This is a genomic window from Kamptonema formosum PCC 10802, from assembly GCF_000332335.1.
In the GTDB taxonomy this organism is placed as follows: domain Bacteria; phylum Cyanobacteriota; class Cyanobacteriia; order Cyanobacteriales; family Oscillatoriaceae; genus Oscillatoria.
Genome location: NZ_KB235948.1, coordinates 1,834,552 through 1,949,452 on the forward strand (window position 1 = coordinate 1,834,552; position 114,901 = coordinate 1,949,452).

A 114,901-nucleotide genomic window follows, 5' to 3' on the forward strand; every position below is an offset into this window, starting at 1 on the left:
CAAACTCAGCCCACCGGCACGTAATATTGAACTTCTTGAAACCCGCGAAGGCGGGTTTCGTCTGTGTAGCTGCGGTTTCTAACCGCCAAGCACCCCGGCGTTTTAGCGATAGATACCCGGCGTTTTACCGATAGATACCCGGCGTTTTACCGATAGATACCCGGCGTTTTACCGATAGATACCCGGCGTTTTACCGATAATCCCCGGCGATTATAAATCGCGGCTATACAAACGAAGTCCGCCTTCGCGGACTTCAGAAATCCCGATTTGAGGAAAAGACACCGGCAATTGGAAATTCCCTGCGACAAACTCAGCCCACCGGCACGTAATATTGAACTTCTTGAAACCCGCGCAGGCGGGTTTCGTCTGTGTAGCTGCGTTTTCTAACCGCCAAGCCCCTTCAGAAATCCCGCTTTCGGGAAAGAGACACCGGCAATTGGAAATTCCCTGTGACACCTCCATCCTTCCCAACGGTTTCCATTAATTCGACTTCCGGGCGGAAGCCAAGCTCTTGTAAGAAAGAGGTAACTTGGGACAAAAAACGGTTTCCATTAATTCGACTTCCGGGCGGAAGCCAAGGTTCAACCGTTCTCCTCTCGGACGGTAGCCAGCATTTCATGTTTCCATTAATTCGACTTCCGGGCGGAAGCCAAGCTGGAAATCCTCCCGCAGGTTTCCGCCATCTGGGATAAACGGTTTCCATTAATTCGACTTCCGGGCGGAAGCCAAGCCTCATAAACTAACCCCTCAAGACATGATTGGGTTTCCATTAATTCGACTTCCGGGCGGAAGCCAAGTTGAAGCACCAAGACACTCGGATGCAAAAATTCTAACTGGTTTCCATTAATTCGACTTCCGGGCGGAAGCCAAGACCAGAAAACAACCAGTATCGTGAATTATCTCAGGAGGAGTTTCCATTAATTCGACTTCCGGGCGGAAGCCAAGAGTAGGAAATTGTCATGGAAACCCATCAACCGACAGAAGTTTCCATTAATTCGACTTCCGGGCGGAAGCCAAGCTGTGGTAGATGGTCGCAAGATATGTGAGCTACAAGAAAAGTTTCCATTAATTCGACTTCCGGGCGGAAGCCAAGTTTTTGCAGGAGTCCCTTGGGGATGGCTCCGTCAAAGGTTTCCATTAATTCGACTTCCGGGCGGAAGCCAAGCGCTAGTGGGAAATTGTTCTACAACCAGAATGGTGCAGTGGGTTTCCATTAATTCGACTTCCGGGCGGAAGCCAAGATTCAAATAACGCCCAAGTGACCTTTAAAATTCCTGATGGTTTCCATTAATTCGACTTCCGGGCGGAAGCCAAGAGCAGGCTCTGGAAGCCTACCGCTGACAGCAGTCTACCACACTTTTTCGCGGGGGGTCAAATTTTGGGGGAAACACTGCGAATAGTTCTCAACAAGCATAGAGTCTCGAAGCTTCAAATCCAGACGGGGAGAGCGATTCGCGGGGGTCTGCCACAGAATAAGGAATTCAGCTCCCGCCCAACCCCCGCGAAAGAATTCTCGGCAGAGAAAAATCCCTGCCCCACCGGCACCAGAGATTGAGAGCGGGAGGAATGGCCAACCCTCAATCTCCTGAAGCAAAATTACTTGCTCCAGATCATCGGGCGATACACCGGCACCTCACTGATCAAACAAGCCGCATATTCCCGCACCTGCAACTCAAGACAGCGGCGGAAGCTGACCTTATATCCAGTATGCGGGTGAGTCAGCTGAGACTGCAACTTCTCCTCCCAGTGCTTGAGAAACTTCTTAAGCGCGTCAGGGTGCAAATAGACGCCGCCCCACTCGTCAGGCGGAGTGAAATCCGCCGGCTCAAAAATCTTAGAATTCACCAAATACGCCACCAGTGAGTCTACCAGCTGGGCGCGAAATTCTTCCACCAAGTCAGACACCAGAGCCGGATGGTTGTCCCGAGGGACGTGCAGATTGCCGAAGTGGGTGTGCAGCCCAATCGCCTGAACAAACGAATGGACATTCTGACTTAACAAGGTATATCCCAAACTCAGCAAACTGTTAATCGGGTCAGTGGGCGGGCGCTTGGTGCGCTTGGCAAAGGTAAATGGCCCAGTAAACAGGGACCCCAGGGCTTGAAAATAAACTGTCGCAGCCTTTCCCTCATACCCCCGCAGCGCATCAAGACTCTCAGCCACAGGCAAGCAGTCCATCAACCGGGCCAAGTCCTCAATCGCCTCTGAAACACCGGCACCCAAAGACAGCTTCGATTGGTTGCGGCGGTTCAGCCGCATCAGCAGAATCCGCGAATTGTGCAACTTGGCCCGCACAATCGCCTCCGCCTGCCGGCGGGTGAACTCAGGTGGAGCATGTCGGTTGTGCAAAGAAGCCCAAATGAATGCCATAATGATTTGAGCGGGGGGTAGGAGGAGAAAGTTTTTGGCCAGCTGAATCCCGGCAACGGGATTGAAACCCTTCCTGCAGCCCCCCACCCCACACCCAAACTGCATCGTTCGAGCTCTGAGCTCCATCGTTCGAGCTCTGAGGTCCATCATCCGAGCTCAGAGCTCCATCATCCGAGCTCCGAGCTCCATCGTTCGAGCTCCGAGCTCCATCATCCGAGCTCCGAGCTCCATCATTCGAGCTCCGAGCTCCATCATCCGAGCTCCGAGCTCCATCATCCGAGCTCCGAGGTCCATCGTTCGAGCTCCGAGCTCCATCGTTCGAGCTCCGAGGTCCATCGTTCGAGCTCCGAGCTCCATCGTTCCAACCCACCGGCACACCAGCCGGTCCAAACAGATGCCGGTGCCCATATACAGAAACCCGGTTTCTCCAAGAAACCGGGTTTCTTCACTCCCTCTATTGACAGTTTTGCATTTTTATGCTATAGCCGGCACTCTACCCTTTCTTCAATCCAAAATCCGGGCATCCAAAATCACTCACCGCCCCCACTCAAAAATCGCCGCCCCCCAACTCAGCCCCGCACCGAAGCCGGCGGCAGCAATCACATCTCCCACTTCAACTTTGCCCCCGCGCACCGCCTCATCCAGCGCCAGAGGGATCGAAGCCGCCGAAGTATTCCCGTACTTCGCCAAATTGCTAATCACCTTTTCCGACGGAATATTCAAACGCTGCGCCACCGCATCCAGAATCCGCTGGTTCGCCTGGTGTAGCAGCAGCCAGTCCACATCATCCACAGTCAACTCCGCCCGGTGGAGAGCTTTTTCAATCACCTCTGGAACCCGGCGGACAGCAAACTTGTACACCTCTTGGCCCATCATCTGAATTGGCTCATAGGTGCCCTTGCCAATCTTAACACCGGCAGCCAGTTCCTGAGGCCCCCCCCGGTAAGCCAGCTGCAAACAGGCATTTTGCGTCCCATCGCTGCGCAGCTCAAACCCCAGCAGCCGGTCGCGCTTCGACGCCTGCAGCACCACCGCACCGGCACCGTCGCCAAACAGCACGCAGGTGGTCCGATCGGACCAGTCCACCCAGCGCGACAGGATATCAGCGCCAATCAGCAGCACATTTTGGTAAATGCCGGTGCGCAGGAACTGGCTAGCCGTCACCAGCCCAAACACAAACCCCGAACAAGCCGCAGTCAAATCAAACGCAACCGCCCTCGACGCCCCCAACAGCCCCTGAATTTTGCTAGCCGAGCCAAACAGATCATCCGCCGTAGAAGTAGCCAGAACAATCATATCAATATCCCCAGGCTCCAGACCGGCCATTGCCAGAGCCTTTTGGCCCGCCTCCGCCGCCAGAGCGCTCAGAGAGTCCTCAGCACCGGCAAGACGGCGGCACTTAATGCCGGTGCGCGTGGCTATCCAGCCATCCGACGTTTCCACAATCTGGCTGAGCCCCTGGTTATCGAGGCAAGCCCCTGGTGTGGCTGAACCGCATCCCGTAATGGCAACGCCTGCAACTGTGTGCTTCAAACTGATTACTCCATTGGTGGCTAGTGGGCTAAATGGGGACTTTAGGTGGGGGTGCAAGGTCCTCAGGTCACGGTCAATTGCGAATTTTTAAATTTTAATTCAGCCTCGCACCGCCACGAGCGGAAACTTTTCCCACTCACCCGCCGGCACCCTCGCACGCCCCTCCAAGGGAGCGCGGCGGCGGTTCATAGCAGCAGTCATATTGGGCGCGGACATCAGTGGCCCAGGGAAAAAGGCGTAGGACAGGCGTCTCGCCTGTCCTACTGTCCGTTCCCTAAGTGAATGCTGCTATACAATTCCTCCCGCCGCCCCCAGCCGAACTGCCCCTACTCCGTAACAGCCGGTTGCTGCTCCTTTTTTTGATACTGGGACTGAATGCGCTCCAGCACCTGGTTGTCAATCGCTTCCTTCGCCAGGCGAACAGCGTTGCAAATCGTCGGTGCTTGAGACGCCCCGTGGCTGATAATGCAAACACCGCCCACGCCCAGCAGCAAGCCGCCGCCATGCTCAACATGGTCAATGCGCTGCTTAATCCGCTTCAGGTTCGGCTGCAGCATCGCCGTGCCAATCTTGCCGTGGACTCCCCGCAGCAACTCATCCTTGAGTACCTGCAGCACCACTTCGCCCACTGCCTCGGCAAACTTCAGCAGCACATTGCCCACAAAGCCATCACAGACAATCACGTCAAACTTAGCCGACAGCACATCGCGCCCCTCCGCGTTGCCCACAAAGGGAATGTGCGGATTGTCTTGCAGCATTTGGTGAGTGCGCACTGCCAAATCATTGCCCTTAGAGGGTTCCTCACCGATATTCAGCAAGCCCACCTTGGGTTCTGCCACACCCAGGACGTACTGGCTGTAAATCGTCCCCATCGCCGCAAACTGCTCCAAAAACTTGGGCCGGCAGTCCACATTAGCTCCCACATCCAGAATTAGCACCTGCTTGGAAGGCACGATAGTTGGCAGCACCGCACCAATAGCAGGCCGGTCAATTCCCGGCAGGCGGCCCAGTCGCAGCAGAGCGGCGGCCATTGCCGCCCCTGAGTGGCCCGCTGAAACCACCGCATCGGCTTTTCCTTGCTTCACCAAATCCATCGCGACGTTGATAGAGGCTTTGGGCTTGCGTTTAAGCGCGCTCAAAGGCTCCTCATGCATCTCGACCGTACCTTCAGCCGGCACAATTTCTGGCAGTGGGGAATGGTACTGCTGCACGGAGGCTTTTATTTGCTGCGGATCGCCCACCAGCAAAACCTCCACGCCCAATTCCTCCTGTGCCCTGAGCGCTCCAGCCACTATCTCGCCTGGAGCGTGGTCCCCGCCCATAGCATCAATTGCAATCCGTGCCCGTGTCGATCCCATTGATCAAAGTCATAGAAACCTAGAAAATTTTACCAGATGGCTATGCTGTGCGCGCACCCCTTGCGGACAGAATCTCTCCACGGCACCCGTCGGGACTTTCCTGAAAATAGCTCTGAGCTACCGCACCCCAAAGCACCCCTTCCGCCCTTGGAACAGGGGGAGGTGCCGCGCGTCAGAGAGCAGCGCTGTGCCGGTAGCAGCTGTCTTGACGGCTTGCTATTATCAGCAGGAATTTCAGGAGTCAGATTTCAATCCCTTTTCCGGGATTCAGCTGGCCAAATCTCTTCTCCTCCTGCCCCCTGCTGAAATTATTGTCGCATTGATATGGGCTTCTTTGCCAAACCGGCACGCTCCCGAATACTGAACCTTGAAAAGTCAAAGGTCAGCGGTATGGGGTCGCGAGTCGCGGTTTTGGGCTAACACTCAATTCATTCGCGCACCAGTCACGGCTCCCCAGTCGTGCCGGTGCCAGCACCCGCGCCTTTAATATTAAGTTTTGTGAGGAAATCTGATAAATGCTGGAGTTATTGAGTTCGGGTTTGCTCTCCCTGTGGCTGGAGGGGGCGGGGATGCGCCCAACCCCGCTGGATGCCTTCACCCTGCTGGCAGGACCTGGCATCCCCGGATTTGCCATCGATTCAGAGCCCGAAACTGCAGCGGAAGCCACTGTGCGGCAATACCTGCAGGAGTTAGCAGCCCTCGGACTGCAGAAAGACGCTCAGGGGATTTGGCTGCAGTCGGGGCCGGTGTTGCTGGCCAGCAACCAGGGCAATATTCCCCTGCCGGCAGCCTCTCTGACGAAGATAGCCACCTCTTGGGCGTCATTAAAGACCTGGGGGCCGGCCCACCAGTTCCAGACCGAGTTCAGCGCCACCGGCCCGATTCAGGATGGGGTCGTCCAGGGGGACTTGGTAATTGCCGGTGGCGGCGATCCGATGTTTGTCTGGCAGGAAGCTATCGCCGCCGGCAACGCCCTCAACCAGATGGGGATCGAGCGCGTCACCGGCAATTTAGTCATCGCCGGCAATTTCTCGATGAATTTCCAGTCCGACGCCCTTCGCAGCGGCGAATTGCTCAAACAGGCCCTTGACTCCCGCCTCTGGCCACCAGACGCCCAATCCCAGCACTCTACCATGCCGGCGGGAACCCCCAAACCGCAAATAGAGATTGCCGGTGCCGTCAAACTGGTCAAACCGGCTCCCGGCAGCATTCCCAACAAGCAGCTGCTATTGCGGCGCAAGTCCCTGCCGCTGAGAGACATTTTGAAAGAAATGAACGTTCACAGCAACAACGACATCGCCCAGATGCTGGCGGATGAACTGGGAGGGGGGCCGGTGGTGGCCAAGCTCGCCATCGCCGCTGCCGGTGTCCCGCCCCGAGAAATCCAGCTGCTCAACGGTTCCGGACTCGGACAGGAGAACCGCATTTCCCCGAGAGCCGCCAGCTCCCTATTTGTGGCCATTCAGCGCTACTTGCAACCTTACGGACTGACGGTTGCCGACCTGTTTCCAGTTTTTGGGCGCGATGGCGGCACTATGGACTACCGGCACATGCCCAAAGCCTCTGTCGTCAAAACCGGCACCCTCTCCGATGTCAGCGCCCTAGCCGGTGTCCTGCCCACCCGCGACCGTGGCCCAGTCTGGTTTGCCATCATCAACCGGGGCGAAAATATCGAAGGCTTGCGGGCGCAGCAAGACACCTTTCTGGAGCGCCTGCAAAAGCAGTGGGGAGCCCCGCCCGCGCCGATCCCAGCCATCGCCTCCGGGGCTCCTCCCAACAGCGACAGCACCCGCCTGGGTGCCGCCAATCGCAACGAAATCCTCTTCGGCGGCTAAAATACCCTCGTTCCGGGGCGGTTTGTAGTTGGGCTTTAGCCCAAAATCTTACTGCCCCCTCTTCTCCTCAGGCACTATCTCCGTCACCACCGGCTCGCCGCCGCCGGTCACCGTGACCGTTTGGGCATTCAAATTCCCCACCGCTTTCGGCCCGTTCAAAGTCAGGGGCGGATCGGCCTGATTATACACCACATTGCCTTCTGCGTCAATATCTTGGGTGGAAATATTCCAAGTCATCAGGTCCGCGCTCATCCGGGACTGGCGGCGCTCGCCGGCACCGCGCACACTGCCGGTGAGATAGCATATTTTTGGTTTGATGTCAACAATGCCCTGGTTGGCGGAAAAAGTCAGTTGCTCGCTCTCGTGGACCACCGTCACCGGCACCTCGGAGCGAACGGTTTCAGCATTTAAATCCCAAGTCATCGATTCGCTCGCCACCAGCACGGGAGGGTCGAGCAAATTCACCCGAGCATTCTGTTGGAGGGTAGCGGTTTTGGCTTTCAGGCTGACTTCGCCGCGACCGGCAGTTGCCCGGTTTTTCAAAGTTTTGCCCTCATAGCGGTCAATCTGAACCGGCACGTCCGCAGTTACAAGTTCCCTGTCCCTCTCCCAGACGACATGTTCGGTGCGCAGCTGCAGTGGCGGGTCAGTAGAAGTCGCCACCACAGTGCCGGTTAATTCCATGTGGCGCTGGCGGCTTTTCATGCGCCCTTCTTGAGCGGAGACGGTCACTTGCTTGTGGGTGCCAGTGAGATTTTTGCGAACAGTTAAAATATCCTCTTTCGGACGCCACTCCAGCTGATCCCCGCGCAGCACGGCTCCATCTTGGATGTCCGTCGCCACAATATCGTCAAATAGAAATAGCTTCTTGCCATCCTGGTGAACTTCCCCGCGCTTCGCTTTCAGGCGAAACACGAGTTTCCCATCTTGGAAGAGTTCCCCGTCAGGATTCTCAACGTGAGCCACTGCCTGATCTTTGGTGTAATTGGCCGCCATTGCCTTAACTTTCCAGAGCAGCTGACCTTTTTCGTCCGCCGCTACCAGGGTGATATCCTTCAAGGTTAAGCGGCCCGACTCAGGCGGCAGCTGAGCTGGAGACGGTTGAGCGGTCGGGCCCGGCTTATTGCTGCAAGCCGAGCTTCCCAACAGCAGCGCCCCGACAAGGAAAAAGTAAAAAGGCCACTCCCCACGGCCTCCCGCACCCCCAGAGTTTTTCTCAGTTCGGGAGGGAGTGGGGGGAGGGCAAAAGAAAGAATTTTTTGTATTTTTTTCTTTTGACTTTTTACTTTTAACTTTTAAAGCGCTGCTGCTATCGTTCAGACCGGTCATCTATCATGCCAATGCTGGACAGGGGGCGGTAGGTATAGTTGCTGTGACGGGGGGTTTTTTGGATATCTTCTTTGATACTTTCCAGGTCGATATAGCGGTCGGCAACGTTGATCAAGCTGTCGCTGGTCATCGAGCGCAAGCTCACCACTTCCACACGGACGCCGCGATAGCTGACAGCATCCACAGCGTAAGCCAGGTCGCCATCGCCGCTGACTAAAACAGCCGTGTCGTAAGAGCCGACCAGCGCCATCATGTCCACAGCAATTTCCACATCCAGGTTAGCTTTTTTGGAGCCATCTGGCAGCTGAACGAGTTCCTTAGAGATGACGCGGTAGCCGTTGCGGCGCATCCACAGCAAGAAGCCCTGCTGTTTTTCATTGCTGGGATCGACGCCGGTGTAGAAAAACGAGCGCAGCAAGCGCGAGCCGGCGGTCAACCGGCACAGCAATTTGGTGTAGTCGATTTCAATCCCCAGCTGCAAGGCAGCGTAGAACAAATTGGAGCCGTCAATAAAAATGGCCACTCGACCGCGATTTTCCAAAACTTGTTCTGGGGTGAATAGTTCGTTGTTTTCTGGATGAGCCAACATGGTTGTTATGCCTCGGGTTTTTTATGAAAAATTTGATACGGCCTTTCCTAACTTTTAGCATTTATTTACAACTGCCTGCAGGGTAGGAACCTGATGCCTGAAACACCGGCATTTTTGCTGCCGGTGTTCGGGGGTGGCGTTAGGGCGAAACCGGTGCGACGGCTTCCAAGCGCTGAAACACAGGCTTGGCTTCGCCTAGGGGCTGGGAAGCTGGCAGGATTCCCCAGCGGGCGTGGGTGGAAAAGGGAGCGGCTGCAGCAATGGCAGTGCGGTCGTTAAAGTCGATATCCCGCAGTGGGGTGTCGGGGGCTGGCGGCTGCGCCTCCAAGGGGGGAAGGGGGCTGACGCCTTCTGGTGGGGGACTGGTGTGAGTGCTGAGTGCCAGAGGGGGTGTCTCGATTTTTGCCGCTTGGGAGTTCCCGCCGACAAACTCTTGTTTGAGGGATTGCAAATTCCCAGACAGGGCTTGGCGACCGGCTGCAAAAAGTGCGTAGCGGTATATAAACCAGATCGTATATCCTATCCCAATCGCTTCCAACATCGGGGATATCACGGGAATGTCATTAATCCCCCGGGCTAATTCTACAAGCGCATTGCCTGAAAAAATCACCAGCAGCAGCAGCAGGACGGCGACCAGGAGCCCTCTGGTTTCTGCCAGAGCGTCTGCCAGATAGGCCGGCGCTTCAGCGAAAGGGCGGAGAACCTTCGACCACCGCCCCTGCCACTGTGCGGGGAGGATCTGCTGTGCCGGCGCTGGCGGGGGCGCTGCTTTTTGGGGGGCGGCGGAGGGTGCCGGCCCGCGCAGGGCCACCAACGCGGTGCTGGCAGCGCCTGCCGGCACCTTGAGCGGCGCTTCGAGGTAGGGCAGGGGCTGGAGCTTAAAGCCCAACTGCCGGTAAATCTCAGTGCTGATCTTGGGAATAATTGGCGACAGCAGATAGGCTGCCAGGCGAACGGACTCCAAAACGCTGTAGAGGACTTCCGAGACTTCTCGCTGCTGCCCTTGTTTGTACAGCGTCCAGGGGGCCCGGTCGTCAATATATTTATTGCAGGCTCTCACCAGGGCTAAAATTGCTTCGCACCCGGAGCTGAACGCCAAGGATTCGTATGCCCGAGCCACTTCCTCCCCTAAGGTCAGCCCCATTGCCTTGAGCGGGTTGTCGCTGGGAATGTCTGCACCGGCAATGGCCGGCACGAAGCCACTGCCATACTTGCGGGCCATTCCCAGGGTGCGGTTGAGCAGATTGCCCAGGTCATTAGCCAAGTCGGCGTTGAGGATATTGACAAACCGGGTTTCGTTAAAATCTCCGTCCTTGCCAAATTCGATTTCTTTGAGGAAATAATAGCGCACTGCGTCGGAGCCATACCGGCTGACCAGTGAGGCGGGATCTATGACATTGCCCAGAGTTTTGCTAATTTTATGGCCATCTTTGGTTAAAAAGCCGTGACCAAACACCCTCTCGGGCACCGGCACTCCTGCTGACATTAACATTGCCGGCCAGTAAACGGCGTGGAAGCGCAAAATATCTTTACCGATCAGGTGCAGGTTTATAGGCCACCACGTTTCTAGGGCATTGGACAGCGCCGGCTCCTCATCCGGTTCCAGCAGCGCCGTCACGTACCCCAGCAGGGCGTCAAACCAGACATACAGGGTGTGTTTCGGATCTGCTGGCACAGGGAAGCCCCAGTCGAGGTTGACCCTAGAGACGGAAAAGTCTTGCAGTCCCTGCGCCACAAAGTTGAGGACTTCATTGCGCCGGCTTTCCGGTGCGATAAAATCGGGACGCTCCCGGTAGAGCGCTTCCAGCTGGCTTTGATACTTAGAAAGGCGGAAGAAGTAGTTTTGCTCGTCGCGCCACTCGGCTTCCTTGTTGGGGTGCAGGGGGCAGCGGTGTCCCTCCAGCAGGTCGCGCTCCTCTTTGAACTCTTCGCAGGAGACGCAGTACCAGCCTTGCTGCCGGCCCGAGTAGATGTCCCCAGAGTCCCAGACGCGCTGGAAAAATTCGCTGACGATCGCTTGGTGGCGGGGGGAGGTGGTGCGGATGAACCGGTCGTACTGGATGTCGAGTGTGTGCCAAAGCCGGTCAAAGGCGGCTGCTATCGTGTCGCAGTGTTCTTGGGGCGTCAGGCCCAAGGACTCGGCGGCGCGCTGAATTTTCAGGCCGTGTTCGTCGGTGCCCGTAATCAGCAGCACCGACTTGCCCCGCTGGCGCTCAAACCGCGCCAGCACATCGGCGGCGATCGTGGTGTAGGCGCTGCCTATGTGCGGCACGTCGTTTACATAGTATACGGGAGTTGTCAGAGCAAATGTGTTTTTACTTTTATTGGTAGAGGTCATAAGTTCCTGCAATAAACAACCCCTGTTGCCGACTTTCGCTCATCCATGAGGGGCTTCAAGCTTCTATTTTACTGATGATGCGTGCCTATACGGGCTGCCCGATCGACCGCCGCTGCCACCCAGCCGCAGTACAGCGCCCCGACAAATTTTTTATTTTTTTACCACAGTTCAAGGCTTTCGCTCTCAATTTCAAGAATTCTTAAAATCTATTCAAGTCATTGCTCCTGGGAATAGATGGCCACGGTGATAGCCCCGGTTTGTTCAACAAACTAGGTTTGTTGATGGTGAATTGATGGCGCTGCATTCCACGGCTTTCTATATTTCGCCAAATCGGCTGGACTTTGGCCAGGGCGCTGTAAACTTAGGACTTCTCCTCCCGGGCGGATCGCAGGACTCGCGAGCGCCTGCAAGCGAGCGGGATCGGCGCAAGCGTTGCGTCTGTGCGGCAGTGCCGGAACCTTGGGGTTGGATCGATCGCCGGCCTTTTCGCCCGCCCCCGCGACGCAAAAGCCCCACTGAGACGGCGATCCCCAGCGGTGCGCCGCGCTCGGATCGAGAAACGCCACACGCTGCGGAGCGCGCCCCACCACTGGCGCTGCCAGCTTTCTATCCGCTGGCACATGTCAAGCCCAGTCAACTAATGTAAAGTTAGTGGGGATCGACAGCGTTGATCGCAAGCTTCAATTCTGGCTGACCCGCTATGTCTTTAAATGGCCCACTACAAATTTCGCGCGCGCTCTTGGCTGCTATGGGGACGCGCATGTTTGTCTGCCACGAGAACCGGATTCCCACCGGCTGTGCGGTGCTGGTGGTGAGCAATCACCGCAGCTTTATGGATGCGCCGCTGCTGATGGCAGCAGTCGGGCAACCAATTCGCTTTGCTTGCCATCATTATATGGGTCAGGTGCCGGTGCTGCGCGAGATTGTCACCCAGATGGGTGCCTTCCCCCTGGAAGCGCCGGCCCACCGGGGGCAGCATTTTTTCCAGCAGGCGGCGCAGCTGCTCGCCGCCAGACAGTGGGTGGGGGTTTTCCCCGAAGGGGGACAGCCAATGCTGCAGCCAACTCAGCCGGCTGAAGTGGGCGAGTTTCATCGCGGCTTCGCCCATCTGGCCCTGCGCGCGCCGGTGCGGGATCTGGCAGTGCTGCCGGTGGCCCTCGCCTCCAGTAAAGAGGTCATCCGCCCCCTAATGCCGGTGCGCCTGTTGAGTCTGTTTGATCCGGAAGAACCCCTGTTTGAGCGAGAGGGCTGGCACCCTGTGGTAATTTATAAACGTGTCACCCTCCTGATTGGCCGTCCCTACTGGATTGCCCCCTCCCACCAGCAAGCCTATCAAGGCAAACAGGCAAAAACCCTTGTCGGTGACTTGCTCGGTCACACTCATGCCGAAATTGCCGGTTTGCTGCGCTTTGGCTGTTGCTGAGCCCCACGCCGGCGACTGGCTCCCCCCATCCCCAAAACGCTGATAGATTTGAAGTCCCACTCCCACCATGCCAGCAGTGAATAGCGATTTTCGTTTTTTGACGCCCAAACAGCCATTGCCAGACTTGCCGCTGTTTGTGTTCCTGCCAGGGATGGATGGCACCGGCGAGTTGCTGCGCTGTCAGATCAACTCCGGTCTGGGCCGTACCTTCGATCTCCGCTGCCTGGCCATCCCTAAGGACGACCTCAGCGGCTGGGATGCCCTCGCGAACAGGGTCATTGAGCTGATCCGAGCGGAATTGAACGCAGGACGCCACAAGCGTCCTGTTTATTTGTGCGGGGAGTCTTTTGGGGGCTGTTTGGCCCTGCTGGTGTGCCTGCGCTCCCACAAGCTGATTGACCGGCTGATTTTGGTCAATGCGGCGTCTTCTTTTAATCAGCGACCCCTGCTCCCCTGGGGGTCGCAGTTTGTCAGCTGGTTTCCTGCTATCATTTATCCTGTCTCAGCTGTGGGGCTGCTGCCCTTTTTGGCCTCCTTGGGACGCATGAAGCGCCGCGAGCGCCAAGATTTGCTTCAGGCCATGCAGTCGCTGCCCCAGGCAACCACATGCAGGCGGCTGTCCCTCCTCAGGGAGTTTAAGGTAACGGACGCCCAGCTGCGCACTGTCAGCCAGCCGGTGCTGGTAATTGCCAGTGGCGCTGACCGGCTCCTCCCCTCTGTGGGAGAAGGGCAACGTCTGGCAAACTGCCTGCCAAATGCTAAGATAGTCGTGCTGCCCGAAAGCGGGCACGCCTGCTTGCTCGAAAGGGATGTGGATCTTTACCAGATTCTGGAAAGTGAAAATTTTATCCCACACCCCCTTGTCAAATCGCCGGCAGAATATGCTAGACTAAATATAAGTGTGGGTCACTAGCTCAACGGCAGAGCTTCGGACTCTTAATCCGCAGGTTCAGGGTTCGAATCCCTGGTGACCCATTCTCCAAACCCTCACCCCACTTGGATTCCAGCAATTATTAAGAAATGAGTCCAGTGGTGCAAACCGTCTCAAGATGGTTTCAAGGTCAGCCAAATTTAAACCAAAATTAAGCCAAGCCCACGCCCTCACAAAACTAAACTCTCAGCAAGCCGGCACGCCCAGAGCGGGGGCAGACTGCCCAGGATATGCGTGAGGATGCCGGTGCGGACAGGGCAGGGCATCATTGCAACCATTGCCGGCCACATTTCATGGCCATAGGCAGCGAACATGGCCGCAGTTTGCGCCATCACCTCTGCCGGTGCCTCAGATAAAAGGAGGCGCAGCCAGTCACTGACTAGGCTTTCAACCTCTGGATGAAGCCGGTTAACCAAATCTATTTCGACTTTTATAGATTTGGTTAACCGGCCTCTACTATCAAGCAGCAGGCGCAGAAGTCGGGCAAAGTTGGCCCATCCGCCCCAGTCAGAGGCAAGCTTGGACAGGTAAGCTTTAGTGCAGCCCACCGCTGCAGCAGCAGACTGAATAGCCATATCCTTGGCTGAGGCGATCCAGTTGAGGAGAGACTTGCGAGTCACGTCGCCAAGACCTGCAGCTTCCGGGCAGAATTCCGCCGCCTCCAACCACTCCACCGGCCACGCCAGAGGGTACTCAGAAAGGAAGTAAATGTAGAGCGCTTCACCGTGCCGGCGGGAAGCCCGCAATCGCTCGGCAGCCTGCCACACCTCATGGCACACGCGCTGATGGCAGAATTGCTGGAAGTCATCATCTGCGCTGCCGGTGACCGCGACAGCCATCCCGTCCGGGTAATTCGTTAACTGCACCGGCATCTCGATTTTGGCTTCCCCCGGTTCCGGCGAGCGCCCATAGATAGCCGTGAACTCGGCGGCTAGAGCCGCAAGATTGGGCTGAGGGGCACCCACCAAAATCAGCACATCAGCGTCTTCGAGGTCATTAACGCCACGACTGTGCACAAACCAGCTGTACCCGCCCTCTGACCCAAACTTCTTGAAGTCAAACGTTTCTCTTTTGGCATTGGGGTGCCGGCGCTCAATCTCTGCGATCGCCTTTTGCGCCCGTGCGTGCTGCCCGTCTGTGCGGGAGAGTCCCAACCGGCCAATCCCGCCAATTTGACACCATTTCACATCAGCGCGGGCAGATTCCTCCTGTCGGCAGACGGCTATGTCCGAAATGCTAACTCCAAGCTTGGCTGCCCATTCTGCCACACTGCCGGTGGCGTCAAGGATAACATTAACTTTGGCTGATTTGGCAATATCCGCACACCGGCGGTCGGGCAGTGTCACGGTTAGCGTTCGCCCCTGCCAGTGAGCGTATCCCTCGCCCGTGCCGGCGAGAATGCCAGAAAACGGGACAAGCCATTGCTTGTACACGCGCTCGCGGACGATTTCAGCCGTATCCTGATCTCGCTTAGCGAGGCGTTTCCGCTCGCCGGCGGGCAAATCAGCCAAGGAGACACCAAATTGCCGCTCAATGTCCAGGACGCCCAAATCTGGGGCAAACATCTCGGCGAGGCGCTCAGCTTCCTTTGCGCACTCAATAGCCGTGTACCCCAATTTTTCGCGCAGGCGGTGAAGGTCCCACCCCCACCGCCCGGTGCCTTCTCGAACCGTGGCGAGCCAGTGAAGCTTTTCCACCACCCCAGACGCTGCACTGCCGGCCATATCCTCCGACTGCAACAGAGCTAGCCACGCTCCCTCAATGTCTGGCAGCGTGACCGAAATTTGGCGAGAAATCGGGAATGATGCTGATTCATCCCAGAATAGTACGGCCTCGCCGTACCACTCTGCCGCGTCCCCAGGCACCGGCAGAGATGCCGGATGCGCCCGAAACCGCTTGCTCTCCAGTGTCTCGCGGCGAGCGTGCCGGTAGCCATAAACCGCACCGAAGCCACACGCCTCAAAATCCGGGCATTTTGTGCAGATGGTGTCCGCCGCGTCCGCGCCTGGAATTGCCTTGTCACGCAGGGCGGCCAGAGTGCGAGTGCGCCCGCAGTTCGCGGCCACCTCCACCGGATCTGAGTCATCCCGCCGGCGTCGCAGTTTGCCGGTGGCGTCCCAGTAAAGTCCATTGTGGCGGGCTTCCAAATCCTGCCACTCAGCGAGAGTATCTGTGGTGGGATTCCGGTGTTCGGAGGAAACGTAGACGATCCGACCGGCATTGAAATCTGCTGGCTGTACTGTACCAGCTGTGTGACTTTTCCCACTCCCGCACCCGCTGGTGTCAAGGATGTATTTGACTCCCCGCTCTGTTAGCTTCTGCCAAGTTTGCTCTCGCGCCCCTGGCGTGTACTCCCACACCGAGCGATTTTGTACAAAATCTCTGCCAGCTGCCACCTGCTGTTGATACCCCCACCGGCGCATCAGCTTATCAGCGCAGGCCAATGCTTTCGCCGCTACAGATTCCAGCACCCCCCAGGCTGCTTCTATCGCCTTGGCTTCCTCAACCTTTTCCTGTTCGGCGAGCCAGCGCTGATATTCCAAATATTTTGCCGCGTCCGGCTCCCCGTCACTGCCCGCACCGGCGGAATCGGCGGAACCCATTGCCAGGAAAGCCTCAGCGGTCAGGTAGCTAATTTCACCCGCACGTCCCGCCGCCAGAAGTTCGTCAAAGTCGGGGGCGTTTTTGTCGAGCAGCTGCCCCCAGTTGGCAACTTTAACGACAAAGCCTTGCGATTGCAAGAATTTTAGTGTGGCGGAGTCGCGCTGATAAACTTGGGGGTTTTTGACTCCCTCTGCGTCTGGATAGAGGATTATTTCCGGAGTGTTGAGCTCAACGCAGAGGTTGTGCAAAGCTGCCGGCAGTTGTTCGCGAGATTGCAGGAACTGCCCACCGGCAGCCCCCAGGATTATCTGTTCTGATAGCTGAGCAGCGATCCAGGGCTTGAGCGTTCCTTCTATTAGTCCCACTTTAGTGGCGGTGCCAGTGACAGGACGGGCAACTTGCAATGGCCATTCCCCGTTCCTAAGGTGGGGCTGAAAAGGCCACTGATATTTACCCCCGTCTGCTCTCAGCTGCCAGCCGATTAGCTGACCGCAGTAATTGCGTATGGGGCAAAGATACCCAGCCGCAGTGTTCGTGAGGCTATGACCACTGGCCGCTACTCCGGGAAGTTTGGGGTGGACTGATACCCTGAGTCGCTGCCACCGTTTGACCGACCGGAATTGACCGGCTTCAATTTGGGCGTCAGACAGTCCCCGCCGGCGCAAGTCTTCCCTGTGAGCCGGTTTGAGATCCAGCTGCGCTAGAATCTTTTGGATCTCAGCGTCCCGCTCCCCTTCTGTGAGCGCGGCGGCGCGGCGCTGTTTCTCCTCTCTGAGGCGCTGCTGTTTCTGGACTTTTCGCTCTCGCCCCCACTGCTCTCGCTGCTCAAAAGAGGCGGCAGAAATCCGCGCTGAGTCCGCCCACATCCCGAACCCAATCTTGTCAACTCCTACGAGTGTAAAGCCGGGCGGATTGGCTCCTGTATCGCGGCAGTGAATCAGTCCAGCCGCAGACTGCCGGCAGTCGGTTCTTGCGCCGGCGCAGATGGGGCAGTTCTTTTTGAGGTAGGTGAAGCTCATTGGCCCACCCCCACCGGCTCAAGAGCCAGGCCGCAAAAGCCACAGCACCACCGGCACGCAAGGGGAATTTCCCTCACTCGCCCGCGCCTCGCTCTTTTGACGCTGGCTGCCGGCCTGAAACGTCCCTGATACCCGCATTCAGGGCAGGGGGTTTTTGTGGTTCCCTCAACGGTGCCGGCGCGGGATTTTGGCGGCGAATGAGGGGCTGGCTTATTCGAGTGTGGGACACTTGACGTAGATGAAATTGATATGGAATTCACAGAGGTGGTCATTGAGGTTTGCTCCCTCCCGGTGGCCATCTGTCTTTTGTTGGTGTTTTTGTCTTCTCCTTGAAACCCTTCCGAGAAAAAGCTGGTAGCAGGGCAGCCTTGTGTGTTAGTTTTTGGGTAGTTTCTTTTTTTCTCGGTTTGGAAGGGTTTCTCAAGCGGAAGGACAGGTGTGGACTTAGGACTTAAGACACCAAGTGGACTTAAGACACCATAAGACACCAGACCAAAGACACCAACGCAGACAGGACGGCCAGCCGAGTTTTTATTTGGCTGTTTTTTTTGCTGACTCTTGATGCAGCGGCGTCTGGGACCCCATAAAGCACGCTTACTTCCAGTAAAACACAGTAGCCAGCCAAAAGGGTAGGTAAAAGAGAGTGCACAAGTCGCTCCAGCGCCCCGTGACACCGCTGACCCCACCCCACGCACTGTAATGAACCAGTCTGGCTCGGTATGCTGGTAGGGCAGCCGGCGGTATCGCTTCAGGAATTCCAGACTGCAGGCCACCCCCACCGGCTCAAGAGCCAGGCCGCAAAAGCCACAGCACCACCGGCACGCAAGGGGAATTTCCCTCACTCGCCCGCGCCTCGCTCTTTTGACGCTGGCTGCCGGCCTGAAACGTCCCTGATACCCGCATTCAGGGCAGGGGGTTTTTGTGGTTCCCTCAACGGTGCCGGCGCGGGATTTTGGCGGCGAATGAGGGGCTGGCTTATTCGAGTGTGGTACACTTGACGGAGATGAAATTGATATGGAATTCACAGAGGTGGCCATTGAGGTTTGCTCCCTCCCGGTGGCCATCTGTCTTTTGTTGGTGTTTTTGTCTTCTCTTTGAAACCCTTCCGAGAAAAAGCTGGTAGCAGGGCAGCCTTGTGTGTTAGTTTTTGGGTACTTTCTTTTTTTCTCGGTTTGGAACGGTTTCTCAAGCGGAAGGACAGGTGTGGACTTAGGACTTAAGACACCAAGTGGACTTAAGACACCATAAGACACCAGACCAAAGACACCAACGCAGACAGGACGGCCAGCCGAGTTTTTATTTGGCTGTTTTTTTTGCTGACTCTTGATGCAGCGGCGTCTGGGACCCCATAAAGCACGCTTACTTCCAGTAAAACACAGTAGCCAGCCAAAAGGGTAGGTAAAAGAGAGTGCACAAGTCGCTCGAGCGCCCCGTGACACCGCTGACCCCACCCCACGCACTGTAATGAACCAGTCTGGCTCGGTATGCTGGTAGGGCAGCCGGCGGTATCGCTTCAGGAATTCCAGACTGCTGCCCCCGCTGTCCAAAAGCATGCTGCTGACCGGATAGGTCAGCGGGAGGTGCAAATCGTCTTGAGACGGGCACACCTTGATGGACTGTTCGTGCAGCTTGCCGCCGGCTAAGCGAGCGCGTCGGGGGGCTGGCGCTGAGTGGGAAGCGCCCTGTTGGGCTAGGATGGGTTTTCTGGCGAGATCAAAGCCAAAGCGCGATTCAAGATGTCTTCTCGGTTGACCAGAGTTTCCAGCGTCGCCGCATTATAACGACCTTCTTCAACCTCTCGCGACGCTTTTTTAAGCGCTCTCGGGTAAGCTTCTTCTAGGACTTGGCGCAACTCTTCTGGGTTGAGGTAATAACCACCGGCTTTGCGACGCTTATTCTTTTTCTGAATTTCCCAAGCGGAATTTTCAATTGATTCTTCCCACGAGCGAGTTGTGCGATTTTCGACTTGCTGCTTAATCAGGTGCAGCAGGAGAATCACGGCATAGCTGCCCACATTACTAATTTTGTCGTCGCGGCTCATTTCTTCGAGTTCTTCAACGATAACCAGCGCCCCTGAGATATCACCTTTGAGCAGCAAGTCTTTGAGAGTGAATAATTCTTCCATAATCAATGACTCAATAGTGGGACTGGGCTAAGGTCTATTCTAGGTGAAGTTACAGCTATCGTCTCCCCACCGGCACGGCACGGCACGGCGGCAAGAGAGTGCGCGAATCTATCTAGATTATCCGTTTGTGCCAGAAACCAGGTTTCTTTAAGAAACCTGGTTTCTTGATACGCGACAGCGCCCAATGTTGAGCCGCGCTATGCGTGCGGGGTTTCTTCCAATCGCAGGCAGTGCACTCGTCCTGAGGCTTCACCGGCAACCACCGTCACCCCATCCGGCGCAACCGCACAGCACCACAGGGCATCTGCGCCGGTGAAACTGGCAATCACCTGCCGGCTTGACAAATCCCACACCTTGAGCGTGCTGTCTTCTGAAGCGGAAATCACCCGCTTTCCATCCGGTGCAATCGCCACTCCTCGCACCCTGCCGGTATGACCGGCAAGTGTGAAAAGTTTCTTGCGGTTTTCCAAATCCCAGACGTTGAGCGTTTGGTCCGACGAACCGGAAATCGCCCGCTTTCCATCTGGAGTGACTGCGACGGCGCGCACTGTGCCGGTGTGCCCAAACAGGGTGAAAAGGTGCTCTCCGGTTTCCAAATCCCAGACTTTGAGCGTTTTGTCAACTGAAGCCGAAATTGCCCGCTTGCTATCTGGGGTGACAGCCACCGCCTGTACCGAGTTTGTGTGACCTTTTAGGGTAAACAGTTCCTTTCCGGTTTGCAAATCCCAGACTTTGAGCGTTTCGTCGAGGGAGGCAGAAATCGCCCGCTTGCCATCTGGGGTGACGGCTACAGAGCGCACCCATCCGCAATGACCGGCAAGGGTATTTAGTTCCTTTCCAGTTTGCAAATCCCAGACTTTCAGCGTGCAGTCTCTCGCACCTGAAATCGCCCGCTTGGCATCTGAAGTTACCGCTACTGCTTGCACTTCGCCGGTGTGACCTTTCAGGCTGAAAAGTTGCTGGCCGGTTTCCAGACTGGATACTTTGAGCGTTTTGTCAAATGCGCCAGAAACTACCCGCTTGCCATCGGATGTCACCGCTACGCCCAGCACTTTATCAGTGTGACTCGCGAGCGTGATACATTTCTTTTCGGTTTCTAGATTCCACACTTTTATCGTTCTGTCAGAAGCCGCAGAAATTATCCGTTTGCCATCTGGGGTGAGCGCCACAGATCGCACTGTGCCGGTGTGGCCGGTGAGGGTGAAAAGTTTCTTGCCGGTTGCCAGATTCCAGACTTTGATACTGCGGTCGTCTGAAGCTGAAATGATTCGTTTGCCATCTGGCGTGACTGCCAGAGAGCGTACTGTGTCGCTGTGCGCTTTTAGGGTGAAAAGTCCCTTGAAGGCTTTCAGATCCCAGACTTTTATCGTGCCGTCAGCTGCACCGGAAATCGCCCAAAAGCCATCTGGGGTGAGGGCAACTGTTCGCACGGTGTCGGGATGGCCGGTGAGGGTGTTGAGTGGCTTTCCTGTTTCCAGATTCCAGACTTTCAGGGTGTGGTCAAATGAACCGGAAATCAGCCGCTTTCCATCTGGGGTGACGGCTAAAGCGCGTACTGGCCCAATATGGCCGGTGAGGGTTTTTAGTTCTGCGCCGGTTTCCAGATTCCAGATTTTTATTGTGCTGTCAGAGGAGCCAGAAATCACTCGCTTGCTGTCGGGGGTTACGGCGACGGCTCGCACCCAGTCGGTATGCCCTTTTAGGGTGTTTAGCTCTTCTCCTGTTTCCAGGTTCCAGACTTTGAGAGTGCCGTCATCTGAACCGGAAATCACTCGGGTGCCATCAGGGGTGACGGCGACGGCTCGCACCCAGTCGGTATGACCTTTTAGGGTGAAAAGTTCTTCTCCGTTTTCCAGATGCCAAATTTTGAGAGTTATGTCATCTGAAGCAGAAATCACCCGTGTCCCGTCTGGAGTGCGCGCCACAGCTGTGACTGCGCCGGCATGACCTGTGAGAGTGTTTAGTAAGGTTGCGCCGGCTGCTCTCAAACTGGCTGTTAAAGGGCGCAACAAGGGGGTTTCCTTCTGCTCTGAGTGTTCTCGCAGCATTGCCTGAACCTCCCAATCTATTGAGTTTATGGGGCGCGAGGGAAAAGTCTCCCCGCTGTGTCGGGGTGAGATTGCCCAAAAGGTTCAGGGGCTTTCTGGGGGCGCTAAAAAGCAAACTGTCGCCCAGCTAGCAAAGGTCCTGTCCTGACTGGCTGACAAAACTCCTGAAACACCGGCGCAATCAGCCCGATATATTTACTTTTAATCCTAGCACTCTATTTGAATTAGGGAAGGATTTTGCAAGGTTTCTTAATATTTACTTTTGCGGGTTGGTCAGTCAAGCGGAGCGATTTTCTTTCTTGTGCGGCGGGGTGTGGGGAGGCAGAGGTTGTTTGGACCGGCAGCAGGTCGGAGGGAACGCCGGTCCTGCGCCTTGCGGACCGGCAGCAGGTCGGAGGGAACGCCGGTCCTGCGCCTTGCGAACCGGCAGCAGGTCGGAGGGAACGCCGGTCCTGCGTCTTTCCTCGTTTCCGGCTAGAGGTCGGAGGGAACGCCGGTCCTGCGCCTTTTGAGGGAAGCCGGTGGTGCGGATTGCCGTACATTCCGATTCCTGAACGGTTATATCAGATATTCTTAACGGAAATAACCCCTGAAACCTAGACATAGCGAGCGTTTTAGTTCAAACTGAAGGAGTGGGGCATTGCGGGGGGCGCAATCAATAACGCTGATTTTTTGAGAGATTTGTCAGCAAGTGCTGAAACTTGACAGGGGCTGGCCGGCGGGCTCCTTTCGCGCCACCGGCTGCTGAAAGGCTCACTCCGCAAGGGGTTCAGCCGCTCTCACCCTCTACCTGGACGGGCTGTGCCAGAGGAGTGTGCCAATTCTGCCCGGAGGGGGATTTGCTGATATCTTCATATTTTGTTACAAAAGAACAAGAACTTCTGGGAACGAGAAACCGCATGTTTGGGAATCTCACCGGCTCAACAGCCCCCTCTGGCTCAGATTGGGGTGAGCGCATGCTCAACACTGTCGCCAGCCAATCCATTCGCCACCTGTTTTCGCAGTGTGACGGCGTGGAGGTGGTTATCCGCTGCAATCCGAGCAGCAAACTCTTGCAAGGCAGCATCGACAGCTTCAAAATGAACGGTCGGGGACTCGTCATTCGCCGGGATTTTCCGGTGGAAAAGATGTCGTTTGAAACCGATGCCGTCGCTCTGGACTTTAGCTCTATTCTCAGCGGCAAAATTCGTCTCAAGCAACCCACTCAAGCTGTTGCTGAAGTCATCCTGTGTGAGGATGGCATCAACCAGTCTTTTAAAGCGGAACTCGTTACTAAGCGCCTGCGAAATCTTGACCTGCCGGCACTCACGGAACTCACCGGCGGCGCACCGGTTTCCTTTCCGGAGGTGCAAGTGCAATTGCTCCCCCAAAACCGCCTGCGCATCTCGGCGAAAGCGGAATTGCCCAATAACAGTATAGTGCCAATCTGTCTGACGGTTACGCTCGCTATTGAGCGCCGGCGCAGGATTTTGTTTAAAGATCCGCAATTTGAAGCGGATGCCGTACCGGAATCCCTGCGGGAAACCTCTAGAACTCTAGCTGCGGCACTGGCGCAGATTTTAGATAATATGGTGGATCTCGATCGCTTCGATCTCGATGGGGTGATGATGCGGCTGAATCGCTTGGAAACCCAAGGGAAAAAGCTGATTTTCAGCGGTTACGCTCAAATCGATCACTTCCCCCGCAATCCCTAAGGGCTTCACAGGAAATCAACCTCGCTCCCAGGCTCAGCTTGGGAGCGAAAGTCGGGAGGCTCTGCCTTGAAAAGGTTCGTAGTTGGGCTTTAGCCCAATTGACGTAAAATGGCGGTATAATCATCGTTTTGTAGGGCAACCGGCAGCAAACCGCATGAATTCCTTGGCACCAAACCGGCTGGGCGAACTGGCGAAAGTCTTTCTCAAATTGGGCGCGATTGGCTTTGGCGGACCGGCAGCGCACATTGCTATGATGGAGGATGAGGTGGTCCGCCGGCGCGGGTGGCTGACACGAGAGCAATTCCTGGATTTGGTGGGCGCAACGAACCTAATTCCAGGGCCAAATTCAACAGAAATGGCTATCCATGTCGGCTACATGCACGCCGGCTGGCTGGGGCTATTCGCGGCGGGGGTTTGTTTTATCCTGCCGGCTGTTTTGATTACGGTTGCTTTTGCCTGGGTTTATGTCGCCGCCGGCTCTCTCCCCCAAGTCTCCCCTCTATTATATGGCATTAAACCGGCAGTTCTGGCAGTGATCCTCGGGGCTGTCTGGCGGCTGGGAAAAACGGCTGTCAAAAACCGCAAACTCCTGGCGGTGGCGGTGGGAGTGGCGGCGGCTGTACTGTTGGGGATCAATGAAGTTGCGGCGCTTTTCTTGGGGGGTTTGCTGGGAATGCTTTGGCTGCGTGCCGGGGATAAAAATAATTTGCCGCCGGCTGAAAATGCTGCTATAATTGTAGCAGGAGTTTTTTCCGGGGCGGCGGCAACCGGCACTCCTCTGGGGGCAAGTCTTGCGGTTTCTCCGCCTTTGTGGCAGCTGGGGCTTGTTTTCCTGAAGGTGGGTAGCGTGCTGTTTGGCAGCGGTTATGTGCTGGTGGCGTTTTTGGAGGGAGAGCTCGTTAACCGCTATCACTGGCTCAGCCAGCAGCAATTGCTGGATGCAATTGCGATGGGGCAGTTCACTCCTGGTCCGGTGCTGTCGGCGGCGACGTTTATCGGGTATGTGATTGCCGGTTGGGCGGGGGCAATTGTGGCGACGGTGGGGATTTTTTTGCCTTCGTTTTTGTTTGTTGCGGGGCTGAATCCCCTGATCCCGCGCTTGCGGGCGAGCCGGTGGGCGTCGGCTTTTTTGGATGCGGTGAATGTCAGTTCTGTGGCGCTAATGGCGGCGGTGACTGTGAAATTGGCTGGGGCGACGCTGACAGATTGGCGGGCGGTTGTGATTGCTGCGGTTGCTGGTTTGGTGGCGATTCGCTTCCGCGTTAATGCGGCGTGGCTGGTTTTGGGCGGGGCGATTGCCGGTGGGATTTTGAATTTATTTTAACTGAGGAAATTGTCGTGCCGGTTCCGCTCCTGACTGGGCATTTGGGCGCAGACTGTAGCGCTAGGGCGGAACCCACCGGTACGGTTGATGTGGGGAGCATCCCGTTAAAGCAAAGACTGTCACCCTCACCCCCCTAACCCCCCTCTCCCAGGTCGGGAGAGGGGGGAAAAATCAAGAATTCTCCCCTCTCCCATTGTGGGCTACGGCTTATACAGAAATCCCTCTGATCCCAATTTTCTATAAAGTTGTACGAACCTCTTTCTCCCCCCTCTCCCCTTGTGGGAGAGGGGGGTTGGGGGGGTGAGGGGCGAGTGCTGGAGTCATATACCCAAGATATGTATAAACTGTAGCCCCTTGTGTGGGCGGTGAGGGGGGTGAGGGGGATTACAAAAATGGGATGCTCCCGTTGATGTGGGCGTGGGTGGAACGCACCGGCATCTGTTTTGAGCGCCTGATGTGCCGGTGGAATTTGCCGGGGATTAGCAAACTATTCTCCTGCAGAGTGTAAAATATCGCTGTACAGTTGATTGCTAATCCGGAAGCCTATCCGATCAATCAAAACATCCATCACTGGTTTGACTGCGGAAATCAACCCGTTGTGTTTAGCTTCAAGGAGGACTCCCAATAGCCCAATTACATTGAGTCCAAAGCGGGATGCAACTCTTCTGCCACGTCGCTCGTCCATAAGGAGAGCGTCAGCCCCCAGTTCTACCGCCAGAACAAGAGCTTCAGCCTCACCTTTGTCTAGCTCTCTCTGCAGTTCTGTTACGAGGGTAAAGTTTCTGACCTGCTGAGTCTGAATCCAGGATAGTGTTTGCACTTCCACAGTACCTGGCACTGTATAGCCTAAGCCAGCCATTTCATCGTAGACTGCTTGGGGAATAACAATGTTTTCGTAAAGTTGTTGCAACAGACTCAGCTGTCCTACCGCTGCCAGGTTAGTAATGGGTGAGGTGTTACTGACTACAATCACAGTCTTCCCAGTTTGCGCAGGGTTTTGAGGTCTTCTTGAAACTCTTCAACATCGTAGTGAATGCAAATTCCGCGACTAGCAATTTCGCGCTGGAACTCAATTAAGTTCATTCCAGCTAGGTGAGAAGCTTTGCCGATGCTGATTTTATCTTTTTGAAATAGCAGGATGGCAATTTCTAGCATGAATTCGCTTTCTGACATCTCTGCTGCCTGGAGGATGTCATCGGAAATGACTACGCTCATATTTTTTTAGAACTTTTTTGTGAATTATAACACTATCTGGGAGGGGGCGGTTGCAAGAAAGCCGGTGTGGGGTGGGTTCCGCCCCTGAGTTGGCATTTGGGCGCAGACTGTAGCGCTGGGGCGGAACCCACCGGCACGGTTGATGTGGGCGTGGGTGGAACCCACCGGCATCTGTTTTGAGCGCCTGATGTGCCGGTGGGTTGGAACGATGGAGCTCTGAGCTCGGATGATGGAGCTCTGAGCTCGGATGATGGACCTCGGAGCTCGAACGATGGAGCTCGGAGCTCGAACGATGGACCTCAGAGCTCGGATGATGGACCTCGGAGCTCGGATGATGGACCTCGGAGCTCGGATGATGGACCTCGGAGCTCGAACGATGGACCTCTGAGCTCGGATGATGGAGCTCTGAGCTCGGATGATGGACCTCTGAGCTCGGATGATGGACCTCGGAGCTCGGATGATGGACCTCGGAGCTCGAACGATGCAGCTTGTAGGGTGGGTTCCGCGCCGGTGTGGCCATTTGGGGGTGGGCTAAAGCCCAACTACGAACCTTTTTGGGCTGAAGCCCAACTACGAACCTTTTTGGGCTAAAGCCCAACTACGAACCTTTTTGGGCTGAAGCCCAACTACGAACCTTTTTGGGCTGAAGCCCAACTACGAACCTTTTTGGGCTGAAGCCCAACTACGAACCTTTGCGAGTCTCACCGCAATCCCTGACAAGTAAAAGCTGACCAGTAGAAGAAATCAGAAAAGGGAAATTCCTCAGTGCAAGCTGTCTCCAACTGGCTCTGAGTTATTTCCACCTTTTGCTGCTTATCATAGCACCGATCGTACTCCTTTTGCAACTCCTCCACCGCCTCAGGAGATTCTTTTTTCGCTTTATCATAAGCGGCGGATGCCCGCTCTAATTCCTCCTCAGCCTCTTGCAGGTGCTTGTCGAGCAAAGGCGAAAGCACCGGCTCGTATTTAGCCGCCAGCTCGCTTCCCGAAAGAGTGCGCAAGTCCTGTTGCGCCTGTCTCAACGCCTCGGGGCGAGGTAGGTTTTGCTTGTGCCGGTGGTAAAACAGAGAGAACAGGGACGTGGCCAGGTCGTTTACCGACCAGAGCGTGCTCACCACACTCCTCGCGCCGGCACACAAAAAGCCAAATCCTATTGTCAGGATATCATCCGTCAAATCTTTTGTCAACCCTATTCCCGTTTCGCAGCAGGAAAGAAAGACATCGTGCAAATCCGGAACCCGCCACCCGGCTGTGAGGAGTTCTCCCAAGGTGATAAAACCATCTCCCAATATGAGGACGGATTCTAGGGGATTGTCCAGGCGGGATTGGGCGTGGTGGCTGGAGACAAGTCCTTCCACTTGTTTGACGAGCCGGCGATATTCCGCGACAGTTGCATTGCGCCGGCCCCGCAAACGCCGCTCATCGGGAACCTGATACAGCCTTGCGATTTGATCGCCTTCAAAACTGGCGGAGGGCAAGTCTTCTGTAGGATTTTCCACGATACCATATTTTAAGGACGCGACGGGGCGTTCTGCAGGGGGGCGCTTGTGGCAAAACTCCAGGACTTGACAGCTGGGAACGTAACGGATGAGGAACTTATCGCCTAGATATTCCGTTTGCCCCCCCTTTTTAAGGGGGGGTTGGGGGGGAACTTCAACCGGCATGCCGGCGAAAGGAATCAGATGCAGGTACAGGTGAGGGATAAGGATGAGTTCTTCTATCCCTTGCAGGTGACGGGCAATTAGGTCATTCAGTTGGAGCCGGCTGGCAAGTTCCCCAAGGAACCCGCTAATGTTCTTTTTCCATGCCTGGTTATTGTTCACATAGGGAACTAACCAGTTGTAGTAAATCCAGTGTTGCAATGTCTCTATCCCTTGACCGGCACAGGTGTGGCAATCAACCAGGTTTTTCCGCAGGACAAAGATGTGAGTGTCGCTAGCAGTGGTGTAGAAACTGAGGAGAGCCGTCTTGTCATCGTGAATCAGCTGCTGCAAGGCGGCGATATCTGGCGTGGCGACCTTAATTTGACCCGCCAGCACCGCATCGAGCCGGCGCAGCTGTTGCCAAATGCCCTGCTTTTCTCCCTCTAAAGCTAAAATTTCTGCGTTGGTTTCCTTGAATTTAGCGCGACTGCGGGTGGCTGATGCCATTTCCCGCTGCGTGCTGGTGTCATTCATGCCCCGCAGTTGGTCGATTTGCCGCTGCTTTTTGTGAAACTCCTCCAGCAGTCGCTCAGCTTCAGGGGGAATTTCCCCGTTGGAGTAGCGGTCTTTACTCTTCATCAAATCGACCAGGAGCTTGGAGCGGGAGCGCTCGACATATTCAAATGCCTTTTCCAGATTGCCGGTGTTGATGCAAGCTTGCACCATCTTTTGATAGATGTCAATAGATTCGCTGAAGATTTCCTGCCGGCGCTCGTCTGACATTGCCTGGGAGCGACTTTCTTCCACCGCATCGATTGCCGGTTCGTACCCCTGAATCGCTTCTCGCCATCGCCCTGCGGTGAAAGCCATATCGCCAAAATTGCGCCCAGTTCTGAGGCAATCTAGCGGAAAGGTGGCAGGAGTGTAGATTGTTAGGGCGGATTGGTAACACTGAATCGCTTCTTTAATTTGTCCTTGCTCCTTGTAAGCATTCCCCAGATTATTTTGAGTCCCCGCCCAATCTTGGGGGAATGCGTCGCGGGTGCGTACCTGCAAGGCTTGCCCGTAACACTCGATTGCCTGTTTCAGATTCTCGGCTTTATCTCCCTTGATGCGGTACAGGTAAGCACTCCCCAGATTGTCTTGAGTCGCCGCCCAATTTTGGGGGAATCCGTCGCGGGTGCGTACCTGCAAGGCTTGCCCGTAACACTCGATTGCCAGTTCCAGATTCTCAGCTTTATCTCCCTTGATGCGGTACAGGTAAGCAACCCCCAGATTGTTTTGAGTCATCGCCCAATATTGGGGGAAGGCGTCGCGAGTGTGTACCTGCAAGGCTTGCCCGTAACACTTGATTGCGTGTTCCAGATTCTCAGCTTTATCTCCCTTGATGCGGTCCCTGTAAGCAATCCCCAGATTGTTTTGAGTCGTCGCCCAATCTTGGGGGAATGCGTCGCGGGTGCGTACCTGCAAGGCTTGCCCGTAACACTCGATTGCCAGTTCCAGATTCTCAGCTTTATCTCCCTTGATGCGGTCCCTGTAAGCAACCCCCAGATTGTTTTGAGTCGTCGCCCAATATTGGGGGAAGGCGTCGCGAGTGTATACCTGCAAGGCTTGCTGGTAACACTTGATTGCCAGTTCCAGATTCTCGGCTATATCTCCCTTGATGCGAACACGGTAAGCACTCCCCAGATTGTTTTGAGTCGTCGCCCATTCTTGGGGGAAGGCGTCGCGGGTGTATTCCAGCAAGGCTTGCTCGTAACACTCGATTGCCAGTTCCAGATTCTCGGCTTTATCTTCCTTGATGCGGTCCCTGTAAGCACACCCCAGATTGTTTTGAGTCGCCGCCAAATCTTGGGGTAATGCCTCGCGGGTATATACCTGCAACACTTGCCGGAAACACGCGATTGCCAGTTCCAGATTCTCGGCTTTATCTCCCTTGATGCGGTCACGGTAAGCAATCCCCAGATTGTTTTGAGTCCTCGCCCAATATTGGGGGAATGCCTCGCGGGTATATACCTGCAACGCTTGCCCGTAACACTCGATTGCCAGTTCCAGATTCTCAGCTTTATCTCCCTTGATGCGGTCCCTGTAAGCAACCCCCAGATTGTTTTGAGTCGTCGCCCAATCTTGGGGGAATGCCTCGCGGGTATATACCTGCAACGCTTGCCCGTAACATTCGATTGCCAGTTCCAGATTCTCGGCTATATCTCCATTGATGAGGTGCCTGTAAGCATCCCCCAGATTGTCTTGAGTAATCGCCCAATTTTGGGGGAATGCGTCGCGGCTTATTACCAGCAAGGCTTGTTGTAAACACTCGATTGCCAGTTTCAGATTCTCGGCTTTTTCTCCCTTGATGCGGTTGCAGTAAGCAATCCCCAGACAGATTTGAGTCGCCGCCCAATTTTGGGGGAATGCGTCGTGGGTGAGTACCTGCAAGGCTTGCCCGTAACACTCGATTGCCAGTTCCAGATTCTCGGCTTTATCTCCCTTGATGCGGTTACTGTAAGCACTCCCCAGATTGTTTTGAGTCGTCGCCCAATTTTGGGGGAAGGCGTCGCGGGGGAAGACTCGCAGAGCGAGATAGTAGCCGGCAATCGCCATCTCCAGATTGCTGGCTCTGTTGCCCAAGGGAAACTGCGCAATTAGGTAGCTGAAATTGCCAAAAACTGCTGCGTAGGCTGGGGCTTGTTCTGGCTCAGCTTCCGACAGAATCTCTGCTCCCCAACTTGCGAACAGTTCAGCCAAGGTGTCATTCAGTTTGTCCTGGTTGGCAGAAAGCAGCGGGTACACCACTTTCTGATTAGCATTGTTGTCGCGGGTGGCTTGGAGTACCTCACACAAGAACGCGAGATATTCTTCTCGGAGTGCTGCAGTTGCGGAATTGCTGATATATGCTGCTAGCCGGCGAGCAACATCCGTTAAAAATTCAGCCCGGCTCCCCTCGCCCTGTTGCGCCAGCCAAGCTGCCACCTGTTCCATCACTCGCACCAAGCCCTCATCAATCAGGTTTTGGTGGGCATTTAGGCTGTCACCAACTTCTTCCCAACTGCGACAGTTGAGTAAGGCTTGGATAAGATTGAGATAGTCTTGTTGGCGCTGTTCGTCCATTTGTTTTCTCTCGGTGAATCGTGCTGTTTATGTCTACCCCCTACGCTTCCCCGCTCTCGCACAGAGAGCTAGGGGGTGAGGTTCATCTTTATTTAGTATCGGCTGCCGGCAACTTTTTATGCCGGCTCTCTTCAGGGCGGTTAAAAATTCATCTCCCCACCCCACCCCCACATCAACTTATTCAGGATCTCCCCAAATCTCAACCAACTTCTTCAGCAGACTTTCGGCTAAATCCTGCGCCGCAATTTTCGCATTCTGATCAATCTTGGTGGATTTGAGGACAACCCCACCGGCACTCACCCCGCCAGAGAGAACCACATCTCCCCCCTTCCCCCGCCATTTATATTTACGTTCCAGCCGGTAGATGCGCTCGAACTGGGCAATTATCTCAGATATCGAAGTCGCTTCTAGCAACTCCTGCACCTTTTCATTCCCCTCCGCTGACTCACGCACCGCCTCTATCCCCGACTCCAGCCTAAACAGATAGTCCAGCAGAGATTCAATCTCCTCTAGCTCTTCAATCTTGATAATAGCCGGCACCGGCACATCAGCCGCTCGCATAAATCCCAACAGCTGCGCCTTCTCGTCAGAGCGCCCCTCAAACCGCACCGCCACATAGGCGAGCCGGTCTTCTGTCACCTCCACCGGCAGAGATATTTCCGTCTCCCCACTATAACATGGCCGGCACTCTAACCTCCCCAAATCCGGAAGAGTCAAATCCGCCACATCATGGAAGATCCTGATAACAGGATTCCAGCTCTCCCCCGCCGATAAATCCGTTTCATAGTTCAGGGATAGCACAAAACTATTCACCGCCCACACCGCCAGAGTATTATAATACACCTGCCGCTGTTTTTCCTCCGTCTCCTGTTCCGCCGCAAACTTCCGCGCCCGCGCCCGCGCTTCTTCTCCCAGAGGGATTGTCAGGTTATAGGTATCTGTCCCGTTCATAGCTAGTCCTCCAGTTTATCTCTAAATTTCTCAGCAATTCTCCTTAACAGAGGCTTGCACCTCCTATGCCAGTGCGCTGTAATCGTCCCTTGTTCAACGCCCAACGCCTTGGCGATATCCTTCCATTTCTCCGGCGGCTCAGTCCCAATCCGCCGGCGGTAAATTTCCCCGCAGTTACACGCGGGATATTCCTCCGAGGCGCAATCTTCTAATTCCGGCAGACATTTTTCAAGCCAAAAGCGCTTATTTTCTTCTTGAATCGCCTTCTCCAGCGGAGACGGATTGTCGGAATCTGCTATAATGTCTCCCACCAGATCCCCATCCTCGCCAATGGGGCGATCTAGCTCAACCGTCTTCGGTCGATTTTTTCGCTCCCGCCACAAGTCAATGCAATCCCGCTTCAGAATCAGATTGTACCAGTTAACAAACTTTTTCCTGACAAGCTCAGACTGCGCCTCAGCCAGCTCCAGATTGTAAGTCTGGGGAAACTTCTGGATCGTCCTGTAAAGGCTCTTTTCTGTACGCTTGAGAGCGTCATAATAATAGACACGCAACCCGGCGTCAAGACGCTGTTCAGTGAGGATACCAGGTAGCTGCTCAGCCAGACCGATAATGCGATCCACATCTGCTTTTCGCCCTGGACTTTCCGGCTCTTGCGCGATTGCTTTTTGGATCAGCTGCTTGAGCAGCCCATCCACATCCTGATTGCCCATAAAAGCACATACTGCCAAAAAGGAATGCTCGTAATATAACATAGAAAGCCGGCACCTCTTCCATTTTAACAAAAATTTACACAGACGTTGGACAGGCGTCGCGCCTGTCCACTGGAAGACCTTTCTCAGACGTAGCACAGGCGTCTCGCCTGTGCACCCGCCGGTGCGCAGACGTAGCACAGGCGTCTCGCCTGTGCACCCGCCTTTTGGGCTAAAGCCCAACTACGAACCTTTTGGGCTAAAGCCCAACTACAAACCTACGCCGCATCCCCGAAATCCCGCTGAGAATTCCGCTTTTCTTCCTCCCAGCACCGGCAAGCTTCAGCATACACCTCTTGAGCGCCGGCAATCCCCTCCTCGCACCGCTTAATCTTATTACTATACTTGAAATTCACCCACTTCAGCTCTTCCGCCACAGCATCCCGCAGCTTGCCCGTTTGTTCCGCCACCCACCGCATCTTATACTCCGCCACTTGCTGCGGCGAAAAAGTCCCCGCCGGCGCTTTAAAACGCTCAGGCAACTTAGCCAAATCCGCCTTAAACTTAAACAAACGCTGCTCAATCAGCTGCTCGCACTCCTTCTGCAACTTCAGCTTCTCCTCACCCAGCCAGACAATTTTGAAATCCGCCTCAGCCATCGCCCAATTTTTCAGCCGCCCGCTGGAATCCCCCTCCCGCACAAACTTTTCCCGGCGCTCATCAAGAGCCTTTTCCCACTCCCACTCCCGCTGAGCATCCGCAATTTCCTCATCAATCGAAACCAGCTTATTCAGCTCCACAGGTTCCAGCTCACCCACAGGATAGGGCAGGTACTTCTCAATCAAATCCCGGTCATGTTCCGGCATTTCAAAGCACTCGCTCTGAATCGAAGCCGCAGTCCACAGCATCGCCACCGGCAAACTCGCCGCAATCACATTAAACAGCACCCCTCCCGGCAAACCCAACCCCATCACAATCCCCAAAGACATCGCATATTCCGCCCCACTCAGCCCCACAGCCAGCCCCAAATCCAGAGGCGACTGATTTTGCAAATTTTTCCCCTCAACTTGCAGCACCAAACTCGTTTTTGTGTGATAGAATAGTTCAGAGAGTTCATTCACCGGCGGATTAGCTCGCTGCTGGCTGACAATATCATCCAGAGCTTGTTGAGTGTTGCGCTTGCGACGCCCGCGAGCCATCACCTGAGTCGCCTTAGTATCCGCCAGAACCCCCGCCAAACTCCCCATCCCCAGAGAAGCCGGCAGACTCAAATACCCCAAGCGAGACGTGAGGATTTGCGCCCCCGCACTGAACGCCAGAGCACTCATCGCCGCCACCACAATATTACAAGCCTTTTTCATTTCCGGAGAAGGCTGCCGGTGAGCCGAAGGAGCCAAATCCTGAATGCGGACATTAGCCTCCTCCGATTCCGCATATTTCTTCTCCCATTCGCTCATCTGAGCGCGGACTTGTTGAGGCAGGCGCTCAATCAGTTCTCGGTGCAGGAACATCCAGCTAATCACAGATGCCCAACCCAGGTTGCGGCTGCCGGTGGTAGAATGGATAGATGCAGTCATTGTCTTTACCTTCCCATAATATCGTGAGCCCGTATCAACTCGACGCACCCGTATCAAATCGAGGCAGAGCCTCCCTGCTCTCGTTCCCAGCCAGAGCCTGGGAACGAGGAATATCGCTTGTGAAATTTAATCGGTAAGGGGAATAAAATTATGCAGCCTTCCCCAAAAAAATCTCTCTCTTCTCCCGGGGGTGGGGTGCCCCGCACCCAATCGAAAATTATTGATTCCCCCGCAACCGGCGAGCTCTCTCAAAAGCCGAATCAACACAAGGCACAACAGATTGCCGGACCTCGCTCTCATCCTTACCCGGATTCAGCAGACAAACGCTCGCCCTTCCCTGCAAATGACTTTCCAACGCCTCTTGCAACCTCCCAGAGGGAACCATCAGCGCCACAACCCCCCGCTTTTCCCCAATCTCATCCACCAGCGCCTGAACGCGGTTATAATCGAGAGCCGGCTGACCAGGACCAGGTTCCGCATCATCAATTAAAATAGTAGCCACTGTAGGATTGAGATTCTTCTTGTCCCGCTGTTCCTGGATAGCCGCATTAATCCGCTCCAGCAACAAAATCAGAGAAGTCCCCGGCTGCTTATTGCGGATTTCCCGCTCAGTCTTCTGACACTCGCCCAAAAGAGACAAACTGTTAAAAACAGTGATATCCTTAGAGAGGACAGGCCGGTCAGCAAAAGGAATCAGCAGAACCGTGTCCCCCGGTTTATAATTGTGAGTGCCGGCTTGACAGTGAGCCCTTCGCTCCTTAACGTAACCCGCCGCCGATTCCGAATTGTCATCAGCCCGAATGTGGATAACCGGCTGAGTGGTGAACTCCACCGCCAGACTCCCTCCCACAACCGCAACCGCCAAAACCACAGCTGCAACAATCGCCGGCGATTTCCACCAAACTCTTTCTGGTTGGACGGGAAGGGGCGTATAGTACCTGCTCATAAAGGCATCTCCATGCGCTCGTTAAACAGGTATCGGGTTGCTCCCCCCGATTTATACAAAAGAGATAAAAAACTTAACAATCCAGGCGTAGGACAGGCGTCCCGCCTGTCCCCTGTCCCCTGTCCCCTGTCCCCCCTGTCCACAACCCATCCCGACTTTGGACCGGCATCCCACCTGTCCCATCGCCGGTCCCCAACCCATCCCGACGTAGGACAGGCGGGACGCCTGTCCCCCCCTGTCCCATGTCCCCCGCCCCCACACCGCGTTTGCTCTGCAAAGTCTGCCGGTGGGGGCGGGTTCACTCGAAATATCTGCTAATGGCTTCGGATATAGCAGTAGCCAGTTAGATTAGGACACTGGGATCGGAGGGAACGCAATTCCTACCAAGTATAGGCGTAGGGCAGGCGTCTCGCCTGCCCTCAAGGTCTCGCTCGATCGGAGGGAACGCAATTCCTACGAAGTATAGGCGTAGGGCAGGCGTCTCGCCTGCCCTCAAGGTCTCGCTTGACAGGCGAGACGCCTGTCCTACGTCCTAACCAAAGGCTAAAATCCCCTCTCACTCCCCCTCCCCCCGTGCGGGGAGGGGGTTGGGGGGTGCGGTTCTACCGCCCAATCCCGACGTACCGGAAACCGGCAGCTTGCAGCGCCTCCCGATCCAGGTAATTGCGCCCGTCAATGATCACCGCATGACCCATCAACTTCGCCATTTTAGCATAGTCGAGATTGCGGAACTGCGGCCAATCCGTCACCAGCAACAGCGCGTCGCAACCATCAGCAAGCCGCTCAGCATCCCCTTCCACAATCACCCCAGACAGCCCCTGACCGATGCCGGTTTGCGATACAATAGGATCGTAAGCCTTAACCTTCGCTCCCAGACGATTCAGCTGCTCGATGATATTGAGTGCCGGTGCGTCGCGCAAGTCATCCGTATCAGATTTAAACGTCAGACCCAACAGCCCAACAGTCTTACCCTTCAGTATTTTCAGCTCGTGCTGCAGCTTCTCAATTGCAATTAAACGCTGGTGTTTGTTAACTTCCACAGCAGCTTTCATCAGTTGCGCATTATACCCGTAATCGTCTGCCGTGTGAATTAACGCCGAAACATCTTTCGGGAAGCAAGAACCGCCCCAGCCAATACCGGCTTGCAAGAATTTCGTGCCAATCCGCGAATCCAGACCCATGCCCAGAGCCACCTGCGTCACATCCGCACCCACGCGATCGCAAATATTGGCAACTTCATTAATAAAGCTAATTTTAGTCGCCAAGAACGCATTCGCCGCGTACTTAATCATCTCAGCAGAGCTGAGGTCTGTCAGCACCACCGGCACCGGCGGCAAAGATTTGTCTTCCCCAAACTTGCGCTCAATAATAGGAGCGTAAAGTTCCTTCATCATCCCCAGCGCTTTGGTGCTGTTGCTGCCCAGCACAATCCTGTCCGGATTAAACGTATCGTAAACCGCAGAACCTTCCCGCAAGAACTCCGGATTGCTCACCACATCAAAGTCCGCCCCAATCTTGGCAGCAGCTTCCTCGCCGCTGACGCCACCGTTGCCCGCCTTAGCTTTTTGGCGTTCGGCAATCCCGTCAATCACAATCCGCCGCACCCAGTCACCCGAACCAATCGGCACTGTCGATTTATTGACAATCACCTTGTAGTCTCCGTCCAAGTGAGCGCCAATCCCCTTAGCGACTGCTTCCACATAGCGGGTGTCACTTTCACCATTAGGCAGCGCCGGCGTTCCCACCGCAATAAACAAAATCTCCCCGTGAGCCACACCGGCAGCCAAATCCGAAGTAAACTCCAGATTGCCCGCCGCCGCAGCAGACTGCATAATTTCCGACAGTCCGGGTTCGTAAATCGGAGACTGTCCCGACTTCATCAACCGGATTTTTTCTTCATTATTGTCAATGCAGAACACATGGTGGCCCGCATGAGCCAAACAAGCGCCGGTGACTAAGCCAACGTATCCAGTACCAATGACGCAAACACGCATAGGGGTGAATCCTCAAAAACAATAAAGCGAATAAAGGGGTAGTTGGGAGAGAGCACCTCATTTCCCATTCCCGGATCGGTATTGCCGGTTGTTTCTTTATTTGATGCGACCCCGAAAATCATCTACAGTCTTTTGTAACCCTTCTTGCAGAGGAACGGTAGGCTCCCAGCCCAGCCAAGTCTTGGCCCGCGTGATATCTGGCTGCCGCTGCCTGGGATCGTCCTGGGGCAGGGGTTTAAATATAATCTCCGCATCTGGATTCACCATATTTTGGATCTTCTCAGCCAGTTCCAATATAGTGTATTCATCCGGATTGCCCAGATTCACCGGCCCGGCACACTCACTGTTCATCATCCGGATCAGCCCTGACACCAAGTCGGAGACATAGCAGAAACTGCGGGTTTGGGAGCCATCCCCATACACCGTCAGCGGGATTCCGCGAAGAGCCTGCACAATAAAATTGCTCACCACGCGACCGTCATTTTCCAGCATCCGGGTGCCGTAAGTGTTGAAAATGCGCACCACCCGAATGTCCACGCCATTTTGCCGGTGATAGTCAAAAGACAGAGTTTCCGCCACACGCTTGCCCTCATCGTAGCAGGAGCGAATGCCGGTGCAGTTGACACTGCCGCGATAATCCTCATTCTGGGGGTGCACGTCGGGATCGCCATACACCTCTGACGTGGAAGCCAGCAAGAACCGCGCCCTCACTCGCTTGGCCATTCCCAGCATGTTCATCGTCCCCATGACGTTGGTTTTGATAGTCTTGACGGGGTTGAACTGGTAGTGAACCGGCGAAGCGGGGCAAGCCAGATGGTAAATCTGATCCACTTCCAGGCGGATCGGTTCCGTGATGTCGTGGCGGATCAGTTCAAAATTGGGATTGTCTAACCATTGCAGAATGTTCCGTTTGTGGCCCGTGTAGAAATTATCCAGGCAGATAACTTCCTGCCCATCTGCCATCAACCGGTCGATGAGATGGGAACCGATAAAACCCGCGCCACCTGTGACCAAAATTCTCATGTTTGCAACTTATCCAGTTTTGGACAGGGCGAGACTAAAGTTCAACAATTGGCAGTCGGCACACAGGTGAGGATGGGGAGAAGGGGAGACTGTATTAGTCCTTCTCACATCTGGCTCTTCCGAGAGCGCATCCGCCTTGAACCCGGCACGCCGAATCTATCCTTACTTCTTTAGGCTGCCCAAAAACCCGCAAGAAAATCACACGCAATAGCAACTTAGCAAAAAAGCGGCTGTCATGGTCAACAGCCGCCAAAAATTTATCAAATCTTTAAATTACGCACGCTGTGCTCGATCTGCGCAAGCTCTGCGCAAAGCCTTGCGGCATCAAAGGTTGGGACAGCTTTGTGGGAAGCTGGAAAAAAGCCGGGGCGAGTGCCGTGTCAGCTAGAGGCGTCTCTTTTCTCCCTCTCTTTCTCCCCCTCCCCGTGCACGGGGAGGGGGTAGGGGGGTGGGGTTCCCTTGGCGCAAAGAGTTTTGCACCAGCCTCGTGCGAGGCCGAAATTGTCATCGAATTCAACCGCACTTCCGCCACCGCTACCCACATTCAGGGGTTAGCCCTGATCCAGCTTCAGTACCGCCATGAAAGCCTCTTGTGGCACATCAACCGTGCCGATCGCCTTCAGCCGCTTTTTCCCCTTGGCTTGTTTTTGCAGCAGTTTTTTCTTGCGGCTGATATCGCCACCGTAACATTTCGCCAGAACATCCTTGCGCAGGGCGGGGATGTGCTCGCTAGCGATCACCCGAGAGCCGATAGAAGCTTGCAGCGGAACCTTGAACTGGTGGCGGGGGATCAGTTCCTTGAGCTTTTCCACCAGAGCCCGCCCGACGTAATAGGCTTTGTCGCGGTGGACAATCATCGCCAGAGCGTCAACTGGGTCATTGTTGATCATGATATCCAGCCTCACCAGAGGATTTTCGCGGTAGCCGATCAGGTGGTACTCCATGCTGGCGTACCCCCGCGAGCGGGACTTCATCTGGTCAAAAAAGTCCGTCACCACCTCAGACAGCGGCAATTCATAAATCAGCGCCGTGCGCTCTGGGGTGAGATACTTCATGTCCTTAAACACGCCGCGCCGGCTCTGGCAGAGTTCCATCAGGGTGCCGACATAGGTTTCCGGCGTAATCTGCTCCACCTGGACATAAGGCTCTTCAATCTTCTCGCGGTAGTGAGGTTCCGGCAAGTGGCTGGGATTGTCAACATAGACCACCTCACCGCTGGTCGCTGTCACCCGGTAGACTACAGAAGGAGCCGTAACAATCAGGTCCAGGTTGTATTCCCGCTCCAGGCGCTCCTGGACGATTTCCATGTGCAGCAACCCGAGGAAGCCGCAGCGGAAACCGAAACCCATAGCGCTGGAGGTTTCCGGCTCGTAGTGCAGCGCCGCATCATTTAATTTCAGCTTTTCCAGGGCTTCGCGCAAGTCGGGAAATTGGTCGGCATCGGTGGGGAACAGACCGCAAAACACCATCGGTTTGGCCTCGGCGTAGCCGGGGAGGGGTTCCGCTGCCGGTGCCTGGGCTAGAGTGATCGTATCGCCGACGCGGGCGTCTTCGACGGTTTTAATCGCTGCTGCCAGGTAGCCCACCTCGCCGGCGTGGAGTTCGCCCACCTGAGTTTGGCTGGGGGAGAGTACGCCCAACTCGTCAATCTGGTACTCTTTGCCCGAAGCCATCAGCCGGATGCGGTCGCCTTTTTTTACCGTGCCGTCCATAACGCGGAAATAAACGATCACGCCGCGATAGGGATCGTAGTAGCTGTCAAAAATCAGCGCCCGCAGGGGGGAAGCCACTGTATCTCGCGGGGCTGGCACCCGGTGCACCATCGCCTCCAGGATTTCGTCAATGCCAATGCCCTCTTTTGCCGAGGCGAGAATGGCACCGCTGCAATCGAGGCCAACGATTTCTTCGATTTCCCGTTTCACCCGATCGGGTTCGGCACCGGGCAGGTCAATTTTATTGAGAACGGGGATAATCTCCAGGTTGTGCTCCAGGGCCAGGTACACATTGGCCAGAGTCTGCGCCTCCACGCCCTGGGAGGCGTCCACCACCAGCAGCGCCCCCTCGCAGGCGGCGAGACTGCGGGACACCTCGTAGGAGAAATCCACATGGCCCGGAGTGTCAATCAAATTGAGCACGTAGAGCTGGCCATCCTTGGCCTTGTAGTTCATCCGGGCCGCTTGCAGCTTGATAGTGATGCCGCGCTCCCGTTCCAGCTCCATGTTGTCCAGGAACTGCTCTTTCATCTCCCGCGCATCCACCGTGCCGGTGGCCTGCAAGAGGCGGTCAGCCAGGGTGGATTTGCCGTGGTCGATGTGGGCAATGATCGAAAAATTACGAATGCGAGAGACGGGGACGTCAGTCATACGCTTAGCATAAGCTGCTCTCAGCTTCAAAACCAGTGGGATGGGGACAGCGGTTGCAAGGGCAGAAGCCAAGCGCGTGCATTTTAATGCTTTCTTCGCGCTTAAGGTGCTGCGCCTCTTCTTATAGTGTATAGAGCAGCGTCGTAGAATAGGCTTTAGGGAACGCACTTGCCACCCCGGATGCCGGTCGTCGCTGCAGCGAATCCAGGACCGACCGCGCTCCTCAATGGCGAGTCAGTCCAGTTGCTGTCAGCCATGCTAGCTGCTCTCGCCCCTTCGTTGTTTGTGATTAGGATTTCTGTTTATGAATGAGCCTGCTGTTGACACTCGCCGCTCAGCTGAGAAAGTAGAAGTTTCCGTCCATATCGATTCCGAACTGGTAGACCAGCTCAAGCACCTCACCAACGACCCCAGCAAGATCGTTGAAACCGCTCTGCGGCAGTGGCTGCGCGGGGAAGTGGGTCGGGATGACGACCTGACTCGCCACCTGATGAGAAACCCACCCGTGCCGCCCAGAGGCGAATGGAATGATTGAAGCGAATTGCTAATTGCGGCAGTTGCGCACCGGCCACCGGGCAACGGGTCTGGCGCACGGGGACGGTTTGGTGGGAAAAAACCTCACCCCCTGTGACCGGCGCTCTTTGTGTCGGGTGACGCCATAACTCCGTCAGGATTCACGCGCGGCAGTTTCTTTTGTGGAAATCTGATGACCTCTCCTGCTGAGAACCAGCTTTCGGTGGCTCAATCTCCAGGCTTAGCATCTACGACTTGTGAAAATTCTCTCTGGTTGCGAGGGCTGGGGGCAGAGCTGGCATTCACTCAAGACGCCAGCGGCGTCTATCTTTCCTTCTACTGGCAATCGGCTGAGGGTTACGGTCTTCTGCCCGAGCGAGTTGTGGGACTAAGGCTCGAGCAAACGTTCGGGCCGGTGGCGCTCGCACCCTATATGGACCGGGTGCGGCGGGTTTTGCTTTGCCGGATTCCAGAACGGTTCACCTATCCGTTTCGCTACGCCGAGCAGTATTTTCTCTTCGAGCTGGCTGTCAGCCCTATTTTGACCTCTTCGTCAGACGTGACTGCGGTTCTGGTGATGGGCCGGCTGCTGCGCGAGGCGCACAGCAGCCCGCCAGACTCAAGCGCTGAGTCAGGGAGCGACCCGACAGTTGAGGGGTCTGGCCTCGACCACCACCAAAAACTCCTGGCCGAAATTGTCGGGAGCGTCCGCCGCACCCTGCCTCCGGGATCGGAACTCTACCAAAAACTGCTCAGCAAAATTGCCCGCAATATCCGCCGCACTCTCGATTTCCAGACGATTTGCCAGCAAACGGTTAATGGTCTGGGCCAGCCGCTCTCTCTGAGTCGCTGCATTATCTGCCCCTACAGCAGTTCCAGCATTTCGGTGCGGGTGGCAGCTGAGTACCGTCAAGAACCTTTCCCTTCTATGCTGGGGCAAGAACTGTCGCTCTCCGACGATCCCTCCCTGAGTCGGGCAATCTCCACCCTCGAACCGGTTGCCAGCGAGTTCCTCCCCGCCGGCGACTTCCAGCAGCAGTCGGTTCTGGTGGTGCCGGCCTGCTACCAAGACCGGCCCAACGCTCTGATTTTCCTGCACCAGTGCGGTTGCTCTCGCCCCTGGAGTGCGGCTGAGATCGAGTTCGTGCGGGAGCTGGCGGAGCAAGTCGGCACGGCGCTGGCTCACGCCACTCTCTATAAGGAATTGCAACAAGCCCGCGAGGAAGCTGAGGAAGCCTCCCGCCTGAAAAGCGAGTTTCTGGCGAATACCTCTCACGAGCTGCGCACGCCCCTCAACGGTATGATTGGATTCCTCAAGCTGATCATCGACGGGATGGCAGACGATCCCGAAGAGCAGGAGGATTTTCTCCGCGAGGCTTACCGCTCTGCCCTGCACTTGCTCAATTTGATTAATGATGTCCTGGATATCGCCAAAATCGAGGCCGGCAAGATGCACCTGGAACTGGGCCCTGTGAGGCTGGATGAGCTTTTTAAGGATGTCGGGGACTTGACGCAGGCCCAGGTGCAGCAGAAAAATCTCTTCTTCCAAGTGCAAAAGCCGGCAACCTATGATGAGTGTCTCCTGTTCGGCAACTACCAGCGCCTGCTTCAGGTGATGTTAAATCTGGTTGGCAATGCGATTAAATTTACTGACTCTGGCGGGGTGAGCGTTAGCGCGGAGGTGATCCGCCAGAAGATGATTGTTCAGAATCAGGAACTCCCGGGGATGGTTAGAGTCCGTGTGGCGGATACCGGCATCGGCGTGCCTCTGGAAAAACAGCACCGCCTGTTTCAGTCTTTCTCTCAGGTAGACAGCTCCCGCACCCGCCAGTACGGCGGCACCGGCTTGGGACTGGCCATCTCCCAAAAGCTCGTGGAAGCTATGGGGGGTGCCGTCAATTTCTACAGTATGGGCGAGGGACTGGGATCTACGGTGACGTTTACTGTGCCCCTCTATCAGGAGCCGGTGATGATTTGCTCCCCACCCCCTGACCCGATTGACCTGTTTCTTTAGGGCACTGGGTATTGGGCATTGGGCACTGCGGCGGGAGTGGGGCATCATCGCATTGGGCAAAAGCTGAAAATCTTCCCTCTGCCCGATGCCCCCTGCCCCGCGCCCCCTGCCCCGCGCCCCCTGCCCCGCGCCCACCCTATTTTACAGGAGCTTTACAAAAGCTCTGACCGCTTATTGTGCCTCAAAGCCACACGCTATCTGGAATTTTCCGGTTGAGTGACTTGTCTTTATCCAAATTTTTTTAAAGATTCAATAAAGATAAGTATATTTTTTAACGCTCCCCACAGAGAACATGTCAAAATTTCAGTAGATTTACGGAAAACCCAGTCCCAAACAATCGTTTTCAGATATATTCCGTCTGAATAGTTTTATCGGGCCTTTTGGGCCAGCGGCTGCGGCTAGGGGGAGGTGCCGGTGCCGGTGCGGACAGATTTTCTCCCAAGCCGGCTCGCCCCGAAGAGCGCGACCGCCGGCAGCCCCACCCCAGCCTAAAATAAGCGGCCAGCTTCAAGCAGGATTCTTGGGTGAGGGAGTGAGGGGGTGAACTTTTCTTCCTCTTTCTTGAGAGGGAGGAAAATCCCTTGATTGCTGCAGTCCCGGACGCGCCCTAGAATAAGCTAATCCTGCGGAATCTGATAAAATTAAGAAAAGCTGAAACCAAGCTATACTTAATGTTTAGCTGAGTTATCAGAATCAAGTCCGGCAGATGAGTATAAAAACTGAATTGCCTGGCGACAGGGGCGACTGTTTGTGGGATTCGGGGGTGAGAGTCGTTTAAGGAGGGTGCTGTGACCCAGAAAATATCCGAAACATCCCAAAAACTGTTGCTGGAAATCGGCAGGAATATCCGCCGCACTCGGGATTTAAACACGATTTGGCAGGAAACGGTTCGAGCGCTAAGACCGGCAACAGGTGCCAGCCGCTGTATCCTCTGTCCGCTCACCAGTAATAGCGCCATCTTGCCGGTGGTGGCTGAGTGCGCCCTTGAGTCAGTTTCTTCGATGCTGGGCTGGCAAATCCAACAGGGCGCGGAGCCTTATTTGAGTCAAGCTCTGGCCACAAAAGACGTGGTGGTGGCCGACCGGCCCGAAGCGGGCAGCCAGGGAGGGCGAGAGCCGGTGCTGGCGGTGGCGAGCCGCTATCAAGACCAGCCCAACGCTCTGATTAGCCTGCACTACTGCGATGGCCAAGGCCGGTGGGGTGCCGAGGAGATCGAGTTCCTGCGGGAAGTAGCGGATATGGCCGGCAGTGCGATCGCTCACGCTAACCTGGCGCGGGAATTGCAGTCGGCGCGATCGCAAGTGGAAGAAGCCTTGCGTTTGAAAAGCCAGTTCCTGCTCACGATTAACGACCAAATTCGCAATCCCCTGAACGGCATCATTGCCCCTCTGACGCTGGTTCTAGATGATATGGTGGACGATCGGGCGGAGGAGCGGGCTTTTCTCCAAGACGCTTACCGCTCGGCGCTCCATCTCTATGAAATGGTGAATGACATCCTGAATTTCAAGGCTAAACCGGCTCACATGCAGCTGGAATTGCTGCCGGTCAATTTAAATAAACTTCTCAGAGATGTGCAGCGCTATACGCTAGCTCAGGTGCTCAATAAGCAGCTCTACCTCAACATTCAAATGCCCGCTGAGGAAATTCTCGTGTGCGCCGACTACCAGCGGCTGCTGCAAGTCCTGTTAAATCTGGCCGGCAATGCCATCAAATTCACCCATTTTGGTGGGGTGACGATCAGTGCCGAGGTGCTCAGACAGAGGGCGATCGTTCACGATCGAGAGCGTCCGGGAATAGTGGAAGTGCGCGTGTCTGACACCGGCATTGGGGTGCCGGTGGAATATCAGCGCCGGCTGTTTGAACCTTTCTTTCGAGTGCACGGCTCCACCACAAGTCCCTACCCGGGCAGAGGTCTGGGTCTGGCGATCTCCAAAAAGCTGGTGGGAGCAATGGGGGGCGAGATTCATTTTTACAGTATGGGCGAGGGACTGGGATCGACAGTCACCTTCACTGTGCCGCTCTATTGAGTGCCGGTGAGGGGAACCGTACTGAACCCTCGACTTGACTTCTTCTAGAAAATGTGATAGGGCGGGACGGAGGGCGTCTCGCCTGCAGCCGGTCGTTTTCAAAATTTTGACAGGATTCTTATACTAAGAAATAGTTAACGATACCGAGAGGATTCCATGACCGAGCTTCCTTCGGCTCGCGACTTATTTCGAGCCGCTTACGAAAACCGGTACACCTGGGATGGCGACTTTCCCGGCTACAGCGCAGATGTTGAGCTCAAGCAGGGTGAAGAAGTCTACACCGGCTCCCTTCGCATCAATCGCGACTATAGTGTGGAAGTCACCGGCATCGAAGACGAAGAGGTGAGACAGAGTGTCTACACCCAGCTGCGGGACGTGGTCACCCACCGCAAACGGAACTCCTTTGAGGAGTCCCACGGGAAAAACACCTTCAGCACCGGCACAGCAGACGGCACCGGCGCGCTGGAGATTCTTGTCAAAGGCGACTCGATGGGGTCTAACTACAAAATCCGGGGCACCGAAATTTGCCAGGTGAGCCGGGTGATGGGCCGGATCGCATTTGTGATTGACACCCACGAAAGCTTGGACACAGGGTCGGGCTACGCTGCCAGCCGGTACGACGCCGTTTTCCGCAACCCCCAGACGAATGACATCATCCGCGAACTGCAATTTGAAGACACCTACGAGAAAATCGGCGATTACTGGGTGATGACGCGCCAAGTCGTCCACTCCAAGGAAAATGGCTCCGTCACCACCACCGAGTTCAACTTCTCCAACGTCAAGCTGCTCGAGCTGGTAGCGGTTTAGCCGTCGGGCGCTTTCTGGCGGGCAAGCATGCGCTGCCGGCACCCACAAGGGGTGCCCCCACAGCATGCTCAACGAGACAGACGAGGCGGCGAACAAGATAGGATCGATATAACCCTCAATTGCATGGAAAAATTTTTGGGAGGAAAACCATGTCGGAAACTCTAGAACTCACAGCTGAAAACGTTGAAACTGTTTTGGATGAAATGCGCCCCTACCTGATGTCGGATGGCGGCAATGTTGAGCTTGTAGAAATAGATGGCCCTGTTGTGAAGCTGCGGCTCCAGGGAGCCTGCGGTTCTTGTCCGAGCTCGACAATGACCCTGAGGATGGGGATTGAGCGCCGGCTTCGCGAATTAATCCCGGAAATTGCAGAAGTCGAGCAGGTGCTGTAGTCAGCGGGCGCAGGGCGCTGGCCGCAGGGTATGGGGCATTGGGCATCATCGCGTTGGGCGCGGGGCATTGGGCGTAACTAATTCCCCGCCCCGATTTCCCAACTGCGGTTAATCAACCGGATAGGATCAAACATCCCACACTGCACCCCACACCTGACAGCTGAGAAAAAGCTGACGCATCATAGCGGAAAAGTGATACATTGAACAGGGAAAGCAAAAATGAAGAATTCACCAGCAAGACTTGCACTCGCTGTGGCCATGCCCACACCCGTTTAGGTGGTTCCAAAGTTTTCCACTGTCCCAGTTGCGGGTTTACGCTATCTCGGGACTAGAATGGCGCTTTCGGGATTTTCCTGAAAGCTTTGCGGGATACCGCCTCTATCGTCTTTGATGGCGATAGTGCCATCGTTGCACTGTCCGGTAATACCCGGAACAATGTCGCGTAAATGTATCAGCAAGCTGCTTTTCCCTGTTTGTTTTTAAGCGCAATCCCATGCCCCATCCGCTATACGTCGCTTTCATCTGGCACCAGCACCAGCCGCTCTACAAAAGCCGCACTGCGGGAGAGTACCGGCTGCCTTGGGTGCGGCTGCACGGTACGAAAGATTACTTAGATCTCGTGCTGCTGCTCTTGCGCTATCCAAAGCTGCACCAAACGGTAAATCTGGTTCCCTCGCTGATCGTGCAGATCGAGGATTACGTCGCCGGCACGGCGTTTGACCCTTACCTGACAGCGGCGCTGACGCCAGCCGAAGAACTGACTAAGGAACAGAAGTATTTCATCATCGAGCATTTTTTTGACGCCAACCACCACACCTTAATTGACCCCCACCCCCGCTACGCGCAGCTCTATGGCCAGCGGCAAGACAAAGGATGGCCCTGGTGCCTGGAAAATTGGAGCCTGCAAGATTACAGCGATTTGCTCGCTTGGCACAACCTGGCTTGGTTCGACCCCCTGTTTTGGGATGAGCCAGAAATTGCTAAATGGTTAGAGCAGGGGAAGGACTTTACTCTCACTGACCGGCAGCAGATTTATGCCAAGCAGCAAGAAATTATGGGGCGCATTATACCACAACACCGGAAAATGCAAGATGCCGGCCAGTTGGAGGTGATAACTTCTCCCTACACTCACCCGATTTTGCCGCTGCTGGCCGATACGGATGCCGGTCGGGTGGCAATTCCGGAGATGATTTTGCCGGAACAGCGCTTCCAGTGGGAGGAGGACATTCCCCGCCACTTGAGCAAAGCTTGGGATATGTACAAAGACCGATTTGGCCGGCAGCCGCGCGGTTTGTGGCCATCTGAGCAAGCGGTCAGCCCCGCAATTTTGCCCCACATTGCCGATCAAGGCTTCAAGTGGATCTGCTCGGATGAGGCCATCCTGGGCTGGACGCTGAAAACCTTTTTCCACCGGGACGCTACGGGTAATGTCTGCGAACCGGAGGCGCTGTACCGGCCTTACCTGCTCCCAACTGAATACGGTGACTTGGCAATTGTGTTTCGCGATCACCGGCTGTCGGATTTGATTGGCTTTACCTACGGATCGATGAAGCCGGAACGGGCGGCGGCTGACCTGGTTGGCCACTTGGAGGCGATCTCCCGCTGCCTGAAACAGCGCCAGCCCGAAGGGGGCACAGCCCTGGAACAGCCCTGGCTGGTGACCATTGCCCTCGACGGCGAGAACTGCTGGGAGCACTACCTCGAAGACGGCAAACCCTTCCTGGAAGCCCTCTATGAAACCCTCAGCGAGGATGACGGCATAAAACTTGTTACCGTTTCCGAGTTTATCGAGCAGTTCCCCCCGACAGAAACCCTGACCCCCAGCCAGCTGCACAGCGGTTCTTGGGTGGATGGCAGCCTGACAACCTGGATTGGCGACCCAGCTAAAAATCGGGCGTGGGATTTGCTGGCCCAAGCGCGACAAGTGCTGGCAAATCATCCGGAAGCGACAGAAAAAACCAATCCGGAAGCGTGGGAGGCGCTGTACGCAGCGGAGGGTTCTGACTGGTTCTGGTGGTTTGGGGAAGGTCACTCCTCCAACCAGGATGCCATGTTCGACCAGCTGTTCCGGGAGCACCTGATCGCTCTCTACCAAGCGCTGGGCGAGCCGGTGCCCGAACAGCTGTACCGTGGGGTGGAAGTTCACGAGGTGCGGGGAGATCGCCGCCCACAAAGTTTTATTCATCCGGTCATCGATGGCATGGGCGACGATCAGGACTGGGACAAGGCCGGTCGCATCGAAGTGGGCGGAGCGCGGGGGACGATGCACCGCAGTTCCGCTATCCAGCGCCTCTGGTACGGCGTAGATCACCTGAATTTCTACCTGCGGCTGGATTTCAAGAGCGGTGCGCGACCGGGTAAGGACTGCCCGCCGGAACTGAATTTGCTGTGGTACTATGCAGACCGGCCCATGCACAACAGCCCCGCACCCCTGAAGGAGGTTCCGGATGAAGCGCCACTGAACTATTGGTTCCGCAACCACCTGCAGGTAAACCTGCTGACGCACTCGTTTGTGTTTCAGGAGGCTGGCGAACACAGCACATGGCACGTCCGTGCCGGTCGCGCTCAAGTGGCGGTCAACAAGTGCTTGGAGGTGGCGATTCCCTGGGCGGATTTGCCGGTGGACCCTGACTGGTCGCTGCGGCTGATTTTGCTGCTCTCGGATGCCGGTCGTTTCTGTGATTATTTGCCGGAAAACGGTCTGATTCCGATTGAGGTGCCGTAACGGAAACCTCACCCCCTAACCCCCTCTCCGAAGCGCGGAGAGGGGGAACAAGAGGAATCTTACTACCCCTCGTTCCCAGGCGGAGCCTGGGAACGCCGTGAAAGGAGGCTCTGCCTCCTTAAGTAGCAACTTGGGTTATATAAGAGAAAATGAGCGCATGTGAGTGAGGACTTTCTACCCAGTTGAGATAGACAGTATTTTAGACTCTGGCTGAAAAAGCTTTCCTGCCATTTTTTCAATCCAAAATCCAAAATCCAAAATCCAAAATTGGTATTAGCCCTCACTGCGAACCGGCTTAAGCGTCTTTGACGGGACGCATGGTGGGGAAGAGGATGGCGTCGCGGATGCTGAGCGTGTCTGTCAGTAGCATCACGATCCGGTCCACTCCGATTCCCATGCCGGCACAATTGGGCATTCCCAAGGATAAGGCTTGGATGAAGTCTTCATCCATTGGGTGCGCTTCGTCATCACCGGCTTTTTTCTGCGCCAGCTGCTCTTCAAACCGCTTGCGCTGCTCTTTCGGATCGTTCAATTCCGAGAAGCCATTGGCGCATTCTGTGCCGGCAATAAATAGCTCGAACCGCTCCACAAAACCGGGCTTGCTGCGGTGTCCTTTGGCGAGGGGGCTGACTTCGACGGGGAAGTCGATAATGAAAGTTGGCTGAATCAGGGTTGGCGCTACCTGCTTGTCAAAGACGGTGTAGAGGACGTAACCCAAACTCTGCTTTTCCAGATTGGAGAGGTGCGCTCCGAGCTTTTCGGCGGCGGCGATGGCGTCTGGCAATTGCAAGCTGTCAAAATCCAAGCCGGTTTTATCTTTGACGGCTCCCACCATTGTTTGGACTTGCCAGTGCTTCCCGGTGAACGTGGGATAGCTGCCGGTGTGGTCGTACTGGCGCTCTAAATTGATAATTTGCCCCTGATATCCTATCTGCTTGCGGTCGCCAAAAACAGCAGCGCCTGCGTTGCAGATCACCTCTTCTACGACAGCCAGGATGTCGAAGTAGTCGGCGTAGGCTTGGTAAACTTCCAGGGAGGTGAATTCAGGGTTGTGGGTGCTGTCAATGCCTTCGTTTCTGAAGACTCGCCCCAGTTCAAAGACGCGCTCGAAACCGCCGCAAATTGCCCGCTTCAGGAAGAGTTCTGGAGCGATGCGCAGGTACAAATCTACGTCGAGGGCGTTGTGGTGGGTGATGAAAGGTCTGGCGGCGGCTCCGCCATAAATGGCTTGCAGGGTGGGGGTTTCTATTTCATAAAAGCCGGCGCTCCACAGGTAAGTGCGGATGCTTTGCAGGATGCGGCTGCGCAAGACAAATCGCTGCAAGGATTCTGGATTGCCGGCCATGTCCATTTCCCGGTGCCGGCGGCAGGTTTCCGGGTCATTAACTCCGTAATAGGCGTCGGGAAATTGGATGGTGGCTTTTGAGAGGACTTGCAATTCCCGCACCTGGATGGAGAGCTCTCCGCGCTGGGTGCGACAGGCTATTCCTTCTGCGCCGACAAAATCGCCGATGTCGAGGAGTTTTTTAATCTGGTCGAAGGACAAGCCGGTTTCGCCGGTGACTAGACTTTTCTCGATTTTGAGCTGAATTTTGCCGTCGGCGTCTTTGAGGTCAATAAAGCAAATTTTTCCGCTGTCGCGCTTGGAGGTAATGCGACCGCAAAGGCGGAGAGACTGTTCTTCTGGGTCTGTCTGTCCGTTTTGGAGTTCTTTCCCGGGTTGGGCAAATATGTCGTGCACCTGCTGTGTGGTGTGCGACCGCTGGTAAGACGGGCTGGGATAGGGCTCTATGCCTATCCCCCGCAGTTCATCTACTTTCTGCGACCGTACTTCTGTTTCGCTGCGTGTCATCCGCTGTTATCCTTTGTTAGGGCAAGCTCGTTATTATAGCATACAGGTGGCGGAGTTGTGCCATCCTGAGGACAGGCGGGAGGCCTGTCCTACGTCTGGCAGGACGCCTGTCCTAGGTCTTCCCCTGCGCCGGCGCTTTCCCTGCGCCCATCAAGAAACCGGGTTTCTTTTAGAAACCCGGTTTCTGGCGGTTGTTTTGCGCAGCAAACCTGTTAGGATTAATTATGTCTGCCAGCTTACTTACAGGGTTTCATAGCTGGCGCTACGCTGTGACTAGATGGCAGAAAGCCGGTTGGTTTGAGAAAGGGAGTTTGCCAACTTTAGGGAGATTGAGGACAGCGAATCTCGCCTTCTCTAATATAAATGACGGCCTGACAACGGGTGAGAAAGTCCATTCCCACCAGACCATCTGCAAAAGTGGTTGCCGGCAAAGTGTAGGCGAGCATGGGGAAATTGTCCACATGATGACCCAAACAGCTGAACCAAGGGACAGCCACCACCGGCGCTGCAACAGTGCCACCCCCTGTGAGGGTTGTGAGCCGGCGCAGAGGATTTTGCAGGTCGCAACCCAGAGCCTCTAGAACGCTGACCCGCAATAGAGTATAGGAGGAGCCTGTATCTACCAGCAACCTAACTTCCCTAACACTGCCATCTCTTCCACCGGCGGCGGCTTGTACCAGCAGTAAGTTTCCGTAGCGCGAACACCGATAAATTCTTTGTGCACTCACAGCATCACCGCGTAATCTTCAGGAATAGGGCCAGTATATTCGATGGCGATTGACTTGATGTGTTTAAACCTCATCAGTGCTTTGTCTATTTCATCTCGGTCGGCTGAGTGAGCTAAGACTTCGCCCCGATACACATTCCACTCGAAGTCGGTTTCGGTGTCAGCAATCAGCACCCACTGGCGCGGGTAGCGGCTGCGGATTTCTTCAATCGTCAAAATTTCGCCGGTCGGCTGGTAGCCGGGGTTGTTGCTGTACCGGACAGGTTTGCTATCTTGACTTTCGAGTTGGGAGGATTCCTCTGATTTTTTCTCTGCCGCTAGAATGTGGGGGTGGGGAGTTGCCGGCTGGCTCTCACCGGCTGGCTGAGTGAGGCGCTGTTCGCGGAATTGGAGAAAGGCGATAAAATCAGCGACTTGTTTGAGCTGTTCTTCGCTGAGTCGGTCTAGTTCCTGTCCGAGGTGTTCTTTGATGCCGGTCATTTTAATTTCTCCTGAGTCAGGATGGAGCGCGAATCTCTGGATTAATTATAGCGTTTCGTAATGCCGGTTGTGAGCAGGGTTAGGCGCACTGGCAAGCGGCTGTGCGCCGCCCTAAAAGCTGCTGGGTGTACCCCAGGGGATTGGGCTAAAGCCCAACTACAAACCTTCAATCTAGCAGGTGCCAGATTTGCGCCGGCGGCACGAAGCCTATACCAGCCAGCTAGCACCGGCTGCCGGTTAGAAAGCTTTGGCTCCTTCTAATTGGCAATAAGTGCCAGATTTTACTGTTGCCAAAGCCCGCCTTCGCGGGCTTTGTTTGTATAGCGGCAGGTTGAAACCTGCCGGCTCTCCGAATGCCCGCTAGGTAGCAAGACATAATTAAGCATAACATTGGGGAGGCTAGAAACCAGATTTCTCAAAGAGTCGCCCCTAGCCCGCGAAGGCGGGCTTTCTCTGTATAGCGGCAGGTTGAAACCTGCCGGCTCTCCGAAAGCCGGCTAGGGATATAGACATAATTAAGCATAACATTGCGGAAGCTATAAACCAGGTTTCTCAAAGAGTCGCCCCTAGCCCGCGAAGGCGGGCTTTGTTTGTATAGCGGCAGGTTTAAACCTGCCGGCTCTCCGAATGCAGGCATTCGTAGCTAGACCTAATCAAGCATAACATTGGGGAGGCTAGAAACCAGCTTTTTCAAAGAGTCGCCCCTAGCCCGCGAAGGCGGGCTTTGTTTGTATAGCGGCAGGTTTAAACCTGCCGGCTCTCCGACTGCCGGCTCTCCAAAAACCGGCTCTCCGACTGCCGGCTCTCCAAAAACCGGCTCTCCAAAAACCGGCTCTCCGAAAACCGGCTCTCCGAATGCCGGCTCTCCTGCTAGCTATCCTGCCGGCGCAACCGCCACCACCTTCTCAGCTTCATCTATCGCTATGCCAGCCACGCCAAACTGCTCAATAACCCAAGCATTCGTTGTCAAGTGAGTGCTAATTTCCGCCACGCGGTACTGACTCCGCTCCGACGACGCCAAAGCAGCCGGCAGCAGCAACTGATCTGCCAAGTGAACATCGGCAGGCGCACCGTTTTTATGGAACTCAAAAAATTCCTCAACCGCCATTTCCGCCACTTTTTCCGCCGGCACCCCCAAACGCCCCAAACTGCTGAACCCAGCCAAACTATTCTCATACGATGCCGTCAGGAAAATCCCCGCCCCCGGCGCGACACCTCGCTCCCGCACCGGCTGCACCGTGGCTCTAATATTCGCCTCGCGCAATAAATTCTCAGCGCGGTGAGCCATCCGGTTAGGAATGTGCGAAGGCAATTCCGTCACCGCCGCCAAACCCCGCACCTTTTGCAGCGCGCCGCGCTCCAGAAGGTTCAGCCCGCTAATGGTGCTGCTGCCGGTGACGCGCAGTTCCACCTCTCCCCCACCTTTGGGATACCACCCCCAAGCGCGGAGGCGCACCTGTGCCCGCACCCCCATCCGGGCAATCGTGGGCAGAAATACCTGTTCGATGTAGGTCACTGGGGGGCTGAAGGCAACGTGGGTTCCGCCGCGCAGCGTCACCACCGAATCGCCAGAGGCTTTCGCCAGGGGAAGCAAAACCGTCTGCAAAACCAAACTGACAGCGCCGGCTGTCCCCACCTCGAAAGTGTACTGTCCCGCCTGGGGGGGAGCGCCGGGAATAAACTCCAGAAAAGTTGATTCCAGCTTGTCCCCCCACACCGAAGCTTGACAGACAGACGCAAGAGCCCGCACGCCGGTGAGGTGTTGCGCAGCCAGTCCGGGTTTGGAGCGACCGGCACGGATGGCGATAATGCGGATGGGGGTGCCGGTGATGGCGGCGAGACTGAGCGAAGTGCGCAGCACCTGTCCGCCGCCTTCGCCATAGGAACCGTCGATAACAATCATAAGGAATTTTGATTAGAGATGGGAAACCTACTGAATTCAGGGCAGTCACGGGGGGCATCAACCCAGACCGTTTCTGGAGCGAGCCGGAGAGCGGGCCGTAAATGTTACGTCTGATTGATTTACTTTTAAAATAAACCGCCAAGACGCCAAAAACGCCAAGAAGGAAGAGGACATAGGAAGAGGAGAGAAAAATTAATAGGGGCAATTGACCGGAAATGATAGAACTGTGAGCTGTCACCCCACACCCGAAGTGCGGGGTTTTGGCCGTGCCGGTTTTAACCGCCCAGTTCAGCTGTAGGGGTGGCCCCCCGTGGCATCGGTGTCAACTTAAGCTCCTGGCGATTGAAATCGCGGCACTACAACCAAGTCCGCCTCCCTTGGACTTAAGAGAAGAGCTAGAATCTTAAAACCCTTGCCTTGCGGGTTTTGTCTGTATAGCTGCGGTTTCAACCGCCCAGAGACTACGGGACACAGCTTAAGTTGACACTAATGCCCCCCGTGGCCGCCCCCCTGACACCAATGCTGCGCCGCGCTGCCACGGAGGGCTGCACCGCTGCCACAAAAAGGCAAAAAAGCGCTTTGACCCTTCACCCGTATGATGGAGGAAGGACGAAAGAAGCGAGATTTGTACTGAGGAACATGGGCGCGATTTGGGAAATTGACTTTTACAGCCGTCCAATTTTGGACGAGCAAGAGAAAAAACGTTGGGAACTGTTGATATGCGAGAGTCCTTTGGAAACGCGCCGGAGTAATGAATCGCTGTTTCGGTTTAGCAAATTTTGTGCGGCGAATGAGGTGAATTCAATCTGGCTGGGCAATGCCATAAAAGAAGCGACCGCCTCCGCACCGGCACCGCCGACAAAAATTCGCTTCTTCCGCAGGCAGATGACAAATATGATAACCAAAGCGTGCAACGACTTGGGGATTGCAGCTAGCCCGAGCCGGCGCACAGTCACCCTGCACCGGTGGTTGCAAGAGCGGATGCAGGACTTCTACCCAAACCAGCCAGGATATCAGGCAACTGCTGCGGCGTCAGCCTCAGTGCGCTACGAGACGCAGAAACCCCTGCCCCTGCCCGACGCCTTGCTGGGCGACCGCTGGGCGTTCGTGACCTTGGAAGCCGGTGCCTTTGACGAAATGCACGAATGGGACATAAGTTTTGGCGAGGGGTTCCCGCTGTGTTCAACCTCGGCAAGCGCCTCCCCCATCACGCCAGAGACGGCCATTCCGGGCTTCATCGTTTTTTCAAACCGCGCCCTAGCGCTGGCCGGCTGGATGTCTGGGCTGGAACTGGCATTCCTCAAGGTTGATGGCAACCCGCCGGGAAAATTGATCCTGGAAACCGGAGCCAGTGAGAGCTGGATTCTGGCCAATCTGCCAGACCGGCAAACTCAAGAGGAAGCTTTGAAATTTGAGCGAGGCAAGCAAAACGCCGAAACCTTGCATTTTATAGCAGTTCAGTCCAGTCCGCAATCAGAAAGCTTTGCCGGCTTTTGGCTGCTGCAGGAACTCAATCTGCCGTAAAGTAAATGCAGAACAATTAGCTGTTAGCTGTTAGCAATTAACTAATGGCTAATCGCGAGCCAGCTAATCGCGAGCAAGGTATCATGGGGTCAGAAAATTTGCAACAAGAGGCGTCGCCAGAACAGCTGCTAGAGTTAGCGGCAAAAGCGGGGGCGGAAGCTGCTGAGGTGTTTCAGGTGAGTTCCCTGTCGCGACCGGTGTTTTTTGAGGCGAACCGGCTCAAACAGCTGGAAAGCGCCCAGTCAGAAGAGACAGCGCTGCGGCTGTGGCGGGACGGGCGTCCGGGGCTGGCGGTGGCCTGCGGGCCTGCGGACGCCCAAACACTGGTGGAGCGGGCTCTGGCGCTCAGCCACCTCAATGAACCGGAAACGATAGAACTAGCGGCAGATGGCCAGACAGTCTATCCTGACTTGGGATCGCCGGTGCCTGCCGAAGTGCTTGCCGACTGGGGAAAAGAGGCGATCTCCCTGATTCGAGACGCCTATCCAGAAATCCTCTGCTCCGCTGAGTGGGATTGCGAGGTGGAAACCACCCGCCTGATCAACTCTCAAGGGCTGGACTGTCGCTATACAGACACCACCCTCAGCTGCTACCTTTCAGCTGAATGGGTGCGGGGAGATGATTTCTTGAGCGTTGGGGATGGCCAAACGCAGCGCGGCAGCCTGGAGCCGGCGGCGCTGGCCAATCACATTTTGCAGCGGCTGGAGTGGGCCAAAGAAAACGTCGCGCCCCCGACCGGTCGCGTGCCGGTGCTGTTCACCGCCAAAGCGGCGGACATGCTCTGGGGCACCGTCGGGTCCGCCCTGAATGGCAAACTGGTAATTGAGAAATCTTCTCCCTGGAGCGATCTGCTCGGACAGCAGGTGATTTCCGACGCCCTGACGGTTCGCCAGGAACCTGATGCCGGCCCGTTTAGCTGCCCCTTTGACGATGAAGGCACTCCCACCCGATCTCTCGTCTTTATCCAAAACGGGGTCTTGCAGCTCTTCTATACGGACCGCCGCACCGGTCGTTTGCTGGGGGGCGGCACCACCGGCAATGGCTTTCGCCCCGGTTTGGGCAGCTATCCCACACCCGGGCTGTTTAATTTGCTGATTCAGCCTGGAAGTCTTTCCCTGCTGGAGCTGATTGGCAAGCTGGATGAGGGACTGGTGGTGGACCAGATGCTGGGCGGCGGTGCCGGCATCTCTGGCGACTTCTCCGTCAATGTCGATCTCGGCTACCGAGTCAAAAATGGCCAGATTGTCGGGCGGGTTAAAGACACAATGGTGGCCGGTAATGTCTACACAGCTCTCAAGCAGCTGCTTGAATTAGGCGGCGATGCCGACTGGAACGGCGCTTGCTATACGCCGTCTGCGATTGTGGGGGGGCTGTCTGTCACCGGCAAAAATTAAGGGGATTGGGCATGGGGCATCATCGCATTGGGCATTGGGCCTTGGGTTAATTATCAACTTTTCTCCCAACCCTTAACCCCTAACGTTAGGTCTTAGGTTTTAGGTTTTAGGTTTATGGTGGGAAGCTATTGCGCATTTAATTTATGCTATCCATCTCTATCCCTCGTTTCCAGCCAGAGGCTGGGAACGAGCCTCGGTCGGCAGAGCCTCCTTTTTTCTATAAGCATATTAAAAGCGTAACAGCTTAGAGCGGGGCTCTCATTTGAATGAAGTCGGCCCCAGAAACCCGGTTTCTTTAAGAAACCGGGTTTCTCAGCACCTCACTAATATGAGGAACGCTAGATCTAACTGCCAACACCTAACCCCTAACACCTAACCCCTAAACCCTAACCCCTAAACCCTAACCCCTAAACCCTAACCCCCCTAACATGGGCATGGGGCATGGGGCATCATCGCATTGGGCGTAACGAATCTCAAGGCCCCGGTCTGCGCCATTGCGGTCAATCAACTGAAGACGATATAAACCGCTTATATCGGAAATAAACTTGCCTGATAAAAACAGATTAGCGTGCTCTGCTGAGAGCCGGCTGAGAAAACTAGAGAAAAATAACAGACGCATTCGCACTAGCCTGAAGGGGTGAGGAGAGATTGTGAAATCAAGGCATGAAGATAACAGTGAGAGCAGCAATGTTGTGCAGTAATTATATCACAAAAACAGCAGATTTAACTGGAGATCAGCAGGGAGAGCAAATCCCCTCGTCTTCTCCCCCTACCCGCTGGCGGGGAGGGGGTAGGGGGGTGGGGTTCTTCGACGGTCTGCTTCTGGTTGCGCTCCTTCGGAATGGCGGGGGGGCAAATACCGGCGATCGGGACCGGGTGGGAGTCCCGGATGTTTTAAAGCGCGTTTTTTTAAGAAAGAAAATAGAAGAGTTATGAGTTATAAGCTGTTAATAGAAAACTCATTCCTCAAAAGCCAAAATTCAGTCAGGGCGCTGGCGTCTGTATTAATCCGACCGAAACGGCTAGCGATTTTTGAAGCGTGTCTGATTGGCTTGGTTTGCGGGCTAGCGGGTGTGTTGCTGAAACAGGGCGTGGGATGGCTGGGAGGGTGGCGAGTTCACGCCTCCCTGCTGATACCTGCCTGGGTGTTGCTGCCGGGTGCCGGAGCGCTGGGGGGACTGCTCACCGGCGCGCTGGTGGAGCGCTTGGCACCGGAAACCGCCGGCAGCGGTATCCCTCACGTCAAAGCCGCCCTGGCCGGTGTGGGGCTGTCCCTGGACTGGCGCACCGGCATCGTCAAGCTGGCGGGCACGATTTTAGCAGTGGGTTCTGGGCTGACCCTGGGGCGGCAGGGGCCCACGGTGCAGATTGGAGCCTCTCTCGCCGCCGGCATCTCTCACTTGATGCCCACCTCGCCGGACTACCGGCGGCAGCTGATTGCCTGCGGGGCAGCAGCTGGGCTAGCTGCCGGTTTCAATGCGCCGATTGCCGGTGTTTTATTTGTGGTGGAAGAACTCCTGCACGACATCTCTGGACTAACCCTTGGCCCAGCGATTATCGCCTCTTTCATCGGTGCCGTCGTTTCCCAGGTGTTGGGTGGCGACAGCCTGAACCTGAATCTAAACGCTTACAATACCCGGTTCGAGGCTCAGGAGATTCCCGTCTACGTGATCCTGGGCGTGCTGGCTGGGTTGCTGGGCACCCTGTTCAGCAAAGGGATTGTGGCGCTTTTAACCTTCAACCGGCGAGTGCTGCGCCTGGGACTGCCGTTGCGGATAGCGCTGGCGGGGCTGATCTGCGGGTTGGTGGTGGCGGTGCTGCCGGTCGGGTTCCGCAACAACAGCGGCTTGCGGGAGTTCCTGCTCACCGGCGAAGCGAGCTGGAGAATGAGCTTGGTTGCTTTTGTCGCTCACTTTTTGCTCACCATTATTGCCGCCGGTTCGGGAGCGCCGGGCGGGCTATTTGCGCCCTCTCTGGTGCTGGGGTCCGCCCTCGGCCACATGGTGGGAGTCTTGCAGTTGGGGCTGACCGGCATCGGGGAGCCGGTGACTTACGCCCTGGCGGGAATGGGGGCGTTTTTTTGTGCCGTGTGCAGAGCCCCGATCACAGCGGTGGTGATCGTGTTCGAGATCGCCAAGGACTTCCAGCTGGTGCTGCCTTTGATGATTGGCTCTATCGTTGCCTACTTGGTAGCGGAGAAGGTGGACAAGCAGTCGCTTTACGACCGGCTTCTGGAGTTGAATGGCATTCAGCTGAAAAAGGACAAGCCTAAGGAGGGAATTTTGGCTGAGCTGGCGGCGTCAGACGTGATGCAGCGCCGCGTCGAGACGTTGGCGAGCCAGATGAGCTTGGATGAAGTGCTGCAGGCGTTCTCTCGCTCCCACCACCGGGGATTTCCAGTGGTAGATGACGGCCATCTAGTGGGTATTGTCACCCAGACAGATTTGGCGAATGCCAGCAAGCGCCAGCTGCCGGGGAATACGCCCCTGTGGGAGATTATGACGCCGAATCCGATGACGGTCAGACCGGTGGATACGCTGAGTGAGGTTTTATACCGGCTGAACCGGTACAACCTCAGCCGGCTGCCGGTGACGGAGGGGCGCAAGCTGGTGGGGATTATTACCCGCAGCGATATTATCCGGGCGGAGAGCGATAAGCTGACGGGGGAGAAGGCTCAGACGGGCCCGCACCCGGCCCCCTCTTATGTGGTGTATCAAACCCGCTCGCCGGCGACGGGGCAGGGGCGGTTGCTGGTGCCGCTGTCCAACCCGCAAACGGCACCGGCGCTGCTGCGACTGGCGGCGGCGATCGCTCGGGAGCAGGACTGTGAGCTGGAGTGCCTGCAGGTGATGGTGGTGTCGCGCCACAGCGCGCCGGCGGAGACGCCGGTGAGGACGGCCAAAAGCCGCCGCTTGCTGCAGCAGGCCGATCGGATAGGGCGAGACTGGGGGGTGCCGGTGCACACGCAGGTGCGGGTGGCGCACGATGTGGCGCAGGCGATTCTGGAAACCATTGACGAGCGGCACATCGATCTAATTTTGATGGGCTGGAAGGGCAGCACCTCCAGCCCGGGCCGGATTTTCGGCAATGCGGTGGATACGGTGATCCGGCAAGCCCCCTGTGACGTGGTGCTGGTGAAATGGGGGACAGGGCATGGGGCGCAGGGCGCTGGGCACCGGCAAGAAAAGGAATTGCCAGCGCCCAGTGGCGAGTCGCCCAGTGGCGAGTGCCCAATACTCAATTTGAAACGCTGGCTGGTGCCGATGGCGGGGGGGCCAAATTCCCAGAGGGCTGTGCAACTTTTACCGGCGCTGTGTTCGCTCGGGGCGCAGCCGGAAGTCAGGCTGTGCCAGGTTTTCGGGCCGGCTGTGCCAAAGCCAGACACAGCGGTGCTTGACACAGCCGAGCTGTTTCTGGAGCGGCGGCTGAGGGTGCCGGTGATTTCTACGCCGGTGTGTGCGCCTTCGGTGCCGGAGGCTTTGATAGATTTGGCGCAGAAGGATCAGTGCGACGTGATTGTGCTGGGCGCGAGTCGGGAGGGGATGCTGCAGCAGGCGATTAAGGGGAATATTCCGGAAGCGATCGCAAGGGGTTGCGACTGCACGGTGATGCTGGTGCGCAGTGCGGTGGCGTGAGGGGGGCTGATATAGCAGTATGCACTTAGGTTAAGACACAAAGGACAGGCGAGACGCCTGTCCTACGCCTTTTATCTCAGGCCACTGATCTCTTAAGCAATATGACTGCTGCTATAGCACAAGTTCCCACACACTCGTGTGGGAACGAGGCATCTGCGTTAATCAGCGTCCACCTGCGGTTAAAAATCCACCCCTCGCTTCAGTTCGACGCCGTGATTGGCGTAGTGTTTGTGACAGAATACTTCCGAGTGAACGCTAGCCAAATCAAAGTAGGCCGGCATGTTGTGACACCGGCCAGTAATAATCACTTCTGTATCGCGGGGCTTGCGCAGCAAAGCTTCCACAATTGGCTCCACCGGCAGCAGTTCTAAATCCACTGTGGGATTGAGTTCGTCGAGTATAATTGTTTTGTACAAGCCGGATGCGATCGCAGCCCTAGCAATCTCCCAGCCGCGCTCCGCCTCGACGTAATCCAGTTCTTGCTGCTGCCCCCGCCAGACTATGGCATCTCGACCGCAGCGCTGGTGATCGACCAGGTGAGGGTAGCTTTGCCGCAAGGCGGCGATCGCAGAGTCTTCTGTGTAGCCGCTGCCGCCTTTGAGCCACTGCACAATCAGGACGCGGTGGGATTGATCCTGACTGATGCCCCTGCCAATCGCTTGCAAGGCTTTGCCCAGGGCGCTGGTGGACTTGCCTTTCCCCGCGCCGGTGTAAATCTCAATTCCGTCTATGCCGTGTTCCGCCGCTGTCGGGTGGTAGTGGGGTTTCATTTCCGAGTGCAAGTCGGCAATTTCCAGCAAAGCTGCCGGTGCCGCCCGCCCGGTGGCGATGATTTCCAGGTGTTCTGGTTTATGCTGGAGAGTGCGGACGACTTCATCGGCAGGGAGCAAGCCCAAGTCGAGGACGGGATTGAGTTCGTCGAGCACCACAACTGAATAGAGAGCGGAGGCGATTGCGCCTTTGGCGACATCCCAACCCCGCTGCGCTTCCAGGCGGTCAAAGCGGGTAATCTCATCAGGGCCAAAAAATTCGGCTCTGCCGGTGCGCACCTGATCGATTAAATGGGGGAAACCCCGCTGCAGCGCTTCTATCGCCCCATCTTCGTCGTACTCGCGGGCTGGCCCTTTGAGAAACCTCAGCAGGAGGACTCTGGTTGGCTGGGATGTGTTAATCCCCAGCCCAATGGAGCGCAAAACTACGCCGAGAGCCGCCTGGGACTTGCCCTTGCCGGCCCCATCGTAGACGTGAATCTGGCCGACGACACGCTCTTGACGAGCTTGAGCGGTGCGAATGCCGATGCCCATCCTGGTCATATTGTTTTAAATCTGTATCTTGCTGTTTAATCTTAGCGGAAGTCTTGTATCCTTCTAAATAGGCACACACAAAATTTAAGGCCGGATTCACACACGCCAGGGAGTCCCCGGTGGCAGCTGCGGCAACCTCCCTCACGCTCATGGAAGCCGGTACTGCTGCTAAACCCTAAAACCTAACCTCTAAAATGGTATTGCCACTGCGGGCTATCTTATTTCAAGTGCTGTTCCTGCTAATTGCCGTCGCCATAGAAGCAATGATTTTGCGCTGGCGGCTAAAAATGGGGCCCAAGAAGAGTGTGGGATACGCCGCCTCCCTCAATTTGCTATCCACCGTTGCCGGCTGGCTAATTTTCTTTTTCGCCGCACCCCGGCTGTCCCCTGACTTAAAAGCCCAGCTGATCAGTTACATCTTCTTTAATAACTTTTTCTCACCTCCGGCACCATCAAGTCCTGTTTTTTGGATAGTACAAGCCGCTACATTAATATTTTTTATTACCCTATTTATAAAAATAAGATCCTACCAATTGTTTCAGTATTTGAACAAACCTAAACTAAAGCGAGCCGAGGGAACTGGAGAGAGAAGGGCAACGGCACGCTCGGAATATCCTTTATATGTAGAGAACGCTGTCACTATTGGACACGCTGTTGTCTTCGGAGAAGTGCCGCACAAAAAGACACTGAGCGAACCCAAAAACCTCCCTAACAGCTTTGTTATCAGTCGCCGGCAAGCGATAGCTCTCCTGTGGGCCCATGCCGCCAGTCACAGCGCGATATTACTGATTTTGTTCTGTCAAAGCTATTTTTCTCAAAGGCCATGAAAGACTTCCTTAAATTTTTGGCTGAGTGGCGGAAAAGACTGACACCTCCCCGTGTTTTTTCCTGGCAAACTCTAATTTTAATGAGCGTGCTGTGCTGGGGGATGGCCCTGGGGTACAAAATTGTATTCCAGGAGACGGCTTATGAATCAGCAAACGCTGGCGATCTTCTTGCCGGTTTAGCGTGGGTGTTTTTAATTCTAGCCATTGACTGGTGGGCCAGTGAAAAGCCCTGGTATATTGGCGGGTTTCACCTGGGAGCTTGGCTCACGGGGGCGCTAGTCTGTCTGTTTGTCTTTGCAGTTTTTTCGGGAAATTACCGCAGCGGATTTCCGTCTTTTATCTTTTTAATGTGGCCGGTGATCTCCGCCCTGATAGCCCTGCTGCACAAACTCCACAAATCAGCTTCGGATTTATCAGTGGCACAAGTTTTTATTTTAATTTTGGCGAGCTTGCTAATCAGCTGCTGGTGGGAATTTGGCTTTTTGCTCCAAGACTGGTTGCAGGAATATCCGAGCCTGCTAGCGGATAATTTTGAGAGAAGCGCTTTCGTTATCAAAGTGGACTTTTCCCCGAGGGAAAAAGCCAGAGGCGTCCAAATATTGAACTCGCTTGAGGACTTCCTGAAAAGCCATGTCGAGGAGAAACCCTGGCTAGAGGTGAGGGCGTGGCTGTTGGAGATCGACCGGCAGCTTAAACCCTGGCCGGCAAAAGGCCAGCCTTGGCCAGAGGTGCACCAGTGGCTAGTGCAGCTTGACGAGCAGGGAGACGCTTATGACGATAAAATAATGGTAAACCTCGGCAATCTGGAAGAAGATAAGTGGTGGTACATTAAGACTGAGATAGATCTGGATGGCTGGCCGTATGAATTAAAATTGCAAGCCATCTGGCGAGGGCCAACTTCAAACGCTGAAGCGTATGAGATGACAAAGGTTTGCCAGATCGGGCAGACTTATCAGCCAGAAGCTCCCCGCGCCAGTGCGCTTCCCGAACAGGAGCGTGCTGAAACCGGCTTCGTTGAATGCTCGCAGGTGAAGAGCTCTTTAGACAGACGCACCGAATCTAGTGATTAAATGGAGATGAGCGCTACGCTAAAAAAACCGATCTAAGGAGGTTTTGGGTGAATCTGAGCAGAATTTTCACACTCGCCAGCAACGTATTCTGGGACGTGATTCGGGAGCGCGTGCTCTACCTGACCGGCTTTTTTGCTATTCTCTTAGTAGCGGCACAGGCGCTCCTCCGAGAAGTCTCAGCCGGCACGGAGGCCAAAATGCTCGCCGATGTGGGCATCGCCGCTATTGGTGTCTTGGGTTTAATCGTCACCGTCTTTGTGGGAACTGGACTGATTAACAAAGAAATAGACAAGCGGACAGTGCTGGTGTTGCTATCCAAACCGGTCAGCCGGTCAGAATTTATCATCGGCAAACACATCGGGCTGTCAGCGGTGCTAGCCGTTCTCATTGCTTTGATGACCGGCATTTATCTCGGCACTCTCAGTTTCTACAAGATTCCCTACCCACTGGGCAGCATTCTAGTAGCAGCCCTCTACCTGTTTCTGGAGCTATCCTTGCTCACAGCTGTGGGGATTCTGTTTGGGGTTTTTACCAGTTCCCTGCTGGCCACCTTGCTCACCTTTGCCGTCTATGTGATGGGGCACTTGAGCCGGGATTTATTGCAGCTGGGCGAACTTAGCAAAAACCCCACGATCAAAAATCTCACGCAAACGATATATTTAGTCATCCCCGACTTGGCTAGATTCGACCTAAAAAATGAAGCGGTTTACGGACTGTTGCCAGATACAGTAACCCTGCTCGTCAGTGCTGTCTATGGACTGGTATACATCGCGCTCCTGCTGGCGCTGGCAAATCTCATCTTCTGGCGGCGAGAGTTTTGAAGGTGCTGGAATTGGGGATGGGGCATGGGGCATGGGGCATGGGGCATCATCGCATGGGGCATCATCGCATGGGGCATCATCGCATTGGCAATTTCCCCAGTTCGAGAGTTCCCCTACCTAAGCCCTAATCCCTAACACCGAACCCCTAACACCTAACACCTAACACCTAACCCCTGGACAATTAACAACTAACAGTGAACAAATATGCTGACGCAGAAACTGGAACAGCTGAAAAGTATTTTGGCTGAGATGGAGCGGGCGCTGATTGCCTACTCGGGCGGTATTGACAGCACGTTAGTAGCAAAAATTGCTGCCGGCGTGCTGGGAGAGCGCGCCTTAGCGGTGACAGCTGTATCGCCCTCATTGCTGCCGGAAGATTTAGAAGACGCCCGCATCCAGGCAGCTGCAATTGGGATTGCCCATGAAGTGGTGGAAACTCACGAAATGGCAAACCCCAATTACACCTCTAACCCCGTAAATCGCTGCTATTTCTGCAAAAGCGAACTGCACGACACGCTGAAACCTCTGGCAATTCAGCGGGGCTATCCTTATGTGGTGGATGGGGTGAATGCGGACGATTTGCACGACTACCGCCCGGGAATTCAGGCGGCGAAAGAACGCGGCGCGAGATCGCCTCTGGCAGAAGTGGGCGTGACTAAGGCGGAAGTGCGGCAGCTGGCAAAAGAGCTGGGTTTGCCTTGGTGGGATAAACCGGCACAACCCTGTCTCAGTTCCCGCTTTCCCTACGGGGAGGAAATTACAGCCGGCAAACTGCAGCGGGTGGGGCGAGCTGAACGCTATTTGCGCCTGTTGGGTTGGCGGAATCTGCGCGTGAGATCGGAAGGCGACACGGCGCGGATAGAACTTCCGCCGGAACAAATTAAGGAGTTTGTCTTAGCGGCGGATTTGCCGGCGCTGGTGTCAGCGTTTCAGGAATTTGGCTTTGTTTACGTGACGCTGGATTTAGAAGGCTATCGCAGTGGCAAGCTGAATCGGGTTTTGAATTTGGAAGCCGGTGTGGGAGCTTAAAAAAAACGCCTCGCACATTCGTGGGGTGAAGAACCCCACCCCCAACCCCCTCCCCGTCAACGGGGAGGGGGCTAAAGAGCGAGTCTGGTATCCCTCGTTCCCAGGCGGAGCCAGGGAACGAGAATATAGAGGCTCTGCCTCGTTTCGGTATGGCAAGAGATGAGTTACATACGTTGAGGAAAAAGCCGGTGGGTTTAGAGTTAGAGAAGGTGGTTCCGTGGGGTCGCTGCATGGATGAGTACATCAGGATGTTTGACCTGACACCGGCTGATTTACAGCTGTCGGTTCTCGACTGTGCCGGCGGGCCGGCCAGCTTTAATGCGGAGATGACGCGCCAGGGTTACAAGGCGATCTCTTGTGACCCAATTTATCAGTTTACTGCCCATCAAATTGCCCAGCGCATCGAGGAAAGTTACTCAGCGGTTATTGGAGGAGTGTATAATAACATAAACTGCTACGTTTGGCAAGAGATTCAGTCGCCCGAAAATCTGGGGAGAGTCAGAATGGCGGCGATGCGGCAATTTCTGGAAGATTTGCCGGTGGGGGTTCAAGAAGGGCGCTATGTCACGGGTGAGCTGCCGGTGCTGCCCTTCAATACCGGCATGTTTGATTTGGCGCTGTGCAGTCATTTTTTGTTCACCTATTCTGACCACCTGTCACAAGAGTTTCATCTGGATGCGATTCTGGAAATGTGCCGCGTCGCCAGAGAAGTGCGGATTTTTCCCCTATTGAAGATATCCGGGGAAGTGTCGCCCTGGTTGCAGCCGGTGATGGGGGAATTGGCAGCGCGGGGATATGGGGTGGAAAGGGTGCCGGTGCCTTATGAGTTTCAGAAGGGAGGAAACCAGATGTTGCGGGTTGAACTCAGAAACCGGGTTTTTTAAAGAAACCCGGTTTCTCCGAGAAACCGGGTTTCTCACCAAAGCTTATACAGTTTTGCTTTCTACGGGAACCAGATAGCACCCATTAATCCGCCAATTTCCGTCAGGCTGCTTTTCCATCAAGTAAATCGCCCTCACCGGCACCCCATCTTGCCCGAGCAGCAGGACAGGCTGAGCGGGGATTCCCTCCACCGTGGTGAGTTCTTCAAACAGCACGGAGCGAGGGCGATAGACGGGGCTGTACGCGGTTTTTATCATGCGCATAAAGTTTTCCGCCGTTTTGAACTGGGCTTTAATTCCCGGACTGGCGAAGGCGAAAGCGCCGGCTGCATCGTCCTTTTGAAACGCGATAAGCTGGCGCTCGATAACTGAGCGGATGGCGGCGCGATCGGTATCGGTAATTTGCATTTGTAGAGCCTTGACGGGTAAAGTTAGGAGTGAAATGGCGAGAGTCAGTTCCAGGAACCAACGGACGAGAGAAGCTGGCTGAATTTTCTTTCGGTTCATGCCGGCTGCCGGTTAAAGGGTTTCATTAATTATAAGAAGGTTAGCACAGGCAGCGGCAGACTTGGCGAATAGAATGAGCGCCCCCACTGCGAAAGCCCCCACCCGTGGGAACCACCGGCTGAGGGGCAGGAAGTGTCCTGTTCGCCAACAAGTCGCACACATAAGATCCCCCCCTTGCCCTCCCCTTAAAAAGGGGGAGAATCCTTAGCCCCCCTTGTCAAGGGGGGTTGGGGGGAGCGGAACTCTGTGCGACGTGTTAGTGAATAAGACAGGAAAGGGCATTTGCCGGTTCACCTGCTTGACTGGCGCTTCCCGCCGTGGTAAGCTGAATCAGCGAGTTCAGCGGGGGCATGACAGATAGGAAGTATCACCCCCTCTCGTTCCAATTCTTGCAATTTGCCCTCATTCCAGATGGGGAAAAGTTATATTCGCATCTTAACCGACCCAGATAGGGGGAAAATTTTGCAAATCTAATTCTTTAGATTTACTGGTGGATTTAGCCTTAGAAAAATGGCTAGAGCCCACCCTGCCGGTTATGGAATGTGAAGCCCGCACCGGCGGGCTTTGTCTGTATAGCCCCAGGTTTCAACCTGGGGGCAAAATCTCACTCAGGCAATTCCCCAAAGCGCTCCCGATAGCGAGCCACAAGACTCTCCAGTTCCGCCGCCCGCTCCTGGGGTGTGGGCAGCAAAGCGCCCTCGGGCGTCGCCCACCGCAACCAGTGGGCGCTCACATCCTCGTGGGTTCCCTCCCACAGCACCAGCGCCAGCTGCAACTGCCGGCTGATTAGCCGGTTCTGTTCATCGGGTTCAATCGGTTCATACACCCCTTCCCGCAAAGCAAAACCGGCTAACTCCCCACTAAAAGGATCGAACCAGAAATATTCCGGCACTCGCAACTGATTCTGATAAACCAGCTTTTTCTCGCCCTTATCCCGCTCTGCTGTACTGTCTGACAGCAGCTCAATCACCACATCTGGCCCTTTGCCTTCTTGCCAGACTACCCAACTTTTGCGCTCTCGCTTCGGCACATCCAGCACCACAAAAACATCTGCACCCCGGAAATTTTTCTTGCGCAACTGAGCTAACCAGAAATACACAAACATATTGCCGCCGACAAAAATATCTTGTCGCTGCTTCCACAGCAGTCGCAGTGGATCGATCAGCATGTCCATTTGTAGTGCGTGGCGTAGGCTTTCCATAGGAATACCGTCATTGTAGGGAAGTTCATCCTCTGTGGGTGGCAATTCCACCTCATCTGGGTTTGGCTCGAGTAAGGTTATCTGATTTTCCATAGAGTCTCACCTATCTGTCAGATAGTCTGTCTCGTATCCGGTCTATTTTAACCTAAATTGGCGCGACCGGCGATAAATTTGAAATAACCGGCCAGCGCCACCGGCATATCGCCCTGTGCGGCTCCGGCGCACTTTACGGGAAGCCCGCCAGGGTTCAGCTTGAAGAAAGCGCATGTTTCACCGGCACTTCCTTATCGGTTCTGTCCGCCGGCGATTTAATAGAGCGCCTGTCTTGACTTTAAACTTAAACCTAAACCCAGAAACCGGGTTTCTCAACTCAGAGCCACCGGCGCAGGCAGCCACGCAAATATATCACCCCACTCCCATATACTATTATGTGAAGTGTTAGCCTAGTTTCCATGCACCGGCAGTCAATCCCCCGCCTCTTACTCGTCCTCGCAGCAGTGCTCACCTTCTTCAGCGGCACTGCTACTCGCCTAGCGTCTGACTCTCCGCCACCGAACCAGCCGGTAAAACCGCCCGCCCTTGTTTCCCGCATCGCCTTCGGTTCCTGCAACAAGCACGATTTGCCCCAGCCCCTGTGGCAACCCATTCTCAGCAACAAACCCGATCTCTGGATTTGGCTGGGCGACATCGTTTATGCAGATACCAGCGACATGAGCGTCATGCAGCAGAAATATCAGGCGCAAAAAGCCAACCCGGACTACCAGCAACTGCTCAGAACCACCACGGCACTCGGAACTTGGGACGACCACGACTACGGGCAAAACAATGCCGGTAAAGATTATAGCAAAAAAGCCGAAAGCATGCAATTGCTGCTAGACTTTCTCGATGAGCCTCAAGACAGTCCGCGCCGCAAGCAAGCCGGCGTTTATGCCGCCTATACTTATGGCCCAGTTGGCAAGCAGGTGAAAGTAATCCTGCTCGACGGGCGCTATCACCGGGACGCTCCTGGCCCAAATAGCGATATTCTGGGCGAGGAGCAGTGGGCTTGGCTGGAAAACGAACTGAAAAACAGCAAAGCCGGCATCAATCTGATTGCTTCCGGCATTCAAGTTATCCCAGAAGAACACAAATATGAGAAATGGGCTAACTTCCCCAAAGCGCGGCAGCGCCTGTTTGATTTAATTGCCAAAACGAAAGTGCCGGGCGTTATTTTCCTGAGCGGGGACCGGCATTTTGCTGAGATTTCTAAAATACAGACTGCCGGTGTTCCCTATCCACTCTACGACATTACCTCAAGCGGTTTGACCCACAGCTGGGATAAACTGGAGCGAGAGCCAAACCGCTACCGGCAGGGCGACTTCTTCAAGGATCTCCATTTCGGCTTGATTGAAATCGACTGGGACAGCAAGCCGGTTCGCCTCAAATTGCAAATCCGCGACCGGCAAAATCTGGTAAAATTAGAGCAGGAAATCCAACTTGAAGACCTGCGCAAGTTGTAGCGCCAGCTCCCTGGCGATTGAAATCGCAGCTATACAAACAAAGTCCGCCTGCGCGGACTTTTTCTGACCGGCTCTGCCGGCTGTCAGTCTGGGAACCTATAAGAAATAGGAAGGATGAAGTGGAAAAAATCACACTTCACCCTTCCGCCTCACTTCGAGATGAAATGCACCCAGAAATCCCCATCACTCCTACAGATGCTGTCGAGCAGCTCGTAAGAATAAATCAGCCCAGCACCACTGGCAGAAATATCGTATCCGCCCTCACCGTATTGGCCACAGGGGTCATTAACGATAAAACCGGCAGGGGTGTAGCCGGTGATGCAGACAACTTGCCCAGCCGGCGTAAAATATCCGTGGATAACCGCAGGGTTGCCGACCGCAATCCATTCCTTTACCTCTTCAATCGTGGCATCGGTTTTAAAGTGGTCTTTGCAACCGTAAGCTTTGATTGCCTTAACTAAGTCATAAGGATTTTGCCGGCTTAATTCCCGCTCGTTTAGCCAGTCTAGAAGCTCGTCTTCCAGCGGTTTGCCGGCAGGGTGGGGTTTCACCCCTAAATATTCCAGCGCCATTGCCATACTGGCGCAGCTGCTATAACTGAAAGGATTCTTCGCACTCTCCAAGGGAGAGATGTAGGGAATATCTAGTTTGAATTGGCGTGGCAACATAATTGTTGTATTCTCTGGAAAAGGTAAATCTAATATTGAATTCAAGGGGGTTCCCCCTCTACCCGGGAATTAAAAATTGCCGCCACAGATGAGCGGCGGCGCTGGATCTCGGCTTTTCGCACGAAGTCGCCGGTCGAGGGCAACCGAAGGATAGACTTTGACGCTCTGCTGTGGTAGAGAGCTAAAAAAGCAGCACGCGCTTAAGAGGTCGGCAGCGGTAAAAGTCACCCGAATTGAGGTAGAGTGAGAGGGAATCTCCGAAAAGAGAACTTAAACCACCCGCCAAGTTCATGACCCAAACCGTGTGGATTGCAAGACACGCCAACCGGCTCGACTTCGTTAACCCCGATTGGTTTCTCACCGCGCAAAGACCTTACGATCCGCCCCTTTCCCCGGATGGGGAAGAGCAAGCTAGAGCACTGGCTAAACGGCTGGTCGGTGAGAGCGTCGCTCACATCTTCGCCTCTCCTTTTCTGCGAACCGTGCAAACCGCGCACGCCGTAGCGGAAGTTCTGGATTTGCCGGTGAAAGTCGAGTCGGGGTTGAGCGAATGGCTCAACCCTGAGTGGATGCCAGCAATGCCAGAAAAACTCTCCCTCGAAGCATTGGCTGAGCGATTTCCCAAAATCGACACAAGCTATACTTCTCGCGTTCTGGCTCAATACCCGGAAACGGGCGATGGGGCGCTGGAACGAGCCGCCCTGACTGCCAGACGCCTTGCCGGTGAGTTCCCGGAGGATATGCTGTTAGTGGGTCACGGAGCCTCCGTTCTGGGCGCTACAATGGGGCTTGCCGGCAGAGCCGCTGAGCCAGAACTAAAAGTGGCTCTGTGCTGTTTGTTCAAACTGGTGCGGCAAGATGGAGAATGGGGAATGGAACTCAATGGGGACACCTCGCATTTGAGCCAAACTGAGGAAGTTATCCGGTTTAATTAAATTGATTAAGTGGGTGAGCCAAACGGCAAGGAAGCGGGAAGCGGAAGCGTCACCTTCCTCCAGACAGAGGGCTTGCTTAGCCTTTGGGAGGTTGAAAATCGAGGGCTTGCGAACCTATAAAATATCTTGAGTTGAATTTTGCCCACCTACTTAATTTGTCTTTTGTCACCGGTCATGGGTCACTGGCTTTTGACCGGCGACCGGAGATCGGTGACGGATGACTGATGACCAATGACAGCAAATATAGCAGCAGTCATATTGGTTAGAACAATAGAAGCTTCGGGAGCTCTGGAGCAAGGGAGGCCGGAATGTAGGTTTCCTAAATGCTTACTGCTATATAGACGTAGGGCAAGCGTCCCGCCCCCCCTGAAGGTCTAATGTTCTAACCTAAGTGCATACTGCTATAACAGCCATGACATTATTACTAGCAGGAGACATCGGCGGCACCAATACTTCCTTGCGCTGGGTGGGATCACCGGCGCAGCAGGCGCTCTACGAGGCGCGTTACCCCAGCCAGGAGTTTCCCGATTTGGTGCCGGTGGTGGTTTTCCCCACCGAAGGCGGGCACACCGACTTTGCCCCCCGCAACGAATTGGAATTTCAGCTATTGCAATACCTGCGCGACAAATACCAGATTTCCCGCGTTTCTGTCGAGCGAGTTGTTTCTGGCCAGGGCATTGTGGCCATTTACCAGTTCCTGCGCGACCGGCTCGACAAAAGCGAGTCGCCAGAAATCGCTCACACCATAAAAACCTGGGAACACGAAACGGGGCGCAAGGAGAAATCTGTTGACGCTGCAGCGGCGATCTCGCAAGCGGCGCTGGCAAAAAGTGACCCGTTGTGCGAGGAAGCAATGGAAATCTTTGTGGACGCTTACGGCGCGGAAGCTGGCAACTTCGCCCTCAAACTGCTGCCATTTGGGGGGATGTATATTGCCGGTGGCATTGCGGCCAAAAACCTGCCCCTGATTCAACAGGAGAGCCGGTTCATGCGAGCCTTTACCCAGAAAGGGCGGGTGAGCCTCTTGGTGGAGCGCGTGCCGGTGCGCCTTGTCCTCAATCCGCAAGTGGGGCTGATCGGTGCCGCCATCTGCGCCGCTAGGCTGTAAGCGGTTACCATCACCAGAGCCCGGTAACTCTCCCTGACACCAGTGGCCATGCCCCCGCCTTGGGGGCCAATTGCGCCACGGGAAGAGGCAACCGCTGATAAGCTAATAGCTGGTAGCTGAGAGCTGGTAGCTGTTTATGGCAGGACACAGTAAATGGGCAAATATTAAGCGTCAGAAAGCGAGAGTGGATGCCGTTAAGGGCAAGGTGTTCACCAAAATCTCTCGCGAAATTATTGTGGCGGCTCGCACCGGCGTGCCGGACCCTGACGCCAACTTTCAGCTGCGCACGGCGGTTGACAAAGCCAAAGCAGCTGGGATTCCTAATGAGAATATTGAGCGCGCGATTGCTAAAGGTGCCGGCAAGCTGGGAGCCGGTGGCGACAGTTTGGAAGCCATCCGCTACGAGGGCTATGGCCCGGGCGGTGTGGCCATGATCGTCGAAGCCCTCACGGACAACCGCAATCGCACCGCCGCTGATTTAAGAGCGGCGTTTAGCAAGCGAGGGGGTAACTTGGGCGAAACCGGCTGCGTCAGCTGGATGTTCGACCAAAAAGGCGTCGTCACACTCACCGGCCCGATTGATGAGGACGCTCTGTTAGAGGCGTCTTTGGAAGGCGGCGCTGAATCCTACGAGCTCACAGAGGTGGATGAAACCGAGGGGGCTGAGGTGTTCGTCGAACCGGCTTCCCTGGAAACCCTGCAGCGAACTTTAAAGGAATTAGGCTATTCCGTGAGAGATTCCGAAGTGCGCTGGATTGCTAAAAATACGGTGGAAGTCACCGATGCGGAACACGCCCGCTCCCTGCTCAAATTAATGGACGCCCTAGAAGAGTTGGATGACGTGCAAAACGTCACAGCCAACTTCGATATGGCGGATGAGTTGATGTCGCTGAGCGCCGTGTAGTTTTTGACGCCGCCATTGCTGCTGAGCAGACACTCGAAAACGGCTAAAGTAAAAAAGTAGGGTGCGTTCCGCACGCCTGATTACCCCACTTCTAGGGAGTATTCAACCGTGAACGCACCCCACAAAGGAAAAGTCCGGTGCGTTCCGCCGGCAATTACACCTCACTTATAGAGAGTATTCAATCAGGTGGAACGCACCCTACCTATTTACAACCGGCATCTTGACAAAATAAGCGATATATAGTAATAAACCGCGCGGCAGTGTTTAGGGAAATCGCCCTTTATCAATCGCGCCCCTACCCCTCCCCAGCGATTTGCGGCAAAATAATCAAAGGTATATGTTCCTATCCCTTTGACAAACTCCCTTAACAATGCCACTGCAGGAACTCGTTCGCCCATCTGAGCTCCCCCAAACACCGGCACCCGAGCGGGGGTTCGACTGTGACGTTGCTATCGTCGGTGCCGGCATTGCCGGCGCAACCCTCGCCGCCGCCTTAAAAAATACCGGCCTGAAAGTGGCGCTCATCGAGGCCCAAACCCAAGCCGCCGCCGCCTCCAAACAGCAAGTTTACGCGATTTCCCTCCTTTCTGGCCGCATTTTTCAGGGAATCGGCGTCTGGGACAAAATCCTGCCCAAGATCGCCACTTTCACCCAAATACGCCTCTCCGATGCCGATCGTGCCGGTGTCGTGCAATTCCAACCGGCAGACTTGGGCACAGACTCCCTCGGCTATGTCGGCGAGCATCGCGCCATCCTGCCGGCATTGCAGGAGTTTCTCAGCGAATGCCCCAATATCACCTGGCTGTGCCCCGCTGAAGTCGCCAGCGTGGACTGCCAGCCCGATGCCGTTCTTGTAGAGACGCGATCCTTATCGAGTCTTCCAGTGCACAGGCGAGACGCCTGTGCTACGCCTGAAAGCGCCTCTCCCACTCAACCGGGCGAAACCCGCCTCATCCGCACGCGCTTGGTTGTCGCCGCAGACGGTGCCCGCTCGCCCGTGCGCATTGCCGCCGGCATCCGCACTCGCGGCTGGAAATACTGGCAATCCTGCATCACCACCCGCATTAAACCCGAAAAACCCCACAATAACATCGCCTACGAGCGCTTCTGGCCCAGTGGCCCGTTCGCCATCCTCCCCCTGCCCGACAACCGCTGCAATATCGTCTGGACAGCCCCTCACGAGGAAGCTAAAGCCCTCTTTGAACTCGATGACGAGCAATTCCTGGCGGAACTGACAAAGCGGTATGGCACCCAGATGGGGCGTCTGGAATTGGAAGGCAAGCGGCTGATGTTCCAAGTCCAGCTGATGCAAAGCGAGCGCTATGTCCTCCCGCGCCTCGCCCTGATTGGCGACGCCGCTCACTGCTGCCATCCCGTCGGCGGACAGGGGCTGAATTTGGGCATCCGGGATGCGGCGGCGCTCGCCCAAGTGCTCGGAGACGCTCACCGGCAAGGTCTTGATATCGGATCTGTGCCGGTGCTTGCCGGTTACGAGCGCTGGCGGAAATTGGAAAACCTGACTATTCTCGGATTTACCGATTTCCTCGACCGGCTGTTTTCTAACAGTTGGCTGCCCCTGGTAGCCATTCGCCGGCTGGGTTTGTGGGTGCTGCGCAATATTGGGCCGGTGAGAGTTTTTGCCTTGCGGCTGATGACCGGCATGCAGGGGCGCACTCCCCAACTGGCGAAGCGCTAGAGTTTAATGGTGAACCGCCATAGACGCGCCAGCGGCTTCCCGTAGGGTAGACGCCAAGGACGCCAAGGAGGAAGAAGGCAGAGGAAGAGGGATAAAATGTTCACGGCAGAAATGCTATCACGCCGGCAGGCGATCCTGAACCGCCCCGCAGGCGCAGGATGCCGATCGTTAAAGTGGTGCCGGTGCTGGGCAACTGATGCAAATTGGTGAGATTTTCCAGCACAATCCCCCCGCGTTCCAGCACCAGCCGGTTGGTGGCAAAGGTGGCGTCGCAACCGTCCACGCCATGCGTATCTGTCCCCACACCGGCAATCCCCCGCTCTTCGAGCAGGAATCGCGCCGTCTCGCCGGCAAATCCGGGAAATTGCCCCTGGTTGAGAAATTCCTCTGGGTTTGGCCATTTTTCCTGCCAGCCGGTATAGAGCAGCACTACAGTGCCGGTGGGAATCTGCCCGTATTCTCGCTCCCACTGCAAAACGTCAGCTGGGGTGAGGGCAAAATCGGGACTGGCACCGGCGCGAGCGCGGATATCCACCACCACTGCCGGCACCACCAGCGACTCGGCGGGGTAGGCGTCAATCCCCGCACCTCCCGCATGAAAGCTGTTCGGCGCATTCATGTGAGTGGCGCTGTGTTCGCCCATCGAAAAGCGCCGCAGGTAATAGCCATCCCTGTTTAGCTCGGCTGCCGGCTCGAACTCCACCGGCGGGTCCCCTGGCCATAAGGGGATCTGCCGGTCAATCGGATGGCTCAGGTGGATAACCCGCGAGTAGGCGATGGTTTTCTGGGAGGGGAACTCACTCATCGAAAGACAGAGTCATTATCCGGTAATAGCTAAATTTTGCGATAAACCTTTTCAAGGTTATCTATATCTGGCAAACGCTTAACCACTTGGGCGACAGTCTAAATTAGACAAAATCCGGCTATACACTCAAGCGAAATCGCTTTGGGGGCGGATATGGGAGCGCTACCAGGGGATAGGCTTCTTGTCGCGGAAGAAACCGCCGGTGGGCCCGCCGTCCGGCAGAGTGGCCAGCCAGACAATCGTTTCCACGCCTTGTTCTGGGGTGAGCGGGGCATTTGGGCCACCCATATCGGTTTTCACCCAGCCCGGACACACGGAATTCACTAAGATATTAGTGCCTTTGAGCTCATCCGCCAGAATCCGGGTTAGGGCATTCAGAGAGGTTTTGGAAAGCCGGTAGGCTGGATAGCCGCCATTCATGTCCGAAAGCTGGCCCATGCCAGAAGAGACATTGACCACCCGCCCGTAATTGCCCTCTTTCATCAGCGGAATCAGCGCTTGGCAAAGCAGCAACGGTCCGCAGACATTCGTCTCCATCGCAGTGCGCAGCGTCTCCACCTTGGCGTTGAAGACACTTCCCGCCTCGGAATTTATGGGATCTGGCAAAATGCCGGCGCTGTTAACCAGTATATCCAAACGCCCGAACTCCTGACGCAGGAATTGCGCCAGCTGCTCGATACTTTCAAAGCTGGTGACATCGAGCGGGTGATAAACTACTTGCAATCCTTCTTCGAGCAACTTGCCGGCGGCTGCTTTGCCTTTCGACGGATCGCGGCTGGTGAAAACAACCTGGATTCCCAAGCGGGCGAGCTGCCGGCTCGTCTCAAATCCTAGTCCCCGATTAGCGCCGGTGACAGCGGCTACCTTTTTGCTGGCATTCATTAAGGCTTGCAATCATAAGGTGCTGAACTCTTAAATTATATCAAGAAACCCGCTTTCTTTAAGAAACCGGGTTTCTGGCCGGTGGGAGACGCGAGGGATATTTTTTTCGGGCGGGTTAGTGGGCGAGAGATTGTTGCGCCGGCTCAGAACCATTAGATAACTTTCCGTCTTCCATGTGAATAATGCGGTCGGCAACATCTAAAATCCGGTTGTCGTGAGTCACCATCAGAATTGTACAGCCCTGCTCCTTGGCAAGTTTTTGCATCAGGTTCACCACATCGCGCCCCGATTTACTGTCAAGAGCAGCCGTCGGTTCGTCCGCCAAGACAATTTTGGGGTGGCTCACCAGCGCCCGCGCAATCGCCACCCGCTGTTTTTGCCCCCCAGATAAGTCGTCCGGATAGTAATTTATCCGGTGTTCCAAACCCACCAATTCCAGCATTTCCGCTGACTTGCGGTGCATGTCTCCCACAGAATACTGCTCGTGCAATTCCAGCCCCATTCGCACGTTCTGCAAAGCTGTCAGGCTTTTGTGCAAATTGTGCGCTTGGAAAATATAGCCAATACTGCGCCGCGCTCTGACTAAATCGTCTGGTGAAGCGCCGCACATTTCTCTGCCCAACACCTGCAGACTTCCCTCCTGCGCCGAGCGAAGTCCTCCTATTAAAGTGAGGAGCGTTGTCTTGCCCGAACCGGAGGGGCCGGTTAAAATCACAATCTCACCGCTTTCAATTTGCAACGTAATGTCAAACAGCACTTGCTTGCGCAGCTGACCTTGCCCGAAATATTGACTGAGATTTTTGATGTCGATTACAGCGCTGTCATTCATTCCAGTGTCCCTTCCATTCATCTATCTGGTGAAATGCAGAGATGTGCCGGTTTAAAGCATTCCCTCTATGCCCTATGCCCCATGCCCATGCCCAATTAAAACATATCCGCCGGGTCAGCTTTTTGCAATTTGCGAGTGGCAATCCCGCCCGAAATCACGCACATCACAATAGTTAGCACTAGCACAGTCAAAGCTCTGGCGAGGGTCAGGTATATGGGGAGATTCGTCGCCTTGCGAGTCAGGGTGTAGAGGACGGCGGACACAGCAACTCCGGGGATAAAGCCAAGCGCTGCCAAAATTATCGCCTCTTCCAGCACCACGCCCATAAAATAGAGGTGCCGGTAGCCCATTGCTTTGAATGTGGCGTACTCTCCCAAGTGATCGCTGACGTCGGTGGAGAGGACTTGATAAACTATTATCACGCCCACCACGAACCCCATCACCACACCCAACCCGAACACGAAGCCGATGGGTGTGCTCTTCGACCAGTAATCTTTCTCAAAGTCTATAAATTCTTGTTTGGTTAAAACTTTAACATCATCGGGTAAAATAGATTGCAAGACTTTTTGCACAGCCACCGGCTCGTAACCCGGTTCCAGCTGAATCGCGCCGATGCTAACGCTTCCTGCGTCCCGCTTAGGAAATAATAGCAGAAAGTTTTGCTCGCTCGTCATCAAGCTGCCATCCGCCCCGAAAGAAGCCCCTATCCGGTATAATCCGCTGACGGTAACTGTGCGCCGCTCTAGCTCTGTGGTGACGGGTTTGCCGGCTATTATTTTAGGAATGACCTCCTGGTAGTCTCCTTTGGAGGCGCGATCGAAGAATACCGTATCTGGAAGCTTGAGAAGGCTTAAATTCTGGGTGACTTCAGGCAAGTTAAACGCCGGCTTGTCGGGATTGAACCCTGCGATGAGAATGCTCGTCTCGCGCTGAGTTTGCGGGTTCTTCCAGATGGCGCTATTCACATACACCGCTTCGGCTGACTTCACTCCAGAGACGCTCATTGCCTGGTACAGCCGGCGGCGCGGAAAACTTGACATCCTCAGCAGGTAGCGAGCTTGAGGGCTGATTAATACGATATCGGCTTGAAAGTTTTGGTGCAGTCGGGTGTTGCTGTCATATAATGAGGCTTGGAAACCGAGCTGCATCATCATCAGGATGTCGGCAAAGGCAACGCCTGACACCGCCACTAACAGGCGACTTTTTTCGCGAGAGAGCTGCAGCCATCCCAGGGGGGTCCTGCGCCGAAGCCGTTCAAGGAGTTTTATCATAGTTCGATCTGCACTTTGACTTGAAGATTGGTTAAACCGGCAACTTTTTTGCTGGAGTCAGCATCCAAACGCACTCGCACTTCTACGACTCTAGAGTCAATGTTAGCAGACGGGTCGGTATTGATGACATTCTGCTTTTTCACCAGCAACCCAATCCGCTCCACGGTCCCGCGCAATTCTCCCCCCAGGGAATCGTTCGTCACCCGCACCGGCTGGTTCAGGCGGACTTTGCTGACGTCGCTTTCATAAACCTCTGCCACCGCATACATCTGGCTCGTATCTCCCAGTTCCGCAATCCCTTCCGGCGCAATCAATTCTCCGGGGCGAGTGTGAATCTTGAGGACTTGTGCGTCGCGGGGCGCTCTCACAGAAGCTTTTTCCAAATTGGCCAGCGCTGTTTTGAGGGCTGCTTGCGCTTGTTTCAGTTCCGCTTCCGACGCCCGCACGTCTTCGGGGCGCACTTCTGAAATCCGCTCTAAGGTGGCTTTGGCTTCGTTGACTTGCTCGGCTTTTCCTGCTACAATTTTATCTAGATTTGCCTGCGCTTCCTCCAGCTGTTGTGCCTGTGTTGAGCTAATCTTACGCAAATTTGCCCGCGCTTCTTTTAGTTGCTCTGCTTGTGCTGATTTGGTGCGGTTCAGGTTCGCCCGCGCTTCGTTGAGTCTCTCTTGCGCGGCGGCTAGGGTTAAGCGCCGGCTGTCCCCAGCGGAAGCAGAAACCGCTCCGTTTTCCAGAAGGTATTCGTAGCGCTTGGATTCGCTCTCGGCGTTGCGCAGTTCGGCTTCCAGTCGGGCGATAGTTGCTTCTTGAGCGCTGGTATCTCCCTGGAGTTCGGCTTCAAGACGGGCGATCTCGGCTTGTTGCGCTTCGATATCGCCTTTGCGCTCGGCTTCTAGGCGGGCGATTGTTGCTTTTTGCGCTTCAATCTCGTTTGTCCGCTCTACTTCTAGGCGGGCGACTGTTGCTTTTTGGGCTTCAATTTCACCGGCTTTTGCCCCCGCCAAAACCCGGTCGAGATTGGCCTTGGCCACTCCCACGCGCTGCTGCGCCTCTTCGGCGGCAGCTTGCAGGCGATCTCGGCTGTCGAGCACGGCTACGGGCTGACCGGCTTTCACCGTATCCCCCTCTTTGACTAGCAGCTGGTCAACTCGGCTTCCTTCTGCGGAGGCGGGGGCGGAGAGTTTAATCACTTCTCCTTGCGGTTCCAACCGCCCCAAGGCAGTCACCGCCGTCACTCTGGGAATTTCGGGCGCTGTCTCCACCGCTGTATGTGACTGCAACTGGCTGAAGGTGTAAGCCGCCCCGCCACCGGCTATCAGGGTAGCCGCTGTCGCCAGCGCCACTGCCATCACACTGAAACGGCGACTTCCCGCGCTTGCTGGCGTATTCGCCTCCTCGGATGACAACCGCCCTACTGTTAAGTTCAGCATCCTGTCCCTCCTGCCTGCCGGCGTATAACACTAAACCGTATAGTTTTGCTCACTTCCTATACTAAACTGGTTAGTATAGAAACGTCAAGGGAGAGAAAAAAATTTTATATTTGGCTGGGGAGGGCCAAGATATGGCACGAGCAAAGAGCACCGAACCGAAGCGGGAGAGTGCCGGTGAGAAGGTGGAGCAAATCCTGAAAGGGGCCATGCAGGAGTTTTTGGCCCACGGCTATACCGGCACGAGCATGGATCGGGTGGCGGCGGCGGCGAGAGTGTCCAAGGCCACGGTTTACAGCCACTTTGGAGACAAAGAAGGGCTGTTCGCCGCCTTGGTGGAGCGATTGGCGAAACAGCGGTTTCAAATTCTATTTAACGCCGAGCCGCCTGCAGGGGAAGCCAAAATCGTGTTGCCACAGTTAGCGGCGACTTTGCTCAATCAAGTCATAGAGGATACGGAGTATCTCACCTTCATGCGGGTGATAGTTGCGGAGTCGGGGCGCTTTCCCAACTTGGCGAAGATTTTTATCCGCCACATTACTCAACCCGTGCTGGAGAAATTAGTTCACTATTTGGCTTCTCATCCTGAATTGAATATTCCCGATCCAGAGGCGGCGGCGCGGATTTTCCTCGGGGCACTGGTTCAGTTTGTTTTGATTCAAGAGATTCTGCACGGGAAAGAGATTATGCCACTGGATAAGGAGCGGATCATTGACAGTCTGACTTATTTTATGCTAAGCGGTGCGGGGAAATGATGGACAGGGGACCGGCGTTCTGGCCGGTCCAAAGTCGGGAGGGGTTGGGGACAGGGGGAGACAGGCGGGATGCCGGTCCAAAGTCGGGATTGTTAAGTTTTTTATCTCTTTTGTATAAATCGGGGGCACTCACCCGATACTATCTCAATCTCATTCAAGCTTTATTCAGCTGTCGCAGTTGGGAAGAAGTTAATGACTGTCGCTCATCCTGTGAGTAGCCCTGGCCCGATGAGCTTTGGACAGGGGGTGAGATGGGCGGAATTATGAGAATCTGGAAGAGAAGAGTTTTTGAGTTCGTTATGGTCAAACCGGCACGAATCGGTCTGGCAGGACTGTTACTCCTAGCACTGGGGTGCTCCTCACCACCCAATCCCTCACAGACCGTCACGTCTCCAGCGCCGATTTCTTCTCCTTCCCCGAGTCCCTCTCCTGTTCGAGCAGCAGCGCCGGCCCCGGCGGCAAAGCCTGACAGGTACTGGGATGGCCTTGATAAAGGGGTGGGAGCGGCAGCTTTCGCTCAGTCCGCTCAGTCTGCTAGTGACTGGGGTCTGGTTTCCAGCCAGTTTCAAGTTGCCGCTAGCCTCTTGAAAACAGTCCCGCCAGACAGCCCGCACTATAAAGACGCCCAACTCCGAATTGGCCGGTACGAACAGAACGGGCGCGATGCTCACAAGATGGCGTCGGGAGAGCTCAAGACTCCACCGGCTGCCCTGTTCGACAACAGCGCTCCGGCCCGTCCGCCGGCTCCGGCTCCGACACCGGCAGCCACTGTAGTTCCGCCCCCATCTCCTGCTGCGGCTTCCGCTGCTGCGCCCCTTCCCTCTCCGTCGCCGGCTCAGACCTCTTCTCCTGATCGCTCCGCCGAATACGAAGCCAGGAAGATAGAGGCTCGCCGCCGTCTGGAGGAGGCTCGCGCTCGGCGGGCCGCCAGGTCGAGAGCTAAGCGCCGGTAGGTGACTTTCGTTTTCTAGGTTCGGCCAGGGAGCTTAAAGTCCAGGGGTTTTTGTTTGGCTCGTCTGCTTATTGCCTAGAATCCGTCCTCGTATTGGGAGATGGTTTTATCACCTTGGGAGAACTCCTCACCGCCGGGTGGCGGGTTCCGGATTTGCACTTCGGTCTTTCTTTCCTGCTGCGAAACGGGAATAGGGTTGACAAAAGATTTGACGGATGATATCCTGACAATAGGATTTGGCTTTTTGTGTGCGGGGGCGAGGAGTGTGGTGAGCACGCTCTGGTCGGTAGACGACCTGGCAACGTCCCTGTTCTCTCTGTTTTACCACGAGTACAAGCGAAAGCTTTCTCGCCCCGAGGCGTTGAGACAGGCGCAAGAGGACTTGCGCACTCTTTCGGGAAGCGAGCTGGCGGCTAAATACGAGCCGGTGCTTTCGCCTTTGCTCGACAAGCAGCGGAAAGAGGCTGAGGAGGAATTCAAGCGGGCATCCGCAGCTTATAATAAAGCGAAAAAAGAATCTCCTGAGGCGGTGGAGGAGTTGAAAAAGGAGTACAGCCTGTGCTATAAGAAGAAGCAAAATGTGGTAATAACTCAGGACCAGTTGAAGAAAGCTTGCACTGAGGAATTTCCCTTTTCATATTTGCACTACTGGTCAGCTTTTACTTGTCAGGGATTGCGGTGAGACTCGCAGGGTGCCTTGCCCGGTAAGCGGCAATTTATCGCGCTGTTGATGCGGGAGTAGCCGGTGCGTCTTGTAGGGGCGGGTTCGCCAAAGGTATGTGCCACACAACGACATATATTTCTAAACCCGCCCCCACCCGGCGATTGGAATTCACGCTCGACAAACTTTCGTCCGCCTCCCTTAGACTTTTGGAATTCTTAAAACCCGCGAAGGCGGGTTTCGTCTGTATAGCTGCGGTTTCCAACCGCCAAGCCCCCCCAGCTTTAAGCGATAGATCCCCGGCGATTGAAATCGCGGCTATACAAACGAAGTCCGCCTCCCTTGGACTTCTGCAATTCTTAAAACCCGCGTTGGGCGAAGCCCTTCCCGAAGGGTAGGCGGGTTTTGTCTGTGTAGCTGCGGTTTCCAACCGCCAAGCCCCCTCAGCTTTAAGCGATAGATCCCCGGCGATTGAAATCGCGGCTATACAAACTTTCGTCCGCCTTCGCGGACTTTTGGAATTCTTGAAACCCGCGTTGGGCGAAGCCCTTCCCGAAGGGTAGGCGGGTTTCGTCTGTGTAGCTGCGGTTTCCAACCGCCAAGCCTCCCCAGCTTTAAGCGATAGATCCCTACTCTTAATCCCCTCTCTTGACACTACCCCACCCCCAAATGGCCACACCGGCGCGGAACCCACCCTACAAGCTGCATCATCCGAGCTCCGAGCTCCATCATCCGAGCTCAGAGCTCCATCATCCGAGCTCCGAGGTCCATCATCCGAGCTCAGAGCTCCATCATCCGAGCTCAGAGGTCCATCATCCGAGCTCTGAGGTCCATCGTTCGAGCTCCGAGGTCCATCATCCGAGCTCTGAGCTCCATCGTTCGAGCTCCGAGGTCCATCATCCGAGCTCTGAGCTCCATCGTTCGAGCTCCGAGGTCCATCATCCGAGCTCCGAGGTCCATCGTTTCAACCCACCGGCACATCAGGCGCTCAAAACAGATGCCGGTGCGACGCAAAAGAACCCCGGTTTATTTAAATAACCGGGTTTCTTAATACCCTCTGTTGACACTTGGGAACTTTTCCAGCGCAAAGAAAGCGCTGATTTCGCCCCGGCTGCCGGCGGGCATAATTTCCGCTTCGATGCTATACTAAAATTAACCTGTTTTAAACGGAGGGAAGAGGAATGATTTATCAACTACAATCTCCGAGCGCGACGAATATAATTTACCCGGAAAGCGACGGCCAACCTATGGCAGACAATACCAGGCAGTTTCGCTGGATAATGATCCTGTATTACAATTTAGAGTGGCTCTTTGCCGGCGATTCAATGGTATTTGTAGCAGGGGACTTGCTGTGGTATCCGGTGGAGGGGGATAATACTATTCGTCAAGCTCCTGACGTGATGGTAGTGTTTGGCGTGCCGAAGGGGGACAGGGGCTCTTACATGCAGTGGCGAGAGGGGAATATTGCGCCGCAGGTGGTGTTTGAGATTCTGTCGCCGGGAAACACCCAGACAGAAATGAACAAAAAACTGAGGTTTTACAATCGCTATGGAGTGGAGGAATATTACCTGTACGATCCTCAGAAAAACGATTTGAGTGGCTGGTTGCGTTCGCAAGCGGATTTGGAGGTAATTGAGCCGGTGGATAATTGGGTCAGCCCCCGGCTGGGAATTCGCTTTGATTTGTCAGGAGAGGAGTTGCAGATTTACCGTCCCAATGGGGAGCGATTTGCAAGTTATGTGGAAATTCACCGACAGCTGGAAGAACAGCAGCAACGGGCCACGGATGCGGAGCAGCGGGCTGAGCAAGAGCAGCAGCGGGCCGAACAAGAACGGCAGCGGGCTGAGCAAGAGCGGCAGCGGGCCGAACAAGAACGGCAGCGGGCCGAACAAGAACGGCAGCGGGCTGAGCGTTTAGCAGAGCGGCTGCGTGCGGCGGGAATTGAACCGGAGTGAGTTGATTGAAACATCAAGTTGCACGCCCCGACCCACCCCTGGCCATGCGCCCAAGATGTGTGTGAGCGGTAGCCTTTGTAGGGGCGGTGCGTGCCCATCGCCCCATTGCCGGCTGCCCCATTGCCGGCTGCCCTATGCCCCTATCACACATTCCGCACGAGCCGGTTGAGCGTCGCTTCCATAACAGCGGTGCTCTGAGCGCTAACCGCAAACACCAGCGCCTCCCGATAAACTCGCTGCGCGGCGTGATGTTTGTAATTAGCCGCACCGCTAGAAGCCGCCACTGCAGCCATCGCACATCTGCCGGCTAAATCAATCGCCCACGCCCGCAATTGCAGCCCGTCTTGCCGGCTATCTTCTAATATTGCTTCCCGGCAGCTATTCAGTTCCCGGTTCAGGGCTTCAAATGCAGAGTTAATAAACGGCAGCTGCTTCGTTTTTGCGGCATTTTCCACAATATCCAGACCGGCTCTCGCGCACCCGAGGGCAAAAAAAGCGGGAGAGCGGATGTTCTTTTTGTCGATTTCGTGAATCCAGCCTGCCGGCTTGACGGACACGACCCGCTCTTGGGGCAAGAACCACTGACTCAGCTGGGCGCTGACCGTATTTGTTGATGCCATTGCTGCCAGCTGCGCCGGCTCGCTGAACGTGATGCAGCCACCGGCATCCTGATTCGTCTCAACAAAAGGCAGCATCCCAAACACAGCACTGCCATCAGGCAGGGTGGCAGCGGCAATAAATTCCTGGAAGCAGCCAAAGCCGGTGATCCAGGGTACATAGCCCTGCAGCTCGTAACCGCCGGCAACCGGCAGCGCCTTGAGCACCGGCTCGCCCAACCGCCGCAACTGGGAGAAGCCGATGCCCACTAACCGCTTGCCGGTGGATAGATAAGGGAGATATTCCTGTTTCAGGGATTCATTATCACTAACAGCCAGCATATTGCCGGCACTCTGGTGCTGGATTTGCAAGAACGCCAGGGCACCGGAGTATCTGGCAATCATTTCCTCGAAGCTGGCGGACTTCTCCTGTGCCAACTCCTGCCCGCCCCAGATTTTGGGCAGCTGCAGCGCCAGGAGGGAGCGCTCGCCCAGTTCTTTGAGAGCCTCAAACAGCGCCTGCGGGTCACTGTCAATTTCGGCGGCGCGGGGGGCGACCGATTCCCGAAAATAGGATTCGGCAAAATTTAGCAGCTGTTGCTGGTCATCCATGTGAATTTTCTGAGCGACTTCCTCTTTTATAACTCAAGTACCTCGTTCCCAGCCTGAGGGTGGGAACGAGGATAGCGAGGATAAAATCCTCTCTTATAGCAATAGACAGTCAGTTAAGGACAGGGCATCTCACTTTCTAGTAGGGATAGGGAGCGGAGGGAACGCCTGTCCTACGTCCGTGCTATATAGACTCCCCCCAAACGCACCCTACCGGCGATTGCGGGCGTCGAGGAATTTCAGCTGCCGGTAGAGGGTGGCGATTTGCGGCAGTTGCGCACCGGCACCCATCGCCGCACGCAGGGGATTGCCGAATATCGCCTCCACTTCCAGGGGACGCCGGGTGTCGAAATCGAGCTTCATGCTGGTTCGGTAAGGAGTCATTTTCTCAGTGTGATCGAGCATTTTTTGCATAAAACTTTCAGAGACAGGGCGATTGCAAGCAGCAGCACCGGCAAGAACTTCCCGCATCAGATCCTCAACTAGGGTGCGGGTGTCGGGGTTAGCCATTAGTTCGTCTGTCCGGGCGTCGAGAGCGACAGAAAGCCCGTTGTAGGGGATGTTCCACACGAGTTTCTCCCATCTAGCCAAAAGCAGGTCTTCCGCTAGATTGATGGGGATGCCGGCGCGCTCGAAGTCGCTGGCAATCAGGCGCATGCGCTCGGTGATGCCGCAGGGGCGATAGTCAGGGGCGTATTCGCCGAGGGTGATGTAGCCATAGTCCAGGTGGCGGATGTGACCGGGGCCAATTTTATTGGAGCACAGAAAGCACAGCCCGCCCATCACTCGTTCCGGGCCGGCGATTTTGGCCACCTCTTCTTCGCTGCCCAGGCCATTTTGCAGCACCAAGACGACGCCGGTGTCTTTGAGTGCCGGTGGTAACAGTTCCGGTAGCAGGTGATTGTGGGTGGTTTTCAGCGCCACCACGACGACATCGCATTTGGGCAGTTCGCTGGGATGCCGGTAGGCGTTGACTTTTAGGGTGATGTCGCCTTTTGGGGACTCGACGAACAGGCCATTTTGGCGGACTTGTTCGCAATCGCTGCGCAGCAGGAAGTGGACTTGAGCACCGGCTTGCTGCAAGCGGGCTCCGTAAAAACCGCCCACTGCGCCGGTGCCGAGAATGGCGTAGGTGCGATTGGGTATCATTTCAGGGGGACTTTCCATTATAATGATTTTAGATTTGGCGATTTTAGATGTTAGCTGAGCCTGAGGGCTGGTTTAGCAGAAGATTTATCTGTTAGAGCGACAGTCGCTCCCCATCGCCCGCTCCTGCGCTAAAATGGTTTTTTAAAAAGTAATTGCCCGGAATGTATATAATGATACGGTTTTCTGTCGCCGCTTAGGTTAAGGTGGCAACGTGAGTATTAGCCGGCGGCCCTACCGGTAAAATTATCCTATATCTTTTTAATTAGTTAATAAAAGCGCAGGTGGGGTTCCAGCAGCGCCACCGAGCGAGAGACAAGCGGATTAACCTGTTTTTCCCCGTGTGTCCGCGTTCAAAAGCGGCCCAGCGCCCACCTGGGTTTTATAACAATGATTTAAGCGGAGAGCAGTAAAAGTGTTTGGTGGGCGAAGGGCGCTTGAGATTAACGGCTTGAGGGACGGCCTTTGAGTGAGAAAGATCACAAGTGATGATTGCAAAGATCACATCAGAGGTGTGGCGTTGTTGATTAAGATAAGTGGAAGAAGACGATTATTGTAAAAACATCATGATTCAGGCGCAAGAACATCTACACCCAGATACCTTAGACCGGATTGTTGAGCGGATATTTTCTTCTCACAAAATTACTCGCGCAGACCAGCATCGGTTCATGTCTGCCATGCTGTCGAGGGGGACTCTCAGCTGGGAAGATCAGAAGAAAGTCAACCGAGTATTTGACGCCCTGCAACAGGGATTGCTGAGGGTGGTCGATTGAGAGTGCCGGTTCTTGTCAGTCCTCTACTGAGCGAGGCGAGCCGGTCGCTTCGCTTTTGACCGATATTTTATGGATATTAATATTTAAAATTAGAGGTGGGGGGGTTAGAGCGGGTTTCTTCGGTACTGAGAAACCCGGTTTCTTAAAGAAACCGGGTTTCTGGCATCTAGTTCATCCAACTGAAAACCGCTATAATAACAATCCCTGCAGCACAGCGCGTTTGGGTTGAGAAACCCGGTGTTTTGAGGGAACCGGCTCTCTCAACATTATGCCTATCGATACAGGCGTCCTCTAGATGAGGGGGGATAGGATCGAAGTAAAAAACAAGCTGGCAAGAGGAATTGAGCGATGGCTGACGAACAGGATAAAAGGGTGGAAAAATCCCAACCGGCATCTCCTCCGGCTGGCACGCCAGCCGGCACAGAAGGGATTTGTCAAGCAGTGGCCGGCGCTGCAGCGGGAGCGGGAGGGATAGCAGGCTCGGCGGCATCCCTGGCAGGTCAGGCGGCGGCGAATGCCGGCAAAACAGTGGGGGGGGCTATCGCTGCAGGCAAAGCGGCGGTGGGAAAAGCCGCCGGTGCCGGTCAGGCGATCGGGAAAGTGGCGGCGCAAGCGGGATCGGTGGCGGCGGCGACAGCAGGTGAAGTGCTGGAATCGGCTGCGCACCAATCCCAGCGGCTGTTCGAGCACGGGACTCACGAAGCGGGACGCGCCCTGACTGTTCTGGGGGAAAACCCGGTGCTGCGATATGTGACGCAAATTTTCCGGGCGGACTGGCTGCTGGCGGCGATTGGTCAGGTGGATGTGGGGAAAGCGCAAGCAGCGGTGAGAAAGCTGCAGCAAGAGTGCCCGCAGGAAAGCCCGAGCCAGATCGCTCACCGGATAATGGTGGATAAGGCGCTTTCTGCCGGCGGGATCGGGCTGGTGAGCAGTTTTGTGCCCGGAGCGGCGCTGGCGCTGCTGGCCATCGATCTGGCAGCGACAACGCAATTGCAGGCGGAAATGGTTTATGAGATTGCGGCGGCTTACGGGATGGATTTAACAGATCCGAAGCGCAAGGGGGAAGTGCTGGCGATTTTTGGGCTGGCGCTGGGGGGAGGTCAAGCGGTGAGAGCCGGTTTGGGCTTGCTGCGAACTGTGCCGTTTGCCGGTGCGGCGATTGGGGCGAGCACAAATGCGGTCATGCTGTACACGCTGGGATATGCGGCGTGCCGGTTCTATGAATCAAAGGTGAGTCCGCTGACTTCGGAAGCTGCAGCGGAAGAGGTTAAGAAAGGCAGCGAGGACTATTTAAAACTTGCCCTGGCTCAACAAGCGGTTATGGATCGGGTTCTCGCGGAGATGGTTTTGGCGAGCCATCCTGATAAATCTTGGGATGATATTTTGCCAGAGTTGAAATCTCTGAATTTGACACCGGCCTCTTTGGATGCGATCGCACAGCACATCAAATCGCCCCAGCCTTTGCCGGCGCTGATCGGGCAGCTCAACAGCGATTTTGCCAGACCTTTGCTGGTTCAGTGTTACAGGATTGCGCTCTCCGATGGGGTGATTGCGCCGGCAGAAAAGCGGGTGATAGAAGCGATTGCCAATCAGTTCCGCATTCCTGTGGGGCCGGTGGAGGAAGCTGTTCGGTCGGAAATGCGCAGCCGGTGATAGAGCGGCTCTCATATTAGTGCGGTACTGAGAAACCCGGTTTCTTTAAGAAACCGGGTTTCTGGGCCGCAGTTCATGCAACTGAGAGCCGCTCTATCGTTGCCCGCTGTATGTGATTCGGTAGGGTGCGTGCGGGAGGCGCGCGCACCCACCCCAGCCGGATCTCCGGGCATAGGGCACCGGGGATGGGGCATAGGGGATGGGGCTCGCGGGAATTTCTCGGTTGCTTTGTGGCGCTGCCGGTGGGAGAATAGTCCATCAAACCGGCAGAACGACGGAGGCGGCGGCTTGCCGGCGGGCGCAGTCTTATAGCAGTAGCCACTTAGGGCGCGGACGTAGGACAGGCGTCTCGCCTGTCCCTGTTCCTACGAACAAGTGAGATGCCCTGTCCTAAACTGACTGTGTGCTGCTATAGCTCTGACTGCGCATCTCGGCAGGTCTGAGAAAGTCTTTATTTTTGAGGATTTTCAATTCTTGTAACAAGATATGAAGGGGAGCGCCGTATTTTCACTAATATAGCAGTAGGCACTTAGGTTTGTACATTTCGGCCTCTTTTGCACCCCCCCACTCCTGCTCCTATTGTCCTAACCCATATTACTACTGGGATATAGACGTAGGGCAGGCGTCCGCCGGGACTGAAGGTCTAATGTTCTAACCTAAGTGCATACTGCTATAAATCGGCGTGGGATAGAGATAGGACTTACGCAGTGACCTCAATTGTGTGGTGGGTTACGCTTGCGCTAACCCACCCTACCGATAGAGGCTTTGCGTAAGTCCTGAGAGAATTGAACACCTTAACTGACCGGCTTCCCGCCACAACAAACGTATTTTGGCGATTGTTAGACGGTGTTTTGGGGCGTGGGAGCGAGAGCGCCCCAAGGGTTCAGGTCTGGCCATACCTGTCGGATAAGGGATGCAGCGCGCAGGGGGTGCGGTTGCCCGGTGCCTGCCGCACCGCCACGGGGACGAGTGAGGAACACTGCGCGCTTTTAAACGACAATATTCTAGATGGGCTGGCAACCAAATCTAACTTTCTCCCCCCACTTGATGCAATCTACGTTAGCTGCTAGGATTTTACTAACTACTCTGGCTGTAACTGTTTCAGGGGCGTCTCCAGCTTGGTGCCAACAATTCATCCCTCCTGCCAGCCTGACGCCTATTCAATCTGAAGCCACAGTTTTTAAGTGCGTTCCCTATGGAACGAACAGCTATATTACTCTCGCGGAAAAAGCGGACAAAACAGCGGCTCTATTTCTGTGGAGCAGCGAAAATTTTGGTGGCAAATTGTCCCCCGAACGAGCCTGCAATACCCTTTCACAACGCATGAATGATGCGGTGAGAAAGCAGGGGGGGAACTTGAACAGCTTGCTGCTGACGATGGGGCGCGTAAACCGGGAAACAGTGATTTGTTTTGTCAGCAATTATGACTCGGGCTGTAACGCCAACAACACGCTGTTTGCTCTGACACCAGAAGATGCTAAGCAATATGGCAGACAGCCCCAGAAATTTCTAGAAAAGCTGACGGGGATAAGCGTTCAGGGTTCACAACCTCCGGTTTTGCAATTGGCCGGCAATCCTATTAATGACATCGACCGGCAGCCTTACTTCAGTTTAGAAGCCTGGGAAAAACAATTTCTAAAAAATAAATACGGCAGCCAGGTAACTCGCTATAAATAGGCGGTTATTATAGCAATAGACAGTTCTAGCAGTATGCACTTAGGTTAGTACATGGGCATCATCGCATCATCGCATCACGCATGCATGGCATCACGCAAAAGCTGGTATAGCAGTATGCACTTAGGTTAAAACATTAGACCTTCAGTCCCGGCGGACGCCTGCCCTACGTCTATATCCCAGTAGTAATATCGGTTAGGACAATAGGAGCCGGAGTGCGGGGGTGCAAAAGAGGCCGAAATGTACGAACCTAATTGGCTACTGCTATAGGGGCGGGTTTACTAACATCTGGTAAAACCCAGAGACATCTTGGGTGAACCCGCCCCTACTTACCCCATGCGCATGAGCCCGATGCGCATGAGCCCCATGCCCCAGCAGAATTATCCTCCCCCTTCATCCTTTTCCAGCGCCTCACTTCGCTCGTCGCGCTGCCGGTGCCTGCGCTCACTCCCCCCGTTCCGCTCATTTCCCCACCGTTCCAGCAGCTGCAACAGCACCCGCTCCAGTTGCGGCGACAGTCCCAGCGGCAAACTTTCCGAACGCAGGTGCAAGTCCCGCTGCGGAAACGGAACCTGAATTTGGCGCTGGCGAAACAGCTCCTCAATCCGGAAATAGAGGTCGCTTTTGAAAAGAAATTGCTTGCTCGGTTCCTTAATCCACACCAGCAAGTTAAAATTCAGATCGCTCTCGCCAAACCCCTTGAAAAACACTTGGGGCGGAGGAAATGACAGAATCCCCTGCTGTTCTTGAGCTGCTTCTAGCAGCGCCTCTCTCACCGCTTGGACATCCGAACCGTAAGCCACGCCCACCGGCAGCTGCAGTCGCGAAACCGAGTTGTGGTGGCTCCAGTTAATCACCTCCGTTTCCAGAAAGCGAGAATTCGGCACAATAATCGAAATATTGTCCACCGTTCTAATCACTGTGCTGCGAGCCCCGATCCGCTCTATCGTGCCGGTATACCGCCCCACTTCCACAAAGTCTCCCACCACGAGCCGGCGCTCAAACAGCAGGACAATGCCGCTGGCGAAATTCTTAGCGATGTCTTGAAAGCCAAACCCAATTCCCACGCCCAGCGCGCTCGCCACAATGGTTAAGGAGCTGATATCCAGCCCCCAAATTTGCAGCACGACAACGGTGCCAATGGAAATTAAACTGTATTTCACAATCACGGCAACGGCTTCCTGGATGCCGCGATTAATCCCCGTGACGCCCAAGATGCGAGTTTTCAGGAGATTTGTGGCGATGCTCGTGCCGGCGAACAGTGCGGTCAGCAGGCAAATCAGCACCAGCAGATTTGCAACAGAATAGTCATTTTTATTGAGAGTTAAAATCGGGGAAGTGAAGGTGGAAATCAGGCTGTTGGCGAGCCGGTAGCTCCAATTTCGGGTGAGGGGAAACAGATTGGTGACGTGAAAAATGGCAGCCAGCCAGACGACAGTCCGCCCCAGCCCCAGGCTGAGGTTGAGCAGCGCTTCTATTGTGTGGGAAAACTCCCTGTGTGGGCGTTCCTGTGCCGTCTGGGACGAAGGCTCACCGGCAGCGGAAGGTTCAGGAATCAGCCTTGCCAGCCCCATTCGCAGGTAGCGCTCCCAGACGCGCCCCAACAGCCAGTGCAGCCCCACCGCCAGCGCCACCACGCCAATTGCCAGAATCAGCGCTATGCGGATAAACTCAGCGCTGCGCTCTCGCTGCGCTTGCTGCAGGGCTTGCTGAATTTGCGCCGCCCAAACCTGGGCTTGCTCTTCGGGCGTCATGCCGGCACCGGCATCTCGTCGAGTTACAGTTAGCAAATACTGCCCGTTCAGCACAATGGTGGGCAATTGATTGCGCTCCTCAATCTTGACCGCGACTGGATTTGAGGAGCGCGCTGCCTTTTTCAGCTCAGAACCGATCCACTCAGAGCGCACCTCAGCTGGGTAATCTCCCGCGTCTGACACTTTAAAAAGTTCCCGCCCGTCCAAAAGCACAGGGGCGGTTGAGATTACCGTTTTCACAGCCTTTGCCTTGCCGGAGTTGCTTTCGGGCGGGAGTTTCTCGCCTCCCTCGTCTCTTGCGTTGCTCGGGGCAAACCGTTCCTGACTCTGGGAAATCGCCGGCGGCTGTAAAGAATTTGGGGCGGCGGCTAGACTCACCGGCACACTGGCTGTCGCCACCAGCAGGCACCCCACAACGGCGATGGCAATCCCAACTCTCCGCCCGAATGGCGATAGCCGGTAGCTCTGACGGCGATTCCGGTTGCTTTTCACGCTCGCATACCCTCCCCTACATTTGTGCAGTTTAATGTAAGCTTGCCTCACCGGCACAGCTCGTGCTGTGACGCACGCTCTCATTAGATCAATTATGCTAAACTCCCCACCATTCATTCCTCCGGCTGAAGTTTCCTTCGCCGCACTGCCGGTGCAGTGTTCCCAGGCTGGGAGGATTGCCGGACAGCCGGCTCAATTCCAGTTAATTAGTGTTAATTGTACCGGAAATTGCCAGACCTGAAAACACTCACCCCCATCCAGCTAGTTTCAATCCCGTTGCCGGGATTCAGCTGGCAAAAAATATTCTTCTCCTCCTGCCGCCTGCTAAAATCATTATCGCATTGATTTCGGCTTCTTTGTATGCACCGGCATGCTCCCGGCGCTTTTCCCCGTGCCCCTGGCATTCAGCGCCGGCTGCACCGGCTATCCGAGGGAAGTTTATCTCTCTATTTTGCTGATGGCGATTTTCCCCCAGCTCGTTGGCCACACCAGCTTTAACTGGGCGGTGCGGTGGGTTTCGCCCACCTTTGTGACGCTGGCCATTTTGTTCCTTGCCGGTGGCTTCCAGTATCCTGGGCTATTTTGTATTTGGGGAAGTGCCGGCACCTGCAGTGCTTGCCGGTGCGGCGGTGCTGCTTGCCGGTGTGGCCATTGTGGCGGCGGGGCAGCGCAAAAAATGATGCAGTTAAATTGCTATTTTAGGGAGCAGCCCCCGTGAAGGATCTGCTGGCAGGGCTAAAGCCCTACTACAAACCTTTTCAAGTCAGAAGTCAGAGTCCCGGAACGGGGGAGCGGTAAATTAAAGGTATAGCGGTTTTCATCTGAGTGAGGTACTGAGAAACCCGTATTCTTAAAGATACGGGTTTTTGGCATGTACTTCATCCAACTGAAAACCGCTATATTTTAGTTGCGGTTTTTTTTGTATAAGTGTTGTGCAACGAATGGCTTCTCAGCCCCCAGGCCCTCCGCTATTATTGCGCCATAATTTCACTATCAAGAAGTCCTTTCTGGAGAGCCAAAACTGCAGCTTGAGTGCGGTCGCGGACTTCCAGCTTTTGCAAAATGGCGTGGACGTGAACGCGCACTGTTCCGGGGGCGATGTAGAGCTGTTGGGCGATTTCTTGATTGCTCTTGCCTTGAGCCACGAGGGCCAGGATTTCTTGCTCGCGCTTGGTGAGCTGGTTTTCTGGCGTTTTGGGCTGGTTTGAGCCAGCAGGAGCCGGCTCACTTTCGGCAAAAGCAAAAGCCGCCCGGATTTCCGCCGTGGCGGCTCTGTCCCACCAAGAGGCACCGGCAGCCACGGAACGAATCGCCAAAACCAAAGTTTCTGCAGCAATTCCTTTCAGGCAATAGCCTTGAGCGCCGGCTTCAATCAGCCGCTCAATCAGAGATTTTTGGGAGTGAGAGGTTAAAACCAGAACCGCAATATTTGGGTGGCGCTCTTTGATTTGCCGGCACGCTTCAATCCCGCCAATCCCAAGCAGTCCCACATCCAGCAAGACGACATCTGGCAAGTATTGATTGGTCAATTCAACTGCACTCTCGCCATCTTCCGCCTCGGCGACAACTTCCAAACCGCTCTCCCGCTGCAACCGCGTTGAGAGCCCCAGGCGAAATAGCTCATCATCTTCAACCAGCAAAATTCGCAAATTGGGCATGGGGCATGGGGCATCATCGCATAGAGGACTCAGGATTGAGGAAGGCAAGCCGGCAGTTTAAAGGCAAACAGCGCCCCGTGGGGTGAGCGATTTTCTGCCCAAATTGTACCGCCGTGGGCTTCAACAATCTGTCGCGTCAAATACAGTCCCAGCCCAGAGCCTTTGGCGTGGCGGTTGCTGTGCCCTTGATAGAACCGCTCGAACAAGTGAGGGAGTTCGTCAGCGGTCATTCCCAAGCCCTCATCGAGAACCTTGACGACCTGACAGCCAGACTGGGACTCCAAGACTACTTCTACTTTACCGCCGCGAGGGGAGTGGTTGATGCTGTTGGTCAGCAAGTTGGCAAAGACGCGCTGCAGCTGCAGGGGATCGCCGCTCACCCAAAGCGCTCGGCGGAAGTCCGACTCTCCGCAGCTCAGGTGAATGTACACCCGGCGCGTTGCGGATAAATCCGTCAGGGTGGCGATCGCCTCCTCGGCGATGCCCACCAAATTCACCGGCACCCGCTGCAATTTCAGTCCCTCGGTGTCGTTGCGGTACACGAAAAGCAGCGTCTCCACCAGCTGCAGCGTGGTGCGGTGCGAGCGCACCATCATTTCCAGCACTTTTTGCTGTGCCGGCGTCACTGCGCCGAATTGCTGCTGCTGGAAGGATTTGATGGTTTCAATGGCACCAAGTAGCGGCGTTTTCAGGTCGTGGCTCAAGGTGGAAACGAAATCCTCTCGCATCAAAGACAGCTGCTTTTCGGCGGCGAGCTGAGCTTGCTGTTGCGCCAGCGCTTCCTCGTAGCGCCGGTTGCGCTGCGACAGCCAGCCGGTGACGACTAGCGCCAGCACGGCAATCAGCCGGTTGGCCACAGTCGCCGGATTCAAGGGTTCAGCATCGGGCAAAAAAAGATTCAGCAGCGTTAAACAGCAAGCCGCAGCCGTTACCGCCACAGTGGCGGACCGGCTCCTCAGGGAATTGGCTTGCAAAATTGCGCCGGTGTACAGGTAGCCAAAGACATACGCTGATGGCGTGGAGAACTCTAGCGCTATGACCACAGCGAATATACCGGCAACCAGCCAGTGCGGTTTCAAGGACTGATTCTTCATGGCTCGACCTATTTCAGCTTGTAACTGGCATGACACCCCTCTCCTCTAAGCAAAAATACTCGTTCAGGGGCTTCTATATTTGGAGATATAGATGTTTGTAAACGCCCTCAACATTTATATTCTTCTGGGATTAGATTGCCCTATATAAATTTGGGCTGAGGGTCAAGTTATACCTTGTTATATCTTGTCTCCCACGGGAAAAGATTCGATAATCAGGATAAGAAACCCCATCCTACATAATCAAATTATACTGGCCAGATATGTTTTCTGGAGAAGTAACCCTCATCCAAGTGCCGGTGCCCTTGAATAGCTGGTATTGCGGCGTGCCTTTAACTGCGGTAAAGTTACCGGACAAGTGCAAGTGCTTGGGACTGGTAAGAGAAGGACAAGTCATTCTACCCAGTCAGAACCCAACGCTGGGCAGTGGGGATACCATCTTAGCAGTGGCACTCAATCCCGCTCTCGCACCCGTTGTAGAACTCACCTTAAAAAAAACCTGTCCAGTTTTATGCCATTCTTTCAAAAGCCCCCCAAGGGCTTCAGAAGCTGAGCGAGCCGATGAGGATGTTTATTTTGGCTGAATTATGTGGCAAGGCTTAATCCAAATAGTGCTGACGCTGCTCATTGTAGTGGCCATAGCGCCTTTCTTTGGCAGTTACATGGCGGGGGTTTTCCTGGGAGAACAAACCCGCCTTGACCGCTTCCTGGTGCCGGTGGAGCGAACCCTCTACAAACTGGGTGGCGTTCGCTGGCAACAGAACATGACCGGCCCTCAGTACATCCGTGCGGTGCTAGTCAGCAACCTCGTCATGGGGGTATTTGTCTATTCTATCATCACCCTGCAGGGTGCGCTGCCCCTGAATCCCACCGGCTTGCCGGCACCCAGCTGGGATTTAGCCCTGCACACCACCATCTCCTTTATAACCAATACCGACCAGCAGCACTACGCCGGCGAAACCACCTTAAGCTACGCCTCTCAGATGCTAGCGCTGGGGTTTTTGATGTTTACCTCATCCGCCACCGGCATCGCAGTAGCCATCGCCTTCATTCGCGGCTTAACCGGCAAACCACTGGGCAACTTCTACGCTGACTTAACCCTATCCATCACCCGGATATTGCTGCCGGTTTCCATCCTTGGCGCAATTGCGCTCATCATTCTGGGCGTCCCCGAAACCCTAGCGGCACCGGCAACCGCTACCACCCTAGAAGGTGCCACGCAAGTCATTTCCAGAGGGCCGGTGGCCCACTTTGAAATCATCAAACAGCTGGGAGAAAACGGCGGCGGCTTCTTTAGTGCCAACTCCGCCCACCCCTACGAAAATCCCAACCCCCTTTCCAACCTGATTGAAACCATCGCAATGGTTGCCATCCCCGCCTCGCTGATTCACACCTACGGCATCATTGCCAATAACAGAAAGCAAGGCTGGCTGCTGTTCTGGATGGTCTTTCTCATCTATGCCATTCTGGTTGTAATCGCCGCCGCCGGAGAGTTCCAAGGAAATCCCCTCGCCAACAACCTCCTGGGAATGCAGCAACCCAACCTAGAAGGAAAAGAAGTGCGATTTGGCTGGGCGCAGACAGCCCTGTGGGCAGTCACCACCACCGGCACCATGTGCGGCGCAGTCAATGGAATGCACGACTCCCTGATGCCAGCCGGCGGTTTTGTCACCCTGTTTAACATGTTCCTGCAAATCGTCTGGGGCGGACAGGGCACCGGCACGGCATACTTATTCGTCTTCCTGATTTTAACCGTATTTCTCACCGGCTTGATGGTAGGGCGCACTCCCGAATTCTTGGGTCGCAAAATTGAAAAGCGAGAAATCGTCCTAGCCAGCGTAATTCTCCTCGTTCACCCCATAGCAATCTTAATCCCCGCTGCCCTTACCCTCGCCTTTCCCGACAGCCTCGCCGGCACCACCAATCCCGGCTTTCACGGACTCTCCCAAGTCGTCTACGAATACACCTCCGCCGCCGCCAACAATGGCTCCGGCTTTGAAGGATTGGCAGATGGAACCCCGTGGTGGAATCTCACGACCTGTTTCAGCCTCTTGCTGGGGCGCTACATCCCCATTATCGCCCTGCTGCTGCTAGCAGACAGCATGGCAAATAAACAGCCCGCACCCGAAACAGCCGGCACCCTGCGCACCGACACCCGCCTGTTCACCAGCGTTACAGCCGGCGCAATCTTAATCCTCGGTGCCCTGACCTTCTTCCCAGTTCTCGCCCTCGGACCGATGGCCGAAGCCTTTAAAATTGCCAGCGAAGCAACAACAAAAATCCCCTAATCCCCTAATCCCGGCACCAACAGCAGACACTTGAAAAATGACAAATCCACCCTCCAAACCCAGACAAACTCCACGCGGACCGCGCCATTCTCGGAGACACACGCCAAAAGCCGATACCAGAGGTCTGTACAGAAGAGCGATTCGGGAATCCTTCGTCAAGCTTGACCCCCACATTGCGGTGAAAAACCCGGTCATGTTTATTGTTTGGGTCGGCACAATCGTCACCGCACTGCTGACAGCTGACCCGTACTTGTTCGGTGCGGTTCCGGGAGAAAACCCGCGATTAATCAATGCCTCGATCGCGGTAATCCTGCTGTTCACCGTCCTATTTGCCAACTTTGCCGAAGCGGTAGCCGAAGGGCGGGGTAAGGCACAAGCTGACGCCTTGCGCTCTACCAAATCTGATACCGTCGCCCGCAAACTTTTGCCTGATGGCTCAGTGCAGGATGTATCTTCCACGAGTCTGAGAAAAGGCGATCTGGTGAAAATAATCGGCGGCGATCTGATTCCCGCTGACGGGGAGGTGATTGCCGGTGTCGCCAGTGTGGATGAGTCCGCGATTACCGGCGAATCCGCGCCGGTGCTCAAAGAACCGGGCTCTGATATAGCTAGTTCCGTCACCGGCGGGACGCGCATTCTCTCCGACGAACTCACTATCCGAGTTACAGTCGATCCGGGGAAGGGATTTATTGACCGGATGATCGCCCTTGTGGAAGGCGCTGAGCGCAGCAAGACGCCCAATGAAATTGCCCTGACGGTGTTGCTGGCGGTCCTGACTCAGGTGTTCCTGATTGTGGTGGCGACTTTACCGCCAATTGCCAATTATGTCAAGAGTCCGGTGAGCGTGGCGATTTTGATTTCCCTGCTGGTGGCGCTGATTCCCACAACTATCGGCGGTTTGCTCAGCGCTATCGGGATTGCCGGCATGGATCGGGTGGCTCAGTTTAATGTGGTGGCCACTTCGGGACGGGCGGTGGAGGCGTGCGGCGATGTCAATACCCTGGTTTTGGATAAAACCGGCACGATTACCCTGGGAAACCGGCTGGCGGAGGAGTTTATTCCTGTCAGTGGCCACTCAATGGCGGAGATTGCCCGCGTCGCTCTCGCCGCCAGCGTGTTCGATGAGACTCCAGAAGGAAAATCTATTGTCCGTCTCGCTCAGAAGTTAGACGCAACAGTCGATTTTGACCGCCGCCAAGCCGAGGGTGTTGAGTTTTCCGCCAGAACGCGCATGAGTGGGACGAATTTGCCGGATGGCCGCGAGGTGCGCAAGGGAGCGGTGGATGCGATTAAGGGGTTTGTGCGCTCGCGGGGTGGGAGGCTGACGCCGGAACTGGATACGGCTTACGAGCGCGTTTCCCGTCTGGGAGGCACACCTCTGGCAGTTTGTCAAGATGGGGAAATTTATGGCGTTGTCTATTTGAAGGATATTATTAAACCGGGGATTCGGGAGCGTTTTGACCAGTTGCGGCGCATGGGGGTGCGCACGGTGATGCTGACGGGTGACAACCGGATTACGGCGTCGGTGATTGCGCAAGAAGCCGGTGTGGATGATTTTATTGCGGAGGCGACGCCGGAAGACAAAATTTCGGTGATTCAAGCTGAGCAAGCGCAAGGCAAAATTGTGGCGATGACCGGCGACGGTACGAATGACGCGCCGGCGCTGGCGCAAGCGAATGTGGGTTTGGCGATGAATTCTGGGACTCAGGCGGCTAAGGAAGCTGCAAATATGGTAGATTTGGATTCTGACCCCACAAAACTGATTGATTTGGTGACAATTGGCAAGCAGTTGCTGATTACTCGCGGGGCGCTGACGACGTTTTCTGTTGCCAATGATATTGCGAAATATTTTGCGATTATTCCGGCGATGTTTGCTGAGGCGGGAATTGGCAGTTTGAATGTGATGGGGCTGGCGAGTGCGAATTCTGCGGTCCTGTCGGCGCTGATTTATAATGCGCTGATTATTCCGGTGCTGATTCCGCTGGCGCTGCGGGGGGTTGAGTTTAGGCCGCTTACGGCTGACCAGCTGTTGCGGCGCAATATTTTGATTTATGGTTTGGGGGGTGTGGTTGCGCCTTTTGTTGCAATTAAGTTGATTGATGTTTTGGTTGCGTCTGTGGGGTTGGGGTAGAAATGTTTAGAAATGAACCGCCAAGACGCCAAGGACGCCAAGAAAGAGAGGAGAGGTATGAAGAGGGTTAAGTTTGTAATGCCTAGTTGGGATAAAGGGGATTTTTTTCTAGGGCTGGAAAGGTTTTACTACCACCTTTTTCAATCCCAAATCCAAAATCAAAAATCCAAAATTGGTATGAGAGGGATGTGGGGCCGGCAGGGGGTGCCGGTGGGGCTGTTTTTGCTGATGTGTTTGAATTTGGTGCTGGCACCGGCTGTTTGGGCTGCTGCCGGTGGGGATATTGAGCGTCGCGCTGCCTGGGCGATTGGCCTTTTGGGGATTTTGACGCTGGGGCTTTCTGTTTATTTGTTTATGGTTATTTTCCAGCCAGAACGGTTTTAAGAGGCGCTATCTCGGCAGTTAAGGGGGCAGAGCTTCCCAAGGCAAGGTTGCCAAACGAGAAGGGAGGCAGAGCCTCCCAGTTTCATTCCCAGGCGGAGCCTGGGAACGAGAAAATTACCGATGAGAGAAAAGTATGTCTGTAATTCGAGAAGTTATCACCGGCATTCGCGTCACTCTGGTCCTGTGGGTAATGACGGCGCTGATTTATCCGCTGTTTGTGGTGGGTGCCGGTCAGGTGCTGTTTCCTTATCAGGCGAATGGCAGTATCATCTCAAATGCCGGCACGCCGGTGGGGTCCGCTTTGATAGGTCAGGGCTTTACTTCTGACCGGTATTTCTGGAGCCGTCCGAGCACGACGAATTACAGCAGCTTCACACCGGCACAGCGCGATCCCAAGAATGTCGGGCAAATTGCGGGCGTGTCTGGTGCCAGCAATCAGGCTCCGGGCAATCCCGACTTGCTCAAACGGATTCAATCGCAAGCAGGCCAGCTGGCGCAGGCGAATATCCTGTCAACTGCGGATCTGGTGTACACGTCAGGCTCCAGCTTGGACCCGCATATTAGCGTGGGGGCGGCGTATGCCCAAGCGAAACGGGTTGCTGCAGCGCGGGGGCTGCCCTCTGATCGGGTGCAGGGGCTGATTCCCAAACACACGGAGGGCAGATTCCTGTGGGTGTTCGGGGAACCTGGCGTCAATGTCCTGCGTCTGAATCTGGCTCTGGACGCTCTGCAGTAGGGTGGGTTAATACAAATCCCCATAGCTATTTGCCCTAACTTAGGGGAAAATAAGGCTTGTCGGGGAGATGGGGAGAAGAAATCTTATTTTTTCCCAAATCCTTGGAAAAGTCAGCGCACTGCAAACCCCTGAAATATGTTGCAGAATGTACGGGTCAGAATTCGCCGGCAGCCAATGCTACAGCCCCGGACGCAGGTAGACTTATGATTGATAAAAGTCAGATAGCCAGCCAGCTGCACTCACCGGCACCCCACAGCCGCTGCCGGCGGGGCAAGCACAAAATCTTTATTGGCATGGCTCCAGGCGTCGGCAAAACTTACCGCATGCTTGAAGAAGCTCGCCAACTTAAAGAGGAAGGAATTGATGTCGTTATCGGGCTGCTGGAAACCCACGGGCGGCGGGAAACAGCTGAACAAGCGTTAGGGCTAGAAATTGCCCCCCGCAAGCAAATCATCCGAGGGGGGATGACGCTTACTGAAATGGATGCGGATGCAATTTTGGAGCGAGCGCCCAAGCTGGTTTTGGTGGACGAGCTGGCGCACACCAATGTCCCCGGCTCCGCACGGGAAAAGCGCTACCAGGATGTGGAAGTTATTTTAGCTGCCGGTGCTGATGTTTATTCTACTGTTAATATTCAGCATTTGGAAAGTCTCAATGACTTGGTAGCCCGGATTACCGGCGTGGTGGTGCGAGAGCGCATCCCCGACCGGCTTCTGGAAGAAGCGGATGAGGTGGTGCTAGTTGACGTGACCCCGGAAACCCTGGAAGACCGGCTGCAGGAAGGCAAAATCTACGCGCCGGAAAAAATCGAGCAATCCTTGGCAAACTTTTTCCAGCGCCGCCACCTGATTGCCCTGCGGGAGTTGGCGCTGCGCCAGCTGGCAGATCGGATCGAAGAAGATGCTAAGGCTTCCACCCCAGCCGGTCAGTTCTGCAATATCCAAGAACGGGTTTTGGTGTGCGTTTCAACTTACCCCAATTCGGTGCAGTTGCTGCGCCGGGGTGCCCGAATTGCTAATTATATGAATGCCAAGCTCTACGCGGTTTTCGTGGACAATCCCGACCGCTTTCTCTCCAAGGTGGAGAGCCTTCACGTTGAAACTTGTGAGAAGCTCTGTAAAGAATTCGGGGGCGAATTTCTGCGAGTTACCAGCAACAGTGCTTCTAAGGGGATTGCTGAAGTGGCAGAAAACTATGGGATTACTAATATCGTGCTGGGCGAAACTCGCCGGTCTCGCTGGGAGTTGCTGCTGCGGGGGTCGCTCGCCCAACAGCTGATGCGATTAGTTAAACACATTGATTTGCACATTATCGCCACGGAGAAAACGCCGTATTGAGCCATTGAATATAGCGGAGGGCTTCTAAAAGTATCGCCTCCCATTTGTTAGAAATATTAAATTTATTTGATGTTCATAAACCTCTCAGTAATTGGTATTTTGGGGATTTTGACACTGGGGCTTTGCGTTTATTTGTTTACCGTTATTTTTCAGCCGGAAGGGTTTTAAGAGGCGCTATCTCGGCAGTTAAGGGGGCAGAGCTTCCCAAGGCAAGGTTGCCAAACCAGAAGGGAGGCTCTGCCTCCCAGTTTCATTCCCAGGCGGTAGCCGCCGGCGTCGCGCAGGGTGCCTGGGAACGAGCAATCCCGACTTGCTCAAACGGATTCAATCTCCAGCAGGCCGGCTGGCGCAGGCGAATATCCCGGCGAGTGCGGATCTGGTGTGCACTTCTGGCTCTGGCAGAGGACCGGCATATTAGCGTGGGGGCGCAGGCAGCCCACGCGAAACGGGTTGCTGCAGCCCGGGCGCTGTCTGCCGATCGGGTGCGAGCGCTGATTCCCAAATACACGCAGGGCAGATTCCTGTGGGTGTTCGGGGAACCGGGGGTCAATGTCCTGCGGCTGAATCTGGCACTGGACGCTCTCCAGTAGGGTGCGCTATTAACAATCTCTGCGAGTAAACGTCCTAAATTAGGGCAAAATAGGGCTTGTAGGGGGGAAGGGGAGAATAAATCTCATTTTCCCCAGCCCTCGGAAAAGTCAGCTCACCGCAAACCCCTGAAATATGTTTCAGAATGTACGGGTCAAAATTCGCCGGCAGTCAATGCTACAACCTTGGCACCAAGTAGACTGGTTGCTACTCACCCTGGCAGTGGGTCTGGCCCTGTTCGGGGGAGTTATGATCCGCAGTGTGGAGTTAAACCTGGGAGAAAAAAACTGGTTGCAGCACTGGGGCACCACCGGAGTGGGTTTGGTATTAGCGCTGTCGATCGCCCGCAGCCGTTATGAGAAGCTAATGGATTGGAAGTGGGTCATCTACGGCACGATCAATCTGTCGCTGATTGCCGTCAGGTTTATCGGCACCCAAGCGCTGGGAGCGCAGCGGTGGATTAACGTTTTTGGCTTTCACGTCCAACCCTCGGAATTTGCCAAGGTGGGGGTGATAATCACCCTAGCCGCTTTGCTGCACGAGCGCAACGCCAATACCATCCCCAATATGTTCAAGATAATGGGGGTGACAGCTGTCCCCTGGGCGCTGGTGTTTTTGGAGCCGAATCTGGGAACTTCGCTGGTGTTTGGCGCGATCACCCTGGGAATGCTTTACTGGGGCAATGCCAATCCGGGCTGGCTGATCCTGCTGCTTTCGCCGGTTGTGTCGGCTATCCTCTTTAATGTGAAGATTCTCTGGTGGCAGAATCTGCCGGTGGTTTGGGGTGTCTGGGTGATTGCGATGGGTGCGATCGGTTTGTTCACCCTGCCCAAGCGGTGGATTGGTTCCGTAGGAGCCTTGGTGGTGAACGCGGTTTCAGGATGGCTGGGACATGTGTTCTGGGGTCTGTTACATGACTATCAAAAACAGCGCCTGATTCTATTTTTAGACCCCGATCAAGACCCCTTGGGAGGGGGGTATCACCTGATCCAATCTCGGATTGCTATTGGTGCCGGCCAACTTTGGGGGCGGGGCCTGTATCAGGGAACGCAAACCCAACTCAATTTTATCCCAGAACAGCATACGGATTTCATCTTTTCTGCCATTGGCGAAGAGCTGGGCTTCGTTGGCTGCGTCGCGGTGTTTATCGGCTTCTGGCTGATCTTCCTGCGCCTGGTGATGATCGCTCAAAGCGCCAAAGACAGCTTCGGCTCTCTCTTGGCAATTGGCGTGCTGTCAATGATGGTATTTCAGCTGATTATTAATGTGGGCATGAACATCGGGCTAGCGCCGGTCACTGGGGTGCCGCTGCCTTTGCTCAGTTACGGTCGCTCGGCACTGCTGAGCAACTTTATTGCCATCGGACTGGTGGAATCGGTGGCTAATCACCGGCAGCGGAGCCGGTTTTAGCGAATCGTGCGGGGTGCCAGGTGTTAGGTATCAGGTGTTAGATATCCGGTGGCAGGGTGGCCGGTGGCCGTTTGTAGTTGGGCTAAAGCGTAAAGTTTGTAGTTGGGCTAAAGCCCAACCCGGCTTTCCCTGAACCCACCTAACTGCCAAACCTCTTCCCCTAACCCCTAACCCCTAACCCCTAACCTAACCTATGATTGAGAAAAGTCAGATAGCCCATCAGCTGCACTCACCGGCACCGCAGTACAGCTGCCGGCGGGGCAAGCACAAAATCTTTATTGGCATGGCTCCAGGCGTCGGCAAAACTTACCGCATGCTTGAAGAAGCTCGCCAACTTAAAGAGGAAGGAATTGATGTCGTTATCGGGCTGCTGGAAACCCACGGGCGGCGGGAAACAGCTGAACAAGCGTCAGGGCTGGAAATTGCCCCCCGCAAGCAAATCATCCGAGGGGGGATGACGCTTACGGAAATGGATGCGGATGCAATTTTGGAGCGAGCGCCCAAGCTGGTTTTGGTGGACGAGCTGGCGCACACCAATGTCCCCGGCTCCGCACGGGAAAAGCGCTACCAGGATGTGGGAGTTATTTTAGCTGCCGGTGCTGATGTTTATTCTACTGTTAATATTCAGCATTTGGAAAGTCTCAATGACTTGGTAGCCCGGATTACCGGCGTGGTGGTGCGAGAGCGCATCCCCGACCGGCTTCTGGAAGAAGCGGATGAGGTGGTGCTAGTTGACGTGACCCCGGAAACCCTGGAAGACCGGCTGCAGGAAGGCAAAATCTACGCGCCGGAAAAAATCGAGCAATCCTTGGCGAACTTTTTCCAGCGCCGCCACCTAATTGCGCTGCGGGAGTTGGCGCTGCGCGAGCGAGCAGATAATATCGAGGAGGAGGGGTACATGGGGGCTCGTCAATAGCTGTGACGCCCCCAAAGAAGCCTACTGTACAGAGCAGGCGATTGCCGTGGCCGGTGCGTCATTTAGGGGGAGCATACCTCTTTCGTCTCCCATCAGGAGCCAACGGAACCAGGGAACCTCAGGTAAATTGGCGAAGGTATTGTTAAAGAAACCCGGTTTCTGTACCGGTTTCAGGTCGCACTCCAACCAATTCCCCATGCCATGAGCGGGCGTGCCGGCGTGCGGGCGTGCGGGCGCGCCCCAATCCCCAATCCGGGCATCCGGGCATCCGGGCATCCGGGCATCAAAAATCTCCATGCCCAATGCCCAACGGTGGTGTGGCTGAAAAATTTACAATTAGAAATAGCTTAGTTATCGCCAAAAACCTTATGATTAAGAGACTATTAATTCTGGGGCTTTTCCTAATTTTCCTTTTTGCAGGGCTGCAAAGCGGTTCAGCTGTTCGAGCCGCTTCCGACCTCGGACCGCGCGTTTCTCGGCTGGAATCCGAAATTCTCAATCTCAGGACGCAGATTTACCGGCTGGAGTCTCAGATATCTAGTGCCAGCCGGTCTTCCCCGCAGAGATCCGCACCGCCCGCACGCACCGCCGCCCCAGAAGAAGAACCCAGACTCTACCGGCCCATTTCCCCCACCGATCCGATGTTCGACCGGCTGGCAACTTTAGTCATTGAACTGAAGCAACAAGTCAACGGAATCGAAACGCGACTCTCCAGACTGGAAGAGCGAGCGCGGCTGCCGGTTCCGTGATTTTGTATATCACGTCAGGTTGAATACCGATAATATCTCGATGCTCGGGCATTGGGCATAAATCAGTTACTCCTCATTACTCTTGGCGACAGAACTTTTAATTATCCCGCTACACCTCCATAGCGATGGGATAGCTTTTGCACATCGCTATGCCCGCCTAAATTGTCCGAGTTTCAATTTAGTGAATCGGTCTGGGTTGTTTTGTCCTCATCCTATTATAGCAGCAGTCATATTGGTTAGAACAATAGAAGCTTCGGAAGCGGGGGAGCAAGGGAGGCCGGAATGTAGCGTCCCGCCCCCCCTGAATGTCTAATGTTCTAACCTAAGTGCATATTGCTATAAAATATTAGCAACTCCAGAGCGGCGCGTCAAGTATTTTTCTGGCAATTATTATATAGGTATGCAAGCCTTATAGCTCTAGCAGTAGCCACTTAGGTTCGTACATTTCGGCCTCTTTTGCACCCCCGCACTCCGGCTCCTATTGTCCTAACCCATATTACTACTGGGATATAGACGCAGGGCAGCGTCTGGCTGCCCTGAAGGTCTAATGTTTTAACCTAAGTGCATACTGCTATAAAAGCATAAGATTTACTTATCGAGCAGTGTCTTGAGTCAGGCTACTAACTGGAGTAGGAGCGGGTTCATCTAAGATGTCTGTCAATCAGGGAAGATATTGATAAACCCGCCCCTATTAATAACTGGAGCCAATTTCCATAAAATTGCTTAATTGTCAAGGCCAGTTATTCTCTATCCTTTGCAAGACGCTAAGTTAGACTTCCTTCCTCAGGTCACTGTGATTCGGATGATGGCCCAGGCGGCTCCAGATTGCTCGATTACCACGGGTTGGGGGGGTTTGTGCAGGATGTCTGCCGGTGGCCAAGGATAGGGCTGACAGCAGCAGGGGATTTGCTAACATCTTCCAAGTTATGCTATACTTTGCTCAGCACAGTCGCCTGAACCTGAGTTAAAAACTCCCGGTGGCAAGCCGGCATCCTGGAATATCCGCGCGAGAAAGGTGGCGGTGGCGGGGGTGTCCTCTGCCGGTTTGAGAATCGCCGCATTGCCGCTTTCCGAGAGCCGGCATGGCTTTCCTGCAGGGAATGGCAACAGGAAAATTCCAGGGAGCGATCGGGGCGCAGACTCCCACCGGCATCCGCACGCTGATCGCAAATTTGTCCAGCATTTCCGAGGGCGTCGTCTGGCCAAACAGCCGCTGGCCTTCTGCTGCGTAATAGAGGGCGCAGTCTATCTCCGTCTTGGACATCCCCACGAGCTTCAGTCAGGGGCTTGCCCATTTCTTGGCTCATCAGGTAGGCGAATTCTCCTTGGCGCTGCTGCAGCAGTTCGCCAATCCGGTAGAGGTATTCCGCACGGGCGGGTGCGCGGACCAGACGCCACTTTTGCTAAACCTTGCGAGCTGCCCCGACAGCAGCAGCCACATCAGCTGCGCCGGAACGGGGAAAGGTGGCGACTGTTTCCCGCCAGTCGGCAGGATTGCGGCTTTCAAGGGTGGCTGCCGACTGGGCCGGCAACCACTGGCCATCGATGTAATTCAGGCACGTCAGGGGTTCGCTCACCGCACACCTCTCCTGTGGAACGCACTTCAGATACGCCCAGTTTGGCCTAAGGAATGGAGCGCGTCAAGTGCGTTTGGCCAGCCGCCTTGCCGATGACAAAGACGATATAGCAGTAGCCAGTTAGATTAGGACATTAGATTAAGAGGGCACGGAGGGAACGCCTGCCCTACGCCTTTTATAGCAGTAGCCACTTAGATTAGGACATTAGACCTTCAGGGCAGCCAGACGCTGGCCTACGTCTATATCCCAGTAGTAATATGATTTAGGACAATAGGAGCTTCGGGTGCGGGGGTGCAAAAGAGGCCGAAATGTACGAACCTAAGTGCCTACTGCTAATATCCCTAGGCCACTGATGTCCTAACCAATATGACTACTGCTATATCCCTCTTTTGTCACTTTGAGGGAATTCGACGAATTTGCGTCATTTCAGGCAACGACAGATGGGGCTTTCACCCCAGTTTGACAGAAGAGGGATATCCCCCAAACCCCCATCTCTTTCCCCCCTCTAAGGGAGCGCGGGGAGGGGGTTGGGGGGCAGCGGTCCTGCAACGCCTTGGCTTGCCGGTGGCTGTGTCGGGGGTGAGTGCGTGACGCACTGGGAACCGCAAGTCACCAGTTTTTTGTCTGTCAAGGTGAGCGTTTCTTGCAAACCTGATTGCTGCGTGCGTAGCAGCCACGACTGAGTGGACACATCGAAAACTGGCTGTGTGCCAGTTTTTTTATCCAGATGGCGCTGAGGTTTCTGCGAATCACGGAGTAGAAAGTTGATTCAAGGAGATTTCTTATGCGCATCTACACGCTCGCTCTCTCAGGTTTGTTGCTTCTTGGTGGTGCGGTTAACGCCCAAGCTTTTGAGCTTCGCTCTTCTCAAGGCGATCGATCTGATAGAGTGCAAGAATTCTCATTATCTCAAGCGGGAAATGAGGGGGGTGGCTGCGAGACAAACCAGCAGTCTGGCTGCGACGAGCAGCGCTCACATCGGGGCAGCGGGCGGAAAGACCAAGATTTGAATACCCAACAGCAACACTCAAAAGCTTTTCAGCAACTGTTAGCTGAAGACTCTGAAGGGGATGATAGCGCTCATCGGGGCAGCGGGCGAAAAGACCAAGATTCGACCGGCGATCAGTCACAATCAAAGGCTTTCCATCAACTGCTAGCTGAAAACTCCGAAAGTGAGGAAAGCGCTCACCGGGGCAGCGGGCGGAAGGAGAAAGAATCAACCGGCGAGGAAGCGCAAGCAAAGGTGATTCATCAACTGCTAGCTGAAAACTCCGAAAGTGAGGAAAGCGCTCACCGGGGCAGCGGGCGGAAGGAGAAAGAATCGACCGGCGAGGAAGCGCAAGCAAAGGGAATTCATCAACTGTTAGCTGAAAACTCCGAAAGTGAGGAAAGCGCTCACCGGGGAAGCGGGCGGAAAGACCAAGAATCGACTGGCGATGAGGCAGAAGCAAAGACTTTCCAGCAAGGCAATGAGAACAGCAAACAGCTATTAGTGGCTGAAGGGCAAGATGAGTCGAATCCGGGCGACGGCAAGAGCGATGGCGAAAGTGAAGAAGGTCATCGTGGCAGCGGACGGAAAGATGCTTAATCTCAAGTTCGAGTTAGGCAAGTGGGCATCATCGCATTGGGCATCATCGCATTGGCTGCGCCATTGATATCAAGTTGGGAGATAAAGTTTTTTGTCCGGGGATGGAAAGGTTTTACAGACGCCTTTTTCAATCCTAATTCCCAAATCTAAAATCCCAAATAGGTATGAGTGCGATTTCTGGAGCGACCGACTTGTGATATCTTGTGATATAATGTTTGCGCCCGGACAGGGCAGCATCGTGCGAGGGATGAATGGCTGTCTTTATGGTGCACCAGGCTTAGTAAAATTGCATGCTTCACCGCACCGGCACTCAGGCTGAGAAATCAGTCGGGCTGTGGCAAGGTTTTTGTTGCAGGGGCAAGGAATGCCGGTGGTGCGAGTAGCGGGTGAGATTCCACCGGCAACTCCTCTAGGAGGGGTTGCCGGCTTTGCCTGTGCGCGGCAATTGGGCCCAGGAATGCCGGTGGCGGCTGTTTTATATCAGTTCAGTGGTGCCGGGTGCGTGTGGGTTGTGCGGTGCCGGTGCGCTGCGCATACGCTTAAAGGGGAACGCACCCCCTCAAACAGGTGGGGTGCGTTCCGCAAAAACCGAATCCTTGCCGCGCATGCGCCCAAAGGGGAGCGCACCTTACTAAACTGAAAAATGTTAATGTTGCTCTGTTACGTTGGTGAAGACCGATACGCGATCGAGAGCAGTCGGGTTGTCGAGGTGCTGCCATTGGTGGCCCTCAGAACGCTGCACCAAGCTCCTGAGTGTGTGGCTGGTATATTTAATTACCGGGGCCAGATCGTGTCGGTAATTGACTTGTGCCGGCTGATGCAAGGCCATCAGAGCCGGCCTCACTTGAGTACGCGGATCGTGATGGTCAAGTACCAGGATCGCGACAGTACGCCGCGCCTGCTGGGGGTGATGGCGGAACGGGTGACAGAAACGCTCAACACGCCAGAAACTAAACTGGTGGAGCCGGCTGTGACTGTGAATTCAGCCCCTTATTTGGGAAAAATGATTGTGGGCGAGCGGGGCATGATTCAGTGTTTGCGGGTAGAATATTTGTTGCCGGAGCCCCAGCGAGCCGAAGAGCTGCCAAAGCACGAGGGCTAGCGACTGGGGTTACAGGTAGATATCGGGGCGCATCTCAAAAAAGCGAAAACTCACAGCTTGCGGTGCGGGCGTCTTGTCCGCTCTGCGACTTCCGGCAGTCCGAATGCAGTCGGCACAAAAAAAGGTGTTTTTACCAAACGAGATGCTGCAAGATATTGAAGCGCTGCTCCGACAGAAAATAGGTTTAGAGGCCAATTCGATCGGCTCTAGCGCCATCGACAGAGCTGTGCGCCAGCGCATGGCAGAGTGCGGGTTGCCCGACATGCCGGCCTACTTGATGCGATTGCAGACCTCGCCGCACGAATTAGATGAGCTGGTTGAAACTGTAATTGTACCAGAAACCTGGTTTTTCCGAGATAGGGAACCGTTTAATTTATTGAGCCGCTATGTGATGGCGGAGTGGCTGCCGGCGAATCCGGGCAGGGTGCTGCGCGTCTTGAGCGTGCCCTGCTCTACGGGGGAAGAACCTTACTCGATTGCGCTCGCCTTGCTAGAGGCGGGGCTAACCTCAAAAAACTTCTGCATCGACGCGGCTGACATCAGCAAAAAATCCCTGATCAAAGCTCAGCGCGCCGTCTATGACAGGAATTCTTTTCGCGGTGAGAGCGTTGAAGCTGCACAATCGGCGGCACAAGAGAATGGCTACTCCGGGAGAAAACTTTCTCTGTTAGCCGTGCGGGAAAAATATTTTGTGCGAACGGCTGAGGGATATGAGCTGTGCGAGCCGGTCAGGCGTGCGGTGAATTTCAGTTACGGCAATTTGTTAGATCCGTATTTTGGGGTTGACAGGAAGCACTATGATGTGATATTCTGTAGGAACTTGTTAATTTACCTCCACAGTGCGGCGAGGAAGCGGGCAATTCAAGTTCTAGAGCGCTTGTTAGCTGCCAAAGGATTGCTGTTTGTGGGGCACTCGGAAACGGGACAGCTATTCGGCACCCGATTTGTGTCCGTGCGCCACCCTATGGCGTTTGCGTACCGCAAGGCAGAAGTCGGGGCGGGAGGGCACAGCTTGAAGGCAGCGGGGGGGAAAGAAAAGCTCCTGTCCGCTGCTACGCCGCAATACCCTTGGAACTCCCCCGCACCGGCGTCGCCCCTGTTGCCAATCCGCGCTCAAAACTCAACGCTGAAAACTCAACTCTCTTCCCCAGCCCCCAGCCCCCAGCCCGCAGTTCCTTCTGTGCCGCCCAGTCCTGCGCCTGCAGTGTCTTCTATGCTGGAAACGGCGCGGAGTTTGGCGAATCGGGGACAGCTGGATGAAGCCGCCGCCTTGTGCGAAACTTACCTGAGTCAGAACCGCGTCAGTGCTGAGGCGTATCTTTTGCTGGGGGAGGTGCGCTGCAGCGCCGGCAATCCAGAGCAAGCAGAGCAATATTTCTACAAAGCGATTTATTTGCAACCCAATCACGAAGAGGCGCTCACGCACCTGGCGCTGCTCAAAGAACGTCGCGGGGATTTTGCCGGCGCAGCAATTCTCAGGCAGCGAATTCAGAGACTTCAAAAATTTTCGATTCAGTAGAAGTAAAAGAGTGGCTAAAAGCGCGGTGGCTGGGCTAATATTAAATTGAAAATTTGAAGGCCAGCCATCACAAACCTTATAGAGGACAGGGCAATGCAGCGCGGTATAGAAATCCATCAATTAGCTCCAGTCGGTTTTGGGGCGGTTATTTGGCTGGCGGTTGGCACCAACTTACTGGACCAGTGAAATACTGAGAATTTATTGAAGTCGGCTGGCTGGGTGACTCACACCTATAAAATCAAGCAGAATTTGGCGGAAATAGAAAAACATTGGTAGATGCAGAAACCGGGCAGCGCGGCTTCATTTATACAGGAAAAGAAGAGTTTTTGCAGCCTTACACTAAAGCGAATAAAAAGCTCGACAGAACGCGGGCGGAACTGGCATAACAAATCAAAAATAATCCAGAGCAACTTAACCGGCTCGCTAAAATCGAAGAATTAACAGAAGATAAAATGGGGGAATTGGCGGAGACGATTTCTCTCAAAAAGTGAAGCTGTCGGGGATACAAGTCACGAGTTACGCCACTCAAATCGCCGCTTCTGGCAGGCAATTAGAAGCCACCGTGCAAGAACAAGTTGCCTCTACCAACGAGGTAGTTGCGACGGCGAAGGAAATTGCCACCACCTCCGGGGAACTGGTGAAGACGATGGATGAAGTCGGTTCTATGGCACAGGGAACCGCGACGGCGGCGGGTGCCGGTCAAAAAGATTTGCTGCGCATGGAAGCCACGATGCGCCAGCTGGCGGATGCCACGTCTGGCATCTCTGCTAAACTGGGGGCGATCTCTGAAAAGAACGAGGCGGCGCAAGGTTTGCGACGAGAGATACTCGCTTTAAGGTGATGGGGCATGGGGCATTGCGGCGGGAGTGGGGCATCATCGCATTGGGGTAAGTATCAACTTTTTCCCTAAAACCATTCCCCTAACCCCTAACCCCTAACCCCTGAAACCTAACCCCTAACCCCTAACCCCTAGGTTATTTGCAGACAAACCGAGAAAAACCCAGGAAATAAAAAATGTTTAATAGCATGACATTGCAAGCGCGGATCTTCATTTCATATTTGTTCATGGGCGCGCTGGTCTTAATGGTTGCCCTAGTGGGATGGAGTGGGAATGCGCGGCTAACCTACCACATCAGTACAATCGGGGAGAATGCTTTTCCCAGCGCGGTCAATTTGTGGAAAATCAACGAAGGGCAAACCCAGGTTCAGTCCGCAGAGCGGGCGCTGCTCAATCCCAGAGGGAGCGAGGCTATCAGGCGAAGTGAGCTAACCCGAATCGAGAAAGCTTGGGAACAGATGAGACTGGGCTTTAACCTGTACGAAAAAATTCCTCGCAGCGCCGAAGAAGACCGGCGATACCAAGCCTTTATTAAGGCATGGGAGAAGTGGGTTGAAGCTCATAAGGAATTCTTGCGGCTGAATGAAGAATTTGAGAAATATGGCGTCCTCAACCCCCGGCAAGTTCAGTTTGAGTTGCAGAGCCAGGGCAAAGGGAATTCAGCTGCGATGACCGCTGCGAAAGCAGCGAGTGAGACCCTGGACAGGATGAATGTGCAAAGCTTTACAAAGAAAGAGCCGGCGTTTCTTGCAGCCAAGGACGCACTGCTAGAGGTTCTGGCATTTAATGAGAGCTTGGCAGCCGACGCTATGAACGCAGCCAATCAGGATGTTTCTCAAACTAGCTTTTGGGTTTTCCTGGGGATGGCCATTGGCCCTCTCACGGCTGTGATTTTCGGTTTTTACTTCAGTAATGCGATTACCAGGCCGGTGAAGCAGTCCGCTATCCAAATCACCTCCTCAACCACGCAAATTTCCGCCTCTAGCAAGGAATTAGAAGCCATGATGAGAGAGCAAGTCGCCTCTACAAACGAAGTGGTCGCCACCGCAAAGGAGATTGCCGCCACCTCTGGGGAATTGGTGAAGACAATGGATGAAGTTGGGGAAATGGCACAAGGGACCGCGACGGCGGCGGGTGCCGGTCAAAAAGACTTGGTTCGCATGGAAGCAGTCATGCGCCAGTTAGGGAAGGCGACCCTGTCCATCTCCTCCAAGCTGGGAGTTATCTCTGAAAAGGCAAATAACATCAATAGTGCTGTCACCACTATCACCTCTGTGGCAGATCGAACCAATTTGCTCTCCCTCAACGCCGCCATTGAAGCCGAAAAAGCGGGAGAGTACGGGTTGGGGTTTGCCGTGGTGGCCAGGGAAATCCGCCGGCTGGCGGACCAAACCGCAGTTGCCACCTTGGACATCGAGCAGATGGTAAAAGAAATGCAATCTGCAGTTTCCACCGGCGTCATGGAAATGGACAAATTCAGCAAAGAAGTCATGCGTTCAGTCAAAGATGTCCGCAACATCAGCGGGCAACTGGGACAGGTTATCGAGCGAGTGCAAGCCCTCACCCCCCGTTTTGAAGAAGTGAATCAGGGCATGGAGGCTCAGTCTGCCGGCGCTCTACAAATTAGCGAGGCAATGGTACAGTTAAGTGAAGCCTCCTCGCAAACGGCTGACTCTCTGCGCGAGATTAACCGTGCCATTGGGCAATTGAACGAGGCGGCGCAAAGCTTGCGGCGAGAAATACTCGCTTTAAGGTAGGGCAGTGGGCAGTGGGCAGTGGGCAGTGGGCAGTGGGCATGGGGCATGGGGCATGGGGCATCATCGCATTGGGTGAAGTATCAACTTTTCTCCTAAAACCTAACCCCTAACCCTAACCCTAACCCCTAACCCCTAACCCCTAACCCCTAACCCCTAAGATAGGAGATGGGACGAATGAAGTTTGGTACAGGACAAAGGACAAGGGACAAAAGAATGTTTAATAATATGAGCTTGCCAGCTCGGATGTTCACTGCGTTTCTCTTTATGGGCTTAATTGTATTAATTGTGGCTCTAGTCGGCTGGAGCGCGACTTATCGGCTAAACACTCACCTTAATACGCTCAGCACAACTAGCCTGCCCAGTGTGCTAGGAATGTGGAAAATTAAAGAAGGGCAAACCCAAATCGAGTCCTCAGCTCGGGCTTTGCTCAACCCCAAACTCCTTGGGGCAGAAAGGCGGGCTGAATTAGCGAGTATCAGGCAAGCTTTGGAGCATATCGACGATGGATTCAGCCAATACGATC

Annotated in this window: 98 protein-coding genes, 1 tRNA gene, 6 pseudogenes and 1 CRISPR repeat array (1 of these 106 cut by a window edge); of the genes and pseudogenes, 57 read left to right on the forward strand and 48 right to left on the reverse strand. The window is 55.0% G+C overall.

Annotated elements, in window-relative coordinates; genetic code table 11:
- Positions 1-472: 472 nt before the first annotated feature.
- Positions 473-1,315: a CRISPR direct-repeat array (repeat unit 36 nt; unit sequence GGTTTCCATTAATTCGACTTCCGGGCGGAAGCCAAG).
- A 281-nt stretch (positions 1,316-1,596) separates the two neighbouring features.
- From cas1 to plsX, 3 genes are all read right to left on the reverse strand, one after another.
- Positions 1,597-2,370 carry a CRISPR-associated endonuclease Cas1 gene (gene cas1, locus OSC10802_RS0107840; RefSeq protein ID WP_232731642.1) on the reverse strand — a complete coding sequence of 258 codons (774 nt, stop codon included), beginning with the start codon at positions 2,368-2,370 and terminating at the stop codon, positions 1,597-1,599.
- A 534-nt stretch (positions 2,371-2,904) separates the two neighbouring features.
- The gene (locus OSC10802_RS0107850; RefSeq protein WP_026098267.1) at positions 2,905-3,903 is read right to left on the reverse strand and encodes a beta-ketoacyl-ACP synthase 3; all 999 of its coding nucleotides are present in this window, start codon (positions 3,901-3,903) and stop codon (positions 2,905-2,907) included.
- Positions 3,904-4,229: 326 nt separating this feature from the next.
- Positions 4,230-5,261 carry a phosphate acyltransferase PlsX gene (gene plsX / locus OSC10802_RS0107855; RefSeq protein ID WP_026098268.1) on the reverse strand — a complete coding sequence of 344 codons (1,032 nt, stop codon included), beginning with the start codon at positions 5,259-5,261 and terminating at the stop codon, positions 4,230-4,232.
- Positions 5,262-5,448: 187 nt separating this feature from the next.
- On the opposite strand from plsX, the gene OSC10802_RS52685 reads away from it, so the two are divergent.
- Positions 5,449-5,625, forward strand: a complete 177-nt coding sequence (locus OSC10802_RS52685) for a hypothetical protein (RefSeq protein ID WP_017716243.1) — start codon at positions 5,449-5,451, stop codon at positions 5,623-5,625.
- 151 nt (positions 5,626-5,776) lie between these two features.
- Positions 5,777-7,096, forward strand: a complete 1,320-nt coding sequence (locus OSC10802_RS0107865; RefSeq protein WP_017716244.1) for a D-alanyl-D-alanine carboxypeptidase — start codon at positions 5,777-5,779, stop codon at positions 7,094-7,096.
- A gap of 48 nt (positions 7,097-7,144) precedes the next feature.
- On the opposite strand, the gene lptC is transcribed toward OSC10802_RS0107865, so the two are convergent.
- From lptC to OSC10802_RS49140, 5 genes and pseudogenes are all read right to left on the reverse strand, one after another.
- Positions 7,145-8,425 carry an LPS export ABC transporter periplasmic protein LptC gene (gene lptC / locus OSC10802_RS0107870; RefSeq protein WP_017716245.1) on the reverse strand — a complete coding sequence of 427 codons (1,281 nt, stop codon included), beginning with the start codon at positions 8,423-8,425 and terminating at the stop codon, positions 7,145-7,147.
- The gene (locus OSC10802_RS0107875; protein ID WP_017716246.1) at positions 8,406-9,014 is read right to left on the reverse strand and encodes a LabA-like NYN domain-containing protein; all 609 of its coding nucleotides are present in this window, start codon (positions 9,012-9,014) and stop codon (positions 8,406-8,408) included. Before OSC10802_RS0107875 ends, lptC begins: the two co-directional genes overlap by 20 nt.
- A gap of 139 nt (positions 9,015-9,153) precedes the next feature.
- The gene (locus OSC10802_RS54135; protein ID WP_232731809.1) at positions 9,154-9,855 is read right to left on the reverse strand and encodes a CAAD domain-containing protein; all 702 of its coding nucleotides are present in this window, start codon (positions 9,853-9,855) and stop codon (positions 9,154-9,156) included.
- Between the two features lie 33 nt (positions 9,856-9,888).
- Positions 9,889-11,352, reverse strand: a pseudogene (gene metG / locus OSC10802_RS39160) (methionine--tRNA ligase); the annotation flags it as partial.
- A 269-nt stretch (positions 11,353-11,621) separates the two neighbouring features.
- A complete protein-coding gene (locus OSC10802_RS49140; RefSeq protein ID WP_155967446.1) occupies positions 11,622-11,972 on the reverse strand; it encodes a hypothetical protein in 351 nt (116 codons plus the stop codon).
- Between the two features lie 80 nt (positions 11,973-12,052).
- Between OSC10802_RS49140 and OSC10802_RS0107890 the strand changes: the two genes are divergently transcribed.
- The 3 genes from OSC10802_RS0107890 to OSC10802_RS0107900 all read left to right on the forward strand — a co-directional run bounded on the left by OSC10802_RS0107890 (position 12,053) and on the right by OSC10802_RS0107900 (position 13,750).
- Positions 12,053-12,775: a lysophospholipid acyltransferase family protein gene (locus OSC10802_RS0107890; RefSeq protein WP_026098269.1), complete on the forward strand. Its 723-nt coding sequence runs from the start codon at positions 12,053-12,055 to the stop codon at positions 12,773-12,775.
- A 67-nt stretch (positions 12,776-12,842) separates the two neighbouring features.
- Complete coding sequence (locus tag OSC10802_RS44110) at positions 12,843-13,688, forward strand: alpha/beta fold hydrolase (RefSeq protein WP_026098270.1); 846 nt, start codon at positions 12,843-12,845, stop codon at positions 13,686-13,688.
- A tRNA-Lys gene (locus tag OSC10802_RS0107900) sits at positions 13,679-13,750 on the forward strand. Before OSC10802_RS44110 ends, OSC10802_RS0107900 begins: the two co-directional genes overlap by 10 nt.
- A 126-nt stretch (positions 13,751-13,876) precedes the next feature.
- On the opposite strand, the gene OSC10802_RS0107905 is transcribed toward OSC10802_RS0107900, so the two are convergent.
- The 4 genes from OSC10802_RS0107905 to OSC10802_RS49150 all read right to left on the reverse strand — a co-directional run bounded on the left by OSC10802_RS0107905 (position 13,877) and on the right by OSC10802_RS49150 (position 22,106).
- Entirely contained in the window at positions 13,877-17,329 is a 3,453-nt protein-coding gene (locus OSC10802_RS0107905) for a hypothetical protein (RefSeq protein ID WP_017716251.1), read from the reverse strand.
- Positions 17,330-19,019: 1,690 nt separating this feature from the next.
- Positions 19,020-19,454 carry a DUF29 family protein gene (locus tag OSC10802_RS0107915; RefSeq protein WP_017716253.1) on the reverse strand — a complete coding sequence of 145 codons (435 nt, stop codon included), beginning with the start codon at positions 19,452-19,454 and terminating at the stop codon, positions 19,020-19,022.
- A 197-nt stretch (positions 19,455-19,651) separates the two neighbouring features.
- On the reverse strand, positions 19,652-21,502 hold the full coding sequence (locus OSC10802_RS39170) for a WD40 repeat domain-containing protein (RefSeq protein WP_017716254.1): 1,851 nt from the start codon (positions 21,500-21,502) through the stop codon (positions 19,652-19,654).
- A gap of 277 nt (positions 21,503-21,779) precedes the next feature.
- Entirely contained in the window at positions 21,780-22,106 is a 327-nt protein-coding gene (locus OSC10802_RS49150) for a hypothetical protein (RefSeq protein WP_155967447.1), read from the reverse strand.
- Between the two features lie 235 nt (positions 22,107-22,341).
- Between OSC10802_RS49150 and OSC10802_RS0107925 the strand changes: the two genes are divergently transcribed.
- Both OSC10802_RS0107925 and chrA read left to right on the forward strand, forming a co-directional pair.
- A complete protein-coding gene (locus tag OSC10802_RS0107925) occupies positions 22,342-23,196 on the forward strand; it encodes an LmeA family phospholipid-binding protein (RefSeq protein WP_369797059.1) in 855 nt (284 codons plus the stop codon).
- A gap of 154 nt (positions 23,197-23,350) precedes the next feature.
- Positions 23,351-24,520, forward strand: a complete 1,170-nt coding sequence (chrA, locus tag OSC10802_RS0107930; RefSeq protein ID WP_017716257.1) for a chromate efflux transporter — start codon at positions 23,351-23,353, stop codon at positions 24,518-24,520.
- A 487-nt stretch (positions 24,521-25,007) separates the two neighbouring features.
- Here chrA and OSC10802_RS0107935 read toward each other — a convergent pair whose 3' ends face one another.
- The 12 genes from OSC10802_RS0107935 to lepA all read right to left on the reverse strand — a co-directional run bounded on the left by OSC10802_RS0107935 (position 25,008) and on the right by lepA (position 40,032).
- Positions 25,008-25,493 (reverse strand): PIN domain-containing protein, encoded by a 486-nt coding sequence (locus tag OSC10802_RS0107935; protein WP_017716258.1) that lies wholly within the window; start codon positions 25,491-25,493, stop codon positions 25,008-25,010.
- Positions 25,490-25,735: a UPF0175 family protein gene (locus OSC10802_RS0107940; protein ID WP_017716259.1), complete on the reverse strand. Its 246-nt coding sequence runs from the start codon at positions 25,733-25,735 to the stop codon at positions 25,490-25,492. Before OSC10802_RS0107940 ends, OSC10802_RS0107935 begins: the two co-directional genes overlap by 4 nt.
- A gap of 24 nt (positions 25,736-25,759) precedes the next feature.
- Complete coding sequence (locus OSC10802_RS49155) at positions 25,760-25,906, reverse strand: hypothetical protein (RefSeq protein ID WP_155967448.1); 147 nt, start codon at positions 25,904-25,906, stop codon at positions 25,760-25,762.
- Between the two features lie 530 nt (positions 25,907-26,436).
- Positions 26,437-30,486 (reverse strand): CHAT domain-containing protein, encoded by a 4,050-nt coding sequence (locus tag OSC10802_RS39175; protein ID WP_017716261.1) that lies wholly within the window; start codon positions 30,484-30,486, stop codon positions 26,437-26,439.
- 177 nt (positions 30,487-30,663) lie between these two features.
- Positions 30,664-31,437, reverse strand: a complete 774-nt coding sequence (locus OSC10802_RS0107955; RefSeq protein WP_017716262.1) for a DUF1822 family protein — start codon at positions 31,435-31,437, stop codon at positions 30,664-30,666.
- A 2-nt stretch (positions 31,438-31,439) separates the two neighbouring features.
- Positions 31,440-32,150: a sigma-70 family RNA polymerase sigma factor gene (locus OSC10802_RS0107960; protein WP_026098271.1), complete on the reverse strand. Its 711-nt coding sequence runs from the start codon at positions 32,148-32,150 to the stop codon at positions 31,440-31,442.
- Positions 32,151-32,407: 257 nt separating this feature from the next.
- Positions 32,408-33,706 (reverse strand): hypothetical protein, encoded by a 1,299-nt coding sequence (locus OSC10802_RS0107965; RefSeq protein ID WP_017716264.1) that lies wholly within the window; start codon positions 33,704-33,706, stop codon positions 32,408-32,410.
- 217 nt (positions 33,707-33,923) lie between these two features.
- Positions 33,924-34,652 carry a hypothetical protein gene (locus OSC10802_RS0107970; protein WP_017716265.1) on the reverse strand — a complete coding sequence of 243 codons (729 nt, stop codon included), beginning with the start codon at positions 34,650-34,652 and terminating at the stop codon, positions 33,924-33,926.
- 73 nt (positions 34,653-34,725) lie between these two features.
- Positions 34,726-34,929: a hypothetical protein gene (locus tag OSC10802_RS49160; protein ID WP_155967449.1), complete on the reverse strand. Its 204-nt coding sequence runs from the start codon at positions 34,927-34,929 to the stop codon at positions 34,726-34,728.
- Between the two features lie 325 nt (positions 34,930-35,254).
- Positions 35,255-36,646, reverse strand: coding sequence for a UDP-glucose dehydrogenase family protein (locus OSC10802_RS0107975; RefSeq protein WP_026098272.1), 1,392 nt, complete (start codon positions 36,644-36,646; stop codon positions 35,255-35,257).
- Positions 36,647-36,742: 96 nt separating this feature from the next.
- Complete coding sequence (locus tag OSC10802_RS0107980) at positions 36,743-37,669, reverse strand: UDP-glucuronic acid decarboxylase family protein (protein ID WP_017716267.1); 927 nt, start codon at positions 37,667-37,669, stop codon at positions 36,743-36,745.
- Between the two features lie 551 nt (positions 37,670-38,220).
- Positions 38,221-40,032: a translation elongation factor 4 gene (gene lepA / locus OSC10802_RS0107990; RefSeq protein WP_026098273.1), complete on the reverse strand. Its 1,812-nt coding sequence runs from the start codon at positions 40,030-40,032 to the stop codon at positions 38,221-38,223.
- A 304-nt stretch (positions 40,033-40,336) separates the two neighbouring features.
- Here lepA and OSC10802_RS0108000 point away from each other — a divergent pair, with 304 nt between their 5' ends.
- The 7 genes and pseudogenes from OSC10802_RS0108000 to OSC10802_RS0108025 all read left to right on the forward strand — a co-directional run bounded on the left by OSC10802_RS0108000 (position 40,337) and on the right by OSC10802_RS0108025 (position 48,510).
- Positions 40,337-40,567, forward strand: a complete 231-nt coding sequence (locus OSC10802_RS0108000) for a type II toxin-antitoxin system CcdA family antitoxin (protein ID WP_017716270.1) — start codon at positions 40,337-40,339, stop codon at positions 40,565-40,567.
- 171 nt (positions 40,568-40,738) lie between these two features.
- Complete coding sequence (locus tag OSC10802_RS39180; RefSeq protein WP_017716271.1) at positions 40,739-42,559, forward strand: ATP-binding protein; 1,821 nt, start codon at positions 40,739-40,741, stop codon at positions 42,557-42,559.
- A 788-nt stretch (positions 42,560-43,347) separates the two neighbouring features.
- On the forward strand, positions 43,348-44,586 hold the full coding sequence (locus OSC10802_RS39185) for a GAF domain-containing sensor histidine kinase (protein WP_017716272.1): 1,239 nt from the start codon (positions 43,348-43,350) through the stop codon (positions 44,584-44,586).
- Between the two features lie 156 nt (positions 44,587-44,742).
- Entirely contained in the window at positions 44,743-45,393 is a 651-nt protein-coding gene (locus tag OSC10802_RS0108015) for a DUF3386 domain-containing protein (protein ID WP_017716273.1), read from the forward strand.
- Between the two features lie 149 nt (positions 45,394-45,542).
- The gene (locus tag OSC10802_RS0108020; RefSeq protein WP_017716274.1) at positions 45,543-45,785 is read left to right on the forward strand and encodes a NifU family protein; all 243 of its coding nucleotides are present in this window, start codon (positions 45,543-45,545) and stop codon (positions 45,783-45,785) included.
- Positions 45,786-46,006: 221 nt separating this feature from the next.
- Positions 46,007-46,231, forward strand: a pseudogene (locus tag OSC10802_RS46010) (zinc ribbon domain-containing protein); the annotation flags it as partial.
- A 47-nt stretch (positions 46,232-46,278) separates the two neighbouring features.
- Positions 46,279-48,510, forward strand: a complete 2,232-nt coding sequence (locus tag OSC10802_RS0108025) for a glycoside hydrolase family 57 protein (RefSeq protein ID WP_017716275.1) — start codon at positions 46,279-46,281, stop codon at positions 48,508-48,510.
- 295 nt (positions 48,511-48,805) lie between these two features.
- Here OSC10802_RS0108025 and lysS read toward each other — a convergent pair whose 3' ends face one another.
- The 3 genes from lysS to OSC10802_RS54140 form a co-directional block, all read right to left on the reverse strand.
- Positions 48,806-50,362: a lysine--tRNA ligase gene (gene lysS, locus OSC10802_RS0108030; protein WP_017716276.1), complete on the reverse strand. Its 1,557-nt coding sequence runs from the start codon at positions 50,360-50,362 to the stop codon at positions 48,806-48,808.
- A 320-nt stretch (positions 50,363-50,682) separates the two neighbouring features.
- Positions 50,683-51,090 carry a retropepsin-like aspartic protease gene (locus tag OSC10802_RS0108035; RefSeq protein ID WP_017716277.1) on the reverse strand — a complete coding sequence of 136 codons (408 nt, stop codon included), beginning with the start codon at positions 51,088-51,090 and terminating at the stop codon, positions 50,683-50,685.
- Positions 51,087-51,569 (reverse strand): hypothetical protein, encoded by a 483-nt coding sequence (locus OSC10802_RS54140; protein ID WP_017716278.1) that lies wholly within the window; start codon positions 51,567-51,569, stop codon positions 51,087-51,089. The genes OSC10802_RS0108035 and OSC10802_RS54140 overlap by 4 nt, the downstream gene beginning before the upstream one ends.
- Before the next feature lie 763 nt (positions 51,570-52,332).
- Between OSC10802_RS54140 and OSC10802_RS56350 the strand changes: the two are divergent.
- Positions 52,333-52,443 (forward strand): annotated as a pseudogene (locus OSC10802_RS56350) (hypothetical protein); the annotation flags it as partial.
- Here OSC10802_RS56350 and rtcA read toward each other — a convergent pair.
- Positions 52,444-53,472, reverse strand: coding sequence for an RNA 3'-terminal phosphate cyclase (gene rtcA / locus OSC10802_RS0108050; RefSeq protein WP_017716279.1), 1,029 nt, complete (start codon positions 53,470-53,472; stop codon positions 52,444-52,446). It lies immediately after the preceding pseudogene.
- Between the two features lie 639 nt (positions 53,473-54,111).
- On the opposite strand from rtcA, the gene OSC10802_RS0108055 reads away from it, so the two are divergent.
- From OSC10802_RS0108055 to OSC10802_RS0108070, 3 genes are all read left to right on the forward strand, one after another.
- A complete protein-coding gene (locus OSC10802_RS0108055; protein WP_026098274.1) occupies positions 54,112-54,996 on the forward strand; it encodes a Tab2/Atab2 family RNA-binding protein in 885 nt (294 codons plus the stop codon).
- An 83-nt stretch (positions 54,997-55,079) separates the two neighbouring features.
- Positions 55,080-56,390, forward strand: a complete 1,311-nt coding sequence (locus tag OSC10802_RS0108060; protein ID WP_026098275.1) for a TldD/PmbA family protein — start codon at positions 55,080-55,082, stop codon at positions 56,388-56,390.
- 932 nt (positions 56,391-57,322) lie between these two features.
- The gene (locus OSC10802_RS0108070) at positions 57,323-60,025 is read left to right on the forward strand and encodes a chloride channel protein (RefSeq protein ID WP_017716283.1); all 2,703 of its coding nucleotides are present in this window, start codon (positions 57,323-57,325) and stop codon (positions 60,023-60,025) included.
- Between the two features lie 179 nt (positions 60,026-60,204).
- On the opposite strand, the gene OSC10802_RS0108075 is transcribed toward OSC10802_RS0108070, so the two are convergent.
- Positions 60,205-61,338: a cob(I)yrinic acid a,c-diamide adenosyltransferase gene (locus OSC10802_RS0108075; RefSeq protein ID WP_026098276.1), complete on the reverse strand. Its 1,134-nt coding sequence runs from the start codon at positions 61,336-61,338 to the stop codon at positions 60,205-60,207.
- A gap of 185 nt (positions 61,339-61,523) precedes the next feature.
- Between OSC10802_RS0108075 and fraC the strand changes: the two genes are divergently transcribed.
- The 5 genes from fraC (at position 61,524) to OSC10802_RS0108100 (ending at position 65,960) form a co-directional block, all read left to right on the forward strand.
- Entirely contained in the window at positions 61,524-62,156 is a 633-nt protein-coding gene (gene fraC, locus OSC10802_RS44115; protein ID WP_017716285.1) for a filament integrity protein FraC, read from the forward strand.
- Positions 62,153-63,226, forward strand: a complete 1,074-nt coding sequence (locus tag OSC10802_RS0108085; RefSeq protein ID WP_017716286.1) for a DUF5357 family protein — start codon at positions 62,153-62,155, stop codon at positions 63,224-63,226. The genes fraC and OSC10802_RS0108085 overlap by 4 nt, the downstream gene beginning before the upstream one ends.
- 47 nt (positions 63,227-63,273) lie before the next feature.
- Entirely contained in the window at positions 63,274-64,047 is a 774-nt protein-coding gene (locus tag OSC10802_RS0108090; RefSeq protein WP_017716287.1) for an ABC transporter permease, read from the forward strand.
- Positions 64,048-64,251: 204 nt separating this feature from the next.
- A complete protein-coding gene (gene larE, locus OSC10802_RS0108095; RefSeq protein ID WP_017716288.1) occupies positions 64,252-65,076 on the forward strand; it encodes an ATP-dependent sacrificial sulfur transferase LarE in 825 nt (274 codons plus the stop codon).
- A gap of 188 nt (positions 65,077-65,264) precedes the next feature.
- Entirely contained in the window at positions 65,265-65,960 is a 696-nt protein-coding gene (locus OSC10802_RS0108100) for a hypothetical protein (RefSeq protein ID WP_026098277.1), read from the forward strand.
- Positions 65,961-66,002: 42 nt separating this feature from the next.
- On the opposite strand, the gene OSC10802_RS0108105 is transcribed toward OSC10802_RS0108100, so the two are convergent.
- Positions 66,003-66,464 (reverse strand): DUF4864 domain-containing protein, encoded by a 462-nt coding sequence (locus OSC10802_RS0108105; RefSeq protein ID WP_017716290.1) that lies wholly within the window; start codon positions 66,462-66,464, stop codon positions 66,003-66,005.
- Positions 66,465-67,068: 604 nt separating this feature from the next.
- A complete protein-coding gene (locus tag OSC10802_RS0108110; RefSeq protein ID WP_017716291.1) occupies positions 67,069-67,758 on the reverse strand; it encodes a Uma2 family endonuclease in 690 nt (229 codons plus the stop codon).
- 359 nt (positions 67,759-68,117) lie between these two features.
- Here OSC10802_RS0108110 and OSC10802_RS0108115 point away from each other — a divergent pair, with 359 nt between their 5' ends.
- On the forward strand, positions 68,118-69,164 hold the full coding sequence (locus tag OSC10802_RS0108115) for an alkaline phosphatase D family protein (protein WP_017716292.1): 1,047 nt from the start codon (positions 68,118-68,120) through the stop codon (positions 69,162-69,164).
- 149 nt (positions 69,165-69,313) lie between these two features.
- On the opposite strand, the gene OSC10802_RS39195 is transcribed toward OSC10802_RS0108115, so the two are convergent.
- On the reverse strand, positions 69,314-69,832 hold the full coding sequence (locus OSC10802_RS39195) for a C39 family peptidase (protein ID WP_017716293.1): 519 nt from the start codon (positions 69,830-69,832) through the stop codon (positions 69,314-69,316).
- A gap of 290 nt (positions 69,833-70,122) precedes the next feature.
- Between OSC10802_RS39195 and OSC10802_RS0108125 the strand changes: the two genes are divergently transcribed.
- The 4 genes from OSC10802_RS0108125 to OSC10802_RS0108140 all read left to right on the forward strand — a co-directional run bounded on the left by OSC10802_RS0108125 (position 70,123) and on the right by OSC10802_RS0108140 (position 74,475).
- Entirely contained in the window at positions 70,123-70,767 is a 645-nt protein-coding gene (locus tag OSC10802_RS0108125; protein ID WP_017716294.1) for a histidine phosphatase family protein, read from the forward strand.
- A 391-nt stretch (positions 70,768-71,158) separates the two neighbouring features.
- A complete protein-coding gene (locus OSC10802_RS0108130) occupies positions 71,159-71,875 on the forward strand; it encodes a glucokinase (RefSeq protein WP_369797060.1) in 717 nt (238 codons plus the stop codon).
- A gap of 136 nt (positions 71,876-72,011) precedes the next feature.
- Positions 72,012-72,779, forward strand: coding sequence for a YebC/PmpR family DNA-binding transcriptional regulator (locus OSC10802_RS0108135; protein WP_026098279.1), 768 nt, complete (start codon positions 72,012-72,014; stop codon positions 72,777-72,779).
- 370 nt (positions 72,780-73,149) lie between these two features.
- On the forward strand, positions 73,150-74,475 hold the full coding sequence (locus tag OSC10802_RS0108140) for an FAD-dependent hydroxylase (RefSeq protein WP_017716297.1): 1,326 nt from the start codon (positions 73,150-73,152) through the stop codon (positions 74,473-74,475).
- A gap of 100 nt (positions 74,476-74,575) precedes the next feature.
- Here the strand turns inward: OSC10802_RS0108140 and OSC10802_RS0108145 are convergent, their stop codons facing one another.
- From OSC10802_RS0108145 to OSC10802_RS0108165, 5 genes are all read right to left on the reverse strand, one after another.
- Positions 74,576-75,280, reverse strand: a complete 705-nt coding sequence (locus OSC10802_RS0108145) for a cyclase family protein (protein ID WP_017716298.1) — start codon at positions 75,278-75,280, stop codon at positions 74,576-74,578.
- A gap of 162 nt (positions 75,281-75,442) precedes the next feature.
- A complete protein-coding gene (locus tag OSC10802_RS0108150) occupies positions 75,443-76,162 on the reverse strand; it encodes an SDR family oxidoreductase (RefSeq protein WP_017716299.1) in 720 nt (239 codons plus the stop codon).
- 115 nt (positions 76,163-76,277) lie between these two features.
- A complete protein-coding gene (locus tag OSC10802_RS0108155) occupies positions 76,278-76,991 on the reverse strand; it encodes a DevA family ABC transporter ATP-binding protein (protein ID WP_017716300.1) in 714 nt (237 codons plus the stop codon).
- 95 nt (positions 76,992-77,086) lie between these two features.
- A complete protein-coding gene (gene devC, locus OSC10802_RS0108160) occupies positions 77,087-78,262 on the reverse strand; it encodes an ABC transporter permease DevC (protein ID WP_017716301.1) in 1,176 nt (391 codons plus the stop codon).
- Positions 78,259-79,692, reverse strand: a complete 1,434-nt coding sequence (locus tag OSC10802_RS0108165; RefSeq protein WP_232731643.1) for an HlyD family efflux transporter periplasmic adaptor subunit — start codon at positions 79,690-79,692, stop codon at positions 78,259-78,261. The genes devC and OSC10802_RS0108165 overlap by 4 nt, the downstream gene beginning before the upstream one ends.
- Positions 79,693-79,823: 131 nt before the next feature.
- Here OSC10802_RS0108165 and OSC10802_RS0108170 point away from each other — a divergent pair, with 131 nt between their 5' ends.
- From OSC10802_RS0108170 to OSC10802_RS0108195, 4 genes are all read left to right on the forward strand, one after another.
- Positions 79,824-80,444, forward strand: coding sequence for a TetR/AcrR family transcriptional regulator (locus OSC10802_RS0108170; protein WP_017716303.1), 621 nt, complete (start codon positions 79,824-79,826; stop codon positions 80,442-80,444).
- Between the two features lie 263 nt (positions 80,445-80,707).
- The gene (locus tag OSC10802_RS39200; protein ID WP_155967451.1) at positions 80,708-81,397 is read left to right on the forward strand and encodes a hypothetical protein; all 690 of its coding nucleotides are present in this window, start codon (positions 80,708-80,710) and stop codon (positions 81,395-81,397) included.
- A 99-nt stretch (positions 81,398-81,496) separates the two neighbouring features.
- Complete coding sequence (locus OSC10802_RS0108180; RefSeq protein WP_071593288.1) at positions 81,497-82,078, forward strand: CHAT domain-containing protein; 582 nt, start codon at positions 81,497-81,499, stop codon at positions 82,076-82,078.
- A gap of 1,160 nt (positions 82,079-83,238) precedes the next feature.
- Entirely contained in the window at positions 83,239-84,012 is a 774-nt protein-coding gene (locus tag OSC10802_RS0108195; protein ID WP_017716307.1) for a Uma2 family endonuclease, read from the forward strand.
- A gap of 143 nt (positions 84,013-84,155) precedes the next feature.
- On the opposite strand, the gene OSC10802_RS0108200 is transcribed toward OSC10802_RS0108195, so the two are convergent.
- Together OSC10802_RS0108200 and OSC10802_RS0108205 are read right to left on the reverse strand one after the other, a co-directional pair.
- A complete protein-coding gene (locus tag OSC10802_RS0108200; protein ID WP_017716308.1) occupies positions 84,156-85,220 on the reverse strand; it encodes an acyl-CoA dehydrogenase family protein in 1,065 nt (354 codons plus the stop codon).
- Positions 85,221-85,427: 207 nt separating this feature from the next.
- Complete coding sequence (locus OSC10802_RS0108205) at positions 85,428-86,384, reverse strand: putative 2-dehydropantoate 2-reductase (protein ID WP_017716309.1); 957 nt, start codon at positions 86,382-86,384, stop codon at positions 85,428-85,430.
- Between the two features lie 515 nt (positions 86,385-86,899).
- Between OSC10802_RS0108205 and OSC10802_RS0108210 the strand changes: the two genes are divergently transcribed.
- On the forward strand, positions 86,900-87,136 hold the full coding sequence (locus tag OSC10802_RS0108210; protein WP_232731644.1) for a hypothetical protein: 237 nt from the start codon (positions 86,900-86,902) through the stop codon (positions 87,134-87,136).
- Between the two features lie 348 nt (positions 87,137-87,484).
- Positions 87,485-88,789, forward strand: a complete 1,305-nt coding sequence (locus OSC10802_RS0108215) for a hypothetical protein (RefSeq protein ID WP_017716311.1) — start codon at positions 87,485-87,487, stop codon at positions 88,787-88,789.
- A gap of 73 nt (positions 88,790-88,862) precedes the next feature.
- On the opposite strand, the gene OSC10802_RS54145 is transcribed toward OSC10802_RS0108215, so the two are convergent.
- Positions 88,863-89,111, reverse strand: coding sequence for a hypothetical protein (locus OSC10802_RS54145; protein WP_155967452.1), 249 nt, complete (start codon positions 89,109-89,111; stop codon positions 88,863-88,865).
- 725 nt (positions 89,112-89,836) lie between these two features.
- On the opposite strand from OSC10802_RS54145, the gene OSC10802_RS44120 reads away from it, so the two are divergent.
- The gene (locus tag OSC10802_RS44120) at positions 89,837-90,466 is read left to right on the forward strand and encodes a COP23 domain-containing protein (RefSeq protein WP_198525081.1); all 630 of its coding nucleotides are present in this window, start codon (positions 89,837-89,839) and stop codon (positions 90,464-90,466) included.
- A gap of 377 nt (positions 90,467-90,843) precedes the next feature.
- Here OSC10802_RS44120 and OSC10802_RS0108225 read toward each other — a convergent pair whose 3' ends face one another.
- Positions 90,844-92,793, reverse strand: a complete 1,950-nt coding sequence (locus OSC10802_RS0108225) for a mechanosensitive ion channel family protein (protein ID WP_198525082.1) — start codon at positions 92,791-92,793, stop codon at positions 90,844-90,846.
- 473 nt (positions 92,794-93,266) lie between these two features.
- On the opposite strand from OSC10802_RS0108225, the gene OSC10802_RS56355 reads away from it, so the two are divergent.
- On the forward strand, positions 93,267-93,389 hold the full coding sequence (locus OSC10802_RS56355; RefSeq protein WP_369797061.1) for a hypothetical protein: 123 nt from the start codon (positions 93,267-93,269) through the stop codon (positions 93,387-93,389).
- A gap of 291 nt (positions 93,390-93,680) precedes the next feature.
- Here OSC10802_RS56355 and OSC10802_RS0108235 read toward each other — a convergent pair whose 3' ends face one another.
- Entirely contained in the window at positions 93,681-94,367 is a 687-nt protein-coding gene (locus tag OSC10802_RS0108235) for a response regulator transcription factor (protein WP_017716314.1), read from the reverse strand.
- A 29-nt stretch (positions 94,368-94,396) separates the two neighbouring features.
- The gene (locus OSC10802_RS0108240; protein WP_017716315.1) at positions 94,397-95,461 is read right to left on the reverse strand and encodes a sensor histidine kinase; all 1,065 of its coding nucleotides are present in this window, start codon (positions 95,459-95,461) and stop codon (positions 94,397-94,399) included.
- 260 nt (positions 95,462-95,721) lie between these two features.
- On the opposite strand from OSC10802_RS0108240, the gene OSC10802_RS39210 reads away from it, so the two are divergent.
- The 10 genes and pseudogenes from OSC10802_RS39210 to OSC10802_RS39220 all read left to right on the forward strand — a co-directional run.
- A complete protein-coding gene (locus tag OSC10802_RS39210) occupies positions 95,722-96,042 on the forward strand; it encodes a TrkA C-terminal domain-containing protein (protein ID WP_017716316.1) in 321 nt (106 codons plus the stop codon).
- Between the two features lie 3 nt (positions 96,043-96,045).
- The gene (gene kdpA, locus OSC10802_RS0108250) at positions 96,046-97,746 is read left to right on the forward strand and encodes a potassium-transporting ATPase subunit KdpA (protein WP_017716317.1); all 1,701 of its coding nucleotides are present in this window, start codon (positions 96,046-96,048) and stop codon (positions 97,744-97,746) included.
- 37 nt (positions 97,747-97,783) lie between these two features.
- Positions 97,784-99,877 carry a potassium-transporting ATPase subunit KdpB gene (gene kdpB / locus OSC10802_RS0108255; RefSeq protein ID WP_026098287.1) on the forward strand — a complete coding sequence of 698 codons (2,094 nt, stop codon included), beginning with the start codon at positions 97,784-97,786 and terminating at the stop codon, positions 99,875-99,877.
- 177 nt (positions 99,878-100,054) lie between these two features.
- Positions 100,055-100,261, forward strand: coding sequence for a K(+)-transporting ATPase subunit F (kdpF, locus tag OSC10802_RS0108260; RefSeq protein ID WP_026098288.1), 207 nt, complete (start codon positions 100,055-100,057; stop codon positions 100,259-100,261).
- A 133-nt stretch (positions 100,262-100,394) separates the two neighbouring features.
- Positions 100,395-100,997, forward strand: coding sequence for a K(+)-transporting ATPase subunit C (gene kdpC / locus OSC10802_RS0108265; RefSeq protein WP_017716320.1), 603 nt, complete (start codon positions 100,395-100,397; stop codon positions 100,995-100,997).
- A gap of 203 nt (positions 100,998-101,200) precedes the next feature.
- Positions 101,201-102,334, forward strand: coding sequence for a universal stress protein (locus OSC10802_RS0108270; RefSeq protein ID WP_026098289.1), 1,134 nt, complete (start codon positions 101,201-101,203; stop codon positions 102,332-102,334).
- A gap of 69 nt (positions 102,335-102,403) precedes the next feature.
- A complete protein-coding gene (kdpF, locus tag OSC10802_RS46020; protein ID WP_071593290.1) occupies positions 102,404-102,502 on the forward strand; it encodes a K(+)-transporting ATPase subunit F in 99 nt (32 codons plus the stop codon).
- A gap of 200 nt (positions 102,503-102,702) precedes the next feature.
- Positions 102,703-102,924: a potassium-transporting ATPase subunit C gene (locus OSC10802_RS44125; RefSeq protein ID WP_232731645.1), complete on the forward strand. Its 222-nt coding sequence runs from the start codon at positions 102,703-102,705 to the stop codon at positions 102,922-102,924.
- Positions 102,925-103,057: 133 nt separating this feature from the next.
- The gene (gene rodA, locus OSC10802_RS0108280; protein WP_017716322.1) at positions 103,058-104,332 is read left to right on the forward strand and encodes a rod shape-determining protein RodA; all 1,275 of its coding nucleotides are present in this window, start codon (positions 103,058-103,060) and stop codon (positions 104,330-104,332) included.
- 193 nt (positions 104,333-104,525) lie between these two features.
- A pseudogene (locus OSC10802_RS39220) lies at positions 104,526-105,224 on the forward strand (histidine kinase); the annotation flags it as partial.
- A 45-nt stretch (positions 105,225-105,269) separates the two neighbouring features.
- Here the strand turns inward: OSC10802_RS39220 and OSC10802_RS0108290 are convergent.
- Positions 105,270-105,545, reverse strand: coding sequence for a hypothetical protein (locus OSC10802_RS0108290; RefSeq protein WP_017716324.1), 276 nt, complete (start codon positions 105,543-105,545; stop codon positions 105,270-105,272).
- A gap of 71 nt (positions 105,546-105,616) precedes the next feature.
- On the opposite strand from OSC10802_RS0108290, the gene OSC10802_RS0108295 reads away from it, so the two are divergent.
- Both OSC10802_RS0108295 and OSC10802_RS49170 read left to right on the forward strand, forming a co-directional pair.
- A complete protein-coding gene (locus OSC10802_RS0108295) occupies positions 105,617-105,997 on the forward strand; it encodes a hypothetical protein (protein ID WP_026098291.1) in 381 nt (126 codons plus the stop codon).
- A gap of 727 nt (positions 105,998-106,724) precedes the next feature.
- Positions 106,725-106,883, forward strand: a complete 159-nt coding sequence (locus OSC10802_RS49170) for a hypothetical protein (RefSeq protein ID WP_155967454.1) — start codon at positions 106,725-106,727, stop codon at positions 106,881-106,883.
- Between the two features lie 38 nt (positions 106,884-106,921).
- Here OSC10802_RS49170 and OSC10802_RS55495 read toward each other — a convergent pair whose 3' ends face one another.
- From OSC10802_RS55495 to OSC10802_RS54160, 4 genes and pseudogenes are all read right to left on the reverse strand, one after another.
- A complete protein-coding gene (locus OSC10802_RS55495) occupies positions 106,922-107,167 on the reverse strand; it encodes an aldehyde dehydrogenase family protein (RefSeq protein ID WP_369797112.1) in 246 nt (81 codons plus the stop codon).
- Positions 107,130-107,261: pseudogene (locus OSC10802_RS55500) on the reverse strand (hypothetical protein); the annotation flags it as partial. The gene OSC10802_RS55495 and the pseudogene OSC10802_RS55500, both read right to left, overlap by 38 nt.
- Before the next feature lie 49 nt (positions 107,262-107,310).
- Positions 107,311-107,388 (reverse strand): annotated as a pseudogene (locus OSC10802_RS56360) (hypothetical protein); the annotation flags it as partial.
- Positions 107,389-107,400: 12 nt separating this feature from the next.
- Positions 107,401-107,574: a hypothetical protein gene (locus OSC10802_RS54160; RefSeq protein ID WP_232731646.1), complete on the reverse strand. Its 174-nt coding sequence runs from the start codon at positions 107,572-107,574 to the stop codon at positions 107,401-107,403.
- Between the two features lie 366 nt (positions 107,575-107,940).
- On the opposite strand from OSC10802_RS54160, the gene OSC10802_RS49175 reads away from it, so the two are divergent.
- The 9 genes from OSC10802_RS49175 to OSC10802_RS56130 all read left to right on the forward strand — a co-directional run.
- Complete coding sequence (locus OSC10802_RS49175; protein ID WP_155967455.1) at positions 107,941-108,165, forward strand: hypothetical protein; 225 nt, start codon at positions 107,941-107,943, stop codon at positions 108,163-108,165.
- Between the two features lie 193 nt (positions 108,166-108,358).
- Positions 108,359-109,162 carry a heterocyst-inhibiting protein PatX gene (patX, locus tag OSC10802_RS0108310; RefSeq protein WP_017716326.1) on the forward strand — a complete coding sequence of 268 codons (804 nt, stop codon included), beginning with the start codon at positions 108,359-108,361 and terminating at the stop codon, positions 109,160-109,162.
- Between the two features lie 334 nt (positions 109,163-109,496).
- A complete protein-coding gene (locus tag OSC10802_RS49180) occupies positions 109,497-109,802 on the forward strand; it encodes a hypothetical protein (protein ID WP_155967456.1) in 306 nt (101 codons plus the stop codon).
- Positions 109,803-109,811: 9 nt separating this feature from the next.
- Complete coding sequence (locus OSC10802_RS0108315) at positions 109,812-110,264, forward strand: chemotaxis protein CheW (protein ID WP_017716327.1); 453 nt, start codon at positions 109,812-109,814, stop codon at positions 110,262-110,264.
- 103 nt (positions 110,265-110,367) lie between these two features.
- Positions 110,368-111,783 carry a CheR family methyltransferase gene (locus OSC10802_RS0108320; protein WP_017716328.1) on the forward strand — a complete coding sequence of 472 codons (1,416 nt, stop codon included), beginning with the start codon at positions 110,368-110,370 and terminating at the stop codon, positions 111,781-111,783.
- Between the two features lie 269 nt (positions 111,784-112,052).
- Positions 112,053-112,169, forward strand: a complete 117-nt coding sequence (locus tag OSC10802_RS56365; protein ID WP_017716330.1) for a CHASE3 domain-containing protein — start codon at positions 112,053-112,055, stop codon at positions 112,167-112,169.
- Positions 112,170-112,270: 101 nt separating this feature from the next.
- The gene (locus OSC10802_RS0108335) at positions 112,271-112,624 is read left to right on the forward strand and encodes a hypothetical protein (protein ID WP_017716331.1); all 354 of its coding nucleotides are present in this window, start codon (positions 112,271-112,273) and stop codon (positions 112,622-112,624) included.
- A gap of 173 nt (positions 112,625-112,797) precedes the next feature.
- The gene (locus OSC10802_RS0108340; RefSeq protein ID WP_026098295.1) at positions 112,798-114,378 is read left to right on the forward strand and encodes a HAMP domain-containing methyl-accepting chemotaxis protein; all 1,581 of its coding nucleotides are present in this window, start codon (positions 112,798-112,800) and stop codon (positions 114,376-114,378) included.
- Between the two features lie 213 nt (positions 114,379-114,591).
- Positions 114,592-114,901, forward strand: partial view of a methyl-accepting chemotaxis protein gene (locus OSC10802_RS56130; protein ID WP_017716333.1) — the beginning only. It continues 1,436 nt past the right edge of the window; only the first 310 of its 1,746 coding nucleotides appear in the window; it begins with the start codon at positions 114,592-114,594; its stop codon lies beyond the right edge, outside the window.

What these genes read in the sequence shown, in the direction of transcription:
- kdpF (WP_071593290.1), top strand. Translation starts at nt 102,404, where the DNA reads ATGTTCATAAACCTCTCAGTAATTGGTATTTTGGGGATTTTGACACTG.
- OSC10802_RS39175 (WP_017716261.1), bottom strand. Translation starts at nt 30,486, where the DNA reads ATGGACGAACAGCGCCAACAAGACTATCTCAATCTTATCCAAGCCTTA.
- OSC10802_RS0108135 (WP_026098279.1), top strand. Translation starts at nt 72,012, where the DNA reads ATGGCAGGACACAGTAAATGGGCAAATATTAAGCGTCAGAAAGCGAGA.
- OSC10802_RS44110 (WP_026098270.1), top strand. Translation starts at nt 12,843, where the DNA reads ATGCCAGCAGTGAATAGCGATTTTCGTTTTTTGACGCCCAAACAGCCA.
- fraC (WP_017716285.1), top strand. Translation starts at nt 61,524, where the DNA reads ATGGTATTGCCACTGCGGGCTATCTTATTTCAAGTGCTGTTCCTGCTA.
- OSC10802_RS0108150 (WP_017716299.1), bottom strand. Translation starts at nt 76,162, where the DNA reads ATGAATGCCAGCAAAAAGGTAGCCGCTGTCACCGGCGCTAATCGGGGA.
- OSC10802_RS0107975 (WP_026098272.1), bottom strand. Translation starts at nt 36,646, where the DNA reads ATGCGTGTTTGCGTCATTGGTACTGGATACGTTGGCTTAGTCACCGGC.
- OSC10802_RS0108215 (WP_017716311.1), top strand. Translation starts at nt 87,485, where the DNA reads ATGGCTGACGAACAGGATAAAAGGGTGGAAAAATCCCAACCGGCATCT.
- OSC10802_RS0107970 (WP_017716265.1), bottom strand. Translation starts at nt 34,652, where the DNA reads ATGAGCAGGTACTATACGCCCCTTCCCGTCCAACCAGAAAGAGTTTGG.
- OSC10802_RS0107890 (WP_026098269.1), top strand. Translation starts at nt 12,053, where the DNA reads ATGTCTTTAAATGGCCCACTACAAATTTCGCGCGCGCTCTTGGCTGCT.
- OSC10802_RS0108235 (WP_017716314.1), bottom strand. Translation starts at nt 94,367, where the DNA reads ATGCCCAATTTGCGAATTTTGCTGGTTGAAGATGATGAGCTATTTCGC.
- OSC10802_RS49175 (WP_155967455.1), top strand. Translation starts at nt 107,941, where the DNA reads ATGACTACTGCTATATCCCTCTTTTGTCACTTTGAGGGAATTCGACGA.
- OSC10802_RS0108165 (WP_232731643.1), bottom strand. Translation starts at nt 79,692, where the DNA reads ATGCTGAACTTAACAGTAGGGCGGTTGTCATCCGAGGAGGCGAATACG.
- OSC10802_RS0108145 (WP_017716298.1), bottom strand. Translation starts at nt 75,280, where the DNA reads ATGAGTGAGTTCCCCTCCCAGAAAACCATCGCCTACTCGCGGGTTATC.
- OSC10802_RS39210 (WP_017716316.1), top strand. Translation starts at nt 95,722, where the DNA reads ATGTTTTCTGGAGAAGTAACCCTCATCCAAGTGCCGGTGCCCTTGAAT.
- OSC10802_RS0108060 (WP_026098275.1), top strand. Translation starts at nt 55,080, where the DNA reads ATGGGGTCAGAAAATTTGCAACAAGAGGCGTCGCCAGAACAGCTGCTA.
- OSC10802_RS49150 (WP_155967447.1), bottom strand. Translation starts at nt 22,106, where the DNA reads ATGTCTAGGTTTCAGGGGTTATTTCCGTTAAGAATATCTGATATAACC.
- chrA (WP_017716257.1), top strand. Translation starts at nt 23,351, where the DNA reads ATGAATTCCTTGGCACCAAACCGGCTGGGCGAACTGGCGAAAGTCTTT.
- OSC10802_RS0107940 (WP_017716259.1), bottom strand. Translation starts at nt 25,735, where the DNA reads ATGAGCGTAGTCATTTCCGATGACATCCTCCAGGCAGCAGAGATGTCA.
- OSC10802_RS0108180 (WP_071593288.1), top strand. Translation starts at nt 81,497, where the DNA reads ATGGTTTTATCACCTTGGGAGAACTCCTCACCGCCGGGTGGCGGGTTC.
- OSC10802_RS0107865 (WP_017716244.1), top strand. Translation starts at nt 5,777, where the DNA reads ATGCTGGAGTTATTGAGTTCGGGTTTGCTCTCCCTGTGGCTGGAGGGG.
- OSC10802_RS0108315 (WP_017716327.1), top strand. Translation starts at nt 109,812, where the DNA reads ATGTTGCTCTGTTACGTTGGTGAAGACCGATACGCGATCGAGAGCAGT.
- OSC10802_RS0108000 (WP_017716270.1), top strand. Translation starts at nt 40,337, where the DNA reads ATGAATGAGCCTGCTGTTGACACTCGCCGCTCAGCTGAGAAAGTAGAA.
- patX (WP_017716326.1), top strand. Translation starts at nt 108,359, where the DNA reads ATGCGCATCTACACGCTCGCTCTCTCAGGTTTGTTGCTTCTTGGTGGT.
- OSC10802_RS0108110 (WP_017716291.1), bottom strand. Translation starts at nt 67,758, where the DNA reads ATGGAAAATCAGATAACCTTACTCGAGCCAAACCCAGATGAGGTGGAA.
- OSC10802_RS0108075 (WP_026098276.1), bottom strand. Translation starts at nt 61,338, where the DNA reads ATGACCAGGATGGGCATCGGCATTCGCACCGCTCAAGCTCGTCAAGAG.
- OSC10802_RS0108170 (WP_017716303.1), top strand. Translation starts at nt 79,824, where the DNA reads ATGGCACGAGCAAAGAGCACCGAACCGAAGCGGGAGAGTGCCGGTGAG.
- cas1 (WP_232731642.1), bottom strand. Translation starts at nt 2,370, where the DNA reads ATGGCATTCATTTGGGCTTCTTTGCACAACCGACATGCTCCACCTGAG.
- plsX (WP_026098268.1), bottom strand. Translation starts at nt 5,261, where the DNA reads ATGGGATCGACACGGGCACGGATTGCAATTGATGCTATGGGCGGGGAC.
- OSC10802_RS0108155 (WP_017716300.1), bottom strand. Translation starts at nt 76,991, where the DNA reads ATGAATGACAGCGCTGTAATCGACATCAAAAATCTCAGTCAATATTTC.
- OSC10802_RS0107980 (WP_017716267.1), bottom strand. Translation starts at nt 37,669, where the DNA reads ATGAGAATTTTGGTCACAGGTGGCGCGGGTTTTATCGGTTCCCATCTC.
- lepA (WP_026098273.1), bottom strand. Translation starts at nt 40,032, where the DNA reads ATGACTGACGTCCCCGTCTCTCGCATTCGTAATTTTTCGATCATTGCC.
- rtcA (WP_017716279.1), bottom strand. Translation starts at nt 53,472, where the DNA reads ATGATTGTTATCGACGGTTCCTATGGCGAAGGCGGCGGACAGGTGCTG.
- OSC10802_RS0107960 (WP_026098271.1), bottom strand. Translation starts at nt 32,150, where the DNA reads ATGGGCAATCAGGATGTGGATGGGCTGCTCAAGCAGCTGATCCAAAAA.
- OSC10802_RS0108085 (WP_017716286.1), top strand. Translation starts at nt 62,153, where the DNA reads ATGAAAGACTTCCTTAAATTTTTGGCTGAGTGGCGGAAAAGACTGACA.
- OSC10802_RS0107955 (WP_017716262.1), bottom strand. Translation starts at nt 31,437, where the DNA reads ATGAACGGGACAGATACCTATAACCTGACAATCCCTCTGGGAGAAGAA.
- OSC10802_RS0108205 (WP_017716309.1), bottom strand. Translation starts at nt 86,384, where the DNA reads ATGGAAAGTCCCCCTGAAATGATACCCAATCGCACCTACGCCATTCTC.
- OSC10802_RS0108270 (WP_026098289.1), top strand. Translation starts at nt 101,201, where the DNA reads ATGATTGATAAAAGTCAGATAGCCAGCCAGCTGCACTCACCGGCACCC.
- OSC10802_RS0108200 (WP_017716308.1), bottom strand. Translation starts at nt 85,220, where the DNA reads ATGGATGACCAGCAACAGCTGCTAAATTTTGCCGAATCCTATTTTCGG.
- OSC10802_RS0107875 (WP_017716246.1), bottom strand. Translation starts at nt 9,014, where the DNA reads ATGTTGGCTCATCCAGAAAACAACGAACTATTCACCCCAGAACAAGTT.
- rodA (WP_017716322.1), top strand. Translation starts at nt 103,058, where the DNA reads ATGTTTCAGAATGTACGGGTCAAAATTCGCCGGCAGTCAATGCTACAA.
- devC (WP_017716301.1), bottom strand. Translation starts at nt 78,262, where the DNA reads ATGATAAAACTCCTTGAACGGCTTCGGCGCAGGACCCCCCTGGGATGG.
- OSC10802_RS49155 (WP_155967448.1), bottom strand. Translation starts at nt 25,906, where the DNA reads ATGCCGGTGGGTTCCACCCACGCCCACATCAACCGTGCCGGTGGGTTC.
- OSC10802_RS0108070 (WP_017716283.1), top strand. Translation starts at nt 57,323, where the DNA reads ATGAGTTATAAGCTGTTAATAGAAAACTCATTCCTCAAAAGCCAAAAT.
- OSC10802_RS0108020 (WP_017716274.1), top strand. Translation starts at nt 45,543, where the DNA reads ATGTCGGAAACTCTAGAACTCACAGCTGAAAACGTTGAAACTGTTTTG.
- OSC10802_RS0107965 (WP_017716264.1), bottom strand. Translation starts at nt 33,706, where the DNA reads ATGACTGCATCTATCCATTCTACCACCGGCAGCCGCAACCTGGGTTGG.
- OSC10802_RS0108225 (WP_198525082.1), bottom strand. Translation starts at nt 92,793, where the DNA reads ATGAGAGCGTGCGTCACAGCACGAGCTGTGCCGGTGAGGCAAGCTTAC.
- OSC10802_RS0108320 (WP_017716328.1), top strand. Translation starts at nt 110,368, where the DNA reads ATGCAGTCGGCACAAAAAAAGGTGTTTTTACCAAACGAGATGCTGCAA.
- OSC10802_RS0108025 (WP_017716275.1), top strand. Translation starts at nt 46,279, where the DNA reads ATGCCCCATCCGCTATACGTCGCTTTCATCTGGCACCAGCACCAGCCG.
- OSC10802_RS0108125 (WP_017716294.1), top strand. Translation starts at nt 70,123, where the DNA reads ATGACCCAAACCGTGTGGATTGCAAGACACGCCAACCGGCTCGACTTC.
- kdpB (WP_026098287.1), top strand. Translation starts at nt 97,784, where the DNA reads ATGACAAATCCACCCTCCAAACCCAGACAAACTCCACGCGGACCGCGC.
- OSC10802_RS0108140 (WP_017716297.1), top strand. Translation starts at nt 73,150, where the DNA reads ATGCCACTGCAGGAACTCGTTCGCCCATCTGAGCTCCCCCAAACACCG.
- OSC10802_RS39170 (WP_017716254.1), bottom strand. Translation starts at nt 21,502, where the DNA reads ATGCTGCGAGAACACTCAGAGCAGAAGGAAACCCCCTTGTTGCGCCCT.
- kdpF (WP_026098288.1), top strand. Translation starts at nt 100,055, where the DNA reads ATGAGAGGGATGTGGGGCCGGCAGGGGGTGCCGGTGGGGCTGTTTTTG.
- OSC10802_RS0108115 (WP_017716292.1), top strand. Translation starts at nt 68,118, where the DNA reads ATGCACCGGCAGTCAATCCCCCGCCTCTTACTCGTCCTCGCAGCAGTG.
- OSC10802_RS0108240 (WP_017716315.1), bottom strand. Translation starts at nt 95,461, where the DNA reads ATGAAGAATCAGTCCTTGAAACCGCACTGGCTGGTTGCCGGTATATTC.
- OSC10802_RS0108340 (WP_026098295.1), top strand. Translation starts at nt 112,798, where the DNA reads ATGTTTAATAGCATGACATTGCAAGCGCGGATCTTCATTTCATATTTG.
- OSC10802_RS0108195 (WP_017716307.1), top strand. Translation starts at nt 83,239, where the DNA reads ATGATTTATCAACTACAATCTCCGAGCGCGACGAATATAATTTACCCG.
- larE (WP_017716288.1), top strand. Translation starts at nt 64,252, where the DNA reads ATGCTGACGCAGAAACTGGAACAGCTGAAAAGTATTTTGGCTGAGATG.
- kdpA (WP_017716317.1), top strand. Translation starts at nt 96,046, where the DNA reads ATGTGGCAAGGCTTAATCCAAATAGTGCTGACGCTGCTCATTGTAGTG.
- OSC10802_RS44120 (WP_198525081.1), top strand. Translation starts at nt 89,837, where the DNA reads ATGCAATCTACGTTAGCTGCTAGGATTTTACTAACTACTCTGGCTGTA.
- OSC10802_RS0108290 (WP_017716324.1), bottom strand. Translation starts at nt 105,545, where the DNA reads ATGGAGATTTTTGATGCCCGGATGCCCGGATGCCCGGATGCCCGGATT.
- OSC10802_RS0108015 (WP_017716273.1), top strand. Translation starts at nt 44,743, where the DNA reads ATGACCGAGCTTCCTTCGGCTCGCGACTTATTTCGAGCCGCTTACGAA.
- kdpC (WP_017716320.1), top strand. Translation starts at nt 100,395, where the DNA reads ATGTCTGTAATTCGAGAAGTTATCACCGGCATTCGCGTCACTCTGGTC.
- OSC10802_RS0108055 (WP_026098274.1), top strand. Translation starts at nt 54,112, where the DNA reads ATGGGCGCGATTTGGGAAATTGACTTTTACAGCCGTCCAATTTTGGAC.
- OSC10802_RS0107915 (WP_017716253.1), bottom strand. Translation starts at nt 19,454, where the DNA reads ATGGAAGAATTATTCACTCTCAAAGACTTGCTGCTCAAAGGTGATATC.
- OSC10802_RS0107905 (WP_017716251.1), bottom strand. Translation starts at nt 17,329, where the DNA reads ATGAGCTTCACCTACCTCAAAAAGAACTGCCCCATCTGCGCCGGCGCA.
- OSC10802_RS39195 (WP_017716293.1), bottom strand. Translation starts at nt 69,832, where the DNA reads ATGTTGCCACGCCAATTCAAACTAGATATTCCCTACATCTCTCCCTTG.
- OSC10802_RS39180 (WP_017716271.1), top strand. Translation starts at nt 40,739, where the DNA reads ATGACCTCTCCTGCTGAGAACCAGCTTTCGGTGGCTCAATCTCCAGGC.
- OSC10802_RS54140 (WP_017716278.1), bottom strand. Translation starts at nt 51,569, where the DNA reads ATGACCGGCATCAAAGAACACCTCGGACAGGAACTAGACCGACTCAGC.
- OSC10802_RS0108295 (WP_026098291.1), top strand. Translation starts at nt 105,617, where the DNA reads ATGATTAAGAGACTATTAATTCTGGGGCTTTTCCTAATTTTCCTTTTT.
- lptC (WP_017716245.1), bottom strand. Translation starts at nt 8,425, where the DNA reads ATGACCGGTCTGAACGATAGCAGCAGCGCTTTAAAAGTTAAAAGTAAA.
- OSC10802_RS39200 (WP_155967451.1), top strand. Translation starts at nt 80,708, where the DNA reads ATGAGAATCTGGAAGAGAAGAGTTTTTGAGTTCGTTATGGTCAAACCG.
- lysS (WP_017716276.1), bottom strand. Translation starts at nt 50,362, where the DNA reads ATGACACGCAGCGAAACAGAAGTACGGTCGCAGAAAGTAGATGAACTG.
- OSC10802_RS0108105 (WP_017716290.1), bottom strand. Translation starts at nt 66,464, where the DNA reads ATGAACCGAAAGAAAATTCAGCCAGCTTCTCTCGTCCGTTGGTTCCTG.